An 83,596-nucleotide genomic window follows, 5' to 3' on the forward strand; every position below is an offset into this window, starting at 1 on the left:
GTTCAGAGGGAAATTGCTGCCCGCCGATTTGCTGCAGGTAACGCGCACTGCCAGCATTGGTGTTATGCTGCTCGAGAACAAAGGCCTGAGCTACTACTACTCTTTGGCAAATAAATTCTTCGATTACATACATGCTGCCACACCACAACTTGTCATTAACTTTCCGGAGTACCTGCAGCTCAACGAGAAATACAGCGTAGCACTTACCTGCAGCCTCGAGGTGCAGGAACTTCAGGATAAGCTGAACCTGCTCCTGACAGATAAAGACCTGTACCGACAGCTACAGGAGAACTGCAGAGTGGCCCGGCAAGAGCTCAACTGGCAGGCAGAGGAACAGAAACTCTGGCGATTTTACGAACAACTATGGAAAAACAAAACCCCGGAAAAGCAACCTGTTTAGTGGTGGTGGTAGGACCTACGGCCGTAGGCAAAACCGACCTTTGCGTGCAACTGGCCAAGCATTACAACACCGTAATTGTATCGGCAGACTCCAGGCAATTTTATAAAGAAATGACCATAGGGACAGCCAAGCCCAGCCAGCAGGAACAGCAGGGGGTGCCGCATTATTTTGTTGATTCGCATAGCATAACCGAAGAGTACAATGCCGGTGCATACGAGCAGGATGTGTTGCAGCTGCTGGATAAGCTGTTCCAGGAGCATGAACTGGTGATACTCACGGGTGGCTCCGGCCTTTATGTGCAGGCGGTATGCGAGGGTATGGATGCCATGCCCGATGCATCGCCGGAAACCCGCGACCAACTCACAAAACTTTACGAGCAGCAGGGGCTGGCACCTTTGCTGCACCAACTCCAACAGCTCGACCCGGTTTATTACGACCAGGTAGATCGGGCAAATCCGCAGCGTGTTATGCGGGCACTGGAGGTTTGCCAGGTTAGCGGGAAGCCTTATTCGTGGTTCAGGCGGCAGGAGCGGCCAGAGCGGCCATTCCAGATAATTAAAATAGGCCTCACCCGCAACAGGCAGGAACTCTACCAGCGCATAGACCAGCGCATGGACCAGATGCTGCAACAAGGGCTGCTAGAGGAGGTAAAAACGTTGTATCACTACAGAGAGCATAACGCGCTGCAGACAGTTGGTTACAAAGAAATTTTCGATTTTATGGATGGCCGTACAGATTGGGAAGAAACAGTGCGTTTGCTGAAACGAAACAGCCGCCGTTACGCCAAACGCCAGCTTACCTGGTTCAACAAAACCCCGGAGTACACCTGGTTTGAGCCGGGGCAATGGCAGCAAATACTAGCATTTATAGACCAGACCCTTGAGCAAAAAAGCTAATAGATGCTTCTGAAGGGCAGTTTCATTGAAATAATTGGGTTGGTTGCTGATTATTAGTTGTTGATTGTTTGATTTGAAGATGTGAAGATTTGGAAATGGAGCAATATCGGATGAATGAAAAAGCTTCAACGCCTCACTCATAAATTTAACTGCTTCTATTCTACTCCATGTAAAGCTGACAGAACAAATCAGCAACTCCTACATAAAAGACGGATGAAATACCTCCCCAATGACAGAGTAGAAAGGGAAGGGCGAAACTATGGAAAAGGTTAAATACGATTCGGTATGATAAGTTCTACACCTAAATTATTCTAATGAAAAAGCCCTTCCAACGCGTCTGGAGCCAAATTTAGCTAAGGGTCCAGCTACTTTCAGAAGGGCTTTATAGTAGGAGAAATTTTGAGTTTATACCGAAAGCACCTCCACCATTTTGGTAAAGTTCGGGTTAATCAGTTTCCTTTTTGTAAACGTTTCCTCAAACGGCGTATACACCAGTTTCGAGTTTATCAGGCCGGCCATCACACTTTTGTGGCCATCTAACAAGCCTTCTACGCAGGCAATACCCAGTCTGCTGGCCAGCAGGCGGTCGAAAGCAGTTGGGGCACCACCACGCTGCACGTGTCCGATAATGGTAACGCGCGCATCCATGTCGGGTAGGGCTTCCTGTACTTTGGCTGCCACTTTCATGGCGCCGCCTTCTACTTCACCTTCCGCAATAATAACGATAGAAGATGTTTTGGAGCGGTTCCAGCCGGTGCGTAAAGCCTCGATAATGCTGGGTATGGTGGTCTCTGTTTCCGGAATCATCACGATTTCGGCACCGCCGCCAATGGCACACGGAATGGCAATGTAACCAGAGTCGCGGCCCATTACCTCCACAAAGAAAACACGTTCGTGGCTGTCGGCGGTGTCGCGTATTTTATCTATGGCATCGAGGGCAGTATTTACGGCCGTGTCGTAGCCAATGGTATAGTCGGTTCCGAATAAGTCGTTATCGATAGTGCCCGGCGCGCCTACAGTTGGTATGCCGAACTCATCGAAAAATAATTTAGCGCCCGTAAAAGAGCCGTTTCCGCCAATGGCCACCAAGCCTTCTATGCCAAAATTCTGCAGTTGCTCAAAGGCTTTCTGCCGGCCTTCGCGGGTCATAAATTCTTTGCTTCGTGCCGACTTCAGAATAGTGCCGCCACGTTGCACAATATTACTGACAGAGGAAGATTCCATCTTGAAAATTTCCCCCCTGATCATGCCATTGTAGCCGCGCCTGATGCCATAAACCTCAATGCCTTTATATACTGCTGCACGTACTACGGCCCTGATGCAGGCATTCATGCCGGGTGCGTCACCTCCAGATGTAAAAACTCCAATTCTTTTCATGGGTGAAACGATTTAGTATTTGATAGTTTGGTTGATGTGGGTATGTGTAGAGGAGTTGATCTCTTAATTTTAAGCCAGCAATTTGGCGAAAAATATTAACAGAAGTAACTATTGCCGCCTTTTTTATTTAAACTTAAAAAAAGGTGGCAAAGTATAGCTCCAAAAAAGAATAATCGCCGTATGAGAAGGCAGTTGCCGGCTTCAGAAAGTATGCTGCACCAGGAGCTACCTGGCAACACCTGCATGTGTCATTTTCAAATATTTTAATAAATTTTGTTGGCAGGTTTTTCGTGCCATTTTCGTATACTAGTACTCTGTTAGTACATTTAAAGAGCGAATTATGTTTGGTTTTTTTGAAAGCGAGGAAACAAAGAGATTAAAGAGCCACATTAAAAACCTTGGTGCTCTGGCAAAAGTTGACGGACATGTAGACCCCGATGAGATGAATTATATTGTTTCGATTGGCACCAGGCATGGCCTGAAGGCAAACGATGTGCAGGAAATTCTGTCGAACCTGGATCGCATAGACTTAAAGCCACCTGCTAACGATACAGAACGGTTCGACCAGATTTACGACCTGGTGGAGATGATGCTCGCCGACGGAATAATTGATGAGAAAGAAATGGAGTTCTGCAACAGCATGGCGCTGAAGTTAGGCTTCAGAAAATCTATTGTAGGTGTGCTGGTTCGCAAAATTTCTATTGGTGTGAAAGATGGTATGCCGCGCGAAATGATCCGGCAGGAGGCTCAGGCATTTTTTTACTAAAACCAGATAAATGAAACGAGTACGAATTCCTGTGTCCGTAATTGTGGCGGCGTATGGGTGCATTCTGCTACTACTGGCCGCTGTTTTCCTGATGCGCGACCAGACACTGACCAGCATGCACAAAGCATTGCCGGTTTATTTTTTAATGCGCTTCTGCATGTTCTGGTTTATCAGTTTTGTGCTTGCCATTGTTTTTTACCTGGCAAACCTCAACCTCAACTACATGGGCATTCCTTCTATCCAGAAAAAGCATAGCCTGCAAATAGGTACCTTAGCGCTTGGAGCCGGCTCTGTTTTCGTGCTGATCGCGCTGCTCCTGATCACCTATTTTCAATTTTAAAAACGTGTCTGCCGGAGGTGGCGCAAGAGCAGATGCGTATAAGACCGCGTGCAGCAGCTTTCTGCTTAAGACTGCAATACAATTCTCCGAAATAAACGCCTGATTTTTCAATTTTTTCAGAAGCATAAAAGCCTGGATACTTGTGTCCTGTTTCTCTAAATTCTTCAGATTCAAATTCCGTAAAATCAGGATGCTAAATATCCTAAATACCAGGCGCAGGCGGGGCAATTATTCTAAATGAATTTAGCCTTCCAAAGGTTTTCTACTTCTTTTTAGCCAAGGGTTGCGCCTATGCTTTTGCCTTAATCTACTACTTCAAAAGCCTGAAAGGAGCCTGCCTCATACACAAAAACGGTTACATTGTCGTCTAAACCTATGCCGATGGCTGCTACTTTTGTGGCAGTGGGTTGCGGGTGGTTGGCGTTCCGAACCCGAAGCCCGGCTTTGGCGAGGTAGAGGTAAAATGGGCTCTTCAGTTTGCCCCGCTCATTGAATAGGATGTCTTTTTTAAGTTGATGTAGTTGCCAGCTTGCCTCCTGCTGTAAAAACGCGAGCATCAGCACCTCTTCCTTGTATCTTACTTGCAGGGCCAGGTCCTCTTTGTTGTTCCCGTCAAAATCAGCTTTCACAAGTAAAGGGCCCTGGGCTTTAGGAGGCATTTGCCTGCCCACCTCCTTTACCAGCACGGGCTGCTCCCAACCAGGGTACCGTCTGTTTAATAGCGCTTTTACCTCCTGTGGCAGCACCTGCTTCCAGTTTTCATCTTCTGGTGAGGTAGCGGTGCCGTCTTTAGGTGAATTAATCACGGCTTCTGATGTGCTGTCAGGAGAGGAGATGTTATCTGTTGTAACGGTATCGGCTTTTGGCCCGCAGGCAAAAAACAGTAGCATAACAGCAGGTGCCAATCTATTTATAAAACGCATAGCAGGTTTAAGTTTAAGATAATTTACCAGTTTTAAGGCAGGGGAGTTAGAGGCCAGAAAAACGGCACCAGCAGTATAATGGCCACCAGCAGGAGCAGGGTAAGCGGAGAACCGATTTTTATAAAATCCATGAAGCGGTATTTGCCCGGCGTGTAAACCAAAATACAGGCCGGCTCAAATGGTGTAATCAGCGAAACAGAGGCTGCCAGCATAATGGCAATAGCAAAAGAGCGCGGATCGGCGTTCATTTCCAAGGCGGTGCTGATGGCAACCGGCACAATAACCAGCGCTGCCGCCGCATTAGACATAGGCTGCGTCAGGATGACCGTGAGCAGCACAAAACCCGACAGCACCGCCAGTTTGCCCCAGGAGCCGAGCAGGTCTACGATGCCCACTGCCAAGAAATCGGCAGCACCTGAGTTCTCCATGGCCGTACCAAACGCCGACATGCCTCCGATCAGGATCAGCAGGCGCCAGTCTATGGCATTGTAGGCTTTGGTGCTGCTGATGCAGTTTAAGAGTATGCTAATAACGGCCGCAGACAAAAAAGCAATTGAGAGTGGCAAGATCTCCAGCGTTCCGGCCAGTATGGCCAGCACAAAACAGGCAAGCACCAGCAGACCTTTCCGTTTTTTAAACAAGATCGGTGCAAAGGCATCTAATAAAGCCAGATTCCGCGATCCCCTGATCTGCTCCAGCCGTTCGGTTGCCCCCTGCACCAGTAGCACATCGCCAAGTTTTAGCTGTATGCTCCCAATTTTGCTTCTGAGTGTTTCGCCGTAGCGCGAGGCCGCCAGCACCACCAAGCCGTAGCGGCGCAGAAATTCCGACTCCTTTACGGTTTTGCCTATCAGGTCCGATTGACGGGTTATCATGGCTTCGGCAAGCCGTATGTTATTGGGCATCAGGTCTCTCTCGAGTAGTACGTCTGCCAATATTTCTATGCCTTTGGTTTCCTTCACCTTAATCAGGTTTTCAATTTCACCTTCCACCAGCAAAATATCTTTCTCTTGAATTTGGGTGCGGAAGTCGGGTAGAAAATTGTCTTTTCCGCGGATCACGTTAATAATTCTGAAGTTGAGCGAAGAAAGATCAGATGCGTAAATTAATTGGCCTACCAGTGGGGAATCTGGCATGACCACAATCTCCGTCATATACTTCTGCAGCTTGTACTCCTCAGTTAATTGCTGTTCGGGGTTGTCGGGGAGCATGCGCTGCCCGATCGTCATCATATAGGCCACTCCGATTAAGAAAATAATAAAACCGATAGCCGATATCTCAAACAAACCTACCGGCTCCATACCCGCCTTGGCAATATAACCACTCACTGCCACATTGGTAGACGTACCGATAAGAGTGCAGGTGCCACCCAGAATAGCCGCATAGGCCAGGGGCATCAGTAATTTAGAGGGGCTTATGTTTGTCTTTTTAGATAAGCCGGTGAGTGGCGTAATGAACATGGCTGTAACAGTGGTGTTGTTCATAAAGGCCGAAACAACTCCGGTCATCATCATCACGACAAAGAGCATCAGGTTGGTGCTGCGGGTTGCCAGCCGCACCAGTCTCAGCACCACAAAATCCAGGATGCCGGTTTCTTCCAAAGCGGCGCTTAGTATAAAGATAGAGGCAATCACGATAATAAAATCGCTGCTGAAGCCTTCAAAAGCCTCTTCAGGCGTTATAATCCGGGCAGCTGCCAGAACGACCAGCATAATCAGCGTCACGATTTCTATCGAAAGCTTTTCTGTGGCAAACAAGATCACAGCTATTAGTAGCAGCGAGAGCACAAGGGCTATTTCCATAAGCACAAGAATAGTAAAGCGGAGCTACGGCTTTTGTGGTTGGGTGTAGCTTGGGCTTTTACGTAGAGTTGCCTCACAAGATTGCCTGCAGCGGTAAAAATGTTGTCTCCGGAGGGCACGCCAGTAGCCACAAAGCCAGCGAACCACTACCCGCTACAGATGCAGTTTTCCTGAATTACGGGCAAAGGCAGGATACCTCCTAGGCGGTACCCTTGGCTAAAAATAGCCATAAATCCTTTTGGAGTCTTATTTTATTAGAATAATTGCTGCATTGCCTGACTAATTAACTGTTAACAGTTAGCAAAGTAAGAAATCCAGTTATTACTTTAACCTTACAACAAGCGTTGTGCATCGTTTTGGAGCGTAGCTACAGGTCTGCCGGAGGGTGGTTTGCAGATCTGAAAGACGCTGCGAGGCCTTGGCGGTTTGTCCGGCTTTTCATCAGTTAAATTGAATTTATATCAAATGATGCAGCAAGAATCTTGTAACCAGTATCCTGTTTTCCGAAGTTGTACAATACTGGATTTCATGAAGCAGCGATGGAATTGGTATTTATAGATCAACTGCCTGCTGCTACATCTATCGATTGCAGAATGGTGGCACAGGAATCTCTTATCTGGTCTTCTGTAATAGTAAGCGGAGGTGCAATGCGCATGGAGTTGTCGCAGAACAGGAACCAGTCGGTGAGTACGCCATTCAGAATAGCCTGGTCTATTACCGCCTTCAGCACCTCAAACGATTCAAACTCTGCCGCCATCATCAGGCCACAGTTCCGTACCTGTTTTATGCGGGGGTGCACCAGCAGTTCTTTAAACAAGTTCGCTTTTTGCTGTACATCTGCCGTAAGCTGCTCTTCCAGAATAACCTGTATAGTAGCCAGCGAAGCCGCGCAGCTTACCGGGTGGCCGCCAAAGGTGGTGCAATGGCCTAGTATAGGGTTTGTTTTAAAGCCGGCCATAATTTCCTGTGAAGAGATAAATGCGCTGATGGGCATACCTCCCCCCATGCCTTTGGCACACACCAATATATCTGGCGCTATTCCAAATTGCTCAAACGCCCAGAAAGTGCCGGTCCTGCCAAAGCCGCACTGGATCTCATCTAAAATCAGTAGCGTGCCGGTTTGGTGGCAACGCTGGCGCAGGTGCCGGAGGTAATCGTGCTGCGGAACCCGAACCCCCGCCTCGCCCTGCACAGTTTCTATAAGCACAGCGGCTGTGCGTTCTGTTATGTGCTGCAGGTCGTCCAGCGAGTTGTACCTGATGTGCCGTACATCTGGCAGCAAGGGCCTGTAAGCGTTTTTAAAGCTCTCGCTGCCGTTCATAGAAAGAGAGCCCTGTGTGGAGCCATGGTAGGCATTGTAGCATGATATAAGCTCTGTGCGGCCTGTATAGCGCTTGGCAAGTTTTAAGGCTCCTTCCACAGCTTCAGAGCCGGAGTTAAGAAAATAAGTGTTGTTCAGGTGAGGCGGTAAAGTCTGAGCCAGTGCCTGCGCCAGTTGTGCCTGCGGCCCCTGCACAAATTCGCCATACACCATCAGGTGCATGTACTTGTCGAGCTGCTCGTGTATGGCCCGGAGTACTTTCGGGTGCCGGTGCCCTACATTGCTCACACCGATACCCGAAATCAGGTCGAGGTAGCGTTGCCCTTCGGTGCCGTACATATAAACTCCTTCCGCCTTCTCTATCTCTATCATCAGAGGGAAGTCTGATGTCTGCGCTACATGCTGCAGAAACAATTGCCGCTGTGAAACCATGGCGCAAAGGTAGCTATTTGCTTTTGAAATGTGATGCCGGTGCAGAAGAGATAAGTTTGCAGCACAGCAGCAGGAGAGGCTTCTTCATACCTGTAGTTTACTTGAGCGGTTGCTACAGCGACACCTTCCTGCTGGTGAGGTAAAAAATGTAAAAAGCTAAAAAGGCTATTAGAATCAGGGTTTCCGCGTTAAAAATACATCTATCTGGCTATTAGCTTTTTGCAAATTGAAATATTATTAAATTCGATTTTTAAGTGTCTGAAATTCAGTTTCTTATATATTTAGAAGCAGAAACCCTACATAACAATAAGAATATACTGAAAATCACGGCAATGACCATGGCAAGGTAACTTTTTTGTACAAGTCTTCGTCAGAAACCGGGCAGGTGCCCCAGTATAAGAGAGCGTTACCTAGTCTGGATATCATGCCGGGCAATGAGGAAAGTCATTTATAAGAGCATCTAATTTGCCTAACTTGATGCTACTAACCAACGCAGCGGCTTAAATGGCGTAAGCAAAAGTGGCCAATACTGGCGGGTGGACGGTACCACAACTGGGCCAGCATACCGATGGAGCCGCTCTTCTGAAACGCTTCCTGCCCACCAACCGCAACAGCCTGCCTGGTTCAGGCACTGTATCATCTGCCTGGCAGCAATCGCTGTTTTAATTAATATGGTGTTAATGTCGGTGCGTTAACTTCCATCATATCTAAGATTTCTGACTAAAAAACATCACGAAAATGAATGTAACAGAAGAAAAACGAACGAGTAGCTTACCTATGGACAAGAACAAGCAATACGATTGGCATAACCTTGAAATTGCTGAAACCATTGAACTGCTCCAAGTTGCTCCCGAAAGAGGCTTGAGTATAAGCGAGGTGGAGAAGCGACTGGATGCATACGGCCGCAACGTGATGACGCCCAAAAAGAAGCAGAGCGCCATTGTGCGTTTCATGCTGCAGTTTCATCAGCCACTTATTTACATATTGCTGGCGGCTACGGTTGTCACTATCGTGATGGGAGAGTACATTGATTCTGCCGTTATTTTTGCGGTTGTGCTCGTCAATGCCATTATAGGCTATATACAGGAGTCGAAGGCGCTGGAAGCTATTGATGCCCTGGCTAAAAGTATGACCGCCAATGCGCAGGTGCTTCGGGATGGCAAGAAGCAGAACATCGATGCACAGGAACTGGTGCCTGGTGATATAGTTATTCTTCAATCCGGCGACAAGTTTCCGGCAGATGTGCGCCTGGTGCAGGTGCGCGACATGAAGGTAGACGAATCGGCACTGACGGGAGAGTCGGTTTCAGTAGAGAAAAACACAGGTACTGTGCCTGCCGATGTGGTGCTGGGAGACAGGCTGAACATGGGTTTTTCCTCCACTGTGGTTACCTATGGCCACGGCAAAGGCGTTGTAGTAGATACCGGCGACCACACCGAGGTAGGTAAAATTCAGCAGTCGATAGCCAGTGCCCAAGACTTGGACACGCCCCTCACCCTAAAGATAAAAGAGTTTAGCAACCTGCTGCTGTGGGTAATTTTAGGTCTGTCGGCTATTGTTTTTGTAATTGGGCTGCTACGCGGTATGGCCTTCGAGGAAACATTTATGGTGGCTATTGCCCTGGCGGTTGGCGCTATACCAGAAGGGCTTCCGGTGGTTGTAACCATTATGCTGGCGATTGGTGTTTCTAAGATGGCTAAACGCAAGGCCATTATACGCAAGCTGGTGGCCGTAGAAACCTTGGGCAGCACCAATGTCATCTGCTCCGACAAAACAGGCACACTGACAGAAAACCAGATGACGGTGCAGCAAGTAGCGGCCGGGGGCAAGGTATACGAAGTAAACGGGTTGGGTTACCGCCCCGAAGGCGAGGTGCTGGAAGAGGGCAAAACGGCAGATTTGGCCGGTAATCAGGCTCTTGAGTTTTGCCTGAAAGCCGGGATGCTCTGTAACGACAGTTCTATTAAAGAAAAAGAAGGCCAGTGGGTAACAGAAGGCGACCCGACAGAAGGTGCCATGATTGTGACAGCACGCAAAGCAGGCTTTAAGGAAGAACAGTTAGAGCAGGAGTATCCGCGGCAGGATACAATTCCGTTTGAGTCGGAGTACCAGTACATGGCAACCTTGCACGGCGGCGACAATCCGGCAATTTTCCTGAAAGGCTCACTGGAGGCGGTGCTGGAGCGTTGCACAGAGGCTATGCACCCCGACGGCACTACCACCAGCCTGGACAAAGAGGAAATCCAGAAACAAGTGGAGGAGATGGCGGCTGAAGGCCTGCGCGTACTGGCTTTCGCAATGGCAGAAGCGCCGGGCGACAAGTCCGGCATCGAGCATAGCGACACGGAATCAGGTATGGTGTTCCTGGGGGTGCAAGGCATGATTGACCCGCCGCGCAAGGAAGCCGTGGAGGCTGTAAGGCTATGCCAGAAGGCAGGCATAGATGTGAAGATGATTACAGGCGACCATGCCATTACAGCCTCTGCCATTGCAAGCCAGATAGGCCTGAAGGGACGCAAAGAGAACGGGAAACTGGTGGCTGTAGCCGGTAGGAAACTTCAGCAGATCCAAGACAAGGAATTGGAGGAAGTAGCTGAAACCACCTCTGTTTTTGCCCGCGTATCGCCCGACCAGAAGCTTCGGCTGGTGAAGGCGCTGCAGGCCCGCGGCAAAATAGTGGCCATGACCGGCGATGGCGTAAACGACGGTCCGGCGCTTAAGCAGGCCAACATCGGCATCGCCATGGGCATTACAGGCACCGATGTAGCCAAAGACGCCTCCGACATGATACTCACCGACGATAACTTCTCCTCTATTGAAGGAGCGGTAGAAGAGGGGAGAAGCGTGTTCGACAACCTGATCAAGTTTATTGTCTGGACATTGCCAACTAACCTGGGCGAATCGCTCGTTATTATTCTGGCCGTTATACTGGCATCGCAGCTTCCGGTGCAGCCAGTGCAGATACTCTGGATAAACATGACCACTTCTACGCTGCTAGGCCTTACGCTTGCTTTTGAGCCCAAGGAGCCCGGCATTATGGATCGTCCGCCCCGTCCGGCCAATAAGCCCATTCTTACAAAAGGACTCATCATGCGCTCGATCCTTGTTGGTGTAGTGATGCTGATCACCGCTTTTGGTTTGTTTATATACGAAATGGATCGCGGCGCTACTTTGGCAGAAGCTCAAACAGTAGCAACTACTGTGTTTGTGGTGTTAGAATCTGCTTACCTGCTCAACTGCCGCTCACTTATAAAATCGTTACGGGCCATAGGGTTCTTTTCGAACATGTGGGTATACTATGGTATCGCGGCCATGTTTTTGGTGCAGGCGATGTTTATCTACCTGCCTTTCATGAACACGTTGTTTCATTCAAGCCCGCTGGATGCCATGCAACTGCTTCGTATATTTGCTGCGGCTGTAATTTTATTTACCATTGTTTCTATTGAGAAATATCTGCGGTTCAGGAACATCCGCAAAAAAGAAGCAAATGCTGCCTAGCAACAACAGGGGCTGGTACAAAAAATCCTTTTCCCTATGTGCAAAAGAGGCTGTCCGGATTATTCGGGCAGCCTCTTTTGTGCTTATTAAAATCTATTATTTTGCATAGCTCTTATTCCTGTCGCCACTATCCACTGCTGCTGTTTCTTTACCTTTCTAAGTTGCTGGCGTTATGCTGGTTGTGCCTTTCTTCTCCATATTATTCTAATCAAATAGCCCTCCAGAAGCATTTTAGGAGAAAAATAGTCTAGGGTAAAAATTTATAATTATATAATATTTAACTGGACAAAAGGTGGCATATATATTGCTGGCCTAATATCGTTATTCCCAATTGCATTTTTCGCCTGTTACTTTATGAAAATTTATGTTACGGTATTGCTCCTGCTGCTCAGCAGTGTAGGAAGTTTATCTGCTCAAAGCAAGCACACGGTTAGTGGCTATGTGCGCGAGAAAGGAAGCGGCGAAACGCTAATTGGGGTGGTGGTGTATCAGCCGGGTACCAGCAACAGCGCCACCACCAATACCTACGGCTTCTACTCCCTCACCTTACCTGCCTCCGATTCAGTGTCATTAACTTTCGCTTTGGTCGGCTACCTGCCGGTGGTGCAGAAAGTAGCCCTGCAGCAACGCCTGGAGCTGAACATTGAGTTGCAATCGAGCGCGACTCTGAACGAGGTGGAAGTAATCGGAAACCGGGTGCAGCGGGTAAGCGAGTCGGTGCAGATGAGCTCCATCGAAATCCCGATTTCGCAGATAAAAGATATACCGATGCTGCTCGGGGAGAAAGATGTAATGAAGGTGCTGCAACTGATGCCGGGTGTGCAGAAGGGCAGCGAAGGTAACAGCGGCATATATGTGCGTGGCGGTGGCCCCGACCAGAACCTGATCATACTCGACGATGCCACCGTGTATAATGCCTCGCATTTGTTTGGGTTTTTCTCGCTCTTTAATGGCGATGCCCTGAAGAGTGTGGAGCTTATAAAAGGTGGTTTCCCGGCCCGCTACGGCGGGAGGCTATCGTCTGTTATAGAGCTGAACATGAAAGAAGGCAACAAAGAAGAACTACATGGCGAAGGTGGTATCGGGCTAATTTCTTCGAGGCTGATGCTGGAAGGACCGATCAAGAAAGGCAAATCCTCTTTCCTGATAAGTGGCCGGCGCACCTATGCCGATATTATTGCCCGCCCCTTTATGAACTTCGAGGATGGCACCGGCGGTTACTATTTTTACGACCTCAATACAAAGCTCAACTACGATTTCGGCCAGAAGAACAAGCTCTACCTGAGTGGCTATTTTGGCCAGGACCGCTTTTATTACAACGAAAAGTATAACAACAGCAGAACCAGGGGCGGCCTCGACTGGGGCAACGCCACCGGCACACTGCGCTGGAACCACCTTTTTAACGATAAACTCTTTGCTAACACCTCGCTTATTTTTAGCCGGTACCGCTTTAAAATAAACCTGAAGGAAGAGTATTCTAACGGCGATAAATTTGAGCTGCAGTATTTCTCCGGCATACAGGATTTGTCTCTGAAATATGATATTGATTATATTCCTAACCCACGGCATGCTATCAGGGTGGGCTTTCAGTCTACGTTCCATAGGTTCCAGCCGAGCGCTTTAGTGGTAAAAGACACAGAGATGAACCAGAACGAACGCGACGTGAAAAACATTGATGGGGTACAGTCGGCGGTCTATATCGAAGATACATTTAAGCCACTGCCTAACCTGCGTGTAAATGCCGGTTTCAGGCTAAGTCATTTTGCAGCCAACAGCAAAAGCTATATTATGCCGGAGCCACGTTTAGCAGCAGCCTATAACCTCCGCGAAGATTTTGCCTTGAAAGCCTCGTATGCCCAGATGAACCAGTACGTGCACCTGCTGAGCAACACGGGAATCGGGTTGCCTACCGACCTGTGGGTGCCAACTACCGATCTGGTGGCGCCACAGCAGTCGCGGCAAGTAGCGGCAGGCTTTGCCAAAGACCTGAAAGGGAAAGACATTGCCTTAACCGTAGAAGGTTATTACAAAAAATCGCAGAACATTATCGGTTATAAAGAAGGAGCCAGCTTTATGGTGATCGATGATCCGGAGTCGGCGGAAGAAGTGAAGTGGGAAGATAACATAACCAGTGGCCAGGCCTGGTCCTACGGCGCAGAGTTCCTGCTGCAGAAAAAGGTAGGGCGTTTCTCCGGCTGGATCGGCTACACGCTTTCCTGGACGCAGCTGCAGTTCGACTCGCTCAACTTCGGGCAGAAGTTCTATGCCCGCTACGATCGCCGCCACGATTTATCGCTGGTAGGCATCTACAAGCTCAGCGATGGCATTACCCTCTCCGGCACCTGGGTTTACGGAACCGGTAACGCCATTACCATGCCGGTTGGGCATTTCGATGGCTACCCGAACAACCCATCAAGAACCCAACAGGGCGGCTCCATGTACTGGCAACGCGCCTCCGACTACGGCGAACGAAACGGCTACCGCATGGCTGCTTACCACCGAATGGATGTGGGCGTGCAGTTTCATAAGCAGAAACGATGGGGCGAGCGTACCTGGGAAATCAGCTTTTACAACCTCTACAGCCGCAAAAACCCGTTCTTCTATTATCTGTCTGAAGAGTACATCAACGGAAACCAGTCTGAGACCAAGCTGAAACAAGTGTCGCTGTTCCCGATCATTCCGTCGGTTAGTTATGGGTTTAAATTTTAATGGCCGCACCATATCCTGCACATCATGAAAACCACAGCATCGATCAAACATACGATATGGCAGCTTCTGCTGCTCCTGCTTACCACGTTGGTTCTGCCAGCCTGCGAAGAGGATGTTACCAATATCAAAAACCTGGATTTAACTCCTAAACTGGTGGTTACTTCATTTATATCGCCTCAAGACTCGTTCCTGGTTGTGCGGCTGCAAACAACTCAGCCTGCCATTGGCAAAACCCTCAGCGATGAGCAGCGAAAAGTAAAAAATGCCTCTGTAACCATTTCTGATGGTAACACTACGGTGGCACTGGCTTACGACGAAGGCATGAACAGGTACCAGACCGAAGCTAGTAACCTGGTGCTGGCCCCCGGCAGAACTTACACCTTAAAGGTAAACACACCTGCTGGTGGCTCCGCAGAAGCGTCGTGTATTATTCCTGATCCTGCCAATATCCAGATCACGGAAATAAACTTTACCTCCCTTAAAGAATCAAATGAATTTCAGCAGCACGATTTTTACAGGTATGAACTAAACTACACCTGGCGAGATGCCCCTGGCGTAACGAATTATTACCACGCCCTGGCCTTTATGAAATACAAAGTCAACATATGGCCAGAACCTGTAGACCACTTATCCGATCTATATCCTGTTCAGAGCGATGCAAACTTCGTGAGAGACGAAAGCGCTGTAAATAACATGCTGCATTCGCCCACCTTTACCTTGTACGGAAACCAGGAAGGCCCTGTACCCAAGCCATACTACCTGCACGCTTACCTGATGGTGACTGACAAGCATTACTACATGTACCACAAATCTTTGATGGAACAGCAGCAGATAGATGGCAACCCTTTTGCCGAAGCAAAGTTTATTTATTCTAATATGGTGGGGGCACTAGGGGTTTTCGGTGCCTATTACAGGCTGGAGGCATCAAAAGAAATTAATTAACAAAGAGTGGGCAGGCAGGGGAGCAGCAGGTTTGCAAGAGAAATACTGGCAGATTAAAAGATCTTTTGTACACGTCAGGCGGTTTATACGTTATAGGTACATAACACTCACTTTAGAAAAAGAATTTAGAAGTGGGGCAGCATGTAAATAACCTTGTAACTTAAACCTTTTACCTATGTCGACCAGCACAACCTATGATAACTTACTTAACTCCAAGCAAAAGAAACTGGCCTTTTTCCAGAACATTGTTTTGGTAGCCATAGCCGATGGTTTTGTGGACGAGCAGGAAAGCGATTTTCTTATTTCGTTAGGAGACCAGCTGCAGCTTTCGGAAGAAGATACGCTGCCCATAACCGATAACTTATCGGTGCTGACGTTTATTATACCCGAAGACGGCATGCAGAAAACAGTGGAACTGCAGACACTCGTCATGATGATGCTACAGGACGGCGACCTGGCCGAGAGCGAATACAACCTGTGCCTGGAGTACACCCGCCGCATCGGGTACAGCAAAGATATTTTAGATGATATGATTAAAAGCCTTTCCAGCAAAGCTGCGGATTAGCAACAGCAAATATTACAAGAGAAGAGGCTGCCTATTTAGAGCAGCCTCTTCTCTTGTATAAGGTAATTTTCTGCATCAAACAGGTAGCAAGTCCTGAAACCAGAAGCCGGTATCGTAGTTGGCTGCCTCATCTTCAGATACTCCGTACTGCCGTAGCACCCGCTCACCAAGCGTGTACGGCACAGGTGCCTGGAAAAGCGGTCCATCAAATACAAAGGTGTGGAACTCACCATTTTCGCCACAAGGGTCAACGCCTGCAGGCAAATCGGCCAGGAACTGCTCGTCAAGTAAACGGCCGGCAAAGGAGCCGCTCAGCAAACGGGCATTAACGCTTACCACTACTGCCTTAAAGCCAAGTTTTATAAACTCCCGGACCAGTACATCGGTTGGCTGGCCCCATAGCGGGAAGGCAGCTTGTAACCCCACCTTTGCCAGTTGCTGCTCCCGGTACACCCGTAGGTCCTGCAGGTTAATATCGCCGAAAACGGCATGGGTTATGCCTTCGTTCTGCAGCTGGTGCATAGTCGTTTGCATCAGGTGGTTGTAGGCTTCCATGCTCGCATCTTCGGGCATTAGCATTTGCTGCAGCGGCAACCCCAGTTGCTGTGCCTGTTGCAGGAGTAGCTCTTGCCGCACGCCATGCATGGTAACCCGCTGCGTAGCGTGGCCGAGGGTTGTCAGGAGCCTGTCTACGGGTAGTGTGGCTTCTTGCAGTACACGGTACAGACACAGGGCAGAGTCTTTGCCACCGCTCCAGTTAAACACACTTTTCATGCGGCTAAAGTTAAGGTTCAAATAATCGAAACTCAAAAGTAACCTATAAACCTAAGCCTGCCACAGCAGTTCTCTCTAAAAGTAACAAAATGATGTTAGCCATTAAGTTTGGCAGGAGTAGACTTCTGGAGTTTCTGCTATTTTGCAATAAAACAGCAAAAATAAAAGAATGCCTGTTTTTGACCTTATGAGTGTCTCCCATCGTAAAATGAGCAGAAGCTGTGAGTAAGCTTAATAAATAATCATCTGAAATAAAAGAAAGGAGCTGATATGCCACAAGGAGATAAATCTGCATACACCGATAAGCAAAAGCGTAAGGCAGAGCATATTGAAGAAAGTTATGAGAAACAAGGCCTACCACAGGAGGAAGCTGAGAAGCGAGCCTGGGCCACTGTTAATAAGCAGGATGGTGGTGGCAAGAAAAGCGGATCAGGCAGAGCCAACCATAAAAAAGAGTAGGTCTGGAGGCCTAACTGCAGGCGCAAACCTTGGATAAAAATGCCTGAAAAAGCTTTGGAAGGCTATTTTTCTCTGAATAATTTGTACGGTGCAGAAGTAAATAAAAGAACGGGGTCTGAAGCAACTGCTTCAGACCCCGTTCTTTTATGGGTAATTGTTGGTATAGGCATTAGGTATATCTTCTTCTATGGTAACGGCAAACGGAGCCCCGGAAGTAGGTCGGTTGTGGTAAATAACTTTTTTGCGGGCTTCGGCATTGTTCCGTTGCTTCTGGTAGAGCATAAGGGCCACACCTGCCGCGCTCAGCAAACCGACTGTGAGCAGCGTTTTGTTTACCGGGTTAGATACCGGAGGCGGCACACTCACAAGCCCTTGCTCATTGGCAATAGCCGGTTCGCTTACATAGCGGCCATGTGCAGGCACAGCTACCTTTCTGAAATTAGCCGCAAGCTGGGTTAACTGCTCCCGCAATTCTGGCCCCTGCATAGGCAGGCCATGGCCAGTAGCAGCAATTTCTGGTTGTATGCTGGCCAGTTTCTCGACAGAGCGCTGGGCGCTTATCCAGTCGGGGGTAAAGTAGGAGGGAGGTCCGTGTACTTCTTTTTTCTGGGTTACTACCGAGAGCATCGATTCGCCGTGGCGCGTAATAAAGGCATCGCCTGCAAGCAGCACCCGGTCTTTCTCCCTGAAGAACGACACGTGCCCAGGCGTGTGACCAGGCGTTTCTACCCATTTCCACTCCGGCAGCCCCGGCACGCTACCATCGTTTGGCAGTAACTCCAGGTTAGAGGTAATATCGATGGGTTTTTTAGGATACATAAACGAAAGATAAGCCATGCCTCCTCTGCCTACACTCGGGTCTGGTGGCGGGTAACTCGATAAACCGGTAAGGTAAGGCAGCTCCATGTGGTGGGCATACACCGGCACATCCCACTCAATGGCGAGTTCTTTTAAGGCACCCACATGGTCGAAATGCCCGTGTGTTAAAATAATGGCTTTAGGCCAGTTGTATTTACCAAACAGCTCCTCTGCTGCCTGCTTTATTTTTCCGGCCGAGCCGTAAATACCGGCATCAACCAAAACCCAGGAGTCTGTTTCGCCCGGTACAGTCTCACCTTTTATAAAATAAAGGTTAACAAATACCGTTTTTAATCCCCATACACCCGGGGCTACATAAAAGGTATGCTTGCTACCTGAATGCAGTAAATCATTATTAGTTTGCATGAGAATATGTAGATTGATTTTAGAAATTGAGAACTACAGCGACTTTTTATTACGGCGAAGAAGAGAAAGTGGCTAAGACCTTGTTCAAAATTAATTTAGTCGTGAACACTACAGTCTCTGAACCTCCTGGCTGAAGTACTAAATGCAGAAGGCCTGCCGAGGTGCTTTACCACTAACCATGTCAGCAACTGAGAGTTGAGCTAAACGAGGCACCTGCTAAAAAAGCAAAGCGATATTATTGGTGGCAGGACTTTTAAATATGATTTATTTTTCGTAAATATCAGGAGTAATCAGTTTAAAGTTGAAAAGCCTCCTAAAGTACAAGGCTGTCTTGTCAGATGTTTTGTTCGGGGCACAGTATTTGAGAGGTTTCACCAAAAAGAACTTATCATTTAATCCGTTAAGAATTCTTGCGAAATAGGAATTTTTTATCTTTCTGAAAAGTTGAAGAGATATGGTAAACTTATTTGTACCCCCAAGCTATATGATGGTGTATGCCAAGTGTGTAGACGCATCGAGACCAGCGTTTGAACCAGAGGAGTGGGTAGAGGAAGGAAAAGTATACCCGGTAAAGCATTTTACAGAGCCTCTTAACCAGGGCGAAGGATTTGCGGTTACTATTCTGGACGAAGATGGTGTAGAAATTCACCCATCATCCTCTCACTGGAGTTTTGCGTCGCATCGGTTCGAACTTTACACGCTGCACCTGAACTAAACCAAAAATCAGGATATTTACGTTTAAACCTAAAAGGCTGCTCCGGCAGCCTTTTTTGCTATACGACCCGGAGGCTTTGCCCATGAAGTTACCATTTTGGAGCCGTGCCCCTGTTAAATAATTAATCAAGTACCAGGCCGTTGCCAGTAAGTGCAATAACTAAAGGCCTGGGTTAATATGTAAGTTTATGTTCAGTGCAGAAGAGTTTAATAATTTGCCGCCCTTACTGCAGGCCGATTTGGTGTTGAATGAAGGACATTACCTGCACCACCGCATTAAGGGCTGGTGCAAAATAGATTTATACTGGCTCCACGATTTTTATGTGGAGCTGTGGTTCTTTTACGACCTTAAAAGTATTGGATTGGTACGGGCACTCACAAACCAGAAATCCTTGGAGCCTTACCTGGAAACCATTCATCTGAAGGTGAAAACCTGATGTTAGTTGTATTAAAATTAAGCTAACCTTATCTTAAACATCAGAAGAGGAACGGGTGCATCTTCGGGAACCAGAGCACAAGTAGCAAGACCCAGGACATAAGCTTTTTTTGCTGTAGAAATTCTAAACTACTGGTACGTACCTTAAACCTTTGCTACCTTACTACCACCAGCGACTCAGGCAAAATTGCCATGGCTTTCAGAATACCGCCGGCTTAACCTCGTAGCGTGCGCAATTTCTGCCAGCGCCTGACCTTTGCCAGAAAATTTTTAACTTGCGCCCATAAAAAAGCAGAGCATGAGCAGAAAATTATTGTTGGTGAGCACCTCTACTACCCATGGCACAGGCTACCTGGAGCATTGCGAAGAGGAGATAAAGAACTTATTTGAAGGCATTTCGACAGTGCTTTTTATTCCGTTTGCACGGCCGGGAGGCATTTCGCATACAGCTTATACCGAAAAAGCAAAAGAAGCCTTTGCCCGAATTGGCATCGGCCTGAAAGGAATAAATGAATTTAAAGATCCGGTGGCGGCTGTGCAGCAGGCCGAAGGTATGTTTATAGGAGGGGGCAACACCTTTCTGCTCCTGAAACAGCTGTACACGCAGCAGCTTATAAAGCCCATTCAGGAGCGCGTGGCAAAGGGCATGCCGTATATGGGCACAAGTGCCGGCACTAACGTAGCGGGCCGCTCCATCGGCACTACCAACGATATGCCCATTGTGTTCCCTAAAACCTTTGATGCCCTACAGTTGGTGCCCTTTAACTTAAACCCACACTACCAGGACCCGGAGCCAAATTCTACACACATGGGCGAAACCCGCCAAACCCGCATACAGGAGTTTCATGTGCACAACACACAACCAGTAATCGGGCTACGGGAAGGAAGTATGCTGCAGATAAGAGGCGATAAAATGCAGCTGCTCGGGCCGCACAGTACCAGGGTCTTTTTGCAAGGGCAGAAGCCACAGGAGTTCAAACACACCGACGATATTAACTTCTTACTAGATGCAGTTTAAACAGCTGGTTACCCTTGACTTAAAATACCCTGAATCTCTTCGGGAGGCTGTTTTTATTAGAATAACTGAGTTGTTGTTGATTGTTATATGGCTTAATGGTTGAAAATTTGAGTGAATAAATGCATGAGCATAATAAAACGCTTTAACTGTTAACCATTAATTAATGAAGGTCTTGTGTCCTGAAAAAACTTTCAAAAGGCCATTTTCAATATTATAATTTGTGAGCCAGATAGCAAAGGGCACTATATAAAAGAGGCTGCCTTTTTATAAGGGCAGCCTCTTTTATATAACTACAGGTAGTCTCTATTACTGTGGTTTATGGTCGAGTTTTTTGAGGAGCATTTTCGTGAACTCGCGTTCGCCACGGTAAAGTTCTGCCAATTGCCTCGTAGAAATAACACGCTGATATTTGGTGGCATATTCCTGCTCCAGGTTCAGCTCTTTCTGTTTAAGCACAAAAATACCGTCTACCATCGCTTTAACTTCAGCATCGGTCATTTCTTCTACTTTTTTGCGTGAGCTTCCCCGGTTGGAATGATAAATTTCCCGGCGTTTAGTTTCGAATTCTTTGTAGATCGGCCAGAATTTTTGAGCCTGATCGGGTGTCAGGGCCATTTTATCTGTCAGGAAGGCGATTTTAGCGCTCTCCACGTTTTCCCGCCGTTCTTTCTCGCTATCGGTTTGAGCCACAGCAGTTGTTCCGGCCAGGCAGCAGATAAAGAGAAATAAAAGGGTGATGTACTGTTTCATGGGTGTGTTAATAGTTTAAATTACTTAGCTGGTAATACTCCAACTCCTGTTCTGCCATCTCCGGGCTTATGTTTATAAAATCTGAGGTAATGTCCTGCTGCACCAGGTGAAGGTCTTCAAAATCGGTGGGTTCCAGGTTTACATACGATGCGTTTAAATAGGCCAGAATATCAGTGTTGCCAAGGTCGGAGGCATGCAAGGCAAAGTTTGCCTTTTGCTCGGGTGGCTGCACATTCATGTAAAAGACACCTGCAAACAAAAGGAGCAGTACAAGTGGTGCCATGGCTAGCCGCAGCAATCGCAGCAGGGGATAGGCGGTGTCTGCCGTTCGTGCCTCCTTGCCAGCTGTTCGTGCCATAATCTGCATAGGCAGCTGGTCGAAGTAGCCATCAGGTACTTTGTAAATGTTCTTCTTCGGTAGGTCGTTCAGGTTCATCACGCGTCACATTAATCATGCTCTAATTTCTTAGATAGCAAAAGGTTGCAAAAGTTTAATCATGCTTCAAAAATTCTTCTATCTTTTTTGCTGCCAGGTGGTAAGATGCTTTTAGTGCGCCAACCGAAGTACCCAGAATTTCTGATATATCTTCGTATTTAAGCTCGTCGTAGTAGCGCATGTTAAACACCAGGCGTTGTTTGTCGGGCAAACGGAGTAAGGCTTTCTGAAGTTTTAACTGAATGTCATCTCCCGATAGATCGGAGGAGGTGTCAATCTTATCGGCCAGTTCTGCCGTAATGTCGCCGATGGGCAAAAAGAACCTTTTCCGTTTGCTCGATAAGAAGGTAAGGCACTCGTTGGTGGCAATACGGTAAACCCAGGTGTACAGCTGCGCATCCTGCCGAAACGTTTCCAGGTTTTTCCAGACTTTAATAAAAACCTCCTGCGTCAGATCATCTGCATCGTCGTGGTCAATCACCATTTTCCGGATGTGCCAGTAAACTTTTTGCTGGTACTTCCGGATAAGCTGATTAAAAGCCAGGTTGCGGCTATCAGGATGGGCGAATTTCTCTAAGATCTCTTTGTCTTCCACGGGGAGTCGGTAGGCAAAACGTAGGGCGTGCTTTACAAATTAAATGGTTAATGATTCTGATACAGGTATGCCTGGCTTTAGTAGCCTTTCTTTTGCTCCGGTGTAATTGGCTCAGCTTCTGAAGCTATTTGTTTGTTCTGATAATAACAACACCATCCGCAAATTTCATATGACCGTAGCGTTTCACTGCCTCCCGGCCATAGAGGGTTGTTCTGGTAAAAGTGCCTTGTTTCAGTTTAAGTTGCTGTAAGCCCTGCTTGTCTGTCATGGTACCGTCTACATCATAAAATATGATTTCTCTAGGTTCTGAATTATATACTATATTTTCTGATGGCATATACTCTTCCCCATACACCGTCACTTCCAGGTAGTTCTCGGTAAGTCCCTCATATATGGTGCCAGTAAAATTCTGAAAAGTGACATTCGATATCCTAGAAGGATTTATGTCGGGAATAATGTTATGGTCGTAGAGCGTGCCGTTGTAGCGTAGTTTGGCCTTTTGCTGAAAGTAAGTCAGAACTGGGTGTTCCTTCTCCTTTACGTCGATCTGCATGGTCACGTGGTCTGGGTTCTCCCCTTGGCTCCGGAGAGGTTTCATGCTGATCTCTTCCGGCTTAAACAGCGACAGCACATTTATAGAGGTTTTGTGCCCGTTTACAATAGCCGACATGTCTGCAGTCCTGTACTGCTGCACTGGCTTCCTGGTGATGGAAAACGTGCGAACTGAATCGGGTGCCTGTGCCAAAGAGGCTGTGGCAGGCAGTAGCGCACAAATTGTAAAAACACAGGCCCCTAGTCTGTTGTTGTGAAGTACCGGAAGATAAGACATGCTTGTAAGTTTAGATCAGAGGCAAATTATTTGAATAAAATACCCCTTCCAAAGCTTTTTTTGCTTTTTAGTGCCAAGGGTTCGGAGATTAAACGTAGCCACCTAAATGCTCATGCAGCAGGAGCAGCAAAGTAAGTCAGTTTAAGGCACCAAAAAAGGCTGCACTTTTTACAGCACAGCCTTCTTTAAATTAATATGGCAGGAGCAGCCTACTGGTTTTTGCGAGCAATAACGCGCTCTGCAGCCGCTACTATATCGTTTTCAGTTAAGCCGTATTTCTCCATCAGCTGGTCTGGCGTACCGCTTTCACCAAAGGTGTCGTCGGTGGCAACGTACTCCATAGGCAGTGGTGTGTTGCGCACAAGCAGTTGGGCAATGCTGTCGCCAAGGCCACCCAGTCGGTTATGCTCTTCAGCAGAAACCACGCATTTGGTTTTTGCCACCGATGCCAATACTGCTGCTTCGTCGAGTGGCTTAATGGTGTGGATGTTGATGATTTCGGCGTTGATGCCTTTTTCTGCCAGAATATGGCCAGCTAAGATAGCTTTCCACACCAGGTGACCTGTTGCAAAAATACTTACATCAGTTCCTTCGTTCAGCATCACGGCTTTACCGATCTCAAACTTCTGGTCGGCAGGCGTAAACACCGGAATAACCGGGCGGCCAAAGCGCAGGTAAACCGGACCTTCGTAATCAGCAATGGCAATGGTGGCTGCCTTTGTCTGGTTGTAGTCGCAAGGGTTAATCACGGTCATGTGCGGCAGCATTTTCATCATGCCGATGTCTTCGAGTATCTGGTGCGTGGCACCGTCTTCGCCCAGTGTAAGGCCGGCATGCGAGGCGCAGATTTTAACGTTCTTGCCGGAGTAAGCTATCGACTGACGGATCTGGTCGTACACGCGGCCGGTAGAGAAGTTTGCGAATGTGCCTGTAAACGGAATTTTACCGCCTATGGTAAGGCCGGCTGCAATACCCATCATGTTGGCTTCGGCAATACCGATCTGGAAAAAGCGCTCCGGGTTTTCCTTTATAAAATCACCCATTTTTAGGGAGCCAACAAGGTCGGCGCAAAGGGCTACTACATTCGGGTTAGTCCGGCCAAGCTCCAGCAAACCTGCCCCAAATCCGGAACGGGTGTCTTTTTTCTCTGAATAAGAATACTCTTTCATCTGTATGATTGTTCTTAAAGGTCAGTTGGAATTTGCATGTTGTGGTGGTTCATCTTTTTACAGCTGATTCTCAGAACATGCTCCTTACATTTATCTGTTGAAAATTTTTACGGTTGTTGTTGCGCCCGATCTTATCGTGAAATCATTCACAAAAGTAAATTTACTCGCATGGGCGGACTTCATGCGGTAAACCAGTTTATAATTTCCTGGCTGTAAGGCCAGGGTGGTTCTGCTGCTCTGCTCCGGCAGGTTGTGTAGCCAGCGCTGCGTGCCGTCTTCCTCCAGGCTATAGATGCTTCCGTAGCCCTGCAGGTCGGAGGGTATGTTCAGCTGGCCAGGTGCCGGTATAGTAATAGTAGTAGGTTGCCCCAGCTTTACCTCCACACCTTTCATGTAAATGCGGGGCAACGTAAGCAGCTCCAGGTCGTATTTGCCGGTCAGGTATTTGTGCCGGCTACCGAAATATTGCACCTGTAACGTTTGCTCAGAGCCCTGCTGGCTCACAATGGCGGCCAGTTGCCCGTACGGCGACGGACCATCCTGGCGCAGGTACAGCTCACCTTGCGGTGCCATAACCGGAAACACATTGTGCCTGCCGGGCCTGATGTTGAGGCTTTTGGCAACTACTGGCGGTGTGGTATGCACCACCAGGTCGTAGGGCAGCAACGCATCTATGTCTAGTTTATCGGCTTTGCCGCTGGCATCTTTATAATGTACAAAGTTGTACTCCGGCTGCCCCGTCAGCGCATTCACAAACGTCATGTTCACGTTACTTTCCGTTGGCTTACCACTGGCATCCAGCAACTCTACCGATACCGTGGTAGGGGAGAGTGTCTGGAGTACGATCTCGGTCAGCACATTCTGAAAAGTACGCACATCGGCAGCATTGAAATACTGGCCGATGCAGTTTAGTTGCGCTTCCTGCTCTGCCGCAATACCGATACCTATTACAAAAGGCCGCAGAAAAATGCGCTTGCGTTGAAGAGCCAGCGAAGTAGCGCAGGGGTCTCCTTTGCACGACTCCAGCCCATCTGTAATCAGAATAATAACGTTGCGGCTATCTTTCTCTACCGGAAAATCGTTCGCCGACTGCTCCAGCGAATAGGTGATGGGCGTGTTGCCTTTGGGCACAATCTCCTGCAGCTTCTTCTGGATTGCCAGTTTGTTATTGGCGGCAAAAGGTACTTCCAGCTTGGTGTCTTTGCACTCGTTGCGCTCCCGCCCGAACTGGTGCCCATACACCCGCAATGCTACTTCCAGGTTCTGGTACTGCTGCAGCGAATCTACCAGGCCGCCTAACAGGTTTTTGGCTACTTCCATGCGGTCGCTGCCTTCCCATTTTGCCAGCATACTTCCGGAAGCATCGAGCAGGAAGAGGATACGGGTAACAGGTTGTTTCTTAGCAGCATCCTGGGCAACAACCGACCTGCCTGTTGCCAAAAGCAGCAGGAGGCAAAGTAGAGCGGTTATGCTGCGCCAGTTCATCATGCTGCCATCTCAGGACAAGTAATTGCATGCAGAGCCTGCTGCTTTACCTTATAGGGTAACAGCTGGTTCGGTAAGCGTTTGGTTAGTAATCGGAGGCAGCTTCTACAGCGAGTTGCTGTAGTGCAACCTGCAATTGCTCATCGTTAGGAGCCACGCCATGCCATTTGTGCGAGCCCATCATAAAGTCAACGCCAAAGCCCATCTCCGTATTCATTAGCATAAGCACAGGTTTTCCTTTACCAGTGGCTGCTTTTGCTTCATCAAGTGCCGGGAGCAGGGTTTCGAAGTTGTTGCCGTCAGCTTCGAGCACATGCCAGCCAAACGCCTCGAATTTCTTGCGCAGGTCGCCATGGGAGAGAACCTCTTCGGTAGAACCGTCAATCTGCTGGCCGTTCAGGTCTACTGTTGCAATAATGTTATCTACTTTGTTGTGTGGTGCATACATAATAGCTTCCCAAACCTGTCCTTCGTCCAGCTCGCCATCGCCCATCAGCACATATACCAGGCTAGGGTCGTTGTTGAGTTTTTTGGCAAGGGCGGCACCAATGGCTACCGATAAACCCTGGCCCAAAGAGCCGGATGCAACACGGATACCTGGCAGACCTTCTTCAGTAGCCGGGTGGCCCTGCAGCCTGGAGTTCAGTTTACGGAACGTAGCCAGTTCGCTTACTTCAAAGAAGCCGGCGCGGGCCAGGGTGCTGTAGAACACAGGCGAAATGTGGCCATTCGACAAAAAGAACAAGTCTTCGCCCTGACCATCCATTTTAAAATCAGTGCTGTAGTTCATCACTTTAAAATACAGCGATACAAGATAGTCTGTGCAGCCCAGGGAGCCGCCCGGGTGGCCCGAGTTCACAGCATGTACCATTCGCACGATATCACGACGCACTTGTGACGCAATCTGCTTTAGTTCTTCAGTGCTTTTGTTGTGTGGATTCACTTCGATAGATTTCGTTAAAGTTTATTAGTGTCAAAAATACAAATATTATTGTAAAGTGCTAAAGATGAGTCTAAAATTACGGTATTATTCGCATTTTAATTCATCTTAAGCCTTTAGCCAGCCTTACATATGCTCGTGCGCCTGTTGCGGCGGCAATTTATCTGTCGGTTAAATATCAGCATAACTTTGTTTCCCCACAATCATTCGTTTAAATCTCTTAAAAACTTTATGGAGTAACTACTGATAGTAACTTCTGCAGTGGCAAGCCTGCCTTTATGGCGCTGCCTGGCAAGCCAGATTAGGTGCTTGTGCGGCAACAATGGCAGCCGATCTTAACTCTTAGTTTTAAGCATGTTAAGATCGCAGGACAATTTACGCCAACGTTGGCATAAAACAAATTTAATTGAATAAAAACTAATGGTGGTTTGTGGTGTGGGAGGATGGCAGCAGAGATATAGGAAAGAAAACAGCTCTGCCGAAATGCATCGGGAGAGCTGTTTTGTGGCTGTAAAATAGGGCAGGCAGAATTATTTACTGATGTTACGCAGTTAGTTTATAAAGCGGGCCTTTAAGTATTGGTTCCAACTTTCTTAGCTGCTACTTGATCCGGTGCCCTTAAGCATTATCGTTTTATTAGTAGAGGTCTTAGCGCTCGCGGCTGGGGAAAGGGCCCTATGACAGCGGGGCCTCGTTCTTGGGCATCGCGCTGCTGCATCTTTCCTGCCCGCAAGCGGGCTGCCGCTCCCGCGGCACCGGAAACCTGCAAAGGCGCTCAACTCAAGAACTGGTATCAAGTGCTACAAGCCTCAGCTACACCGCCAGTAAATTATTTTGTTGGGTTGGGAGAATAAAATTTAACAGAATATCCTTAGTGCGTAACATAAATTATTTAAATGAAAATGCCCTTCCGACAGCTTTTGGACTAAGAGCCTTCAAGGGTAATAGTAGAAGTGTAATTACTTCAGGATCTGGGCAGCGTGGTCAGCGGTTTTTACTTTGGTTATGATTTCCTGAATAATGCCATTCTCGTCGATTACAAAGGTGTAGCGCATGGTGCCCATGTATTTGCGGCCGTACATCGATTTCTCCTGCCAAACGCCATATTGCTCCACAATTTTTTTGTCGGTATCGGCTACCAGGGTAAACGGTAAATCGAACTTGCTGATAAACTTCTGGTGCGATACTTCATCGTCTACACTCACGCCTAGTACCTCGAAGCCTTGCTGCTGCAGGTCGCTGTAATTGTCGCGGAGGTTGCAGCTTTGGGCAGTGCAGCCAGGGGTGTCGTCTTTCGGGTAAAAATAAAGGATCACTTTTTTGCCCCGGTAATCGCTGAGTTTTATGGGGTTGCCGTGCTGGTCTTTGCTCTCAAAATCGGGGGCGATATCTCCTTTTTTCAGTTCCATAGGTTTTAGGTTAAATGGTGGTTTTGAAAATGGCCTCGTTGCCGGCAGTATCTCTTACTGTTAAAATTACTTCGCCGGACAAAGGTTTACTTTTGTCTAATTTTTCGGAGTAGATAGTAGCTGTTTTGTGCTCGAACTTCATCAGCAGCCACTCTCCGTTAACGTAGGCGTTAAACGAACTCAGGCCGGAAAGGTCATCTGAAATCCGGAACTTGATCTGGTCTTTATTCTTGCTCAGGAGCTTGATAACCGGTGGCTTTTTGTCTTCAATTACCCGGAACTTGCCCATGTTTTTGGTCGTGAAGGTAATGGAGTTGCCATTCCAGGTGCCGCCGGTAAAGCCACGGCCACGACCCAAACCCAGGAAATAAACATACGCCTTCGACTTGTCTATTATAGGAGTAGATGGCGTAACGGTTACCTTCATGGCCTGGTGTAAAGGCGTAAAAAAGTCGCCGATGGTATAGACATCGCCTTCCAGACTGGTTTGCAGGTAAAGGGTGTCGTATAAAGAGGCTTTGTTAAATTCTACTTTCAGGTACTTATTGGTATACTCTACCTCTCTGCCGGGAGGAATTACCTTTTGAAAACTTAGAGGCCTGGAGATGCCGCAAAAATGCATGGAATCGGGAAACCCAGCCCGCAGGTCGTATAAGTTTACCGACACGGAGTTGCGGGTGTAGCTTGGCACCAGCAGCATTTTACGGTTCGCCTTGTATAGCTCCACATTGCGGGGCGTGGCCGATGTGTCGGTGGCGCTGATTTTCAGGATGTTGCCGATTACCTCATACTCAATCTTTGGTTCCTTTACCTGCTTTGCCAGCGTTTGGGAGAAGCTCGGTTTCTGGCCTTTCAGCACAAAGCTGAGGGTTGAGGTGTTCTCATAAGAGTCTTTCGTTACAATCCGGACCTGGTAAGTTGAGTCGGGGTGCACATTCAGGCGACCGCGGTTCTCGGGAGCGGTGTAGAGCGGCAGGTCGTTTCCGTAATCGACAAAGTTTTTCTGGAATGTGCGGCCATTGCGCTTGTACATAGGGTAATTAATATGCTGAGAAACCTGCCGCGACAGCTCAAACGGCACCTTGTCGATGTGGTGGTTGTAGAGCTGCCGGTTGTTTACAAAAACGGTAATGTCCTGGGTGCCATTCTTGTTGTCGGCACCGTCGAGGCGGTCTATTGTCTGTAATTCCAGCCCCAGCAGCCCGTGGCCATACACGGTGTCGGGGAGGGTAAAGGTATTGCCTGCTTTTTTAGTGGCGAACTCCGCGCGGCCAAACTCCTGGTTTACGCGCGCATAAATGTTAAGCGGCTGAATACCGAGGGTATAGATCTCGGGTGGCGTGGTGTCAATAATCTCGGTAAAGCCAAACTTGAGCGGGTTGTAGAGTTTATCTTCTGTATCGCGTACCTCGAAGTGCAGGTGCGGACCGCCAGAGCCACCGGTGTTACCCGATAAAGCAATTACATCGCCTTTCTTTACCGGGAACAGGTTTTTGTCAGGAAACAGCTCCAGCTCAAAGGTTTTGCGTTTATACTGCTCCTGCAGCATGTACTCGGCCAGCGGGTTGTAGAACGAGAGCAGATGCGCATAGGTCGTAACCAGCCCGTTCGGGTGGGTAATGTAGATGATATTGCCATACCCGTAGGTCGACATCTTTACACGCGAAATGTAGCCATCTGCAGCAGCATATACGTTCAGGCCCACCCGTTGGTCGGTTTTGATATCGAGCCCGCCATGGAAGTGGTTAGACCGGATTTCGCCCATGGTGCCCGACAGGAAGTTCCGTTGCCCCGGCTTAATCGGGAACATGAAATAGCCAGGCGGCACAGTAGGCTGGGCCAGCAAAACCAACGACGAAAGTGCAAATAGTATAGATAAGGGGAGGTGTTTACTTAACTTCAAAATCGAGTAATTTTCTGTCTTCAATGTAGCCTTCTAATTTGTCGCCGATTTTTACAGGACCCACGCCTTCTGGTGTGCCTGTAAAAATAAGGTCGCCGGTTTTAAGGGTAATAAACCTGGAGACATAAGCCAACATGCTGTCGAAGGTGTTGAGCATCATGCTGGTGTTGCCTTTCTGGCGCAGTTCGCCATTTATCTGCAAACTGAAGGTAATGTTGCTCAGGTCCGGCAACTGGCTTACCGGCAAAAACTCAGACACAGGAGCAGAGCCGTTAAAGCCTTTGGCGATGGTCCAGGGGAGGCCTTTGGCTTTGGCTTTGGCCTGAATGTCGCGGGCGGTAAAGTCGATGCCCAGCCCAATAGCATCGTAATATTTGCCGGCAAACTTGCTGTCTATGTTCTTGCCTTCGCGGCAGATGCGCAGCACCAGCTCTATTTCGTGGTGGATGTCGGTGGAGTAGTCGGGGTAGTAAAAGGGTTCGTTGTTGCGCAGTATGGCTGTGTCGGGCTTAAAAAAAATAACAGGCTCATCCGGCACTTCGTTCTTCAGTTCTTCAATGTGCGCCGCATAGTTGCGACCTATGGCAATAATCTTCATATAGCAGTTTTAATTCTTCACTCAAAATTAGCCTTTCTAACGTTTCCATTCAGGAAAAAATATCAGAAAAAAAGAGAAAGTTTGGCGCCCAGGTGCTTCGCCCTAGTGATTAGCAGTATTTCAAAATCAGAAGTGAGGGAGCTGGAACTGTTGTAGTGCCTTTAGAAGCGTATTGAGCCAGTTTAAAGCAGTGGCAGGTGCCGAAGTAATTTTATAAGCACTGCTATGGCAGGAAATGCAGCCATGGCAAGAGGTTTTTTAGCTAATCCGGAAGGTGGGCACTGGTTTAAGTTCTGCCCCTGGAGGCCAGCAGGCGAAAATATCTTCTGAAGGCCAGTTTCATTAGAAAAATTTAAAAACCATTCTGCTAAAACAGGAGTAGTATGCTTCAGCCGCAGGTAAACCAACTGGCAGGAGCTTTGGCTGCCAAGCTCAAAGTACGGTAGTTGGTGCATAAAATACCACTTTGGTGCCTTATTGTGCTTTAAAACTATTTATATCTTGTTTCTCGTATAAACGAACACAAATATTGGACAAAAGCAAGTGTGTTGAAAGCACTTTAACGCAGTAAATGGCGGCGGTTTTTAATATTTGATCATCACTATATTTAATTAAAGAAAGTGGTTAAGTAGATTTGGTTCAAAATTTGAAATGATCAGCTTAACTGTTAAAAATCTCAAGCATATGATAAAGCAAATAATTACGTTTACACTAGCCGTTGTAATGTTGGTGGCATGTACCACCGTACCAATTACGGGCAGAAGGCAGTTTAGCCTGGTACCTGATTCGCAGATGATGGCGCTTAGCTACGATGCCTACGACCAGTTCCTGAAAGAGAACAAACTATCGAACGACGCACAAGCCACGGCCATGGTAAAACGTACCGGCCAGAAAATTCAGAAGGCAGTGGAGCAGTACATGGCGCAGAATAACATGACAGACCAGCTGCAGGGCTTTGCCTGGGAGTTTAACCTGATTCAGGATGACCAGGTGAATGCCTGGGCGATGGCCGGTGGTAAAACAGTGGTGTACACCGGGCTTTTGCCGGTTGCTCAGAACGAGACAGGCCTGGCCGTAGTTATGGGCCACGAAATTGCACACGCCATTGCCAAGCACAGCAGTGAGCGCATGAGCCAGCAACTGGCCCAGCAGTTTGGCGGTGTAACGCTGCAGGCGCTTTCCTCTACACAACCACAGGTTACGCAAACGCTTATCAACACGGTGTATGGTGTAGGTTCGCAGGTGGGTCTATTAAAATATGGCCGCACCCAGGAGTCGGAAGCTGACCACCTAGGGCTTATTTTTATGGCCATGGCCGGGTACAACCCGCAGGAGGCAATTCCGTTCTGGGAGCGTATGCAGGCGAAGGCAGGCGGAGCCTCGCAGCCTGAGTTCCTGTCTACGCACCCTAGCTCCGAAACCCGTATCTCTAACCTGCGCAGGTTAATGCCCGAAGCACAGAAATATTACAGAGGAAATTAGTGCTCTTTCAAATTAGAAATTATAGCAGAAATGTTCTCCGGCAGATTTTCAGCGTTAAACCTGCCTAAATAATTAACGTGAAGGAGTAATGTGTAAATGCTATTCTAATATGATGGGTATGCCTTTGGCAAAATTCTAATAAAATCTTCTTAAAGGGCATATTCATTAGAATAATTGGTTTTCCACTCGACACCTCTTTATAGGATATATTTAGTTGTAGGTGCCGGGCCACAAGCGGTACGATAAAAATTGTCCGGAAAAAAGGCTTATGAGATTTTTAATGGTGTATAAAGGTCAGTTTGACTATACGCACCGGGAGCCTCAGAAACCATTTTTCAGGATTTATTATGTCTGTTAAATTTAATATAAAAAAGAAAAAATAATAATATTATATTGCGTTGTTTCTTAAATTAAATAATTACATGAATAAATTTACCTTTAAAAACCACTGTTCTGCTGCCTCAGGCAAAAGAACTTTATTTTTTAGCTTCTTCTTTGCATTGCTTCTGATGGGAGCCTGTACTAACAGCGAGGGAATTCCGGAAGAAAGCGATTCTGATTTACTGGACGCCATTGAGGCCGATGCAGCATCAGCAGATACGGCAGGAGAGGGAGAACTGGCTCTTCCTAAAAAAGAGTACGATGGCCAGCTGTTGGCACAGGTCGTGTTCGACTCAGTAGATTATATTGTGTCGCCGGAGCAGTTGCTACAACCTTTTATTCAGGAGTTTGGCGATGGCACTGTAGTCGATAAAGTAATGATCAGGAAGGTGCAGGAAGACAAAGGCAGCAAACCTGCTTATTATGTGGTCGGTATTGGCCTGCTGAATGGTGCTTTCCGATCTATGGCGCTGCCTCTCGATGTTGCTTCCGATAACAGCCTGTATTTGAGCACGCAGGCTACCAAGTATATCTGCAACGGTAACACCAGCTGTGGCTTTTGTTTTTTTACCTTTAAAGGCAACGAGATTGTTGGCTGCTCCTGCGATACAAATCAGCAAGCCGACCCGAACCAATGCAAGCAACAAGTTACCGAAGGCAATATGCTATTGAAACGTGGCGTAAAGCTCAGACGGTACAGAGACCTGACGGAAGGGTAGTATTGTATACCCTTGAGGCCAAGCGGGCTGAAATGCTTCCGGAGGCAGTTTTTGTTTGAATAATTTACCCTGATACTTCTTGTGATTTCTGTAGGAGGTGGTAAAAACGCAAAGCGGCTGCTCCTGGTAAAGGGGCAGCCGCTTTGCGTTTTTTAAGCAGTGTTGGTAGCTAGATTAAGAAATGCTGCTCTGCAGGCTGCGTAGCCTGATGCGGGTCAGGATTTTTTTGGTGTACAGCGGGAAATCGCCTTTCATCATCCAGTCGTAATAGCTCGGTTCTTTTTTCAGAACCTCTTCTACCGGCACGTTGCGGTGCTTACCAAAGTTGAAAACCTCTTCGCCTGCGTTGTTATAGATAATGCGCCCCGAGAGGTCGGCCGTTTTCTGGAACGTGAACTTGTGCAGCTGCGCCATATCGTTCTGCACCGGAAACTCCTCTACGCCTTCTTTGGTCTCAAGAGGCGTGCTCTCGTAGCGGTCTAACTGGGCCATCAGAATTTTGTAGGTGGCAACGGTGTCGGCTTCTGCGCTGTGGGCATTGTCGAGTTTCTCGTTGAGGTAAAACTTGTAGGCAGCTGAAAGTGTTCGTTGCTCCATTTGGTGAAAAACACGGCACACATCTACAATGTGGCGGTTCTCTATATCGAAGTCGATATTTACCCGCAGAAACTCCTCGGCCAGCAAGGGTATGTCGAACCTGATCAGGTTGTAGCCACCCAGGTCGCAGCCTTTCATAAACTGATCGAATTCACGGGCAAGCTGCTGAAACGTTGGACAATCCTGCACATCCTCATCATAAATATGATGAATCAGACTAGACTCCAGCGGAATCGGGATGGTGGGATTAACCTTTTTGGTCTTCAGAATTTCTTCGCCATCGGGCTTAATTTTCAGCATACTGATTTCTACAATACGATCTTTGCAGATATCGGTGCCTGTGGTTTCGAGGTCGAAAAAAATGATGGGGCGCTTGAGCTTCAGTTTCATAAGTGAGCCTTTTTAGGATAATTGCAGAATTGCCTTGCTAAGCGCCTCCAGGTTTAAATTATTAAAAGTGCCTGAGCTCATGAGCAACAGGTTGGTATTTGTAAAGTTGAGATTCTCTAGTTCCTGTTGAAGAGCCTCCGAGTCGGTAAAAACCTTGATGCGATTGTTGCCAAAACCTGCTTTTATTTCGTCTTCCGTGAGCAGCTGCATCTGCTTGTGCGCAATGGTGTCAGGGTTAAAATACACGATTGGCGTGTCGGCTTTGTCGAGTGCTGCCTGGTATTGTGGCAAAAATTCTTTGTTCAGGCTGCTGAAGGTGTGCAGCTCCAGGCAGGCCACCAACCGGCGTTGCGGAAACTGCTGCTTCACGGCTTCTGTGGTCGCTTTTACTTTAGAAGGAGCATGTGCAAAATCCCGGAAAATAACTGTCTGGTTATTCTCACCTATTTTTTCGAGACGCTTGGCGGCACCTTTAAAGGTTTTAAGGGCTTCGTAAAAATCGTGCGCTTTAATGCCAAGCTTTTTGCAAACCTCTTTTGCCGCGCTGATGTTGCGGAGGTTGTGCTCGCCAAACAGTTGAATTTCCACATCGCCCTCTTTTTTGGTCTGCAGAATAGTTTTGCCATTCCGGATGGTATACTCATGTACGCCATAGCCGATATAATCTACGGTTTCGGGGTTGCGAGGTATGCTTACCAGTTGGGCCTGCTCATCGTCGCGGTCATAAATAAGGGCGCCGGCTTTGGGTGTCATCTCGGCAAAAATCCGGAACTGCTCCCTATATATCTCCTGCGTCGGGAAAACATTGATATGGTCCCAGCTGATGCCACTGATAACCCCGATGTGGTGGTGGTACAGGTGGAATTTAGGCACTCGCTTAATGGGGTCAGACAAGTACTCATCTCCCTCAATAATAATAACAGGGGCGTCTTCAGTCAATTTCACCATGCGGTTAAAACCTTCGAGTTGCGCACCAACAGCATAATCGAACTTGCGGTTGAGGTGCCGCAGCACGTGCATGATAATGGAGGTGATAGACGTTTTGCCGTGGCTGCCCCCGATAACAATGCGCTGTTTGTCTTTAGACTGCTCGTAAATAAACTCCGGGAAAGAAAAGATAGGAATACCCAGCTCCTGTGCTCTTAAAAGCTCCGGGTTATCGGGGCGTGCGTGCATGCCCAGAATAACGGCATCGGGTTTAGCTTCCAGTTTCTCCGGATACCAGCCTTCCTGGGGCGGTAATATGCTGGCTTCCGCTAACCTGCTTTTAGCGGGTTCAAAAATCTCGTCGTCAGAGCCAGTCACTTTCAGGCCTTTGTCGTGCAGGGCCAGCGCCAGGTTGTGCATAATGCTCCCACCCATTGCAATCAAGTGAATAAACATAAATTCCTTTCTCTCCATAAGTCGTGCAGGTATAATAGCAATCTCACAAATTTAAAATTCATTCCCTAAATAAAAATAGGGCACTGGCAATATGTTGATATCTTCGGGGTGAATGTGGATTACTCTGGCTGCTTTGTGGATTACTAAAATGCGATGTTGGTTAAATTTGTAAATATGGAGGAGATGAAAACAAACGTGAGGCCGGCTACCAACCGGAACAACTGGACAAAAAGAGCACCAGCTGTGTCGGAGCTTGGCAAAATGCCGCCACAGGCCATCGACCTGGAGGAGGCCGTTTTGGGTGCGCTGATGCTGGAGAAAGATGCCCTGACAACAGTAATTGATATTCTGCGTCCGCAAAGTTTTTATAAAGAGTCGCACCAGCGTATTTTCAAAGCCATACTGGCCCTGTTCGACAAATCGGAGCCAATCGATATTCTGACGGTTACGCAGGAGTTGCGCGAAATCGGTGAGCTGGAACTTGCCGGTGGCGCTTATTTTGTAACGCAGCTAACCACCCGTGTAAACTCTGCTGCCAACATCGAGTACCACGCCCGTATTATCTCCGAAAATTCCATTAAGCGTGACCTGATCTCCATTTCATCTGAAGTACTGACCAGGGCCTTTGAAGACACCACCGACGTATTCGACTTGCTGGACAGCACCGAGGCAAAGCTTTACGAAGTTTCGGAATCGAACATCAGGAAGAACTTCGACGACATGCGCTCGCTCATGCACCAGGCTCTGAAGGAACTGGAGGAGAAACGCAAGCAGGCCGACGGTTTAACCGGTGTGCCCAGTGGCCTTACAGCACTGGACCGCGTTACCTCCGGCTGGCAGAAATCGGACCTTATTATATTGGCTGCCCGCCCTGCTATGGGTAAAACGGCCTTCGTACTTTCCTGTCTGCGCAATGCCGCCGTCGATTTTAAAAAGGGTGTAGCTATTTTCTCACTCGAGATGTCGTCGTTGCAGTTGGTTAACCGTTTAATTTCTTCGGAAGCTGAACTGGATTCTGAGAAAATTAAGAAAGGCAGCCTGGAAGAATACGAGTGGGCGCAACTGAACCACAAGATTTCGAAGCTCACCGAAGCTCCTATCTTTATTGACGATACGCCCGGTCTTTCTATCCGGGAGTTGCGTACCAAATGCCGCCGACTGAAAGCCCAGTACGATATTCAGATGATCATTATTGACTACCTGCAGCTGATGAGCGGCAACTCCGATGGCAAGGGTAGTGGTAACCGGGAGCAGGAAATTGCCTCTATTTCGAGGGCGCTTAAAATGCTGGCAAAAGAACTGAGCGTGCCGGTAATTGCCCTTTCGCAGCTAAGCCGCGCCGTAGAAACACGTGGTGGCGATAAGAGACCAATGCTATCGGATTTACGTGAATCGGGGTCTATAGAGCAGGATGCCGACATGGTGCTCTTCCTGTACCGCCCCGAATATTACGGTCTTACCGAAGACGAAATGGGTAACCCAACAGCCGGTATAGGCGAGGTGATTATTGCCAAACACCGTAATGGCTCACTGGAGAACGTGCAGCTGAAGTTCATAGGCAAGTACACCAAATTCACGAACCTCGACAACGACTACAGCAGCGGAGACAGCGGCTTTAATGCACTACCTAACAGCACCTTCGATACAGAGTCGCCTGGCTTCATACGCCTGGGCAGCCGCATGAACGATGGCGGTGACAATGGTGGCGGTGGCTTCCCTGCTTCGAATTTCGAGGAACCACCGTTTTAGAGGCTAGATTTTAGATATTAGATTATCGATTATTAATAGAAAAGCCGCTGCAAGTACTGCAGCGGCTTTTCTATTTCAGTTGAATTTTAATTTTTTGGATAAGCCTTATGATTGACCCTTGACGAGATTTTAATAATTTGCCTTTTGGAGGCTGTTTCCATTGGAATAATTCGGAACTACCTGTGCAATAAAGTCTGCAGTGTTTAATCGGGCAATTAACTCACGAGCAATTTTTCTAATGAAATTGGCCTTCCAAAGCATTTTATTCAAAATACCTTCAAGGGTAAAGCCTGCAATTGCTGCTGCCATTCAGAAAAGCGTATTTAGTCTGAATCAGAGTTTACAGAATTTAGAAAATCTGCTTTAATGATCTTCAAAATGATTCACTCATTCTCTCATTCAAAAATCAAAATTCAGAAACGGCTTCTACATCCACTGCACTTTCTCTTCAAGCGGAACAGTACGTTTGCCATTGCCAGCAGCCTTGTCGGAGTAGCCGAGGTAGAGGATGCCAAGCACCAGGTCTTCTTCGCGGAGTTGGAGGTATTCTTTCATGGCAGGTTTATAAGCCATGCCGCCGGAGCCCCAGTAGCTGGCAATTCCGAGTGCGGTTGCGCCAAGCAATATGTTTTGGATGGCGCAGGAGGTGGCAGCGATTTCTTCCAGGGCAGGTATTTTAGGTAAATCACCCCGTTTCATATAAGCTACAACGAGGTGCGAGGCGCCATCACCCATGTGCAGCAGCTTTTCATAATTAAAAATCAGAAAATTCTCTTCGGGCGTATTGGCTTTGTAAAGGTCAGCGTGTGCCTGGCAGAATTCTTTTACTTTTTCGCCTGCATATACTCTAAAGCGCCACGGCTCTGTGTGGCCATGTGTGGGTGCCCAGTCTGCCAAGCGTAGCAGTTGCTGTACCTGCTCATCAGGAATTGACTGCCCGTTCATCTGGGCCGGTTTGGTCGTTCTTCTGTTTTGAATTACCTGGGCTATTTCTGAAAATATATTGTTCATGTGTTGTGCAAAATTTTAACAGCACAAAGATAAGCAATAGACGAGATATGGAAGAGAGCAACCGGACTACCTAAACCCGAAGGAGTGGTGAGGTTAAGAATTGTAAGGCGTATAACTGCCTGCACATGAATAAAAATGCAGGCAGTCGGCTGTTAAAAATTACTCTGCGGGCTTCAAAAGAAATTTACAGTAGGACCACTTGCTTCACTATTATTCCACGTGCGGTGTAGATCCTCATAAGATAAATACCTCCTGCGTGAGAAGTCAGGTCGACCTCCAATTTATCTGCCTGGCCGGAACTTAGTTGCTCCGCTTGTACCAATTTTCCTCTGGCATCAAAAACCTGTAAACTAAAAATATCAAAATCAGCTTTTAAAAAGTCGAGGGTAAAGCGACCTGAACCTGGGTTAGGGTAAAGGGTAATGGCTTCCTGGGGTGTTAATGGCTCTACCACAAAGCTTGCTTCGGCCCGGCCGCCACTGCCAGCCACTATTACCTTTCCTGTTTCCGCACCTCTAGGAACGCGCACGGTGTAAGAAGTGGCTGAAGATGTGATTACTGCTGCCTTTAGGTTGTTGAAGAGAATGGTGTCTGCCTTGCCGATGGCTGCGAAATGAATCCCTTTCAATTCCACTTCGGTACCTACGCTGGCACTAGCTGGTAGCACTTCGGTGAGTTGGGGAGCTGGTATAATAGCAAATGGCCTGACTGCTGTACCGCCCGGAGTCGTAACGCTTAGTTGGCCTGATTGAGCTCCTTGCGGCACCCTTACCTGCAGCACCTGCTCACTGGCCTGTAGTACCTCTGCCTGTATGTTGCCGAATTGCACCGTATTGTAAATAACCTCAGGAGCAAAGTTCAATCCTTTTATACGAACCTTTCCGCCAACGCGCTGCATGGCTGTGTCGGTGGCTGTGATGCCTGGTGTGTGCCAGACCCGGAAGGGTTGCATGCTTACATGTTCTCCGCCTTTGGTGAGCACCTTAAAATTACCAGTAACTGCCCCTGCCGGTATGGTTACTACAAGTTGGTTCTGCGTTTGTCGTTTTACATCACAAAGTATGGCCCCCAGCATTACTTGCTCCAGAAGATCCTCCGTCAGGTAATTTCCTGTGAGCGTTACTTCAGCTCCTACTGTGCCCTGGGCAGGCAGGACGCTGCTGATAACCGGTGGCTGGTACACCATGAAAAGTAATGTACTACTGGTGCCTCCATTTTCAGTCAGAATTTTGAGTGTTCCTGTGCTGGCTCCTGCAGGTACACGCACTTTCAGGTTCTGCGCATCGCCTGCCACTACTTCTGCCAATACCCCGTTAAAGTAGACCTTATTATGCCGGAGATCTTCAGAGAATTTGGTTCCTGTTACAGTTACCTCTGTTCCGAATTTACCGGTAGCAGGACTAAAGTTTGCTATGGTAGGTGTCATAATCACATCATCGGCAACTATTCTGTTCTGCTCTTTTATCTCCTGCGGAAGGTCATAAATCCGGTTTATTGTCAGGTTGGTGCGGATGGGAGAGTTGTAATCGAAGAAGATGTCGGCAAAGTTTTCTATGGCAGTTTTTTCTGGCAGATCTACTTTGGGCTGAATGCTGAACTGAATGTAACCGTGGCTGCCGGGTTCGTTGCTGGTGCTGTCGGGCAGCATAATGTTATGGAAGGTCCAGGTTAAGACGGGTTGCCCTTTGCCGCTCACGCTGAAGGTGTAGTTATGGGATATTGTTCCCATTTGCAGTGTAGCTAAATCGAGGTGCTGCGACAGGGTATCTACCACCACTACCCGGTAAGCAACGTCTGTTCCTGTGTTCTGGAAACGTATTTTATACTTTAAGTTGGCACCTGTAGCAGTGTAGTTTTGCTCTGTCAGGCCGACTGGTGTTACCAGTTTATCGTTGGGGTCGTAAGAGTCGATAATAGGCAGGCATTCTTCGGCTACTTCAGCCTCTTCGTCGTCTGTAGGAAAGGTATTCACAAAGTTTTTGCTGACAGCCATCCGTGCTGCAACCTCCCGACAGGCTTCTACAGTTGCGCTGGCGAGGGTGTTATCACCGTTCCCGTCCGGCTGATCTGCCTCTAACCGGATGGTTTTTCCATTGGCGGGGATTTGCAGCACCATGCTGTCGCCGGCGGCAAGCTGGTAGTCTTCCACGGTGGCCAATTGCCCGTCCTGATATATTCTGTAGCTATTTTTCGCCGGCATAGCTTTCTGCCCAATGTTCCTTATTACGAACCGGATGTGGCCTGTGGCATAGTTACACACTCCTGTAACGGAAGTAGTAGCTTTACCACCTGTTGGCTGGTTTACGGGTGTAATCCAGGCTCTTGTGCAAACGGTGAGGCCGCGTATGCTTTCGTCACCACAGATGACGGAGTCTTGAATAGTGATAGAGCCATTCTTTCCAGCTGCTATAGTACCTGCCTCAAAGGCATAAGTTCCATCACCAAGGCGCGTGTAGGGTTTATTAGCAGACTTTAGCACTACGTACTCTGGTAGTTGCAGGTACACTTTAGCATCTTTGGCTGGTGCAAAACCGGTGTTGCTGTAGGTAACGGTGGTGGTGCCAGGGAAACAGCGGCGACGGCGGTCGGAGGAGACGCTGACAGAGAGGTAGGGACTTGCTTTTAGTTCGGTACCGATATTATTACCTGAATAGGTGTTGCCATAACTACTAAATTGTATTTCTTTGGCTTCAGGTTTACAGAAGAACTTTGTTTGATTTTCTCCCTTATTTTCAACTGAAGGTATAATAGTATAGTGGCCTTTATCTACCTGAAAAGAATAATTCCCAAGCTCGTCTGTAATGGTAAAATAAGGTCCTGGCTCTGCCTTTAAAATTATATTGGCAAGCCCATCTTCAGAAGGGTCTAAAACACAGTCATTGTTTTTATCATAATAGAGTTTGCCGGTAATAATATTATATTGGAATGAATAATCAGTTTCGTAGATGCTAATCATATCCATTAAGTTGATGGAGGAGGCGATTGTTTTTCCATCGTGGCTTAAGGCTATGTTGCTAGCTTTATGAGGTAAGGAAGCCACCACTTTACCTCTTCCGTCATAAACGTTTATAGAGCCATTGTGTGCTGCTACAAGAATATGACCATAGGCATCTGAAGAAATGCTGGCATATCTCACCTGGTCGAATTCGTTTGTTCTAAATGTGCCAAATTGCTGCAGAAAAACTCCTGATGAGGAGAATTTCTGAATTCTGTTCCCATTGATATCTGCTATAAAAACATTGCCAACCGGATCTAAACATACATCAAGCGGCTTCCATAGTTGTCCTTGCTCTTTCCCGACGGAAGCAATTTTAAATAATATTTTTCCCTGTGCACTATATTTAATTAGTGTGTTGCTGTTGTAATTGGTAACATACATATTACCATCTGTGTCTACGGCCAGACCTGCTGAAATATGTCCATTAGCATTAGCGTCATAGGATCCTTCAATGCCTGAAAGTGTCCCTAGTTTATTGCCAAATTTATCAAATTTCTTTATGTTAAACTTCCTGTTTTCTACATCTAAAATATAAACGTTTCCTGCATCATCTACTGTCATAGTCTGTGGGTTAACTATGCCAGCACCTGATCCTCCCATTGCAAGTACTTCCTGTTTTGCAGGGTTGTATTTAACCACCTTGCTATTCTCCAAATTGAGTGTAAACAGGTTCTGATCTTTATCGAACATCAATCTGGTAGGACTTATCAAATCTCCCCATTGTTGGACAAACTGTCGATTGGTGTCAAACATTCTTATCATTCTTGAATAACCTAAATACATGTTGTTCTTGCTATCAAAGAAAATACTAGAGTGAGACCTAGTAAAAGGAGATTCGTTCTTAATTCTTACATTGTGCTTAGATTTCAACTGTCCAGAAGCGGTAAAGACAGAGGTCAAATCAGCTAGGCCAGTCAAATAAAGATCACCGTTATTGTCAATTCTGGAATGAGAAAAGTAGCCAAGGCTACCTTTTCTTACCTCATCCTTATCAAATTGCTGTACGATATCTCCAGTTGTGTTTAATATGGTTATTAGTTCGAACTGGGAATTACTACTATGATCTCTTTTGGTTTCTGATAAGTATATATAGTTTCTTTTATCGAAACTTAAAGTAATGTTTGAGCTAAAAGCTTGCTCGAAAGGGTCAGCAAGTGTTATTTTTCTTAGAAATTTACCCTGTTTGTTATAAACGTATAGCTGTCTGTTGTATAAGATGTTTAGGTTAAAATTGTTATCGAATAACATTAAGTGGCAGGAAGGAAAGTCATTTGATCCTGTACCGGAATTCGGTATAGCTGATAAAAATTGACCATTACGGTCATATTTATAAATCTGATTTTTAGCTCTGTTATACAGGTAGGTACGTTGGTCATCATCAACAGCAATGTAAAGGGGGCTGCCATTTGTGTCAGAATGATTGGAGTATTGTTTTCGATCAACGTAAAACTCAGATATTACTTTGCCACTCTTGATTTTTAAGACTTTTATATCATCAATTATGTAAAAATTATCATCATTATCCATGGCCATGCCTCTGTTACTAAATGATGGATTACTATCAATTGTATATTTATGCCTATACTCTAATGATTGGGCATGTGATAATGTCACTGCTAAAAGTGACAGGAGAAGTATAAATACAACTTTCATAAAGTAGCAGGTGAATTAAAGTGACGATAAATAGAATGGAGCTTAACAATATTAGATTTCTTCCTAAGTATTGTTCAACTACTATTCTATTAATATTAACAAATTACAACATGTAAATATAGGTATATTAATTTGTATTAAAATTAAGATTATAAGTGTCTTTTTTTGCTCACAGGCACTAGCTGCATTTCTTAACAAAAACAGCCTGCACCGCTTTACTAGCGATACAGGCTGCTGGAAATTTAGAAAAAGGACTTCTATTTCAACTTCAGGTCAATCTGAATTTGCTCTATCTTCTGATTCAGTTTCTGCTCCGTGGCATCAAAATCTGCAGCTGAGGCGAGAGGCTCTTTTACGCTGAAGTAGAACTTGATTTTAGGCTCGGTGCCAGACGGACGCGCAGAAATCTTGCTGCCATCTTCGGTCAGGTACTGCAGCACGTTGGAGCGCTCCATGTCTATAGTAGTTTCTTCGCCAGTTTGCAGGTTTTTCTGTATGCCGGTTTTATAGTCGGTGATGAGCACTACTGGTGAGCCTGCAATGGTTTGCGGCGGATTGCTGCGCATGTCGGCCATCATCTGCTGAATTTCCTCGGCACCGCGCATGCCTTTTTTCGTTATCGAAATCAGTTCTTCTTTGTAGAAGCCGTGTTGGGTATACACATCCAGCAACATCTCGAACAACGTCTGGCCTTTGTCTTTGGCTACGGCAGCCATTTCAGCGATCAGGGCGCATGACGAAACCGCATCTTTGTCGCGCACAAAATCGCCGGCCAGGTAACCGTAGCTTTCTTCGCCACCACCTATGTACTGCTCCTTGCCTTCGAGTTGCTTTATAAGCTCTGCAATGTACTTAAAGCCGGTCAGGGTCTCGTACATTTTCACGCCATAGCTATCGGCCAGCTCTTTAATCAGGTCGGTAGTTACGATGGTTTTTACCACGAACTCTTTGCCTGTCAGCTTACCGGCTTTTTGCCAGGCCAGCAGCAGGTAGTTGATGAGGAGGCTACCGGTTTGGTTCCCGTTCATCAGCACAAATTCGCCTTTGTGGTTTTTTACGGCTATGCCTACACGGTCAGCGTCGGGGTCGGTTGCCAGTACGATGTCGGCATCGAGTTCGGCTGCTTTCTGCATCGCCAGGTTCATGGCATCTTTTTCTTCCGGGTTCGGGTAAACTACTGTTGGGAAGTTGCCATCTGGTGTTGACTGCTCCTCTACCACGTGCACATTTGTAAACCCAAAACGCTCCAGCACGGCAGGAACCAGCGTAATACCGGTGCCATGAATCGGAGTGAAAACTATTTTGAGGTCGTGCTGGCGCTTAATAATGTCCTGCGAAATAGAAAGGCCGAGTACTGCCTGCAGATAGGCTTCGTCTACGGCTGCTCCAATCAGTTCAATGTTTTCGGGGTTAGCCTCGAACTTTACATCGTCTATGGAAGTGATTTTGTTTACTTCGGCAATAATGTTTTTATCGTGCGGGGCAGTTACCTGGCCTCCGTCGTTCCAGTAGGCTTTGTAGCCGTTGTACTCTTTCGGGTTATGGGAAGCTGTGATGACCACACCGCTCTGGCATCCCAGGTGGCGAATAGCAAACGACAACTCAGGAGTAGGACGCAGCGCCTCAAAAAGGTAAACTTTTATACCATTGGCAGAAAAAATGTCGGCTACTATGCGAGCAAAGGTGTTGGAATTGTTACGGCTATCGTGCGCAATGGCCACTTTAACCTGCTCGCCAGGAAAGTTTTGTTTCAGGTAGTTGCACAAACCTTGTGTTGCCATGCCCAGTGTGTAGCGATTCATGCGGTTGCTGCCAACGCCCATAATGCCACGCAGGCCGCCTGTTCCAAATTCCAGGTCTTTATAAAAGGCATCAGCCAGGGCTTCTTCCTGGTTGTTGTCTACCAGCGTTTGTATTTCGTTTTTAGTGGCTTCGTCGTAGTTTCCAGTAAGCCAGGCATCTACTTTCTGGCGGATTGCTGTTTCCATGTTTTATCTTAAATGTGCTTAATATGCTTTATTAAATTTTATGACCAGCAACGGGCAGGCAAAAAAAATCACCCCGGTTTTATGTGCCCACAGGAACTGATGTGAAGCAATTTGCTGCTCAAATTAAAGAAAATCCGGGTTTAATTAACAGGCCGAATACTTTAATTTTTGATTAAAGGTTGCCTCGAAGCTCCTGTTCGCGTTCAATAGCTTCAAATAATGCTTTAAAGTTGCCTTTCCCGAACGATTTGGCTCCCTTGCGCTGAATAATTTCATAAAAAACAGTTGGGCGGTCTTCTACCGGTTTGGTGAAGATCTGGAGCAGGTAGCCTTCGTCGTCACTGTCTACCAGTATGTTCTGCGCCTTCAGGGCTTGCATGTCTTCGTCTATAGTTCCTACACGATCAAAAAGGTCTTCGTAGTAAGCCTCGGGCACATACAGGAACTCGATGCCACGGCTCCGCAACTCCGATACAGTGTGCAGAATATTGTCTGTGGCAATGGCAATGTGCTGCACACCGGCACCGCGGTAAAACTCCAGGTACTCATCTATCTGCGATTTTTTTCGTCCTTGTGCCGGTTCGTTTATCGGGAATTTAATGTAGCCGTTCCCATTCGATACGACTTTTGACATCAGGGCGGTATACTCGGTGCTGATGTCGCTGTCGTCGAAGGTTACAAGCAGGTTAAAACCCATTACTTTCTCGTAGAAAGCTACCCATTCATTCATTTTGCCAAGCTCCACATTGCCCACGCAGTGGTCTACATATTTTAAACCCACTGGCTCCACCTGCAACCCCGACTGCCGTGCCACAAAACCTGGCATAAACGGGCCGCTGTAGTTGCGCCGCTCCACAAAGGTGTGGATGGTGTCGCCGTAGGTGTGGATGGAGGCCAGCTTTACCTCGCCATGTTCATCTGTTAGCGTTTGAGGATCTTGGGCCGGTCTGGCACCTCTGGCTACTGTTTCCCTGAAGGACTTTTCAGCATCATCGACCCAAAGGGCAAGCACTTTTACACCATCGCCATGCTGCTGCACGTGCCGGGCAATGTCGGAGTCGGGGAGGAGGGAGGTGGTGAGCACCAGTCGTACCTTTTCCTGGGCCAGCACATAGGAGGCCCTGTCGCGCATGCCTGTTTCGGGGCCGGCATAGGCTATCAGCTTAAATCCGAAGGCAGTCTGGTAAAAATGTGCCGCCTGTTTGGCATTACCCACATAAAATTCGATGTGGTCGGTGCCGTTTAATGGGAGGATATCTGTAGACATAGGCTTTAAAGAATTTGTGCGATGAAAGTAAATTACTAGTTTTACGCAGTATCCCGGATAGGTGTAGCAGAAATCAAATTATCAATCTGAATATTTGCAATTTCTGAGGCATGTTAACAACTTTGTAAAAAATCACGAATAACTATGAACGCAACTGCACTGAATAACTCCCTTGTAGCCATTATACAGAAGAAGGAGGAGCTGAACGCACTAGATTATAACGATGCGCGCTACGACGACATTGAGGAGGAACTGCACGACCTGGAAGATGACTTTAATGAAGAGTACGGTGATTTTCTGGAGGATGTGCTGGAAGATGTGCATGCCAAACTAAAATCAGATACTGACCTTTTGCTGCCAACAGCCTATGTGTCCAGCTCGCTGGATGTGGCTTCGGTAAACAAGGACGGAGAAAAAGAAGGTGTTTGGGTAGAGTCTGATGAGTTTCCGGGAGTAGACATGCGCCTGGTGCTTGTTGCCAACCCCGCCCGCTTTATGGTGCTGATCGGCGATCAGGCCCGTGAGCTCTGGAAGGCAGAATAACCAAAATAAGAAGCTTACTAGTGCCGCACTTTCTGTTGTCAACCCAGCAGGCAGTGCGGTTTTTTGCTTTTTCGGCATTTGCAAAAGAACGTGATCAAAAGAAGTAGTTAACACTCCTGTTAGGTAGAATTATTCAAATTAAAATGACCTTCAGAAGCTATTGGGAGCCTTTTGGGGTCAAGGGTACCTGTCACGCTGAGTGCGCGCTAATAAATGTATTTGGTACACCCTGGGCAAGATTTTGCCAAAAAACCTTCCGGAGGCTATTTTTATTCGAATAATTGCTCCTTCAGGTGGCTTAACTTAGCTTATTTCAGGTAGCCCCAAACTGATGCAGCTATTCCTGCTGGTACCCTGAGAGCCGGATAAAGCAGCTGCAGCAGGAGAACTTTTTCAGAGCTTGTAAAATAATTTTAGGAAATCCTGTTAACTTGGCTCTCCGTTTAAACATCTTCGTGTGTCCCAGTGTGTATAACGGATTATACCCTGGGCAAAAAAAAGCCGGTTTACTTTCGGAAGGGCCTTTTCATTCGAATAATTGAAAAACCGCCACCAAGTCCAGAACAAAATTTTTAGTAATTAACTATTTTCAGATTATGCTTTTTATTTCATTAAAAAACGAACGTAAGTTCATATAACCTGCTATTGAACCTAACTCCATGAGATCACCTTTATTATCAGCCTTTTTCCACTGGCTTCTGCTCTTCAGTTGTGTTGTACTATTTGGCTCCTGCGACAGCCAACGCCCCGGCTCCCCCCGCATCCTGGTTTTCAGTAAGACAAGTGGTTTTCATCATGCCTCTATTGGGGCAGGAAACAAGGCCCTGCTTCAGTTGGGGCAGCAAAACGGTTTCGAGGTAGACACCACCACCAATGCCGCTTACTTCCACGAAGATTCATTAGGAAAATACGCGGCCGTGGTTTTTCTTAGCACCACTGGCGATGTGCTGGACCAATACCAGGAAGCCGATTTTGAACGCTATATACAGGCTGGCGGTGGCTTTGTAGGCATACACGCCGCCGCTGATACCGAATATGACTGGCCCTGGTACGGTGCCATGGTGGGCGGGTACTTCGATAGCCATCCAAAGGTACAGGAGGCCTCCATCGTGGTAAAAGACAAAAGCCACCTGTCTACGAAGCACCTGCCGGACCCTTGGCAACGAGCCGATGAGTGGTACAACTACAAAAATCTGAACGAGCAGGTAAAGGTACTGCTCTCCCTGGACGAAAAATCATATGAAGGTGGCAAAAACGGCGACAACCATCCTATTGCCTGGTACCACGACTACGATGGCGGCCGCGCCTTTTATACCGGCTTAGGACATACCGACGAAAGTTACCAGGATGCCGATTTCCTGCAGCACCTGTTAGGCGGAATTCAGTACGCGATGGGAGATAACTCGAAGCTACATTATAAAAACGCCAAAACAGAACGTGTGCCTGCCGAAGAGCGCTTTGTGAAAACAGTGCTGACCCAGGGCGGTTTTACAGAACCCACCGAAATGGCCATTCTGCCTGACCTGAGTGTGCTGGTGGTGCAGCGCAGAGGCGAAGTAATGCTCTACGACCAGTCAAACCAGCAGGTAAGCCAGGTGGGCGCCTTGCAGGTATACCATAAAGCCTCGGTACCAGGCGTAAATGCCGAAGAAGGACTGATGGGCCTGGCAGCTGACCCGAACTTTGCCAAAAACAACTTCATTTACCTCTACTACAGCCCCGCTGACTCTGCCGTAAATCGCTTGTCGCGGTTTGTGTTCAGAAACAAGCAGTTGGATATGGCCTCTGAAAAGGTAGTGCTGGAGGTAAAGTCACAACGTAATATCTGCTGCCACACCGGGGGCTCTATTGCCTTTGGCCCCGATAACATGCTGTATCTCTCTACCGGAGATAACTCCACACCCTTCAATGAAAAAGGGCAGCGCTACGTAAACCACGGCTTTGCTCCCCTCGACGACCGGCCGGGCCATGAGCAATACGATGCCCGCCGCTCGGCCGGCAACACCAACGACCTTCGCGGCAAAATTCTGCGCATCAAAATAAAAGAAGACGGCACCTACTCCATTCCTGCAGGGAATCTCTTCCCCGAAAAAACCGCCAATACCCGTCCTGAAATTTACGTGATGGGCAACCGGAACCCGTACCGTATTTCGGTGGATCAGAAAAACGGATTTTTGTACTGGGGTGAGGTTGGGCCAGATGCCAATAACGATAGCCTGGAAGTGCGAGGGCCGCGTGGTTACGATGAGTTTAACCAGGCAAGGCAGGCCGGCTTTTTTGGCTGGCCTTTTTTTGTGGGCAAAAATTATTCCTATCGCCGCTACGATTATGACGCTGGCAAAACCGGCCAAACCTTTGATCCGGCCAAACCAGTAAACGAATCGAGAAACAACACGGGCTTACGAGAGCTGCCTGCTGCACAACCTGCTTTTATCTGGTACCCTTACACTGCCTCAAAAGAGTTTCCGCAACTCGGCACCGGTGGCCGTACGGCTATGGCCGGCCCGGCTTACTACCCCGATCTCTATCCGAAAGAAACAGCTTACCCAGCCTACTACAATGGCAAAGTGTTTATATATGAGTGGGTCCGGAACTGGATAAAGGTGCTGACACTGAAGGAAAACGGCGACCTGCAGAAGATGGAGACATTCATGTCTGACACACCTTTCAGTGCTATAATGGATATGGAATTGGGGCCCGATGGCAGGATTTACGTACTGGAATATGGCAAAGGATGGTTTACAGCCAACCCGGATGCTGGCCTGGCACGCCTGGATTATATTGCCGGGAACCTGCCTCCCCGCATCAGTAACTTTATAGTGAACAGAACAAGCGGCAAAACACCACTTACCATAAAGGCCTCAGTAGCAGCCTCCGATCCTGAAAAAGAACCCCTGCGCTACCTCTGGACAATAGGAGATATAACGAAGGAAACTAAAGAGCCTTTCCTGGAGCATACTATTGACAAGGCTGGCAGCCATGTGGTGCGGGTAGAAGTGCTGGACAAGCAGCAGGCATCGCGGCAAAGCGAGGAAGTAAAAGTGTATGCTGGCAATACACAACCAGAGGTCGCCATAAAATTAGCTGGTAACCAAAGCTTTTATTTTGCTGGCAAACCAGTGCAGTACGAGGTGCAGGTAAAAGACGAAGACGATCAGGTGAAAACGGAGAACCTTTTCGTTTCTCAGGACCTGATCAGGGGGAAGGACCTGGCTGGTGCAAACCTGGGGCACCAGGTACTTTCAGAAACCGTAGTTGGCCGTAACCTGATGAACGCATCTGACTGCAAAGGTTGTCACAAGCTGGATGAAAAATCCATCGGGCCATCTTTCAGAGAGATAGCTGTAAAATATCAGAAAGAGCGTGAGGCCCAGGCTTACCTGACAGATAAAATCTTAAAAGGCGGAAGTGGTGTGTGGGGCGCTAACCCCATGCCGGCTCATGCTGCCATGAACCCGGAAGAAGCCCGGCAGATAGTGCAGTGGGTACGGTCGCTGGCAAACGAAGACAGCAAGAAACCATCGTTGCCAGCAAAGGGTACTATTACGCCTCCCGCCACAACACCCCAAGGGCAGCCTTCTGTACTTAAACTGACAGCAACTTACACAGACAATGGTGCACCTGGCGCTCCACAACCACTTACCGGGGCCTACACAGTTTTTCTCCGCAACAGCAGTGTGGATGTAGGCGAGCTGAAGCAGGTAAATTCGTTTACCAGTAAAGATTCTTTGGGAAGCAAATATCTGGTTTTGCCGGCAGGAGAAGGCTGGCTGAAAACATCAGAGGTCGACCTTACGAACATCAGCAAAATAGAAGTGGCAGGTTTTGGAACTGGTGTAGCTGCGACTTATACGGTTGAGGTGCGACTAGGGCAGGTAAATGGTAAAAAGGTAGGGGAGGGAGCGTTACGTTTTGGTGCAAACAAACAGAAAACTACGGCTGCTTTATCGCTGCAAAATGCCTCTGGAAATCAGTTACAGGAAGTTTATCTTGTTTTTAAACCCACGTCAACAGCCGGAGCTGGTAAAAAACCCATGCTGAAAACGATAACTTTTGTGCCTTAGTTTACCAGTTGTACAAGTATTTAAACACAGAAGAGGCTGCCTATAAAAGACAGCCTCTTCTGTGTTTAAGGTTAGATGAACCAATTGCCGATCTAACTTATAGTCTTAAATACCAGATCCGTCAGAAACTCAACCAACTGTTCGTCTTTGCTATCGGATATGTTAGTGAGCGAGGGCAGGTGCAGCGAAAAAAACTTCTGGTAATGCGCCGTTTCAGCCACTGTAGAAACCAGCGAAGCCGGGAACTTAAAGCCCGGGTTTATCTCCAGAATTATATCAGACACGCGCTTACAGAACCGCTTGTAGCTGAAAAAGAAGCCTTCACGGTTATTGTCATCAACCTCTTTTGTCAGGTAAACTTTTGCAGACTCAGCCACCACTATTCGTTGCAGCGCCACCTCGTCTACGTGCTGAAAATCCATGTCGCGCTCTACTTTACCTGATAGAATTCCGATGGCAATTTTAAGCCTTTCGGTAGCCGATGCCATATTTTGAGTAGCAAACACAAGCCTGTATTCCAGCCAGCTCCAGTACCATGCCACCAGGTACGAGAGCAGCATGTGCTTACTCTCGAAATACCTGTAAATAGTGGCTTCGGTGGTACCCATTCGGGTAGCCAGCTTTTTAAAAGTAAAGGCCTCGAGGCCAAGCTCATCGAGTAGCAAAATGCTCTGCTCTACTATGTGCCGCCCCTTATCCGAAGATGCAGGATCTTTAAGATAAACCTTTTTGTCGACCTTTATACTAATGTTGCTTGCCAGATTCTTCATTCAGCAATTCACTTGTATGCAGTGAATCTTCGTAAAATTCAACCACGCCAGTTTCTACGTCGTACATGCCACCTGCAATGCCAACTTCTCCACTTTGGATCATTTGGTTAAGTATACTGCTCTTTCTTTGGATTTCCTTCATCATGTGGTGTACATTTCGCTCGGCCACCTGCTCTACGAATTCCGAATTGGCAGCTGTGCGGTCGCCCTGGTACTCCATTCCTTGCATAGACGATTTAATTTTGCCGATAAGGCCAGTCAGGTTACCGAGTTCTACATCATCGCAGGCTCCTTTTATGGCACCGCAATTGGAATGGCCCAGCACCACAATCAATTTTGCTCCGGCCACTTTACAGGCAAACTCCATGCTGCCTAAAATATCCTCGTTTACAATATTTCCCGCAATCCTGACACTGAAGATGTCGCCCAGGCCCTGGTCAAAAATGAGCTCTGCTGAGGTTCTGGAATCGATGCAGCTCAGGATAATGGCGAGCGGGTGCTGCCCCTGCGATGTTTCATTTACTTGCTGCAGCAGGTTCCGGTTCAGTTTGAGGTTGCTTACAAACCGCTTGTTACCTTCTATTAATAGGTCTAGCGCTGATTGTGGTGTAAGCTGGTCCTGAAGTTCTTTTGTTAGTGTTCTCATGTTTTATGTTTTACCTAGTTAATCTTTTATATACTGCTGCTTGTCCTGCTTTTGTTTAAGTAACCTACGAGTACAATGGCTTTTATACCCTTCAGGCTACCTGATCGCCTTGTAATTATTTAAATGAAAATGCCCTTCCAAAGCTATTTTGGTAGTTTTGCTATCAAGGGTACTGTTACTTCAGATTATAAAAGCGCTTTCTCATCTGTAGGTGCAGTGGTCCGGTCTATCTCCTTTATAGTCAGGTTTATATTTTTAGTGACGGCCGTTTCTTTAAAATCCTCAATAAGTTCTCTTACATCAGGGTCTATGTAAGCCGATTTAGATAAGTCGATTTCGAGGTCTACATTTTCAGGTACTTTCCGTAGCGTTTGCAGAATATTGCCCTTGTTCAGGAAAGAAATCTGTTCGGCCAGCAGCATGCGGTATTTGTCGCGGGTAATGCTTTTCTCGTCTTTGTACAGGTAGTGCGACACTTTGTAATTGTTCCGGAGAATGTTTACAATAGCTACTGCCATACCGATGCCTATACCGGTTAAAAGATCGGTTAAAACGATGGCGATTACCGTTACCACAAATGGCAGAAACTGGTTCCAGCCGCTGCGGTACATGCCTAAAAACAGTGCCGGTTTAGCCAACTTGTACCCCACAACAATCAGAATTGCGGCCAGGCTCGAGAGCGGGATCATGTTCAGGACCTGGGGCACGAGCAAAACGCAGCACAAGATCAGCAGCCCGTGTATGAGGGCAGAGAGCTTGGTTCGGCCACCTGACTGTATATTGGCCGAGCTCCTGACGATAACCTGTGTAAGCGGCAAACCACCGATCATGCCCGAAACCATGTTCCCGACTCCCTGCGCCACCAGCTCTTTGTTGGCAGGGCTTATTCTTTTGTAAGGATCGAGCTTATCGGTTGCTTCGAGGCAGAGCAGCGTTTCGAGGCTGGCTACAATGGCAATGGTGCCGGCCAGAAAAAGCACATCGTAGGTGAACACGCGGCTAAAATCGGGTAAGGTAAATTGCTGCACAAACCCGTTTAGGCTACTGGCAACCGGCAACTCTACTAACTGGCTGGCAGCAAGCGCAAACTGCGGAAAACCATTGGCAAACACCACGTTCAACACAATGCCAAGCACCACCACTACCAGCGGGCCCTGTATAACCTGAAAAACCTTATGCTTTTTCGTCAGTACCTGATCCCAGAAAATCAGGATTGCCAGCGAGAGGCCACTGATCAGGATAGCCCCCGGCGTAATATAGTTAAATGCATTAAAAAGCTCAGAGAAGGTGGTGCCGCCACTTGGCTGCACAAAATGAACATCGCCTTCGTAGTTGCTGTCGTAGCCAAAGGCATGCGGAATCTGTTTCAGAATGATAATGACACCAATACCCGAGAGCATTCCTTTTATAACAGAGGTAGGGAAATAATAGCCGATGCTCCCCGCTTTCAGAAACCCGAGCGCCAGTTGTATGGCACCCGCCAACACTACCGCCGACAAAAAGACCTCATAACTCCCGAGCCCTTGTATAGCCTGCAACACAATAACAGCCAAACCTGCAGCAGGTCCGCTTACACCCAACTGCGACCCACTAATAAGTGTAACCACAATGCCACCAACTATTCCGGCAATTATACCAGAGAAAAGAGGGGCACCCGAGGCCATGGCAATGCCCAGGCAGAGTGGTACCGCCACCAGAAACACCACAATTCCTGCCGGCAAGTCGTTTTTTATTTCTTTCAGGTTTATCATGATGGGGATGGGTAAGTTAACCTTAAAAGACGATAGCTTTACTATAGGTATACAATGTAAAACTTTTTTATAGAATGTTTTACTTTTAGCACAAATTATTTTTACCTCTGGAAGCGTGTTTAAGTTGCACCATTTCAGCAGTATCAGCTATGGCCTTTAGAGGAGTGGCCCAAGTCAGGGTTTTCCGTTTCGCCCATGCCAAACGTTTAGTAAAGCAAAAAAGGCCGGAGCAGCTCGTTAACAGCTACTCCGGCCTTTTTAATTGCTCTACAAGGCCTACTTAGGATTTGTATGGGTTTACCAGTACTTAAAAGCCTATTTTTTTCCGCACACGTTGCAGCACAGGGCCGGCAATTGCTTTTGCTTTTTCAGCGCCTTCGTTCAATTTTTTATCGATTTCGGGCAGGTTGTTCATGTAATAGTTGAACAGCTCGCGCTCTTTGGCATATTTGTTTACTATTTGCTCATACAAGGCTTGTTTGGCATGCCCGTAGCCGTAGCCTCCGTTCAGGTAGTTCTGGCGCATGGTTTCTGTTTCAGCAGGTGTTGCCAGCAGTTTGTATAGCTTAAATACGGTATCAGTGTCAGGGTCTTTGGGCTCTTCAAGTGGTGTGCTGTCGGTAATAATGCTCATCACGGTTTTCCGGAGAGGCTTGTCGGCTTCAAAAATATCGATAATGTTGCCGTACGACTTGCTCATTTTCTCTCCGTTCAGGCCAGGTACTGTTTTCACTGCTTCGTCTACCTTGGCTTCGGGCAATACAAACGTTTCGCCATAGGTGTGGTTAAAGGAGCTGGCAATGTCGCGGGTAATTTCGAGGTGCTGAATCTGATCTTTCCCTACGGGCACAATATTGGCATCGTAGAGCAGAATGTCGGCAGCCATGAGCACAGGGTATGTAAAAAGTCCGGCATTCACGTCTGCCAGGCCCCGGCGATTCGATTTGTCTTTAAACGAGTGCGCATTGGCCAGCATCGGGAAAGGTGCAAAGCAGTTCAGGTACCAGGCCAGCTCTGTCACCATCGGTACATCAGACTGTCGGTAAAAAATATGCCGGTCGGTATCGAACCCGAAGGCAAGCCAGGAGGCTGCCACTGAGTACGTGTTGTGGCGCAAAACGTCCGCATCGCGGATGGCGGTAAGGGTGTGCAGGTCGGCTATAAAAAAAAGCGATTCTTCCTGCGAGGTGCTGGAAAGCTCGATGGCGGGAATGATAGCGCCCAGCAAGTTGCCCAAATGTGGTCTGCCTGTGCTCTGGATGCCTGTAAGGAAACGTGCCATAAGGTAAGGTTCAGTTGTTTAAGCTGCAAAATAAGCTAAAATTCGGATATTAATCTGCTCTTAAGGCCTAAGTTCCCAACTGCTTTTGGCTAAAGAAGCTAAAGAACAGCAGGTTAAATACATGCTGTGGCAGCAAATTTAAAAGCTGCCGCTGCTTGTCTCTTTTTATTAATGCACCGCCTCTTTTGCCAGATCTTTCGCGGCCCGGTGGCCCAGGTAGCCATCTATAATATAATGTGCCACATACAGCAGTGGTGTTAGTGCAATGGCTACAAAAAATTTGTAAATGTAGTTGAGCCCTGCCACCGACAGCACCTGTGTAAGCGACCAGTTCCCGAAAAAGTAAAACGCAATAAAAAGCACCACCAAACTATCTATTAACTGCGACACTAACGTAGAGCCTGTTGCCCGTAGCCATATTTTTTTGCTGCCTGTGTAGCGGCGCAGCCAGTGAAACACGGTGGCATCAAGAAACTGCGAAATAATAAATGCAACGACCGATCCTATAATAATGCCCAGCCCCTGGCGGTAAATACTGTTAAAGGCAAAATCGATGTTGAAAGGGTTTCCATCTGCATCTGTGTTGTTCACCTCCAGCCAGAACTGAGCCGGCGGCAGCCCCGTTACCACAGTAATAACCAGAAATGCATACAGAATCAGAAGTACGGTTAGTATACTGACCTTCTTAACGCCTTCTTTCCCAAAATATTCATTTATGATATCGGTGGTAATAAAGACAACCGGCCAGATGATAACGCCTGCCGTCAGGTTAAAATCCAGCTTGGAGCCCAGAATAGAAAGCTGCGCCCCCGGCAATCCGAAGAGCGCTTCACCTGAAAATATTTTTACGCCAATAAGTTCTGCCAGCAAGGCATTGGCTATAAAAATGCCACTCAGCACCAGGAAGAGTTGTGTGCGCTTTTTTTCAGAAGTAGAAACTACGCTCATCGAATTAAAAACTTATGCATGAACAAAAACAGGAGTAGGTTATAAAAGTCGTGGTTTTAGCAACCAAAGGTAAAAAGATATTAACAAAAACACATGTAGCCCGAAGCACCCGATCAGGAATGGCTAAGATGATGGGAGAAGCAACAATTGAATAAAGGCAGAAGCTATGGCTGAGGGAGCGTATGCAAGGCGTTACACCGTGAGCAGCACCTGCATACCCTTGGCTGTTCTTTGTTCAAAATCCTTCGGAAGGCCAATTTCATTCGAATAATTAGAGTGCAAGTAGGCATAACTTCCATGCTGGTCAAACACAACCGACACATCACACTCAAAAGATAAGAAAATTTAACAGTCATGCAACCAATCAGGAATAAATAGGCTCCATCTAATACTGTGCTATGGGTTCTGTAGTTAATCGTGTTTTAAAATGCTGTTTAATAAGCAACTATGGGTTTTAACAGGGCAAAATGAGATGGTGATGAATAATTACCATGCTATAACCTAAAAACCACATAATTGTTTGTAATTTTGTTTAAAATATTTTAAATTGAATTATACGAATAAAAACTAACTATGAAAATGCGTAAAATTTTAATGGTAGCGCTGGGGCTTTGCCTGGGGCATCAGGGAGTAATGGCTCAGGCCGGACTGCTAAACAAAGTAAAACAAAAAACAACCAACAAGGCAGACGCTAAAGTAGACGAAGCTCTGGACAACTTGTTTGGAGGCAAGAAAAAAGCCAACGACGGAACCACTGCCGGCAACAATACTAGCGGTAACAGCAATTCATCATCTGCAGGAAACAGTGGCGGTGTAGTATATGGCAGCAAAGGCGGCAGTAAAGCCACGAATAAAGGAGGAGCAGGCCTGGCTGCAACCACCCCAGATGTAAACCTAAACCTCTCTGAAGCCGAGACATCCTTTAAAGCCGGTAGTTATGGCGAGGCACGGTATGCTGTGCAGCAAGCCATGCTGGGCGTTGAACTGGAGATCGGGCAGAAGATACTAGCCTCCCTGCCTGAAGCCATTTCGGGGCTGAAAAAAGATGAGGAGGTAGAGCAGGTAACCAGCATGGGCTGGGGCTGGGCCGGACTAACCATTCTGCGCCAATACACCGATAGCCAGGAGAAAGAATTGCGGGTAACTGTTGCCAACAATGCAGCCTATGTAAACATGGTAAATCAGTACATGACCACAGGCGGCTACGCACAAACCACAGGAGGCCAGCAAGACTGGAAACAGACAAAAGTAAAAGGGCACCGGGCGGTAATAGAATACAGCGATGGCGAAGGCTACAAACTGACTGTTCCGCTAGGCCAGTCGTCTATGTTGCTCTACGAAGGCGTAAACTTTAAAAACGAGCAGGAGGTTATGGCAGCTGCCAATGCAGTAGACATAGATGGCATCAAGAAAATGTTAGGCGAAAAATAACACCGGCACCTACACAGCATCAACACAAAAGACATTTAAATTATGAAAAAGATACTTACTGGCACTTTTGTTTTCTGTCTGCTTACACTAACCTCGTTTGCGCAGCAGTTTAACAGCAACCTCACCGATGCCCGAAAAAATTACTCCTCTGGCAACCTCGTAGACTCCCGCGCGGCTATGGAGCAAATGCTACGCGACCTGGATGTGGAAATCGGCAAAGAGATACTTAAAATGCTGCCTGCCAAAATGGAAGCCCTGGACGCCAATACAAAAAATGACCAGGTAACCAGTGCCGGCGGAGGCCTGATCGGGGGCCTTTATATACAGCGCACCTACGGCTCCGACACCAAAGGCGCTAACCTCGACATCATTAATAATTCGCCACTCATAAACTCTTTGCAGGCGCTGCTATCGGTGCCGTTTATTGCCGGAGCAGGTAACCCAGACCAAAAGGTAGTACGGGTAAGCGGCTACAAAGCCTTGCTCCATAAAGTAGACGACACAGAAGCTGGCAAAGTAAGTTACGAGCTGCAGATTCCGCTGCAGAACACGCTTGTTACCTTCAAAGTGAGCGATACAAAAGAAGACAATATCCTGAAACTGGCCAGCACCATTCCGTTAGAGAAGATTTCGCAAATGGCAAAGTAAGTTTTAGACGTGATAATATAAAAAAGGAGAGGTGTTAGCGCCTCTCCTTTTTTGTTACTCATTTTACACGAAAACTTACCCTTGACCTGAAAATAGCTGTTTTACTGTTGGAAGGGTATTTTCATTAGAATAATTGCCGTTCGTGTGCCAGATAGGAACTTCGACTTAATTTATCAGCACCTTAAACAGCGCTACTGTTTTTTTAAAGGAAACAAGCCACCTGATTTCTGACCTTATTGTGAGAAATGCGGGTAAATAAAACGTCAGATTCCTGTTAATTTTAATGCTGCCAGTAGTAGCTGAAGATTTGAAGCTGTGTGGTTAACCCTTGGCCGTTTTCTAATGAAAAACCTTCTGGAGGCCATTTTCATTGGCATAATTTAAGTTCCTCTTACAACACTAACCTTTACAACAAAATTTAATATTGATCTCTAATTTTGTAATACGACTGGCTACTGTTCTTCAGCTGGTGCGTCTTCTTCGCGCACACAAAAAATACTACCCTCAATGGCTAAATCCGTTTTAGGGAAAGTCTCCTGCGCTTCCTGCAGCAGCGGGCTAAGATCTTTGTAGCGAACCGAAAAGTGCCCGATAAGCAGGTGCCGCACTTGTGCCTGCAAAGCAAGCTCAGCTGCTTGTCTGGCAGTGCTATGGAAGGTGTAATGCGCACGTTCGCGAAGATCGTCGGTAAAGGTGGCTTCGTGGTAGAGCAGGTCTACGTGTTGCAGCCAGGGCACAATGGCAGTGTTTAAGCGAGTATCGGAGCAATAGGCGTAACTCCGTTGTGGTTTTGGCTCCAGGGTTACCTCCTTGTTAGCTACCAGCAGGTTACCGTGCATATCAAAAATGTCTTTACCGGCTTTAAGGCCGACCAGTTGCTGAGGCGTTAAAAAGTCCGGTAGCTTCTCCTTTACCAGTGGTCTTGGCTTTGGCTTTTCGCGAAACAGGAACCCACAGCAGGGTACACGGTGCAGCATCGGGAGTGTGTGCACGGTTATGTCCTTATCTTCAAAAATAAGAGTATGGGCAGTAGTATCTAACTCCGTAAAAATAAGGTCGAAACAAAGGTTGGTGCCGGAGTAGCGAAACTGTAAGCTAAGAATTTCGGAGAGGCCGGCAGGGCCGAAAAGGTGGAGAGGTGTTTGCCGGCCGTGCAGGTGCATAGTCGATAGTAAGCTGGCAAGGCCGAAGTAGTGGTCGCCGTGGAGGTGGCTGATGTAGATATTACAAATGCGCTGATGCTTTATTTTGTAAAGCATCAGCTGCATTTGTGTGCCTTCGCCGCAATCTATGAGGTGGTATTGGTTACCAATGGTTAATAACTGGGCGGTATGATGTCTGTTTGCCGATGGAGTAGCCGAGGAACTACCTAAAATTCTGAGCTCAAAATCCACGCAGGCCTTACAGCTTAGTCTTCTTTTTTAGTCAGGTCCTGCTCAATTTCGTGTAGGAAAACACGGTCTATGGCTTCTTCTACAGTTGGCAGAATGTTCAGTACCGACTCCAGCTTAGAAATAGTGATCAGTTTCATCACATGGTCTTGCAGGCCAGTTAAAATCAGCAGTCCGTTAGTGGAGTTGCATAACCTGTTTGCGATCAGGATAGAGCTAAGGCCGGAGGAATCTGTGTACTTTACATTAGACATATCCAGAATCAGGTTCGTGATCCCCTCTGCGTTCAACTTCACAAACTCAGACTTCAGGTCTGGTGCTATAGAAGTATCAAGCTTCTTCTCATCTATTGTAATGGTAGTGTAGTTTTCTTTTTTATCAATCGTGTACTTCATGTGTCTAGCAGTAAAGATTTAAATGCGAATGTACCAAAATCTACTCTAAAAATTTAGTAAGTTAGGGTAAAATGTTTTCTTTTACACTATTTTCGATGCAATTTAAGGCATTTTGCTGGGTTCTTTTTTCGAACTCGTAGCCTGTTACAACCTCAAACAGCTCTATATAGCGCTCTGTAATATTGTTTACTACCTCATCGGTCATTTCCGGCACCGTTTGTCCGTCTTTGCCCTGAAATCCGTTCTCTATAAGCCACTGGCGCACAAACTCCTTCGAGAGTTGCTTCTGCGGTTCGCCTTTTTCCTGGCGTTCTGCATAGCCATCGCTGTAAAAGTAACGCGAGGAGTCGGGGGTATGAATTTCGTCGATCAGGTAAATCTGTCCGTTGCTTTTGCCAAACTCATATTTGGTATCTACCAGAATAAGCCCCTGCTTAGCAGCCATTTCGGTGCCACGCGCAAATAAATTACGCGTATAAAGTTCTAAATTAAGATAATCTTCTTCAGATACAAGCCCCGACTTCAAAATATCTTCACGGGATATGTCTTCGTCGTGACCCTGGTCGGCTTTGGTAGTGGGCGTTATAATTGGTTCCGGCAGCTTGTCGTTCTCACGCAGGCCTTCCGGCAATGTCACCCCACACACCTGTCTTTTCCCGGACCTGTACTCACGCCAGGCATGGCCCGCCAGGTATCCTCGTATAACCATCTCGACCTTAAAAGGTTCGCAGTGGTGCCCAATAGTTACGTTTGGGTCTGGTGTAGAAATTACCCAGTTAGGTACAATATCGGCGGTTGCCTTTAAAAAGTGGCTGGCAATCTGGTTAAGTACCTGGCCCTTGTATGGGATTGCGCGTGGCAGCACCACATCAAAAGCAGAAATCCGGTCGGTGGCTATAATAGCCAGCTTGTCGTTAAAATAGTAAACATCGCGGACTTTGCCTCTATAAAACCCAGTTTGTCCTGAAAAGGAGAAGTTAGTTTCTTTTATAGCCTCCATTAATTTTTCGGAATTGTAGAAAGGCAAAGTTATGTATATTTTAAAGGTCTGAAAATTATTGTGAATAATATATAAACCGATACTGAGGTATGTTTCGTATGTTGCAACACGATTTATATGGTTCATTATACTGGTAGGTGCCTAATTAGTTTTATATTTTTATATATATAAGTTGCACTAAACTACCAATCTGCAACCTTTGCCCGGTAATGAATTGTGCTGAAGTAGTTACTACCACATGTTAGTTAATAATTGCCTCTCCGCGTTTTAGATTTGAAGTTTTTTCTTTTAATTTTAACAGAATAGGTTTTCTCGTGTTATGTATTTTGAGGCAGCAGTTCTTTCTTGCCTTTCTTGTACAGGAATGGCAGGCGGAGGTTCTTTCCATAACAGAAGGTTTTGCTGCTGCGGATTTTTGTCTGCCGCGACGCCTTAAAGAGCAGCAGGTGAACCAGAACTGAAAAGCGGATTTTGAAAAAGGAACTATTTTTTTTGGATTTACGGGCAGCAGGTCTTATTATTGCAACATCAAGTCAATTATCCCTAAAGGATTTTGATTTATAAAGAAGAGTGGAGAGACAGGCTCAGTGAAACTCTAGCAACCTAACTGCCAAGGTAAAGGTGCTAATTCCTGATTCCGAAAAGTTCGGAAGAATATAAATTGATAACGCAATGAAAAAGGGAATCAAGAGAACATCGTATTGTACTGTATATGTGCCTTCAGAAAATCTGAGTAGGCATCGTCATTTCTTATCTCAAAGGCCAATGCCTGTGCGAATAGGATCCTGTTGCTGTTGTTAACACCGACGCTGCATTCGTGTTAATCCCAGGAGTAGCTGCTGCAGACACTCCTGCTGCCTCATAAATATACTTACACATTCCTCCTGAAAAACTTTTACATTCATTTAAATCCTTCTATATAATCAAAGATATGGCTGATACCTTACATTTCGAAACTCTGCAACTGCATGCTGGCCAGGAAATAGACCCTACCACACTCTCCAGAGCAGTGCCCATTTACCAGACCACTTCCTATGTTTTTAAAAATGCCGAGCACGGAGCCAACCTGTTTGCCCTGAAAGAGTTCGGTAATATTTATACCCGCATCATGAATCCTACCACCGATGTGTTCGAAAAACGCATCGCGGCCCTGGAAGGGGGCGTGGCGGCCGTGGCCGTGGCTTCCGGGCAGGCAGCGCAGTTTCTGGCGCTGAATAACATCCTGGAGGCTGGCGATAATTTTATTACGACTAAGTTCCTGTATGGTGGTACTTACAACCAGTTTAAAGTTTCGTTTAAGCGCCTGGGCATACAGGCCCGTTTTGCTGAAAACGACGAGGTAGAAAGCTACGAAAAACACATCGACGAAAAAACCAAGGCCATTTACCTCGAAACTATAGGCAACCCACGTTTCAACATTCCGGATTTTGAAGCCATTGCCGCGCTTGCCCGCAAACACGACCTGCCACTTATTGTAGACAATACCTTTGGAGCCGGTGGTTACCTGTTCCGGCCGCTGGAGCATGGCGCCAACGTGGTGGTAGAGTCTGCTACCAAATGGATCGGCGGACACGGCACCAGCATTGGAGGCATTATTGTTGATGGCGGAAACTATAACTGGGGCAACGGCAAATTCAGGGCTTTCTCTGAACCTGCTGAAGGCTACCATGGCCTGAACTTTTGGGAAGTGTTCGGTTCTGACGGGCCTTTCGGGAACATTGCCTTTGCCATTCGCGCCCGTGTGGAAGGCCTACGCGATTTCGGTCCGGCCTTGAGCCCGTTCAATTCTTTCCTGCTCCTCCAGGGGCTCGAAACCCTCTCGCTGCGTGTTGATAGAACAGTGCAGAACGCGCTGGAACTGGCACAGTGGCTGGAGCAGCATGAGCAGGTGGAGAGCGTAAATTACCCTGGCCTCGAAAGCAGTCCATATCATAACCTGGCTAAAAAATACCTGAAAAGAGGTTTCGGCGGTGTGTTCTCCTTCCGCTTAAAAGGTTCTAAAGAGCAGGCTACCACGTTTGCAGATAGCCTGCAACTTGTAAGTAACCTGGCAAACGTAGGCGATGCCAAAACATTAATTATACATCCGGCCTCTACCACACACCAACAATTATCTGATGAAGACCAGTTGGGTGCAGGTGTAGAGCCAACTATGCTGCGTGTGTCGGCCGGTATCGAGCACATTCAGGATATTAAAGCAGATTTTGAGCAGGCCTTCGCCAAAGTGCTGGCAACAGCAGGTGAGCCTGTAACTAACTAGACAACTAAGAATGCCACAGCATCATCTATACCAATACCAACAAGATTTCAGGCTGGAGTCGGGCGCAATTTTGCCCGGCTTCCAGCTTACTTATACCACTTTTGGGCAGCTGAACCCGCAACACGACAATGTGGTGTGGGTATGCCACGCGCTTACCGGCAATTCTGATTTTACCGACTGGTGGTGCGGGCTTATTGGCGAAGGTAAATTATATGATCCTGCTGACTGGTTTATTATTTGTGCCAACACACTTGGTGGTTGCTATGGCTCCACTGGGCCGCTTTCTGTTAACCCGGCCACCGGAAAACCTTTTTACCATGATTTCCCGGAAGTAACAAACCGCGACATTGTAGCTGCCTTCGATCTGCTGCGGCAGGAGCTGGGTTTAGAAGAGATTCATACTGTTTTAGGTGGCTCGTTGGGTGGGCAGCATGCACTGGAGTGGTGTATACAGCGGCCAACAGTCTTTAAGCGCCTTATTCATGTGGCATCCAATGCGCGCCATTCGCCCTGGGGAATCGCTTTTAACGAAAGCCAGCGTATGGCCATTCGCCTGGACCCGAGCTGGGCCACAGATACCGAAACAGCAGGGCTCGAAGGCATGAAAACTGCACGTGCCATTGCTATGCTTTCTTATAGGCATTATGCCTCCTACGACAGAACGCAACAGGAACCAGGCAACAGTATTACCGATAATTTCAGGGCATCTTCTTACCAGGTGTACCAGGGCGAAAAGCTGGCTAAACGTTTTAATGCTTATACCTACTGGATACTTTCCAAAGCCATGGATTCGCATAACGTGGCCCGCGACAGAGGCAGCATCGAAAAAGCTTTAAGCCAGATAAAAGCGAAGGCGCTTTTTATTGGAGTAGATACCGATGTGCTGTTCCCGGTTGCCGAGCAGCAGTTTTTGCACGAGCATGTGCCCGGTTCTTCTTTTGGGCTCATCCATTCCGATTTTGGGCACGATGGTTTTTTAGTTGAAACCGACCAGATTACTAATACGATCAGAAATTTCTATGAAGCCGAGCCAGTAGTAGCCTTACTCTGCGACGATAAAGAACGATAAGGTATAAGAGGAATCTATAAAGGTAAAAAGGAAGGCCAGAGGTGGCAGTAGACAATATTCCAGCCCATGGCGCCTCAGCTGTATGCTGCTGAAGGAGCTGCCAGCGATGTACCTGGTAGCAGCAGGAAAGACAGGGTTCAACTAACTCTATCTGCAGTATGCCTGATTTAGGCCTGCTGCTTTAACCGTAAATTCTAAAATCAGCCATAGTTTCTGTAGCTGTTTCGTTACCTGGTAAGAGCTGCAGAAAATTAACGTAAATGCTGTATTTATTCTATTTAATTATATAGGGAATCTCTATATAGTAATGTTTTTTGAGTGCAATTGGTTATTTTTCATAGTTAAGTACAATAATCTAACTGTGAAGCAATTATGTAAAGTCCTAGCTTTTAGTGCGATAATAAAAAAAGTACGATTATCCAAAATATTCCTATTGTTTTACATAATATTTCATAGCTGTTTCTTTAACGACACCGTACAAGTAAGTATCTGAACACGATTAACTTGTACGCTCATGAGAATACTCTTATCACTTATAGCTTTTGTAGCAATCATTTTAGTTTTTCCGGCTTGTAAAGACACAACCGTTTCACCCCTGAAACATGTTCGCTTCGACCCTGAACTTTTAAACCGTTTAAAGATTGCAGACTCTTCGGCACTGGCTATAGCAAACCCCACTGGCATGGTGTTAAATACAAAGCAGGTACAGGTTGTTTTCCGCGATAATCTATCGCTCGATAAGCAGCAGCAGTTCCTGAGCACCTATGGTTTTGTGCAGCAAATCGGGCAGGCAACGCCAGCTGATGCCGCTATTGCCTATAACGTAGAACTGGTTGATGGTCTAAACCAGGATCAGTTGCGTAAGGCCATTTACCTATTGTCACAAGACGCTGCTATTGCGAAAGCTGAACCTACATTTTTGGCTGTAAGAGCAACGTTCTAACTAACAGCTTTGCTTCTGATAAAACCTCTACTATAATTATTCTAATGAAATAGCCCTCCGGAGAGAATTTGGCTCCAAAAAGGTCAAGGGTTGATTAGAGAAGTAACAAAAAATAAAAAGCCCTGGCTCTTTTACGGAGTCAGGGCTTTTCTTGCTGGTTAAGGTGTGCTTACTTAGTTATTGGTGAAGATAGATTGCCTTGGCTCTGTCGCGCAGGTTATACTCGGAGGTCATTACCTGGCCATAAGCACCTGCGGTTCTGATGGCAATTAAGTCGCCACGGTTTGTTTCAGGTAGCACCACTGCTTTTCCAAAGCAATCAGAAGACTCGCAGATCGGGCCTACCACATCGTACTTATCTTCTGCCAACTGGCTACTCAGGTTCTCTATTTTATGGTACGACTGGTAGAGGGCAGGGCGGATGAGCTCCGTCATGCCGGCATCCAGAATAGCGAAGTTCGTAGTTTTGCCGTGCTTAATATATAGCACCCGCGAGAGCAAGGTGCCGCACTGCGCCACGAGCGACCTGCCCAGTTCAAAGTGCACCTGCTGCCCTGGCCGCACCTGCAGAAATTGGTGGAACAAAGCAAAATAAGCCTCGAAATCCGGAATTGGCTGCCCATCGGGGTGGTAGTAGTCTACGCCTAACCCACCGCCAACATTTACATGCTCCAGCTCCAGGTTATGCTGCTGAAACCACTCCTGAAACTCATTTACCCGCGTGCACAGGTTCTTAAACGACGAAAGATCTGTGATCTGGGAGCCGATATGAAAGTGCAGGCCGGTTAGCTTCAGGTTGCTGAGTTCCTGCAGTTGGCTTAGCACATCGGGTAGTTCCCAGGCGTTAATGCCGAACTTGTTCTCTTCTAGCCCGGTAGTTATATACTTGTGTGTGTTGGCGTTTACGTTCGGGTTAATACGAAGCGCAATACGGGCTGTTTTTCCTTTAGCAGCTGCCAGCTCGTTCAGAATAGCCAACTCATGCGACGACTCGCAGTTGAAGCAGAAAATGTCGTTATCAAGGGCAAAGTTAATTTCAGCATCAGACTTGCCAACGCCTGCAAACACTACATGTTCGGGGCTGAAACCGTTTTCGATAGCACATTTCACTTCGTTACCACTCACACAGTCGGCACCAAAACTATGGGCTTTTACCTCGGCCAGAATGGGGGCATTGGCATTGGCTTTAAGCGCGTAATGCACCTGGTACCCATACCTCGCTGCTTCATCCTGCGCTTTGCGGAGCGTCTGGCGTAGCAGGTCAAGGTCGTACACATACAGAGGGGTATCATGCTGCTGCAATTCCTGCAGATGATCTTTAAGCATTTGCGGTACTCCTTTCAAAAATATTTTCGTTGAGCAGTGTCAGCGCCTGCACTTTATCGGTGGTGTTAATTAACAGGCTGATGTTGTTACGGCTTCCGCCATACGAGATCATGCGCAACGGTATGTCCTGCAGCGCCTGGAATATTTTCAGGCTGGTGCCACTACGTTGCGAAATAAAGTCACCTACCACACACACAATGGTTTGCTGCTGGTCTACGTCTACCTGGCCAAACTCCATGAGCTCAGCCACAATTTCGTTCAGGTACTTCGGGTTGTCAATGGTAAGCGACACAGCTACCTCCGAGGTTGTAATCATGTCGATGGGCGTTTTATAGCGCTCGAACACTTCAAACACACTACGCAGGAAGCCGTAAGCCAGCAGCATACGGCCAGACTTAATCTTGATGGCAATAATATCGTCTTTTGCTGCTACGGCCTTAATGCTGCCACCCTCTGTTCTGGCAGATATAGTAGTGCCTTTGGCTTCGGGTTGCATGGTGTTGAGCAGTTTTACCGGAATGTTTTTCTGCTTGGCCGGCAACACGCTGGACGGGTGAAGGATTTTAGCACCAAAGTAAGCCAGTTCAGCAGCTTCATCAAACGACAGTTCTGCAATAGGGTAGGTGTTCTTTACTACACGCGGGTCGTTGTTGTGCATACCGTCAATATCGGTCCAGATCTGTATTTCTGAGGCCTCTATGGCAGCGCCAATCAGGGAGGCGGAATAGTCGGAGCCACCACGTTTCAGGTTATCAATTTCGCCGAAAGCATTGCGGCAGATGTAGCCTTGCGTAATAAACAGCTGGATGCCCGGAAACTTCTCGAGTTCGGTTTTAATGTTTTTGGCAATGTAGTCGGCGTCCGGCTCCTCGTTTTCGTCGATCTTCATGAAGTTGAGGGCAGAGAGCAGTACCGATTCCACCCCTTGCTCTTCCAGGAAAAACTGGAACAAGGCAGTAGAAAGCAGTTCACCCTGGGCCAGAATAGCGCGCTCTTCGTGCACAGTAAAAAGATCCTGGGTAAAGGCTTTAATGTATTCGAAATGTGTGGCAATCAGTTCCAGCGCCTGTTTCTTCTTGCTGTCGGTGGCGTAGAGCGAGTCTACCACCTGTTTATATTTTTCGTAAAGCGCCTCAATCAGCGCAATCGCGTCTTCGTTGTTGTTCTGGTGCAGCTGTTCAGCTATTTGCACCAGGTTGTTTGTAGTGCCCGACATAGCCGACAGTACTACAATTTTAGGCTCACCATCGTTTATCAGGCCCATTACAGCCTTCATTCTTTCGGCAGAGCCAACGGAGGTGCCTCCAAATTTTAAAATTTTCATGTTACAGGTATGAAAATGAGTTTGTTAAAAATAGTCTGCAAAAGTAGAAAATTCTAAACATTTAGCGTAAGAAATAAGCATTTTAACAATCATAATTCAAAAAAAATAGTCAGCTGCACAGCTGACCATTTTTAAAGCTAATAAACCAGCCTTACGATCTTTGAAGTGGCCACGCCTGCCTTCCGGCGCTGCCCAGCTTAGGCAATAACAGAAAACATCTCCGCTCGCTAATTATTCTAATGAAAATGCCCTTCAGAAGGTTTTTGGTTTAAAACCACTTTGGGTTTAGGCTTTGCTTACGGATAGGTGCAGCAGGTACCCTAGCCTTGCCTGGCCTTAATTTGCTTCCGGAGGGCGTTTTGATTTAAATAATTTGTTTGAAAATGGGGCTTCCGGTATTCCGGTTACTTAGTTTTTCGATAGCCCTGCATTTTGTTTCAAAACAATCTGGTTATTTCCAGTCTAATATAATAAGTAGTTGTATTAGTCAGGCTGGTGCCTGAGCTTTGAGAGTAAACAGCTGTCGGCAATTTCCAGGTATCAGGACTTAATAACTCTGGCTTTGCTATCGATGCCATTGCCTTTCACTATCAGGATATAGGCGCCTGCAGGTAAGGCCTCGGTAGTAACCTGAATAGTGTTCTGCCCAGACTCCAACAGCAGTACCTGAGTTTGCATAACACGACCTTGCAGGTCGAGCAGCTGCAGGTGGGCTTGTCCGGTTGAAGCTGCCGGCAGCGTCAGGTTTAGGTTTTGGGTAAACGGGTTAGGGTATGCTTGCACTTGTGCACTTGCCAAAGAAGTTGCTGCAGTTACTGTTACTACTTTGCTGAAGTCGTGGGTGCCATCCGTGTCTACTTGCTTCAGGCGGTAGTAAAGCACACCAGCAGGGGCTTGCGTGTCGAGGTAAGCGTAGTCTATTTTGCGGCTGCTGTTACCGGCACCTTTTACTTTGCCAATGGCCTTAAAAGTCAGGCCATCCTGGCTTCTTTCTACCGAAAAGTACGCATTGTCTTTTTCAGAGGCTGTTGCCCAGGCTAGAGCTACGCCTTTCGTCTGCGCCTGCGCCTTAAAATCAATCAAGGACACGGGCAACGTCATGCTCATAATGGTGATGTTGTAAATGGCGGGCTCTATGCTGGTTGCGCCCAGGTTGTCGGTAGCAGTGTATCTGAAAACCGCTTCGCCTTCGTAAGCAGGAGAGGGCTCAAAGCTGAGTGCTGTCGCCTCCGCTTCTGAAATTTGCTGACCTTGCCTGGCCATCCTATCGTTTACGTACAGTTTGCCGTTAGATGGGTTAGGAACGGAGGTTAACGTAAAGTGCTTTAGGCTTCTGCCTTGTCTTACATTCGCTTTGAGAGGGCTAATGGCAGTAACGGTGCCTTCTGTGCTGGCCACTCCCATGGTTACAGATACATTTTGAACAGACGGCGCATCGTTTTGCTGTATCAGGCTGTAGTTGCTGCTGTTGTTGGTCAGGTTATGGTCTTTTTGCTGACCATTAATGCTAACCGTTGTCGTATGCGAGAAGCTTTCTTTCGTATTTAATTTGGCAATAATTTCAACTGTTTTGGTTTCTTTGCCTCTTAAACCCTGAAGATTCCATGTATTAGTGCTCAAATTATGTCTCCAGCTTTCACTTGCAGTTCGGACAAAGGTAAGTTCGGCAGGCAGCAAGTTATTAATGTAAACATGATCATAAACTGAAGATACACCGAGGTTAGTAACTGTATATCTCACTGTCACTTCCTGCCCCTGGCCAAAAGGCAGGTTTGTAATAATGCTATGCGAAATCGTTAGGTCGACATCGTAAATAATTGGAATAGTGTATGTTGCAGGAGCTGACTGAGCGCCCGCATTATCGATGGCAGCATAAGTAAAAGTAGCTGTAGTTTCATAACTTATCGGTGATCTGAAGCTGAGTTGTGCAGCCTGAACTGGTGTAATAACCTGGCCTGCTGTGGCAGCCACATTATTTACAAATAAGAATCCATGCCATTCTCCTGGAAGGGTTAAAATTTTGAAACTTACAATAGAGCCATCGACATCGGTGGCGCTAAGCGGAGCGATTGCCTTGGCTGCGGCATTGTTGTTCGGAACACCAGCCGTTGTAATGTTTTGCGCTACTGGCTGCTTGTTTGCCTGGGCTAGAACAGCTGTTTGAGAGCATATCAGAACAACCAGAATAGCTACTACAGATAATGTATTTTTAAAGTGGCTGGCAACAGAGTAAGCGAACATGATCTTTGGCATTAAAATTTTAAATAGGTATCTCAGAAAACATTTTTCGAGCGTGAATACCTGCTTTCAGGTAAATTCTGAACTCCCTATTAGAAAGATGATGCCAATAAAAAAACGTTGAAAAAAACGATTGTACTTTAAGTTTAAAAAATGGCTTGGTGATTAATACGGGCTGTTTATAGTTTAACTAAACTAATAAAGTGATAATAATAATTATTTTCAAAAAGGTAAAATTGATAAATTAAATTCCAATAACGGGAAGGGTTTTTCTTTATTTGAGATTAATTCTAAATATTGGAATTTATTCTAATGCTCTAAAAGTAAAGGGTAATATTAAATTATTATAATAAATTTGCCCTTCCAAAGCAATGTTATCTTCAGGAATTCAAGGGTAGATGTAGGATTGTGATGGCAAAACATTATAGACAGCGACAGTACTTCCTGGAAATAGTTTTACGAAAAATACAAAAGAGAAAAAGTCTTGTGTCTTATGTCGTGATACTTGTGTCCTGTTTCCAGGAGAGATACAATTTCAATTTCCGATAAATTATGAAGAAGTCTATAGCTGCTCGCCATCACAGTTTAAGGTAATAATACTTGAGCAGGTTCTGAGGTACTAGCTACTGTTACAGAGCTTTTACTACTTTCAGCTTCTGGTCAATTGTATCTCCCTTAATTCTAATGATGTAAACACCAGCTTGTAACATGTTACCTGTTAACTCCCAGGTATTGCTGCCACTGCTGTGCTCCACCACCTGGCTTAAAATAACTTTTCCTTGCAGATCGATTAGCTGCAGTGTAGCCTTGCCTGCTACCTGGCTATCATAGGTTACAGAGAGCTGGTCTTTGAATGGGTTAGGATAAGCCTGCAGTTGTGCGGCAGCGGCAAAGCCTTTAGTTTTAATAGCTACTACTTTACTGTGAGCGAAGGTGCCATCGAAATCTACCTGCTTTAACCGGTAGTACAGTTCACCTGCCGGTGCCTTTGTGTCAGAGAAATTATACGTAAGGCGTTGGCTGCTAGTGCCTGCTCCTTTTACTTTGCCTATTTCAGTAAAGAACTTGCCGTCCAAGCTTCTCTCCACGACAAAATAGTCGTTATCCTGCTCAGAGGCTGTTATCCACGTTAAGGCAACCTCCTGATCCTGAAGCTTGGCGCTAAAGCTCATTAACGATACTGGTAGAGCGTATGCCCATTGCAAGGTGTAGGAGCCTGGGGTGGCGCTTGTCATGCCAGCTGCGTCTATGAAAGAATATGTAAAGGTAGAGGAGGTAGAGGGTGGTGCTATAAACCTGATTCTAAGTAGCTCAGGGTTGTAGTTCTCTATTCTGGTGCCTTCTGTTAAAAGTGTTTCGCCATAGTAAAGCTCATTGCCTTCCATATTTTGCAAGCTCACGATCTCTAGTGTCTTTCCAGCACTCAGGCTGCCATCTTCCAAGTCAGAGCCAGCCAAGGCACCTGCTTTGTTGTCAGCGGTTAACGACAGGTAGGTATTGTACTGTGGCTGCGACAGTGTATAGGTTGCAGAGTTGCTAATCGGTGGCTGTTGAAGGCCAAAGTTGAGCCCTATGAAGTTACTGGTGCCGATAGTGCCGGTAACTTGGCCGTTGGTAGAAAGGTTGATAGTACCGAGGGCCGCACCTGTGTTCACCCACCCACTAGGCAAAGCTGAGGCTGCTGGTGCCGGAGAACCAATCGCCAACATGGCACTCGATAATGTAACTGTATATGTATTAGTCGGATAAACGGTGGTGAAGGCATACATGCCGTTCGATGCCACAGCTGCTCTGTCTGCGATTACCCCATCTTTGGCCAGGTACGTATACAGCTGAGAATTTGAAGCTGTGCCGATACCTGTTCCATTTACAACGTTATCGGTTTGACCATTGGCATCGTTAAATACAGTTCCTGTTATTCTAAGAACCGTAAGCGGAACTGTAACAGTAGCTGTGTTCAGACTTTCCTGGTCGGCATTGTCTATTGCTTTAAAGGAGATAACCGGTGTAACTGCTCCTGCCTGCGGTATTATAGAAACCGAGGTGCCCGCGGCAACTGTTACCCCGGCTGCCGGCCAGTTCGCACTGGTAAAGGTAGTGCCTCCAATTGTAATGGAAGTGCTATTCGTCGGAAAGCTGCTATAGCGAATTTTGGTTACGCTGCCACCATCAAAATCGGTACCTGTGAAGCTTGATGCAGCAATGGTCACGCTTTTGTTATCGCCTGGGTTAAGTTGAGAAGCCAGAGTAACCGAGGAGGCAACAGGTAATCGCTCTATTCCGAAGTTTAGATTTGCGTAGCTTGCCGTAGTAGTACCTCCTGTAACCTGACCCGTTGCATTGCCCAGATTTGTGCCAGCCAAAGAGGCTCCTGTATGTACCCAGCCAGACGGCAGAACAGAGGCTGCTGGTGCTGCTGCACCTACAGCCAGGTTTGCAGTAGAAATAGTGACAGTGTAATTGGTGTTGGCGTTGGCGTTTGAGAAACTGTATACGCCATTTATGGCCACAGTTACTTTGTTTTCTATAACACCATTAGCAGCCAGGTAAGCATACAATTGCGTGCCTGCCGTGCCCGTACCTGTGCCATTCACGAGGTTGTCAGTCATTCCATTAATATCGTTGAAAACGTTACCGCTTATTGTAAGACCAATCTTAATGGCATAATCTTCAACTTCACCATCGAGGGCAGCTGCCGTAGAGCGCTCGTCTACTGCAGTGGTGCCTGTAACATCGGAGAGGGTAGTGGAGGTAATTCTGAAACGGGTATATGTAAGCCCGGCCCTTGCAACTCCGGCGGCACGACCTGCCCAGGTTATGTTAACGGTGGTAGCGTTATTGGCTACACTCACACTTGCGTACTCATTCGCTGCAAACTGGCCGTCGCCGTTAAAATCTATCCAGCCGTGAAGTGTTTTGGCGGAGCCAGTTGTGTTGCGAACTGCAACTGTTACGGTGTAGGAGTCGGTTGTGCCAGTGCTGGTAAGCGTCAGAACCGGGAAGGTGCTAATGCCATCTTCGTCGTTTGTAGTGCCAGAGCCAGAATAGTTAGTTGTATTGTCGCCTGTGGCTGTTGTGCCCGGGGCTGGCTCTACTTCGTAATCTATGGTAGTTCCCAGTTGTAAGAGTCCAGTTGATGCGGCGCAAGATACCTGCTGGTGGAAAGGGCGTCCAAAGCTGGCAGGTGCATCACCAAAGTCAGCAGGAAATTTAAAGGCTTCAGCAGCATCCGTAGCAATAGCACCGGCTGCCCAGCCTCCTCCGCTTATTGCGGTCTTTGCTCCAATCCCTCCTGCTTTGTTATAAACAGCAATGCCATCACTAACATTGTAAATAGTACCATCATGCCCAATCGCCGTTTGATTCGTAGTGACATTAAATTGTGCTGTTATGGTTTGATTATTCAGGTTGTAATGCATTAACCTGGTGTTAGTGGCAGGAACAAGAGCTGAGTTAAAATGGTAAAGCATACCATCGTGGATCACAAAGTCACCCCAGTTATGGAGAGAAGTACTACCATTATTAGCCTGTACTCCAAAAACACGTGAGGCTGAAGTGGCATTTCCTGATTCATTTATGTCAATACGCCAGATGGAGATATCTTCTGTTGCACTTACGCCAGCATCTATGCCAAAATAGAGGCTGCCGTTATAGAATGCAGCAGCGCTACCACCTACACCCTGAGAATTTATAGGTATGTTGTAAGGACTTACCGTAACATCTGAAATTAATACAGAGCGTGTGCAGGTTTTAATATTATATTTATAAATAGTTTTGTTAGTAGTTACACCCTCGCCACTTGCATAATATATAATCTGGTTGTAAGGATCGTAGGCAAGTGAGTTCAGACCTGTAGAAGCAGCAATATTGGGGTCTGTAAATAGCCTTGTGGCAGCTGCAGTTGCAGTGTTAACAGCAAATACACTATTTGTGCCATCTGTAGCCAATATATAGCCAGGTTGACCAGGTTCAGGTGCAGAAGCAGCATGGTAGTTAGTAGGGAAATTTTCTGTAACACAAGCTGAGATATCTGAAATCCAGATAGCGTCTGTATTGTTATTTAGAGTATTGTTTGAGCTGGTACTATACCTTGCAAAAGCCAATGTTATTGTCTTAACCGGCCCCGTTATGTCTATGTTAACTCCCGAAGTAGTAGCATTATCCTCTAAATCACCTGCAGCAGTAGCACTAGACCCATACCATGCTCTAATTGATGTTCCTGAAATCGTACTATTGGTAGCGGCTGGTGAAGTAGTCCCAGAGCTTAATCGGACACTATTTGTATTCTCAGTTGAGTTAGTGCTTAAAGTGCTTCGTCTGGCAGATACTTGCTGTGCAACGTTGGCAGCATTATGGGCAGTAATAGTTACACCTTGTCTGTTATCAAGATCATATATAGAAAAACGTGCATTCCGCACTTCTTCATCGAAGGTAATAGTAATAGTGCCATTTGATACATTGTACTGAACCAAATGCCCATTGCCATAGCCGTTACCATAGCCAGTATAAGTAGAGTTTACTGGAGTAGTTGGAGATGTAACATTTGTTCCCCACGATATACTTGCAGCATTAGTGCCAATAGCGAACCGTGCTGGCGATGAAAAGTTTCCTACCCTGTACTGCCAATCCCAGTTAATGGTGGCATTGGTGCATTGTGCTGATGCTGTCATGCTGGCTAACATATTGCCGAAAAGTACTGCAAGGAAAAGCATTATAATAGCGCCTGACTTTACTGGAGTCGCTGGTTTTTGCTGGTTTAGTGAGCAGTTTGTTTTCGAAAACAGGTACTTCATGCTGCTTAATTGGCTTTAGGTGTTAATGTATTTTATGCTGCTCTACCTGATTTCTGGTAAGCCTGCCAACACACCTAATAACTACAATGCCAATTCTTAAATGAAAAGGAGCAAGACACATATATGCCTTGCTCCTTGATAAAATTTGAATATTCTTACTCTATTGAATTCAAAAATAAAATTTGATGAGATTTTTATTGATGAACTTGTAATAAATCAATGTTCTGACATAAACCATTATTTATGTAATTCTATAATTGGGATTAATTATTCTATAGATGAGACAGTTTCTGTTGTTTGGAATCTTATTTAAAATATATCCAGAATTGTATTTCATCTTATCATACTCAGTACCGGAATCTGCACTGACGTTCAGCCCAATAACTTTTTAAGTGCTCCAAGATGGGGCTACAGCGCCAGCAACTGTGTGTAAATACACTCAAAGCCTGTATTATAACTCATTCGATCTAATCTTCTGTTCGTGCTAGCACTAACAAATTACCTGCTTATGGTTATAAATGTAATTTATTGCTCTTTCAGCACTTTCACCTTCTGGTCAATACCGTTGCCTGATACAGTAAGAATATACATACCTTTTGATAAATGCTCCGTTGCCACATCCAACTGATTCATACCCTCAAGTAAGTGAATGGCTTTAGTGAGAACAATTCGTCCTTGTAAATCGAGGAGCTGCAGTTTTGCTTTGCCTTCAGTAGTGGCAGGTAGTTCTACAGAGAGGTAGCTGGTAAATGGATTAGGGTAAGCTTGGACCAGTTGAGTTGCTATTGTGCCTTTTGAAGTTACTGTTACTAGTTTGCTGAATTCATAAGTGCCATCAAAATCATTTTGTTTCAGGCGGTAGTAAAGTAAACCGGCAGGAGCATGGGCGTCTAAATAATTATAATCAATTTTCAGTCTGCTATTACCAGCTCCTTTTACTTTACCGACAGTGGTAAACTCTATTCCGTCAAGACTTCTCTGTACCTCAAAAAAATCATTGTCCTGCTCTGATGCTGTGGACCACTTTAATGTTACTCCGTAGGCATGTAGCTGTGCAGTGAAATTCGTCAGAGAAACAGGGTACGTAGAGTTAACAACTGTAATGGAATACGTGGCAGAGGCAGAGGAGGCCCCCGCATTATCGGTAACCATGTACCTAAAGAACAACTCCCCGGTATATTCAGCGTTTGGCTGAAAAGATAACTGTGTAGCTTCTTCCGATGTAAGTTTCTGTCCAACCACTGCTGCCAGGGTATTCACAAACAACTTACCTTCGGTGTCTGCAGGAATAGTTAATATAGTGTAGTAATCTATAGTTCTTGATGCGTGAACATTGCTGGCACTGAGAGGATCAAGTAAAACAGGAGCATTTTCTTCAGTTAGTACTTTCATACTCATTTTTACATCATCAGCGGTAGGCGGATTATTAACTGGTAATTGAATGGAGTAAGTAGAGCTGTTGTTGACAGGGTTGAAGTCGGCTGGTGTATTGCTCGTAACTATAACCTTAGGTGAGTGGGTGATAGATTCCGAAGTGTTTATCCTTGCTGTGAATTCTATTACATACGTATTGCCCGCAGCGATTCCTGGTCCTTCATATATATTGAGGGTGGATTTGTATCTCCAGATTTCATTCGTTGAATTCATGATAAACGTTAAGCCCTCGGGTAAGAAATTCTCTACAATTATGCCATAAACGGCGTGTGTGGCTATATTGGAAACAGTGTAACGCAGGGTAATAACTTGCCCCTGTTCAAAAGGCCCTGCTGTTACCACACTGGTAGCTAAAGCAATATCTACATCGGCCACCACAGGAATAGTATAGGTAGCAGGAGTTAAAGATTGTGCTCCTTTGTCGTCGGTGGCAATGTAAGTGAAAGTAAGAGTACCAGTGTTGGTAGTGGCAGATAGCCAGGCCAGTTGCGTTGCTTGTTGCGGCGTAATAACCTGGCCTGCTGATGCTGCTACACCATTCACAAGTATACGCCCAGTCTGAGTATTTGGTATGGTGAGAATGGTGTAGCTAAAAACAGAACCATCCGCATCTGTGCCAGCCAAAGGGCTAATTGCCTGTGCGATTTGCTTAGTGGTAATGGCGGCTGTGGTAACATCGTTCACAACCGGGGCCTCGTTGTTTAATGAGGTAAGGCTATAAGTGCTGGTATTGTTGCTTGGGTTGCCATCAGTAGTGTTGCCGCTAATAGTTACACCCTGAGAGATAGTGCCTGTAGAACCAATTTTTGCAACAATGTCCATAGAATAAGTAGCTCCTATGGCAATGCCACCCCAGTTCGGTTGCCAGATGCCTGTGCCTGTAGTGTACATGCCCCCAGATGTGTTGCTGATATGGGTTAAAGTAGCAGGTAGCATATTTGATACCTGAACACCATTCCAGGCATCTACCGTACCAATATTGGTAGCCGTGTACCGGATGGTAACGTTTTGGCCGATATAGTAAGGGCCGGTTGTAAGCACGGAAGCAGAAATAGTTAAATCAATGCCAGTTGTTACGGGTATGTTGTAAGTAGCAGTACCGGACGAAGCTCCAAAGTTGTCGGTTGCGCTGAAGGTGAAGCTGGCAGTGCCAGTATAGCCGTTGGCTGGTTTAAAAGATAACTGTGCTGCCTGTGTGGGTGTGATTACCTGGTTTGCGGTTGCCGCCACACCATTTACGTATAAAGTACCTTGTGCAGCCGTAGGTAAGGTTGCAATTCTATAAGTGTAAATGGTGCCATCACTGTCTGTAGCTGTTAACGGAGTAATAGTAGCGGTGCCAACGTTAGTAACACTTGCTGTGGTGATGTTGCTTACTGTTGGAGCTGCGTTTGTTGCAGGAGGCTGGTTTACATAAATGGTGTAAGTAGCGATATTAGATATTGCTCCTGCATTATCAGTTGCAGAATAAGTAAATGAGCGACTTGGATTGTTGTTACCGTTGCCTCCGGGATCAAAGAATACTTGGGAGGTTGTTATTACTGATCCTACGACAAGTGCAGGACCATTTAGTGAGGAGTGAATTGTTCCAGCCTGTGGCAATGATATTATTGTGTACGATTGAATAGTTCCGTCTATATCAATTGCATTTAAGCTTGCTATCTGAACAATATTACTTCCTCTACTAATATTAAGAGATCTAACATCATACGCAATAGGAGCAATATTGCTTACCACAGGTGCTGTTACAGGAATTGTATAAGTGGCAGAAGCGGCTGCTGTAGCTCCTTGGTTATCCGTAGCTGTAAATGTAAAGGTAGCATTTCCAACAAAAGAGCTGTTCGGGGCAAAGGTAAGTAGAGAGGCTTGTGCAGGGGTAATTAGCTGACCTGCTGTTGCGGCTGTGCCATTTACATTTAAAACACCTTGTGCAGCCGTTGGTAAAGTGAGTATGGTGAAAGAGGCAATAGTGCCATCAGTGTCTGTTGCTGATAATGCCGGTATGGCGGTTGCTCCGGCATTATTAGAAATAGATGCCGCTATAATGTTGTTCGCAGTCGGAGCAGCATTGGTAACAGTTACCACTGGTATAGTGTAAGTAGCTGGCGTAGCATCTTGAGCTCCAGCATTATCGATCGCTGTATATTGGAATGTGGCATTTCCTGAATAACCAGCAGCAGGTGTAAAGGTTAAATGGCCTGCCTGCGCCTGTGTGTAGCTTGTGGTTGAGTTCGCTACAGTGCCATTCATATACAGAATGCCTTGGGCGGCACTTGGTAAACTGGTAATTCTATAACTGGCAATGCTGCCATCAGTGTCGTAAGCCAGCAATGGTAGTATGGGAGTAGCTGCCGCTGTAACAGAGCCTGTTGTAATATCTAGTGCTACAGGAGGGCAATTTGTGCCATTAGAAGCAATTAATGCAGGTCTTGCAATAGCTTGATTAACGAAACCAACTGCTCCGTTTGTAGCGTTATAGGTAGTATTTCCTGCTGTTGTGCCAGCTACTCCTAAAGCCGCCGTAGCTGCTACTAAGGGGCTGTTTGAATATATAACTCCGCCGCCACCGCCGCCGCCCGGACCGTGAGCTGTACCTCCACCCGTATTTGAGCCTCCGGTTCCGCCATTAGCAGTTACAGAAATAGTAGTCGATGCCTGCGTGAGTGTGGTGATTAATACGCTTCCTCCTGCACCACCACCGCCGGTTCCGTCATTTGTGGCAGTGCTTATTGCATTTGATCCGTTTGCCGATAGCGCTCCGGTTCCTGATACACTTCCAGCCCTTACAAAGATAATACCTCCACCGGCGGCTCCACTGCTGGCTAAACCGCCTGAAGGAGTTCCGGTAGAGTTATTGGTAGTACCGGCACCTCCGCCGCCACCCATTACCAAACGTGATGTTGCTACAGGCGCAAATAAGTTGCCGCCAAAGCCGCCTATTGATAAATTGGAGCTCCAGGAGTTGCCTCCTCGTCCACCGGCGCCGTAGTTTGCACCACCTCCACCTCCAGAGTTCTGATCGTTAGCCGAAGGGTTGCCATCGGTGCCGCCGCCGCCTGCATTACCAGCTGCACCACGCGCCATGCTGCCACCGGGGTAGCCTTCAAACCCTGTACTGGTTGGTGAAGTAGCCCCTGCAGTATATACAAAAGCTGGCGTTCCGGCTATACCCTCTCCTTTTTGAGCATGGCCTCCAACAGTTGAGAGACTTCTGTAATCGCTGTTTGTTATTCCTGAGCCCCCAGTTAGGTTGCGGCCTGCACCACCTCTAAAGCCAAGGCCGTTTACATTAATGCCGTTTCCGTTGAAGTTCAGATTTCCGGCTACATCAAGTACTACTATACCACCAGTAGCACCATTCCAGGCCGGCGCAGTAATAGTGGCACCAAGCGTAGCAGCAATATATTGAGGAACCTGGATTACCTGATACCTTTTCTGACCTTGCGTACCAAAGTTTTCATTTGAGTAGGAATTTACCAGGTTGGCTACAGTAAGTGTGCCACCACCAGCAGATACGTTTGAGGCAGCCAGAGCATATTCATATGTTCCCGCAGTGTTATTCGATTGGGTGCCATATGTGCTGTTATTCTCAGATGTAATATTTAAACCTTGCATCTGTATTATTAGGAGCAAATCTCCGGAGGCTATTGGTGAAGTATTTCCAACTGATGCTCCTAATATTATTGTTCTGTTGGCACCTGCAGTAACTGAGCTTGCAGCAGGATAATACGTATTAACTATAGTGGTAACCCCGCTTAAAGCACCATCCCGCCCCGGGTTTGAACAGGTTTGTGCTAAAGATACAGTTTGAGTAAACAATGTGATATTCAAGAGGAAAGTTATACCTATGTATAACCTAATAACATTCTTGCTAAGTAAAATTTGCATCATAGGTTGGCTGAAATAATAATGATTTTTTGGAGAAATATTTTTTCACCTGATTTCATGTATCTCCAGGTCAGCCAATGAATAAATTTGATGCCTAATATTAAATTACAAATATATAAAATATGATTATTTTTAGTAAAAAAGAGAAATATGAGTAGTATTGCGGTTGCGATATAGTAAAAAACGTATGTAATAAATATAGACAATTATAAAACTATTTATTTTAATTAACGTATAAGTCCACTTTATAGAATGCTATTTCCATAATTTGGAAAAAATTAAATTAATTATAATTATTGTTATAGATAAGTAGTAGTTAAAGGCTTCTCATAAAGATTTCACCAATATATCTTTATTTAATCATTCTAATATTTTAATTCAAGCTCTTTTAAGGCCAATAATTAAATCTGACGGTTGTCCCATAATAAATAATGAAATGTAGGTCGTATAAATATTTTTTTTCAGGATACTGATAAAAAAATATAAACTAGATGGGTGTTTATATAGGTTTTGTTGAATATTTTTCAAAATCACTTTTATAGCTAAGTTTGAATAATTCTAAGAGGGTAAAAACCTGAAATTTAAGGCTAATTCATTGATAGCAGGATAGTTAACTGAAATTTAAATTCCAAATTTTGGAAAAACTTTATAGACACTGCTAAAAATACAATTCAGTAGTATGGGTAGGCTTAGCAAGAGGAAACCAGTGATTGCTGTTATCATGTATGCACTTTTTTAGAACTGAAAAAATATGATTACGCCTGAAACTGATTTAGCAGGTAACGGCAGACCGCCACGGCATATTTTAAATTTGCAAATAGCGATTTAATATAATCCAGAATCCAAGATTGCAAACAATCCTTAATTATGCGCTTGCTAAATGAGAAGCAGGAGAGGGCAGAGAAACAAAAATATATTCTGTGCATGTAACTAGCCTACCTAACTTAACATGCTAATATTCAGTAAGAGGCCCTACTTATTCTTTTAGGTACTTATAATGAAGTGAATGATGCAGTGCTAAAAGCAAGCATCGCATCATTTGGCTTTACTGCTTTTGGCCACCTACAAGTGGAACAGGTGTGGTAATGGTTAATTTTTTCAACATCTCATTTCTACTTCCAATAATCCTGGCCAACGTAAGACAAGACTTTCCTTTTCAGGATTCTGCTTTGCAAAGCTTCAGAAAGCCGGACTTTTTTCAGGTGAATTAAACTTTACTGAACCTCAAAATTTCTGAAGTATGACTGCTAAATAACTTGTAGCGCACTGCGACAAATTTCTGAAGATTAAGCACCTATGCCCTAAGATTAAACGGGTTTACGTTGATCCAAAACCTACTGTGCTGAGTGTGAGGATACTAAACTGTGCATACCTTCCATGGTTTCATAAACCCGGGTGAGCTGCTCAGTGGTGATGCAATAGGGCGGAATACAATAGATAATATTACCAAGTGGGCGCAGAACTACCCCTTGCTGCAAGGCGTAGTTGTAAAGTGTGTCGCGGAGGTTGTTGAAGTAGGAAGTAGTGGCTGTCTCGAACTCAATGGCCAGAATGGTGCCTTGCTGCCGTACCTCTTTTACATAGGGCAGAGTTTTTATTCGCGCGGCGAACGCCCCATGGCTGCTACAGATGCGGCTGATCTGGCGTTGTGTTTCTGGTTGCAGAAGCAGATCGAGGCTGGCCAGGCCTGCGGCACAGGCTATAGGATTGGCGGTGTAGCTATGCCCATGGAAAAAGGTTTTGGTTTTATCGTCGTGCAGAAATGCTTCGTACAACTGCCTGCTGCAACTGGTTACACCCAATGCCATAGTGCCTCCTGTTAACCCCTTCGAGAGGCACACTATGTCGGGTGTGTGGGAGAGGTAGTGGCTGGCGAAAGTTCTGCCGGTACGGCCAAAGCCGGTCATCACCTCATCTGCAATCGTCAGCACCTGGTGCTGCTGACAGAGCGCCACGAGTTTATCCAGAATATCGGGTGCGTACATCACCATACCGGCTGTGCCTAACACCAGCGGCTCGTAAATAAAAGCAGCTTTATTGTTTTCCTGTAGCAGGGTTTCCAACTGCGCCAGTGTTTCCTGCTCACGCCCCGGCACAGGCACATCAATAAAATCGACTTCAAAAAGATACTGCTGGAAAGGTGCTGTAAAGGTGCTGCGGGCGCTAACAGCCATAGCTCCGAAGGTATCGCCGTGGTAACTGTCGCGGAAGGCAATGATTCGGGTTTTCGCAACGCCCTGGTTGTGCCAGTATTGGATGGCCATTTTTAAGGCGACTTCTACAGCTGTGGAGCCATTGTCGGAGTAGAAAATACGGCTTTGGCTGTCGGGAAGCACTTGCAGCAGCCGCTCGGCCAGCTCCACGGCGGCAGGGTGCGTGAAGCCGGCAAAAATAACGTGCTCCAGCGTTCTCAGCTGTTCTGCTACCTTCTCTGCTATGTAGGGGTGGGCGTGCCCGTGTAGGTTTACCCACCACGACGACACCGCATCGATGTAAACTTCTCCGTTTTCAGAAAAGAGTAAGGCACCTTCTCCGCGCACAATAGGTATGGGCGGTGCAGCCGTTTTCATCTGTGTGTACGGGTGCCAGATTACCTGTTGGTCGCGCGCGGCTAGTGTCATGTCTTATTTTTTTGGTGCTGCCTTTTTACGATGGCGTTTGAGGAGCAATTTTTCTAATAAAAAGGGCCTTCCGAAGCTTTTTTAAGAAAATGTTGCCAAGGGTAGCCGCTGCTTTAGTACCTGCTGGAGGTGTCTTTTTGTATCTGTTTTCTCAAATAGAAAATGAAATAAGGGTGAAACGGAAATACTACAGGTGGCCTTTAAACTGCTCTGCATAAGCTGCTACAGTGTCTTTACAGAAATCAGCTTCCTGCCTGATGGAGGGCAGGCGGCGCAGGCCCGTGTACTTCACAATAAAGTCTTCGGAAGAAGCATTTTCTTCGCCGTTGAAAATAATGCCGGCCACCGGAATTTTACGGTAGCGCAGTACCTCGGCGGTGAGCAGGGTGTGGTTAATGCTGCCCAGGTAATTGCGCGACACCAGCACTACCTCCAGCCCCAGCTGCTGCACCAGGTCAATAACCAGGTAGCGCTTGTTCAGTGGAACCATCAGGCCTCCGGCT

The 83,596-nt window shown here is 46.6% G+C and carries 61 protein-coding genes, 1 pseudogene and 1 riboswitch; of the genes and pseudogenes, 23 read left to right on the forward strand and 39 right to left on the reverse strand.

Going from position 1 to position 83,596, the window contains the following annotated elements; all coding sequences use genetic code 11:
- On the forward strand, positions 1-400 hold a 400-nt coding region (locus FVR03_RS24305), incomplete at its 5' end, for a glycosyltransferase family protein (protein WP_222707178.1).
- Positions 364-1,296: a tRNA (adenosine(37)-N6)-dimethylallyltransferase MiaA gene (gene miaA / locus FVR03_RS05990; RefSeq protein WP_147920829.1), complete on the forward strand. Its 933-nt coding sequence runs from the start codon at positions 364-366 to the stop codon at positions 1,294-1,296. The genes FVR03_RS24305 and miaA, both read left to right, overlap by 37 nt.
- A gap of 405 nt (positions 1,297-1,701) precedes the next feature.
- Here miaA and pfkA read toward each other — a convergent pair whose 3' ends face one another.
- Positions 1,702-2,673, reverse strand: coding sequence for a 6-phosphofructokinase (gene pfkA / locus FVR03_RS05995; RefSeq protein WP_147920830.1), 972 nt, complete (start codon positions 2,671-2,673; stop codon positions 1,702-1,704).
- Positions 2,674-3,013: 340 nt separating this feature from the next.
- Here pfkA and FVR03_RS06000 point away from each other — a divergent pair, with 340 nt between their 5' ends.
- A complete protein-coding gene (locus tag FVR03_RS06000; protein WP_147920831.1) occupies positions 3,014-3,439 on the forward strand; it encodes a tellurite resistance TerB family protein in 426 nt (141 codons plus the stop codon).
- A gap of 10 nt (positions 3,440-3,449) precedes the next feature.
- A complete protein-coding gene (locus FVR03_RS06005) occupies positions 3,450-3,779 on the forward strand; it encodes a hypothetical protein (protein WP_147920832.1) in 330 nt (109 codons plus the stop codon).
- Between the two features lie 302 nt (positions 3,780-4,081).
- Here the strand turns inward: FVR03_RS06005 and FVR03_RS06010 are convergent, their stop codons facing one another.
- From FVR03_RS06010 to FVR03_RS06020, 3 genes are all read right to left on the reverse strand, one after another.
- On the reverse strand, positions 4,082-4,702 hold the full coding sequence (locus tag FVR03_RS06010) for a hypothetical protein (RefSeq protein ID WP_147920833.1): 621 nt from the start codon (positions 4,700-4,702) through the stop codon (positions 4,082-4,084).
- A 32-nt stretch (positions 4,703-4,734) separates the two neighbouring features.
- Positions 4,735-6,504, reverse strand: coding sequence for an SLC13 family permease (locus FVR03_RS06015; protein ID WP_147920834.1), 1,770 nt, complete (start codon positions 6,502-6,504; stop codon positions 4,735-4,737).
- Between the two features lie 559 nt (positions 6,505-7,063).
- Complete coding sequence (locus FVR03_RS06020; protein ID WP_147920835.1) at positions 7,064-8,257, reverse strand: aspartate aminotransferase family protein; 1,194 nt, start codon at positions 8,255-8,257, stop codon at positions 7,064-7,066.
- A 519-nt stretch (positions 8,258-8,776) separates the two neighbouring features.
- Here FVR03_RS06020 and FVR03_RS24310 point away from each other — a divergent pair.
- The 5 genes from FVR03_RS24310 to FVR03_RS06040 all read left to right on the forward strand — a co-directional run bounded on the left by FVR03_RS24310 (position 8,777) and on the right by FVR03_RS06040 (position 15,971).
- Positions 8,777-8,923 carry a hypothetical protein gene (locus FVR03_RS24310; protein WP_187270056.1) on the forward strand — a complete coding sequence of 49 codons (147 nt, stop codon included), beginning with the start codon at positions 8,777-8,779 and terminating at the stop codon, positions 8,921-8,923.
- Positions 8,924-8,995: 72 nt separating this feature from the next.
- Complete coding sequence (locus tag FVR03_RS06025) at positions 8,996-11,755, forward strand: cation-transporting P-type ATPase (protein ID WP_147920836.1); 2,760 nt, start codon at positions 8,996-8,998, stop codon at positions 11,753-11,755.
- 354 nt (positions 11,756-12,109) lie between these two features.
- On the forward strand, positions 12,110-14,464 hold the full coding sequence (locus FVR03_RS06030) for a TonB-dependent receptor (RefSeq protein ID WP_147920837.1): 2,355 nt from the start codon (positions 12,110-12,112) through the stop codon (positions 14,462-14,464).
- 24 nt (positions 14,465-14,488) lie between these two features.
- A complete protein-coding gene (locus FVR03_RS06035) occupies positions 14,489-15,406 on the forward strand; it encodes a DUF4249 domain-containing protein (RefSeq protein ID WP_147920838.1) in 918 nt (305 codons plus the stop codon).
- Positions 15,407-15,581: 175 nt separating this feature from the next.
- Complete coding sequence (locus FVR03_RS06040) at positions 15,582-15,971, forward strand: tellurite resistance TerB family protein (RefSeq protein WP_147920839.1); 390 nt, start codon at positions 15,582-15,584, stop codon at positions 15,969-15,971.
- Positions 15,972-16,046: 75 nt separating this feature from the next.
- Here the strand turns inward: FVR03_RS06040 and FVR03_RS06045 are convergent, their stop codons facing one another.
- Positions 16,047-16,745 (reverse strand): Dph6-related ATP pyrophosphatase, encoded by a 699-nt coding sequence (locus FVR03_RS06045; protein ID WP_147920840.1) that lies wholly within the window; start codon positions 16,743-16,745, stop codon positions 16,047-16,049.
- 270 nt (positions 16,746-17,015) lie between these two features.
- On the opposite strand from FVR03_RS06045, the gene FVR03_RS06050 reads away from it, so the two are divergent.
- Positions 17,016-17,204, forward strand: coding sequence for a hypothetical protein (locus FVR03_RS06050; RefSeq protein ID WP_147920841.1), 189 nt, complete (start codon positions 17,016-17,018; stop codon positions 17,202-17,204).
- 144 nt (positions 17,205-17,348) lie between these two features.
- Here the strand turns inward: FVR03_RS06050 and FVR03_RS06055 are convergent, their stop codons facing one another.
- Positions 17,349-18,428 carry an MBL fold metallo-hydrolase gene (locus tag FVR03_RS06055; RefSeq protein ID WP_147920842.1) on the reverse strand — a complete coding sequence of 360 codons (1,080 nt, stop codon included), beginning with the start codon at positions 18,426-18,428 and terminating at the stop codon, positions 17,349-17,351.
- A 454-nt stretch (positions 18,429-18,882) separates the two neighbouring features.
- On the opposite strand from FVR03_RS06055, the gene FVR03_RS06060 reads away from it, so the two are divergent.
- The 3 genes from FVR03_RS06060 to pepE all read left to right on the forward strand — a co-directional run bounded on the left by FVR03_RS06060 (position 18,883) and on the right by pepE (position 20,596).
- Positions 18,883-19,143, forward strand: coding sequence for a hypothetical protein (locus tag FVR03_RS06060; protein ID WP_147920843.1), 261 nt, complete (start codon positions 18,883-18,885; stop codon positions 19,141-19,143).
- Positions 19,144-19,330: 187 nt separating this feature from the next.
- Entirely contained in the window at positions 19,331-19,579 is a 249-nt protein-coding gene (locus FVR03_RS06065; protein WP_147920844.1) for a hypothetical protein, read from the forward strand.
- A gap of 297 nt (positions 19,580-19,876) precedes the next feature.
- A complete protein-coding gene (gene pepE / locus FVR03_RS06070; RefSeq protein ID WP_147920845.1) occupies positions 19,877-20,596 on the forward strand; it encodes a dipeptidase PepE in 720 nt (239 codons plus the stop codon).
- 306 nt (positions 20,597-20,902) lie between these two features.
- Here pepE and FVR03_RS06075 read toward each other — a convergent pair whose 3' ends face one another.
- The 10 genes from FVR03_RS06075 to FVR03_RS06120 form a co-directional block, all read right to left on the reverse strand.
- Positions 20,903-21,346, reverse strand: a complete 444-nt coding sequence (locus tag FVR03_RS06075; protein ID WP_147920846.1) for a hypothetical protein — start codon at positions 21,344-21,346, stop codon at positions 20,903-20,905.
- 7 nt (positions 21,347-21,353) lie between these two features.
- On the reverse strand, positions 21,354-21,782 hold the full coding sequence (locus FVR03_RS06080) for a hypothetical protein (RefSeq protein WP_147920847.1): 429 nt from the start codon (positions 21,780-21,782) through the stop codon (positions 21,354-21,356).
- 55 nt (positions 21,783-21,837) lie between these two features.
- Positions 21,838-22,377, reverse strand: a complete 540-nt coding sequence (locus FVR03_RS06085; RefSeq protein ID WP_147920848.1) for an RNA polymerase sigma factor — start codon at positions 22,375-22,377, stop codon at positions 21,838-21,840.
- Between the two features lie 124 nt (positions 22,378-22,501).
- Entirely contained in the window at positions 22,502-23,206 is a 705-nt protein-coding gene (locus FVR03_RS06090; protein WP_147920849.1) for a hypothetical protein, read from the reverse strand.
- Between the two features lie 209 nt (positions 23,207-23,415).
- On the reverse strand, positions 23,416-24,375 hold the full coding sequence (locus tag FVR03_RS06095; protein ID WP_147920850.1) for a transketolase family protein: 960 nt from the start codon (positions 24,373-24,375) through the stop codon (positions 23,416-23,418).
- A gap of 90 nt (positions 24,376-24,465) precedes the next feature.
- Positions 24,466-25,863, reverse strand: a complete 1,398-nt coding sequence (locus FVR03_RS06100) for a vWA domain-containing protein (RefSeq protein WP_147920851.1) — start codon at positions 25,861-25,863, stop codon at positions 24,466-24,468.
- An 82-nt stretch (positions 25,864-25,945) separates the two neighbouring features.
- Entirely contained in the window at positions 25,946-26,803 is an 858-nt protein-coding gene (locus FVR03_RS06105) for a transketolase (protein ID WP_147920852.1), read from the reverse strand.
- A gap of 956 nt (positions 26,804-27,759) precedes the next feature.
- Positions 27,760-28,209: a thioredoxin-dependent thiol peroxidase gene (bcp, locus tag FVR03_RS06110; RefSeq protein ID WP_147920853.1), complete on the reverse strand. Its 450-nt coding sequence runs from the start codon at positions 28,207-28,209 to the stop codon at positions 27,760-27,762.
- Positions 28,210-28,219: 10 nt separating this feature from the next.
- Positions 28,220-30,112 carry a M23 family metallopeptidase gene (locus tag FVR03_RS06115; RefSeq protein ID WP_255474090.1) on the reverse strand — a complete coding sequence of 631 codons (1,893 nt, stop codon included), beginning with the start codon at positions 30,110-30,112 and terminating at the stop codon, positions 28,220-28,222.
- Entirely contained in the window at positions 30,099-30,710 is a 612-nt protein-coding gene (locus tag FVR03_RS06120; protein ID WP_147920854.1) for a fumarylacetoacetate hydrolase family protein, read from the reverse strand. Before FVR03_RS06120 ends, FVR03_RS06115 begins: the two co-directional genes overlap by 14 nt.
- A gap of 684 nt (positions 30,711-31,394) precedes the next feature.
- Between FVR03_RS06120 and FVR03_RS06125 the strand changes: the two genes are divergently transcribed.
- Positions 31,395-32,192 carry a M48 family metallopeptidase gene (locus FVR03_RS06125; protein WP_147920855.1) on the forward strand — a complete coding sequence of 266 codons (798 nt, stop codon included), beginning with the start codon at positions 31,395-31,397 and terminating at the stop codon, positions 32,190-32,192.
- Between the two features lie 422 nt (positions 32,193-32,614).
- Positions 32,615-33,292, forward strand: coding sequence for a hypothetical protein (locus FVR03_RS06130; RefSeq protein WP_187270057.1), 678 nt, complete (start codon positions 32,615-32,617; stop codon positions 33,290-33,292).
- 174 nt (positions 33,293-33,466) lie between these two features.
- Here FVR03_RS06130 and FVR03_RS06135 read toward each other — a convergent pair whose 3' ends face one another.
- Together FVR03_RS06135 and FVR03_RS06140 are read right to left on the reverse strand one after the other, a co-directional pair.
- Positions 33,467-34,279 carry a 3'-5' exonuclease gene (locus tag FVR03_RS06135; protein WP_147920857.1) on the reverse strand — a complete coding sequence of 271 codons (813 nt, stop codon included), beginning with the start codon at positions 34,277-34,279 and terminating at the stop codon, positions 33,467-33,469.
- A gap of 12 nt (positions 34,280-34,291) precedes the next feature.
- Positions 34,292-35,680, reverse strand: coding sequence for a UDP-N-acetylmuramate--L-alanine ligase (locus FVR03_RS06140; RefSeq protein WP_147920858.1), 1,389 nt, complete (start codon positions 35,678-35,680; stop codon positions 34,292-34,294).
- A 156-nt stretch (positions 35,681-35,836) separates the two neighbouring features.
- On the opposite strand from FVR03_RS06140, the gene dnaB reads away from it, so the two are divergent.
- The gene (dnaB, locus tag FVR03_RS06145; protein WP_147920886.1) at positions 35,837-37,411 is read left to right on the forward strand and encodes a replicative DNA helicase; all 1,575 of its coding nucleotides are present in this window, start codon (positions 35,837-35,839) and stop codon (positions 37,409-37,411) included.
- 129 nt (positions 37,412-37,540) lie between these two features.
- Here dnaB and FVR03_RS06150 read toward each other — a convergent pair whose 3' ends face one another.
- The 6 genes and pseudogenes from FVR03_RS06150 to hppD all read right to left on the reverse strand — a co-directional run bounded on the left by FVR03_RS06150 (position 37,541) and on the right by hppD (position 46,328).
- Positions 37,541-37,720, reverse strand: a complete 180-nt coding sequence (locus FVR03_RS06150; protein ID WP_147920859.1) for a hypothetical protein — start codon at positions 37,718-37,720, stop codon at positions 37,541-37,543.
- 117 nt (positions 37,721-37,837) lie between these two features.
- Positions 37,838-38,422, reverse strand: coding sequence for a nitroreductase family protein (locus tag FVR03_RS06155; protein WP_147920860.1), 585 nt, complete (start codon positions 38,420-38,422; stop codon positions 37,838-37,840).
- Positions 38,423-38,606: 184 nt separating this feature from the next.
- Positions 38,607-42,110, reverse strand: a complete 3,504-nt coding sequence (locus FVR03_RS06160; RefSeq protein ID WP_255474091.1) for a DUF7619 domain-containing protein — start codon at positions 42,108-42,110, stop codon at positions 38,607-38,609.
- A gap of 132 nt (positions 42,111-42,242) precedes the next feature.
- A pseudogene (locus FVR03_RS25165) lies at positions 42,243-43,073 on the reverse strand (6-bladed beta-propeller); the annotation flags it as partial.
- A gap of 257 nt (positions 43,074-43,330) precedes the next feature.
- Positions 43,331-45,061, reverse strand: a complete 1,731-nt coding sequence (locus FVR03_RS06165; protein WP_147920862.1) for a phospho-sugar mutase — start codon at positions 45,059-45,061, stop codon at positions 43,331-43,333.
- Positions 45,062-45,233: 172 nt separating this feature from the next.
- Positions 45,234-46,328 (reverse strand): 4-hydroxyphenylpyruvate dioxygenase, encoded by a 1,095-nt coding sequence (hppD, locus tag FVR03_RS06170; protein ID WP_147920863.1) that lies wholly within the window; start codon positions 46,326-46,328, stop codon positions 45,234-45,236.
- A 144-nt stretch (positions 46,329-46,472) separates the two neighbouring features.
- Between hppD and FVR03_RS06175 the strand changes: the two genes are divergently transcribed.
- Together FVR03_RS06175 and FVR03_RS06180 are read left to right on the forward strand one after the other, a co-directional pair.
- On the forward strand, positions 46,473-46,871 hold the full coding sequence (locus FVR03_RS06175; protein WP_147920864.1) for a hypothetical protein: 399 nt from the start codon (positions 46,473-46,475) through the stop codon (positions 46,869-46,871).
- A 659-nt stretch (positions 46,872-47,530) separates the two neighbouring features.
- The gene (locus tag FVR03_RS06180) at positions 47,531-50,935 is read left to right on the forward strand and encodes a ThuA domain-containing protein (protein WP_147920865.1); all 3,405 of its coding nucleotides are present in this window, start codon (positions 47,531-47,533) and stop codon (positions 50,933-50,935) included.
- A gap of 92 nt (positions 50,936-51,027) precedes the next feature.
- On the opposite strand, the gene FVR03_RS06185 is transcribed toward FVR03_RS06180, so the two are convergent.
- The 5 genes from FVR03_RS06185 to FVR03_RS06205 form a co-directional block, all read right to left on the reverse strand.
- Entirely contained in the window at positions 51,028-51,705 is a 678-nt protein-coding gene (locus FVR03_RS06185; protein WP_147920866.1) for a TetR/AcrR family transcriptional regulator, read from the reverse strand.
- Positions 51,680-52,351, reverse strand: coding sequence for a carbonic anhydrase family protein (locus FVR03_RS06190; protein ID WP_147920867.1), 672 nt, complete (start codon positions 52,349-52,351; stop codon positions 51,680-51,682). Before FVR03_RS06190 ends, FVR03_RS06185 begins: the two co-directional genes overlap by 26 nt.
- Before the next feature lie 185 nt (positions 52,352-52,536).
- Positions 52,537-54,102 (reverse strand): SulP family inorganic anion transporter, encoded by a 1,566-nt coding sequence (locus FVR03_RS06195; protein ID WP_147920868.1) that lies wholly within the window; start codon positions 54,100-54,102, stop codon positions 52,537-52,539.
- Between the two features lie 307 nt (positions 54,103-54,409).
- A complete protein-coding gene (gene trpS / locus FVR03_RS06200) occupies positions 54,410-55,384 on the reverse strand; it encodes a tryptophan--tRNA ligase (protein WP_147920869.1) in 975 nt (324 codons plus the stop codon).
- Positions 55,385-55,552: 168 nt separating this feature from the next.
- Positions 55,553-56,332 (reverse strand): queuosine precursor transporter, encoded by a 780-nt coding sequence (locus FVR03_RS06205; protein ID WP_147920870.1) that lies wholly within the window; start codon positions 56,330-56,332, stop codon positions 55,553-55,555.
- A 579-nt stretch (positions 56,333-56,911) separates the two neighbouring features.
- Here FVR03_RS06205 and FVR03_RS06210 point away from each other — a divergent pair.
- Positions 56,912-57,763: a hypothetical protein gene (locus FVR03_RS06210; RefSeq protein ID WP_147920871.1), complete on the forward strand. Its 852-nt coding sequence runs from the start codon at positions 56,912-56,914 to the stop codon at positions 57,761-57,763.
- Positions 57,764-57,805: 42 nt separating this feature from the next.
- Positions 57,806-58,411 carry a hypothetical protein gene (locus FVR03_RS06215; protein WP_147920872.1) on the forward strand — a complete coding sequence of 202 codons (606 nt, stop codon included), beginning with the start codon at positions 57,806-57,808 and terminating at the stop codon, positions 58,409-58,411.
- 452 nt (positions 58,412-58,863) lie between these two features.
- Here FVR03_RS06215 and FVR03_RS06220 read toward each other — a convergent pair whose 3' ends face one another.
- The 3 genes from FVR03_RS06220 to FVR03_RS06230 form a co-directional block, all read right to left on the reverse strand.
- A complete protein-coding gene (locus tag FVR03_RS06220) occupies positions 58,864-59,805 on the reverse strand; it encodes a ribonuclease Z (RefSeq protein ID WP_147920873.1) in 942 nt (313 codons plus the stop codon).
- A gap of 14 nt (positions 59,806-59,819) precedes the next feature.
- Entirely contained in the window at positions 59,820-60,197 is a 378-nt protein-coding gene (locus FVR03_RS06225) for an STAS domain-containing protein (RefSeq protein ID WP_147920874.1), read from the reverse strand.
- A gap of 61 nt (positions 60,198-60,258) precedes the next feature.
- A complete protein-coding gene (locus FVR03_RS06230) occupies positions 60,259-61,197 on the reverse strand; it encodes a phosphoribosylaminoimidazolesuccinocarboxamide synthase (protein ID WP_147920887.1) in 939 nt (312 codons plus the stop codon).
- A gap of 555 nt (positions 61,198-61,752) precedes the next feature.
- Positions 61,753-61,860, forward strand: a riboswitch (SAM riboswitch).
- Positions 61,861-62,128: 268 nt separating this feature from the next.
- On the opposite strand from FVR03_RS06230, the gene FVR03_RS06235 reads away from it, so the two are divergent.
- From FVR03_RS06235 to FVR03_RS06245, 3 genes are all read left to right on the forward strand, one after another.
- Positions 62,129-63,457, forward strand: a complete 1,329-nt coding sequence (locus FVR03_RS06235) for an O-acetylhomoserine aminocarboxypropyltransferase/cysteine synthase family protein (RefSeq protein ID WP_147920875.1) — start codon at positions 62,129-62,131, stop codon at positions 63,455-63,457.
- A 10-nt stretch (positions 63,458-63,467) separates the two neighbouring features.
- The gene (locus FVR03_RS06240; protein WP_147920876.1) at positions 63,468-64,526 is read left to right on the forward strand and encodes a homoserine O-acetyltransferase family protein; all 1,059 of its coding nucleotides are present in this window, start codon (positions 63,468-63,470) and stop codon (positions 64,524-64,526) included.
- A gap of 514 nt (positions 64,527-65,040) precedes the next feature.
- Complete coding sequence (locus tag FVR03_RS06245) at positions 65,041-65,469, forward strand: hypothetical protein (protein WP_147920877.1); 429 nt, start codon at positions 65,041-65,043, stop codon at positions 65,467-65,469.
- Between the two features lie 177 nt (positions 65,470-65,646).
- On the opposite strand, the gene lysA is transcribed toward FVR03_RS06245, so the two are convergent.
- The 7 genes from lysA to bioD form a co-directional block, all read right to left on the reverse strand.
- Positions 65,647-66,795 (reverse strand): diaminopimelate decarboxylase, encoded by a 1,149-nt coding sequence (lysA, locus tag FVR03_RS06250; protein ID WP_147920878.1) that lies wholly within the window; start codon positions 66,793-66,795, stop codon positions 65,647-65,649.
- Positions 66,788-68,119, reverse strand: a complete 1,332-nt coding sequence (locus FVR03_RS06255) for an aspartate kinase (RefSeq protein WP_147920879.1) — start codon at positions 68,117-68,119, stop codon at positions 66,788-66,790. The genes lysA and FVR03_RS06255 overlap by 8 nt, the downstream gene beginning before the upstream one ends.
- Positions 68,120-68,659: 540 nt before the next feature.
- Positions 68,660-70,372: a T9SS type A sorting domain-containing protein gene (locus FVR03_RS06260; protein WP_147920880.1), complete on the reverse strand. Its 1,713-nt coding sequence runs from the start codon at positions 70,370-70,372 to the stop codon at positions 68,660-68,662.
- Between the two features lie 614 nt (positions 70,373-70,986).
- Positions 70,987-75,027 (reverse strand): T9SS type A sorting domain-containing protein, encoded by a 4,041-nt coding sequence (locus tag FVR03_RS06265; protein WP_187270059.1) that lies wholly within the window; start codon positions 75,025-75,027, stop codon positions 70,987-70,989.
- Between the two features lie 648 nt (positions 75,028-75,675).
- Entirely contained in the window at positions 75,676-80,199 is a 4,524-nt protein-coding gene (locus tag FVR03_RS06270; protein WP_187270060.1) for an Ig-like domain-containing protein, read from the reverse strand.
- A 1,607-nt stretch (positions 80,200-81,806) separates the two neighbouring features.
- Positions 81,807-83,093 (reverse strand): adenosylmethionine--8-amino-7-oxononanoate transaminase, encoded by a 1,287-nt coding sequence (gene bioA / locus FVR03_RS06275; protein WP_147920883.1) that lies wholly within the window; start codon positions 83,091-83,093, stop codon positions 81,807-81,809.
- A 187-nt stretch (positions 83,094-83,280) separates the two neighbouring features.
- Positions 83,281-83,596: ATP-dependent dethiobiotin synthetase BioD (bioD, locus tag FVR03_RS06280; RefSeq protein WP_147920884.1), on the reverse strand; the 316-nt coding region annotated here is incomplete at its 5' end.

It is taken from the genome of Pontibacter qinzhouensis, from assembly GCF_008017455.1.
GTDB classification, from domain to species: domain Bacteria; phylum Bacteroidota; class Bacteroidia; order Cytophagales; family Hymenobacteraceae; genus Pontibacter; species Pontibacter qinzhouensis.

What these genes read in the sequence shown, in the direction of transcription:
- bcp (WP_147920853.1), bottom strand. Translation starts at nt 28,209, where the DNA reads ATGGAACTGAAAAAAGGAGATATCGCCCCCGATTTTGAGAGCAAAGAC.
- FVR03_RS06050 (WP_147920841.1), top strand. Translation starts at nt 17,016, where the DNA reads ATGCCACAAGGAGATAAATCTGCATACACCGATAAGCAAAAGCGTAAG.
- pepE (WP_147920845.1), top strand. Translation starts at nt 19,877, where the DNA reads ATGAGCAGAAAATTATTGTTGGTGAGCACCTCTACTACCCATGGCACA.
- FVR03_RS06045 (WP_147920840.1), bottom strand. Translation starts at nt 16,745, where the DNA reads ATGAAAAGTGTGTTTAACTGGAGCGGTGGCAAAGACTCTGCCCTGTGT.
- FVR03_RS06120 (WP_147920854.1), bottom strand. Translation starts at nt 30,710, where the DNA reads ATGAAGATTATTGCCATAGGTCGCAACTATGCGGCGCACATTGAAGAA.
- dnaB (WP_147920886.1), top strand. Translation starts at nt 35,837, where the DNA reads ATGGAGGAGATGAAAACAAACGTGAGGCCGGCTACCAACCGGAACAAC.
- FVR03_RS06195 (WP_147920868.1), bottom strand. Translation starts at nt 54,102, where the DNA reads ATGATAAACCTGAAAGAAATAAAAAACGACTTGCCGGCAGGAATTGTG.
- FVR03_RS06270 (WP_187270060.1), bottom strand. Translation starts at nt 80,199, where the DNA reads ATGCAAGGTTTAAATATTACATCTGAGAATAACAGCACATATGGCACC.
- bioA (WP_147920883.1), bottom strand. Translation starts at nt 83,093, where the DNA reads ATGACACTAGCCGCGCGCGACCAACAGGTAATCTGGCACCCGTACACA.
- lysA (WP_147920878.1), bottom strand. Translation starts at nt 66,795, where the DNA reads ATGCTTAAAGATCATCTGCAGGAATTGCAGCAGCATGATACCCCTCTG.
- FVR03_RS06035 (WP_147920838.1), top strand. Translation starts at nt 14,489, where the DNA reads ATGAAAACCACAGCATCGATCAAACATACGATATGGCAGCTTCTGCTG.
- FVR03_RS06190 (WP_147920867.1), bottom strand. Translation starts at nt 52,351, where the DNA reads ATGAGAACACTAACAAAAGAACTTCAGGACCAGCTTACACCACAATCA.
- FVR03_RS06165 (WP_147920862.1), bottom strand. Translation starts at nt 45,061, where the DNA reads ATGGAAACAGCAATCCGCCAGAAAGTAGATGCCTGGCTTACTGGAAAC.
- FVR03_RS06100 (WP_147920851.1), bottom strand. Translation starts at nt 25,863, where the DNA reads ATGATGAACTGGCGCAGCATAACCGCTCTACTTTGCCTCCTGCTGCTT.
- FVR03_RS06150 (WP_147920859.1), bottom strand. Translation starts at nt 37,720, where the DNA reads ATGGCAGCAGCAATTGCAGGCTTTACCCTTGAAGGTATTTTGAATAAA.
- FVR03_RS06065 (WP_147920844.1), top strand. Translation starts at nt 19,331, where the DNA reads ATGTTCAGTGCAGAAGAGTTTAATAATTTGCCGCCCTTACTGCAGGCC.
- FVR03_RS06225 (WP_147920874.1), bottom strand. Translation starts at nt 60,197, where the DNA reads ATGAAGTACACGATTGATAAAAAAGAAAACTACACTACCATTACAATA.
- FVR03_RS06020 (WP_147920835.1), bottom strand. Translation starts at nt 8,257, where the DNA reads ATGGTTTCACAGCGGCAATTGTTTCTGCAGCATGTAGCGCAGACATCA.
- pfkA (WP_147920830.1), bottom strand. Translation starts at nt 2,673, where the DNA reads ATGAAAAGAATTGGAGTTTTTACATCTGGAGGTGACGCACCCGGCATG.
- FVR03_RS06235 (WP_147920875.1), top strand. Translation starts at nt 62,129, where the DNA reads ATGGCTGATACCTTACATTTCGAAACTCTGCAACTGCATGCTGGCCAG.
- FVR03_RS06155 (WP_147920860.1), bottom strand. Translation starts at nt 38,422, where the DNA reads ATGAACAATATATTTTCAGAAATAGCCCAGGTAATTCAAAACAGAAGA.
- FVR03_RS06010 (WP_147920833.1), bottom strand. Translation starts at nt 4,702, where the DNA reads ATGCGTTTTATAAATAGATTGGCACCTGCTGTTATGCTACTGTTTTTT.
- FVR03_RS06040 (WP_147920839.1), top strand. Translation starts at nt 15,582, where the DNA reads ATGTCGACCAGCACAACCTATGATAACTTACTTAACTCCAAGCAAAAG.
- FVR03_RS06080 (WP_147920847.1), bottom strand. Translation starts at nt 21,782, where the DNA reads ATGAACCTGAACGACCTACCGAAGAAGAACATTTACAAAGTACCTGAT.
- FVR03_RS06095 (WP_147920850.1), bottom strand. Translation starts at nt 24,375, where the DNA reads ATGAAAGAGTATTCTTATTCAGAGAAAAAAGACACCCGTTCCGGATTT.
- FVR03_RS06215 (WP_147920872.1), top strand. Translation starts at nt 57,806, where the DNA reads ATGAAAAAGATACTTACTGGCACTTTTGTTTTCTGTCTGCTTACACTA.
- FVR03_RS06015 (WP_147920834.1), bottom strand. Translation starts at nt 6,504, where the DNA reads ATGGAAATAGCCCTTGTGCTCTCGCTGCTACTAATAGCTGTGATCTTG.
- FVR03_RS06130 (WP_187270057.1), top strand. Translation starts at nt 32,615, where the DNA reads ATGAATAAATTTACCTTTAAAAACCACTGTTCTGCTGCCTCAGGCAAA.
- FVR03_RS06245 (WP_147920877.1), top strand. Translation starts at nt 65,041, where the DNA reads ATGAGAATACTCTTATCACTTATAGCTTTTGTAGCAATCATTTTAGTT.
- miaA (WP_147920829.1), top strand. Translation starts at nt 364, where the DNA reads ATGGAAAAACAAAACCCCGGAAAAGCAACCTGTTTAGTGGTGGTGGTA.
- hppD (WP_147920863.1), bottom strand. Translation starts at nt 46,328, where the DNA reads ATGTCTACAGATATCCTCCCATTAAACGGCACCGACCACATCGAATTT.
- FVR03_RS06240 (WP_147920876.1), top strand. Translation starts at nt 63,468, where the DNA reads ATGCCACAGCATCATCTATACCAATACCAACAAGATTTCAGGCTGGAG.
- FVR03_RS06140 (WP_147920858.1), bottom strand. Translation starts at nt 35,680, where the DNA reads ATGGAGAGAAAGGAATTTATGTTTATTCACTTGATTGCAATGGGTGGG.
- FVR03_RS06160 (WP_255474091.1), bottom strand. Translation starts at nt 42,110, where the DNA reads ATGTTCGATAAAGATCAGAACCTGTTTACACTCAATTTGGAGAATAGC.
- FVR03_RS06005 (WP_147920832.1), top strand. Translation starts at nt 3,450, where the DNA reads ATGAAACGAGTACGAATTCCTGTGTCCGTAATTGTGGCGGCGTATGGG.
- FVR03_RS06060 (WP_147920843.1), top strand. Translation starts at nt 18,883, where the DNA reads ATGGTAAACTTATTTGTACCCCCAAGCTATATGATGGTGTATGCCAAG.
- FVR03_RS06185 (WP_147920866.1), bottom strand. Translation starts at nt 51,705, where the DNA reads ATGAAGAATCTGGCAAGCAACATTAGTATAAAGGTCGACAAAAAGGTT.
- FVR03_RS06135 (WP_147920857.1), bottom strand. Translation starts at nt 34,279, where the DNA reads ATGAAACTGAAGCTCAAGCGCCCCATCATTTTTTTCGACCTCGAAACC.
- FVR03_RS06175 (WP_147920864.1), top strand. Translation starts at nt 46,473, where the DNA reads ATGAACGCAACTGCACTGAATAACTCCCTTGTAGCCATTATACAGAAG.
- FVR03_RS06180 (WP_147920865.1), top strand. Translation starts at nt 47,531, where the DNA reads ATGAGATCACCTTTATTATCAGCCTTTTTCCACTGGCTTCTGCTCTTC.
- FVR03_RS06230 (WP_147920887.1), bottom strand. Translation starts at nt 61,197, where the DNA reads ATGGAGGCTATAAAAGAAACTAACTTCTCCTTTTCAGGACAAACTGGG.
- FVR03_RS06030 (WP_147920837.1), top strand. Translation starts at nt 12,110, where the DNA reads ATGAAAATTTATGTTACGGTATTGCTCCTGCTGCTCAGCAGTGTAGGA.
- FVR03_RS06265 (WP_187270059.1), bottom strand. Translation starts at nt 75,027, where the DNA reads ATGACAGCATCAGCACAATGCACCAATGCCACCATTAACTGGGATTGG.
- trpS (WP_147920869.1), bottom strand. Translation starts at nt 55,384, where the DNA reads ATGGCACGTTTCCTTACAGGCATCCAGAGCACAGGCAGACCACATTTG.
- FVR03_RS06055 (WP_147920842.1), bottom strand. Translation starts at nt 18,428, where the DNA reads ATGCAAACTAATAATGATTTACTGCATTCAGGTAGCAAGCATACCTTT.
- FVR03_RS06025 (WP_147920836.1), top strand. Translation starts at nt 8,996, where the DNA reads ATGAATGTAACAGAAGAAAAACGAACGAGTAGCTTACCTATGGACAAG.
- FVR03_RS06255 (WP_147920879.1), bottom strand. Translation starts at nt 68,119, where the DNA reads ATGAAAATTTTAAAATTTGGAGGCACCTCCGTTGGCTCTGCCGAAAGA.
- FVR03_RS06210 (WP_147920871.1), top strand. Translation starts at nt 56,912, where the DNA reads ATGCGTAAAATTTTAATGGTAGCGCTGGGGCTTTGCCTGGGGCATCAG.
- FVR03_RS06260 (WP_147920880.1), bottom strand. Translation starts at nt 70,372, where the DNA reads ATGCCAAAGATCATGTTCGCTTACTCTGTTGCCAGCCACTTTAAAAAT.
- FVR03_RS06075 (WP_147920846.1), bottom strand. Translation starts at nt 21,346, where the DNA reads ATGAAACAGTACATCACCCTTTTATTTCTCTTTATCTGCTGCCTGGCC.
- FVR03_RS06000 (WP_147920831.1), top strand. Translation starts at nt 3,014, where the DNA reads ATGTTTGGTTTTTTTGAAAGCGAGGAAACAAAGAGATTAAAGAGCCAC.
- FVR03_RS06090 (WP_147920849.1), bottom strand. Translation starts at nt 23,206, where the DNA reads ATGTCTTATCTTCCGGTACTTCACAACAACAGACTAGGGGCCTGTGTT.
- FVR03_RS06125 (WP_147920855.1), top strand. Translation starts at nt 31,395, where the DNA reads ATGATAAAGCAAATAATTACGTTTACACTAGCCGTTGTAATGTTGGTG.
- FVR03_RS06205 (WP_147920870.1), bottom strand. Translation starts at nt 56,332, where the DNA reads ATGAGCGTAGTTTCTACTTCTGAAAAAAAGCGCACACAACTCTTCCTG.